The 106,242-nt window shown below is 61.4% G+C and carries 93 protein-coding genes and 4 pseudogenes; 40 read left to right on the plus strand and 57 right to left on the minus strand.

The features are described from left to right. Positions 1-1,088: 1,088 nt before the first annotated feature. Positions 1,089-1,211, plus strand: a pseudogene (locus tag ACIP90_RS17750) (hypothetical protein); the annotation flags it as partial. 55 nt (positions 1,212-1,266) lie between these two features. Then, positions 1,267-2,498: pseudogene (locus ACIP90_RS17755) on the plus strand (IS256 family transposase). A gap of 209 nt (positions 2,499-2,707) precedes the next feature. Here the strand turns inward: ACIP90_RS17755 and ACIP90_RS17760 are convergent. The 7 genes from ACIP90_RS17760 to ACIP90_RS17790 all read right to left on the minus strand — a co-directional run bounded on the left by ACIP90_RS17760 (position 2,708) and on the right by ACIP90_RS17790 (position 6,044). Then, on the minus strand, positions 2,708-3,082 hold the full coding sequence (locus ACIP90_RS17760; protein ID WP_400580889.1) for a histidine phosphatase family protein: 375 nt from the start codon (positions 3,080-3,082) through the stop codon (positions 2,708-2,710). Between the two features lie 116 nt (positions 3,083-3,198). Further along, entirely contained in the window at positions 3,199-3,999 is an 801-nt protein-coding gene (locus ACIP90_RS17765) for a CbtA family protein (RefSeq protein WP_400580890.1), read from the minus strand. Next, on the minus strand, positions 3,990-4,127 hold the full coding sequence (locus ACIP90_RS17770; RefSeq protein WP_400580979.1) for a CbtB-domain containing protein: 138 nt from the start codon (positions 4,125-4,127) through the stop codon (positions 3,990-3,992). The genes ACIP90_RS17765 and ACIP90_RS17770 overlap by 10 nt, the downstream gene beginning before the upstream one ends. A gap of 213 nt (positions 4,128-4,340) precedes the next feature. After that, positions 4,341-4,946 carry a nitrile hydratase subunit alpha gene (locus ACIP90_RS17775; protein ID WP_400580891.1) on the minus strand — a complete coding sequence of 202 codons (606 nt, stop codon included), beginning with the start codon at positions 4,944-4,946 and terminating at the stop codon, positions 4,341-4,343. Then, positions 4,943-5,224 carry an SH3-like domain-containing protein gene (locus ACIP90_RS17780; protein ID WP_400580892.1) on the minus strand — a complete coding sequence of 94 codons (282 nt, stop codon included), beginning with the start codon at positions 5,222-5,224 and terminating at the stop codon, positions 4,943-4,945. The genes ACIP90_RS17775 and ACIP90_RS17780 overlap by 4 nt, the downstream gene beginning before the upstream one ends. Next, entirely contained in the window at positions 5,217-5,510 is a 294-nt protein-coding gene (locus ACIP90_RS17785) for a hypothetical protein (protein ID WP_400580893.1), read from the minus strand. Before ACIP90_RS17785 ends, ACIP90_RS17780 begins: the two co-directional genes overlap by 8 nt. A gap of 333 nt (positions 5,511-5,843) precedes the next feature. Beyond that, positions 5,844-6,044, minus strand: coding sequence for a hypothetical protein (locus ACIP90_RS17790; RefSeq protein WP_400580894.1), 201 nt, complete (start codon positions 6,042-6,044; stop codon positions 5,844-5,846). A gap of 568 nt (positions 6,045-6,612) precedes the next feature. Between ACIP90_RS17790 and ACIP90_RS17795 the strand changes: the two genes are divergently transcribed. The 5 genes from ACIP90_RS17795 (at position 6,613) to panD (ending at position 11,734) form a co-directional block, all read left to right on the plus strand. Next, positions 6,613-8,205: an amidase gene (locus ACIP90_RS17795; protein ID WP_400580895.1), complete on the plus strand. Its 1,593-nt coding sequence runs from the start codon at positions 6,613-6,615 to the stop codon at positions 8,203-8,205. A gap of 559 nt (positions 8,206-8,764) precedes the next feature. Next, positions 8,765-9,670, plus strand: a complete 906-nt coding sequence (gene prpB / locus ACIP90_RS17800) for a methylisocitrate lyase (RefSeq protein WP_400580896.1) — start codon at positions 8,765-8,767, stop codon at positions 9,668-9,670. A gap of 28 nt (positions 9,671-9,698) precedes the next feature. Further along, positions 9,699-10,835, plus strand: coding sequence for a bifunctional 2-methylcitrate synthase/citrate synthase (locus ACIP90_RS17805; RefSeq protein ID WP_400580897.1), 1,137 nt, complete (start codon positions 9,699-9,701; stop codon positions 10,833-10,835). A 153-nt stretch (positions 10,836-10,988) separates the two neighbouring features. Continuing rightward, positions 10,989-11,216 carry a hypothetical protein gene (locus ACIP90_RS17810; protein ID WP_400580898.1) on the plus strand — a complete coding sequence of 76 codons (228 nt, stop codon included), beginning with the start codon at positions 10,989-10,991 and terminating at the stop codon, positions 11,214-11,216. 92 nt (positions 11,217-11,308) lie between these two features. Then, entirely contained in the window at positions 11,309-11,734 is a 426-nt protein-coding gene (gene panD, locus ACIP90_RS17815) for an aspartate 1-decarboxylase (RefSeq protein ID WP_400580899.1), read from the plus strand. A 450-nt stretch (positions 11,735-12,184) separates the two neighbouring features. On the opposite strand, the gene ACIP90_RS17820 is transcribed toward panD, so the two are convergent. Genes ACIP90_RS17820 through ACIP90_RS17870 form a run of 11 tightly spaced genes read right to left on the minus strand, consistent with a single transcriptional unit; the run spans position 12,185 to position 23,534 of the window. Beyond that, the gene (locus tag ACIP90_RS17820) at positions 12,185-12,619 is read right to left on the minus strand and encodes a DUF4913 domain-containing protein (RefSeq protein WP_400580900.1); all 435 of its coding nucleotides are present in this window, start codon (positions 12,617-12,619) and stop codon (positions 12,185-12,187) included. Between the two features lie 13 nt (positions 12,620-12,632). Then, entirely contained in the window at positions 12,633-14,402 is a 1,770-nt protein-coding gene (locus tag ACIP90_RS17825; protein ID WP_400580901.1) for a type IV secretory system conjugative DNA transfer family protein, read from the minus strand. Continuing rightward, entirely contained in the window at positions 14,399-15,949 is a 1,551-nt protein-coding gene (locus ACIP90_RS17830; protein ID WP_400580902.1) for a helicase HerA domain-containing protein, read from the minus strand. The genes ACIP90_RS17825 and ACIP90_RS17830 overlap by 4 nt, the downstream gene beginning before the upstream one ends. Before the next feature lie 44 nt (positions 15,950-15,993). Next, positions 15,994-17,502, minus strand: a complete 1,509-nt coding sequence (locus ACIP90_RS17835; RefSeq protein WP_400580903.1) for an SCO6880 family protein — start codon at positions 17,500-17,502, stop codon at positions 15,994-15,996. Then, complete coding sequence (locus ACIP90_RS17840) at positions 17,489-18,748, minus strand: hypothetical protein (protein ID WP_400580904.1); 1,260 nt, start codon at positions 18,746-18,748, stop codon at positions 17,489-17,491. Before ACIP90_RS17840 ends, ACIP90_RS17835 begins: the two co-directional genes overlap by 14 nt. Beyond that, the gene (locus ACIP90_RS17845) at positions 18,745-19,485 is read right to left on the minus strand and encodes a hypothetical protein (protein ID WP_400580905.1); all 741 of its coding nucleotides are present in this window, start codon (positions 19,483-19,485) and stop codon (positions 18,745-18,747) included. Before ACIP90_RS17845 ends, ACIP90_RS17840 begins: the two co-directional genes overlap by 4 nt. Before the next feature lie 27 nt (positions 19,486-19,512). Continuing rightward, complete coding sequence (locus ACIP90_RS17850) at positions 19,513-19,782, minus strand: hypothetical protein (protein WP_306927108.1); 270 nt, start codon at positions 19,780-19,782, stop codon at positions 19,513-19,515. Between the two features lie 11 nt (positions 19,783-19,793). Beyond that, on the minus strand, positions 19,794-20,402 hold the full coding sequence (locus ACIP90_RS17855; RefSeq protein ID WP_400580906.1) for a DUF6668 family protein: 609 nt from the start codon (positions 20,400-20,402) through the stop codon (positions 19,794-19,796). Positions 20,403-20,438: 36 nt separating this feature from the next. Continuing rightward, a complete protein-coding gene (locus tag ACIP90_RS17860; RefSeq protein WP_400580907.1) occupies positions 20,439-21,911 on the minus strand; it encodes a chromosome partitioning protein ParA in 1,473 nt (490 codons plus the stop codon). Positions 21,912-21,952: 41 nt separating this feature from the next. Next, positions 21,953-22,441, minus strand: a complete 489-nt coding sequence (locus ACIP90_RS17865; RefSeq protein WP_400580980.1) for a hypothetical protein — start codon at positions 22,439-22,441, stop codon at positions 21,953-21,955. Further along, positions 22,332-23,534, minus strand: a complete 1,203-nt coding sequence (locus tag ACIP90_RS17870; RefSeq protein ID WP_400580908.1) for a CHAP domain-containing protein — start codon at positions 23,532-23,534, stop codon at positions 22,332-22,334. The genes ACIP90_RS17865 and ACIP90_RS17870 overlap by 110 nt, the downstream gene beginning before the upstream one ends. A gap of 177 nt (positions 23,535-23,711) precedes the next feature. Here ACIP90_RS17870 and ACIP90_RS17875 point away from each other — a divergent pair, with 177 nt between their 5' ends. Continuing rightward, positions 23,712-24,860 carry an alpha/beta fold hydrolase gene (locus ACIP90_RS17875; protein ID WP_400580909.1) on the plus strand — a complete coding sequence of 383 codons (1,149 nt, stop codon included), beginning with the start codon at positions 23,712-23,714 and terminating at the stop codon, positions 24,858-24,860. Here ACIP90_RS17875 and ACIP90_RS17880 read toward each other — a convergent pair. The 3 genes from ACIP90_RS17880 to ACIP90_RS17890 form a co-directional block, all read right to left on the minus strand. Beyond that, positions 24,857-25,702, minus strand: coding sequence for a hypothetical protein (locus tag ACIP90_RS17880; protein WP_400580910.1), 846 nt, complete (start codon positions 25,700-25,702; stop codon positions 24,857-24,859). The two genes, ACIP90_RS17875 and ACIP90_RS17880, sit on opposite strands and share 4 nt — an antisense overlap. A 72-nt stretch (positions 25,703-25,774) precedes the next feature. Further along, complete coding sequence (locus ACIP90_RS17885; protein ID WP_306927094.1) at positions 25,775-26,221, minus strand: hypothetical protein; 447 nt, start codon at positions 26,219-26,221, stop codon at positions 25,775-25,777. Then, the gene (locus ACIP90_RS17890; RefSeq protein WP_102974319.1) at positions 26,222-26,674 is read right to left on the minus strand and encodes a hypothetical protein; all 453 of its coding nucleotides are present in this window, start codon (positions 26,672-26,674) and stop codon (positions 26,222-26,224) included. 234 nt (positions 26,675-26,908) lie between these two features. Here ACIP90_RS17890 and ACIP90_RS17895 point away from each other — a divergent pair, with 234 nt between their 5' ends. The 3 genes from ACIP90_RS17895 (at position 26,909) to ACIP90_RS17905 (ending at position 29,590) form a co-directional block, all read left to right on the plus strand. Beyond that, positions 26,909-27,121, plus strand: coding sequence for a hypothetical protein (locus ACIP90_RS17895; RefSeq protein ID WP_400580911.1), 213 nt, complete (start codon positions 26,909-26,911; stop codon positions 27,119-27,121). Between the two features lie 188 nt (positions 27,122-27,309). Further along, positions 27,310-27,546: a hypothetical protein gene (locus tag ACIP90_RS17900; protein WP_400480465.1), complete on the plus strand. Its 237-nt coding sequence runs from the start codon at positions 27,310-27,312 to the stop codon at positions 27,544-27,546. A gap of 202 nt (positions 27,547-27,748) precedes the next feature. After that, entirely contained in the window at positions 27,749-29,590 is a 1,842-nt protein-coding gene (locus ACIP90_RS17905; protein ID WP_400580981.1) for a MarR family transcriptional regulator, read from the plus strand. A gap of 185 nt (positions 29,591-29,775) precedes the next feature. Here ACIP90_RS17905 and ACIP90_RS17910 read toward each other — a convergent pair whose 3' ends face one another. The 4 genes and pseudogenes from ACIP90_RS17910 to ACIP90_RS17925 form a co-directional block, all read right to left on the minus strand. Beyond that, positions 29,776-30,528 carry a hypothetical protein gene (locus ACIP90_RS17910; protein ID WP_400580912.1) on the minus strand — a complete coding sequence of 251 codons (753 nt, stop codon included), beginning with the start codon at positions 30,526-30,528 and terminating at the stop codon, positions 29,776-29,778. Beyond that, positions 30,525-31,466: a ParA family protein gene (locus ACIP90_RS17915; RefSeq protein ID WP_400580913.1), complete on the minus strand. Its 942-nt coding sequence runs from the start codon at positions 31,464-31,466 to the stop codon at positions 30,525-30,527. Before ACIP90_RS17915 ends, ACIP90_RS17910 begins: the two co-directional genes overlap by 4 nt. Before the next feature lie 1,535 nt (positions 31,467-33,001). Then, positions 33,002-33,277, minus strand: coding sequence for a putative immunity protein (locus tag ACIP90_RS17920; RefSeq protein WP_400580914.1), 276 nt, complete (start codon positions 33,275-33,277; stop codon positions 33,002-33,004). A 68-nt stretch (positions 33,278-33,345) separates the two neighbouring features. Beyond that, positions 33,346-33,570, minus strand: a pseudogene (locus ACIP90_RS17925) (putative immunity protein); the annotation flags it as partial. Between the two features lie 178 nt (positions 33,571-33,748). On the opposite strand from ACIP90_RS17925, the gene ACIP90_RS17930 reads away from it, so the two are divergent. Then, a complete protein-coding gene (locus tag ACIP90_RS17930) occupies positions 33,749-34,774 on the plus strand; it encodes a TIR domain-containing protein (protein ID WP_400580915.1) in 1,026 nt (341 codons plus the stop codon). Between the two features lie 898 nt (positions 34,775-35,672). Here the strand turns inward: ACIP90_RS17930 and ACIP90_RS17935 are convergent. Next, a complete protein-coding gene (locus tag ACIP90_RS17935) occupies positions 35,673-36,377 on the minus strand; it encodes a hypothetical protein (protein ID WP_400580916.1) in 705 nt (234 codons plus the stop codon). Between the two features lie 560 nt (positions 36,378-36,937). On the opposite strand from ACIP90_RS17935, the gene ACIP90_RS17940 reads away from it, so the two are divergent. The 3 genes from ACIP90_RS17940 (at position 36,938) to ACIP90_RS17950 (ending at position 43,059) form a co-directional block, all read left to right on the plus strand. After that, positions 36,938-38,041 (plus strand): hypothetical protein, encoded by a 1,104-nt coding sequence (locus tag ACIP90_RS17940; protein ID WP_400580917.1) that lies wholly within the window; start codon positions 36,938-36,940, stop codon positions 38,039-38,041. A gap of 288 nt (positions 38,042-38,329) precedes the next feature. Further along, positions 38,330-40,486 carry a site-specific DNA-methyltransferase gene (locus ACIP90_RS17945; RefSeq protein WP_400580918.1) on the plus strand — a complete coding sequence of 719 codons (2,157 nt, stop codon included), beginning with the start codon at positions 38,330-38,332 and terminating at the stop codon, positions 40,484-40,486. Positions 40,487-40,494: 8 nt separating this feature from the next. Next, complete coding sequence (locus ACIP90_RS17950; RefSeq protein WP_400580919.1) at positions 40,495-43,059, plus strand: DEAD/DEAH box helicase; 2,565 nt, start codon at positions 40,495-40,497, stop codon at positions 43,057-43,059. 23 nt (positions 43,060-43,082) lie between these two features. Here the strand turns inward: ACIP90_RS17950 and ACIP90_RS17955 are convergent, their stop codons facing one another. The 8 genes from ACIP90_RS17955 to ACIP90_RS17990 form a co-directional block, all read right to left on the minus strand. Continuing rightward, entirely contained in the window at positions 43,083-43,205 is a 123-nt protein-coding gene (locus ACIP90_RS17955) for a hypothetical protein (RefSeq protein WP_400580920.1), read from the minus strand. 323 nt (positions 43,206-43,528) lie between these two features. Continuing rightward, complete coding sequence (locus tag ACIP90_RS17960) at positions 43,529-43,675, minus strand: hypothetical protein (protein WP_400580921.1); 147 nt, start codon at positions 43,673-43,675, stop codon at positions 43,529-43,531. A gap of 85 nt (positions 43,676-43,760) precedes the next feature. Continuing rightward, positions 43,761-44,051, minus strand: a complete 291-nt coding sequence (locus ACIP90_RS17965) for a hypothetical protein (RefSeq protein ID WP_400580922.1) — start codon at positions 44,049-44,051, stop codon at positions 43,761-43,763. A gap of 24 nt (positions 44,052-44,075) precedes the next feature. Beyond that, the gene (locus tag ACIP90_RS17970; RefSeq protein ID WP_400580923.1) at positions 44,076-44,393 is read right to left on the minus strand and encodes a hypothetical protein; all 318 of its coding nucleotides are present in this window, start codon (positions 44,391-44,393) and stop codon (positions 44,076-44,078) included. 45 nt (positions 44,394-44,438) lie between these two features. Continuing rightward, the gene (locus tag ACIP90_RS17975; protein WP_400580982.1) at positions 44,439-45,719 is read right to left on the minus strand and encodes a Y-family DNA polymerase; all 1,281 of its coding nucleotides are present in this window, start codon (positions 45,717-45,719) and stop codon (positions 44,439-44,441) included. 26 nt (positions 45,720-45,745) lie between these two features. Beyond that, a complete protein-coding gene (locus ACIP90_RS17980) occupies positions 45,746-46,177 on the minus strand; it encodes a LexA family protein (protein ID WP_400580924.1) in 432 nt (143 codons plus the stop codon). A 190-nt stretch (positions 46,178-46,367) separates the two neighbouring features. Further along, the gene (locus ACIP90_RS17985; protein WP_400580925.1) at positions 46,368-47,381 is read right to left on the minus strand and encodes an ATP-dependent DNA ligase; all 1,014 of its coding nucleotides are present in this window, start codon (positions 47,379-47,381) and stop codon (positions 46,368-46,370) included. A gap of 27 nt (positions 47,382-47,408) precedes the next feature. Beyond that, positions 47,409-47,702, minus strand: coding sequence for a hypothetical protein (locus ACIP90_RS17990; protein ID WP_400580926.1), 294 nt, complete (start codon positions 47,700-47,702; stop codon positions 47,409-47,411). Positions 47,703-48,214: 512 nt separating this feature from the next. On the opposite strand from ACIP90_RS17990, the gene ACIP90_RS17995 reads away from it, so the two are divergent. The 8 genes from ACIP90_RS17995 to ACIP90_RS18030 all read left to right on the plus strand — a co-directional run bounded on the left by ACIP90_RS17995 (position 48,215) and on the right by ACIP90_RS18030 (position 54,873). Next, positions 48,215-49,228 carry a DUF4192 domain-containing protein gene (locus ACIP90_RS17995; protein WP_400580927.1) on the plus strand — a complete coding sequence of 338 codons (1,014 nt, stop codon included), beginning with the start codon at positions 48,215-48,217 and terminating at the stop codon, positions 49,226-49,228. A 200-nt stretch (positions 49,229-49,428) separates the two neighbouring features. Continuing rightward, positions 49,429-49,581, plus strand: coding sequence for a hypothetical protein (locus ACIP90_RS18000; protein WP_400580928.1), 153 nt, complete (start codon positions 49,429-49,431; stop codon positions 49,579-49,581). A 508-nt stretch (positions 49,582-50,089) separates the two neighbouring features. Further along, positions 50,090-51,442 (plus strand): ParB/RepB/Spo0J family partition protein, encoded by a 1,353-nt coding sequence (locus tag ACIP90_RS18005; protein ID WP_400580929.1) that lies wholly within the window; start codon positions 50,090-50,092, stop codon positions 51,440-51,442. Positions 51,443-52,429: 987 nt separating this feature from the next. Continuing rightward, a complete protein-coding gene (locus ACIP90_RS18010) occupies positions 52,430-52,702 on the plus strand; it encodes a glutaredoxin family protein (protein WP_400580930.1) in 273 nt (90 codons plus the stop codon). Beyond that, positions 52,699-53,418, plus strand: a complete 720-nt coding sequence (locus tag ACIP90_RS18015; protein WP_400580931.1) for a single-stranded DNA-binding protein — start codon at positions 52,699-52,701, stop codon at positions 53,416-53,418. The genes ACIP90_RS18010 and ACIP90_RS18015 overlap by 4 nt, the downstream gene beginning before the upstream one ends. 80 nt (positions 53,419-53,498) lie before the next feature. After that, on the plus strand, positions 53,499-53,690 hold the full coding sequence (locus tag ACIP90_RS18020; protein WP_400580932.1) for a hypothetical protein: 192 nt from the start codon (positions 53,499-53,501) through the stop codon (positions 53,688-53,690). Then, complete coding sequence (locus ACIP90_RS18025) at positions 53,687-53,947, plus strand: hypothetical protein (protein WP_400580933.1); 261 nt, start codon at positions 53,687-53,689, stop codon at positions 53,945-53,947. The genes ACIP90_RS18020 and ACIP90_RS18025 overlap by 4 nt, the downstream gene beginning before the upstream one ends. Positions 53,948-54,162: 215 nt before the next feature. Then, positions 54,163-54,873, plus strand: coding sequence for a hypothetical protein (locus tag ACIP90_RS18030; protein WP_400580934.1), 711 nt, complete (start codon positions 54,163-54,165; stop codon positions 54,871-54,873). 38 nt (positions 54,874-54,911) lie between these two features. On the opposite strand, the gene ACIP90_RS18035 is transcribed toward ACIP90_RS18030, so the two are convergent. Both ACIP90_RS18035 and ACIP90_RS18040 read right to left on the minus strand, forming a co-directional pair. Beyond that, positions 54,912-55,595: a nuclease-related domain-containing protein gene (locus ACIP90_RS18035; protein WP_400580935.1), complete on the minus strand. Its 684-nt coding sequence runs from the start codon at positions 55,593-55,595 to the stop codon at positions 54,912-54,914. A gap of 906 nt (positions 55,596-56,501) precedes the next feature. After that, positions 56,502-56,807: a hypothetical protein gene (locus tag ACIP90_RS18040; protein ID WP_400580936.1), complete on the minus strand. Its 306-nt coding sequence runs from the start codon at positions 56,805-56,807 to the stop codon at positions 56,502-56,504. A 254-nt stretch (positions 56,808-57,061) separates the two neighbouring features. Between ACIP90_RS18040 and ACIP90_RS18045 the strand changes: the two genes are divergently transcribed. From ACIP90_RS18045 to ACIP90_RS18060, 4 genes are read left to right on the plus strand one after another with little or no spacing between them, the layout of a single operon-like run. Beyond that, entirely contained in the window at positions 57,062-57,451 is a 390-nt protein-coding gene (locus ACIP90_RS18045) for a MobC family plasmid mobilization relaxosome protein (RefSeq protein ID WP_400580937.1), read from the plus strand. Positions 57,452-57,454: 3 nt separating this feature from the next. Further along, positions 57,455-59,086 (plus strand): relaxase/mobilization nuclease domain-containing protein, encoded by a 1,632-nt coding sequence (locus tag ACIP90_RS18050; protein WP_400580938.1) that lies wholly within the window; start codon positions 57,455-57,457, stop codon positions 59,084-59,086. A 30-nt stretch (positions 59,087-59,116) separates the two neighbouring features. Beyond that, positions 59,117-60,349, plus strand: a complete 1,233-nt coding sequence (locus ACIP90_RS18055) for a hypothetical protein (RefSeq protein WP_400580939.1) — start codon at positions 59,117-59,119, stop codon at positions 60,347-60,349. 42 nt (positions 60,350-60,391) lie between these two features. Beyond that, positions 60,392-61,447, plus strand: coding sequence for a YhcG family protein (locus ACIP90_RS18060; RefSeq protein ID WP_400580940.1), 1,056 nt, complete (start codon positions 60,392-60,394; stop codon positions 61,445-61,447). A 244-nt stretch (positions 61,448-61,691) separates the two neighbouring features. Here the strand turns inward: ACIP90_RS18060 and ACIP90_RS18065 are convergent, their stop codons facing one another. Then, on the minus strand, positions 61,692-62,639 hold the full coding sequence (locus ACIP90_RS18065; protein WP_400580941.1) for a hypothetical protein: 948 nt from the start codon (positions 62,637-62,639) through the stop codon (positions 61,692-61,694). 221 nt (positions 62,640-62,860) lie between these two features. Here ACIP90_RS18065 and ACIP90_RS18070 point away from each other — a divergent pair, with 221 nt between their 5' ends. Continuing rightward, on the plus strand, positions 62,861-64,066 hold the full coding sequence (locus ACIP90_RS18070) for a PD-(D/E)XK nuclease family protein (RefSeq protein WP_400580942.1): 1,206 nt from the start codon (positions 62,861-62,863) through the stop codon (positions 64,064-64,066). Between the two features lie 817 nt (positions 64,067-64,883). Here the strand turns inward: ACIP90_RS18070 and ACIP90_RS18075 are convergent. From ACIP90_RS18075 to ACIP90_RS18110, 8 genes are all read right to left on the minus strand, one after another. Next, positions 64,884-65,174: a hypothetical protein gene (locus tag ACIP90_RS18075; RefSeq protein ID WP_400580943.1), complete on the minus strand. Its 291-nt coding sequence runs from the start codon at positions 65,172-65,174 to the stop codon at positions 64,884-64,886. Positions 65,175-65,322: 148 nt separating this feature from the next. After that, positions 65,323-66,687: an MFS transporter gene (locus ACIP90_RS18080; protein WP_400580944.1), complete on the minus strand. Its 1,365-nt coding sequence runs from the start codon at positions 66,685-66,687 to the stop codon at positions 65,323-65,325. 24 nt (positions 66,688-66,711) lie between these two features. Then, the gene (dmpG, locus tag ACIP90_RS18085; RefSeq protein ID WP_400580946.1) at positions 66,712-67,761 is read right to left on the minus strand and encodes a 4-hydroxy-2-oxovalerate aldolase; all 1,050 of its coding nucleotides are present in this window, start codon (positions 67,759-67,761) and stop codon (positions 66,712-66,714) included. Then, positions 67,758-68,702 carry an acetaldehyde dehydrogenase (acetylating) gene (locus tag ACIP90_RS18090; protein ID WP_400580947.1) on the minus strand — a complete coding sequence of 315 codons (945 nt, stop codon included), beginning with the start codon at positions 68,700-68,702 and terminating at the stop codon, positions 67,758-67,760. The genes dmpG and ACIP90_RS18090 overlap by 4 nt, the downstream gene beginning before the upstream one ends. Then, on the minus strand, positions 68,699-69,529 hold the full coding sequence (locus ACIP90_RS18095) for a 2-keto-4-pentenoate hydratase (protein ID WP_400580948.1): 831 nt from the start codon (positions 69,527-69,529) through the stop codon (positions 68,699-68,701). Before ACIP90_RS18095 ends, ACIP90_RS18090 begins: the two co-directional genes overlap by 4 nt. 49 nt (positions 69,530-69,578) lie before the next feature. Continuing rightward, entirely contained in the window at positions 69,579-70,526 is a 948-nt protein-coding gene (locus ACIP90_RS18100) for a 3-carboxyethylcatechol 2,3-dioxygenase (protein ID WP_400580949.1), read from the minus strand. A 9-nt stretch (positions 70,527-70,535) separates the two neighbouring features. Next, the gene (locus ACIP90_RS18105) at positions 70,536-71,450 is read right to left on the minus strand and encodes an alpha/beta fold hydrolase (protein WP_400580950.1); all 915 of its coding nucleotides are present in this window, start codon (positions 71,448-71,450) and stop codon (positions 70,536-70,538) included. Beyond that, complete coding sequence (locus ACIP90_RS18110; RefSeq protein WP_400580951.1) at positions 71,428-73,236, minus strand: FAD-dependent monooxygenase; 1,809 nt, start codon at positions 73,234-73,236, stop codon at positions 71,428-71,430. Before ACIP90_RS18110 ends, ACIP90_RS18105 begins: the two co-directional genes overlap by 23 nt. 432 nt (positions 73,237-73,668) lie before the next feature. Here ACIP90_RS18110 and ACIP90_RS18115 point away from each other — a divergent pair, with 432 nt between their 5' ends. From ACIP90_RS18115 to ACIP90_RS18125, 3 genes are all read left to right on the plus strand, one after another. Then, positions 73,669-74,781 carry an alcohol dehydrogenase catalytic domain-containing protein gene (locus ACIP90_RS18115; protein WP_400580952.1) on the plus strand — a complete coding sequence of 371 codons (1,113 nt, stop codon included), beginning with the start codon at positions 73,669-73,671 and terminating at the stop codon, positions 74,779-74,781. A 62-nt stretch (positions 74,782-74,843) separates the two neighbouring features. Continuing rightward, positions 74,844-75,449 carry a cysteine hydrolase family protein gene (locus ACIP90_RS18120; RefSeq protein WP_400580953.1) on the plus strand — a complete coding sequence of 202 codons (606 nt, stop codon included), beginning with the start codon at positions 74,844-74,846 and terminating at the stop codon, positions 75,447-75,449. 88 nt (positions 75,450-75,537) lie between these two features. Continuing rightward, a complete protein-coding gene (locus ACIP90_RS18125; RefSeq protein WP_400580955.1) occupies positions 75,538-76,263 on the plus strand; it encodes a GntR family transcriptional regulator in 726 nt (241 codons plus the stop codon). 895 nt (positions 76,264-77,158) lie between these two features. Here the strand turns inward: ACIP90_RS18125 and ACIP90_RS18130 are convergent. Continuing rightward, positions 77,159-78,208, minus strand: a complete 1,050-nt coding sequence (locus tag ACIP90_RS18130) for an MBL fold metallo-hydrolase (RefSeq protein WP_400580956.1) — start codon at positions 78,206-78,208, stop codon at positions 77,159-77,161. 858 nt (positions 78,209-79,066) lie between these two features. Further along, the gene (locus tag ACIP90_RS18135) at positions 79,067-79,951 is read right to left on the minus strand and encodes a LysR family transcriptional regulator (RefSeq protein ID WP_400580957.1); all 885 of its coding nucleotides are present in this window, start codon (positions 79,949-79,951) and stop codon (positions 79,067-79,069) included. A gap of 420 nt (positions 79,952-80,371) precedes the next feature. Here ACIP90_RS18135 and ACIP90_RS18140 point away from each other — a divergent pair, with 420 nt between their 5' ends. After that, positions 80,372-81,802 carry an MFS transporter gene (locus ACIP90_RS18140; protein WP_400580958.1) on the plus strand — a complete coding sequence of 477 codons (1,431 nt, stop codon included), beginning with the start codon at positions 80,372-80,374 and terminating at the stop codon, positions 81,800-81,802. Between the two features lie 48 nt (positions 81,803-81,850). Here ACIP90_RS18140 and ACIP90_RS18145 read toward each other — a convergent pair whose 3' ends face one another. Continuing rightward, complete coding sequence (locus tag ACIP90_RS18145) at positions 81,851-82,207, minus strand: hypothetical protein (RefSeq protein WP_400580959.1); 357 nt, start codon at positions 82,205-82,207, stop codon at positions 81,851-81,853. A 286-nt stretch (positions 82,208-82,493) separates the two neighbouring features. On the opposite strand from ACIP90_RS18145, the gene ACIP90_RS18150 reads away from it, so the two are divergent. Together ACIP90_RS18150 and ACIP90_RS18155 are read left to right on the plus strand one after the other, a co-directional pair. Next, the gene (locus ACIP90_RS18150; protein ID WP_400580961.1) at positions 82,494-84,650 is read left to right on the plus strand and encodes a glycogen debranching N-terminal domain-containing protein; all 2,157 of its coding nucleotides are present in this window, start codon (positions 82,494-82,496) and stop codon (positions 84,648-84,650) included. Positions 84,651-85,039: 389 nt separating this feature from the next. Beyond that, complete coding sequence (locus ACIP90_RS18155) at positions 85,040-85,258, plus strand: hypothetical protein (protein WP_400580962.1); 219 nt, start codon at positions 85,040-85,042, stop codon at positions 85,256-85,258. A 557-nt stretch (positions 85,259-85,815) separates the two neighbouring features. On the opposite strand, the gene ACIP90_RS18160 is transcribed toward ACIP90_RS18155, so the two are convergent. The 4 genes from ACIP90_RS18160 to ACIP90_RS18175 form a co-directional block, all read right to left on the minus strand. Next, positions 85,816-86,658, minus strand: a complete 843-nt coding sequence (locus tag ACIP90_RS18160) for a pyruvate, water dikinase regulatory protein (protein ID WP_400580964.1) — start codon at positions 86,656-86,658, stop codon at positions 85,816-85,818. Further along, complete coding sequence (gene ppsA / locus ACIP90_RS18165) at positions 86,659-89,061, minus strand: phosphoenolpyruvate synthase (protein WP_400580965.1); 2,403 nt, start codon at positions 89,059-89,061, stop codon at positions 86,659-86,661. 375 nt (positions 89,062-89,436) lie between these two features. Continuing rightward, a complete protein-coding gene (locus ACIP90_RS18170; protein ID WP_400580966.1) occupies positions 89,437-90,588 on the minus strand; it encodes an MFS transporter in 1,152 nt (383 codons plus the stop codon). A gap of 478 nt (positions 90,589-91,066) precedes the next feature. Further along, positions 91,067-92,239: a CoA transferase gene (locus ACIP90_RS18175; protein WP_400580984.1), complete on the minus strand. Its 1,173-nt coding sequence runs from the start codon at positions 92,237-92,239 to the stop codon at positions 91,067-91,069. A 247-nt stretch (positions 92,240-92,486) separates the two neighbouring features. Between ACIP90_RS18175 and ACIP90_RS18180 the strand changes: the two genes are divergently transcribed. The 5 genes from ACIP90_RS18180 to ACIP90_RS18200 all read left to right on the plus strand — a co-directional run bounded on the left by ACIP90_RS18180 (position 92,487) and on the right by ACIP90_RS18200 (position 96,850). Next, positions 92,487-93,221, plus strand: a complete 735-nt coding sequence (locus tag ACIP90_RS18180; RefSeq protein WP_400580967.1) for a GntR family transcriptional regulator — start codon at positions 92,487-92,489, stop codon at positions 93,219-93,221. Between the two features lie 29 nt (positions 93,222-93,250). Next, positions 93,251-94,123: an HpcH/HpaI aldolase/citrate lyase family protein gene (locus ACIP90_RS18185; RefSeq protein WP_400580969.1), complete on the plus strand. Its 873-nt coding sequence runs from the start codon at positions 93,251-93,253 to the stop codon at positions 94,121-94,123. A 104-nt stretch (positions 94,124-94,227) separates the two neighbouring features. Then, positions 94,228-95,142, plus strand: a complete 915-nt coding sequence (locus tag ACIP90_RS18190) for a MaoC/PaaZ C-terminal domain-containing protein (protein ID WP_400580970.1) — start codon at positions 94,228-94,230, stop codon at positions 95,140-95,142. Positions 95,143-95,219: 77 nt separating this feature from the next. Next, positions 95,220-96,044 (plus strand): HpcH/HpaI aldolase/citrate lyase family protein, encoded by an 825-nt coding sequence (locus ACIP90_RS18195; protein ID WP_400580971.1) that lies wholly within the window; start codon positions 95,220-95,222, stop codon positions 96,042-96,044. Further along, entirely contained in the window at positions 96,041-96,850 is an 810-nt protein-coding gene (locus tag ACIP90_RS18200) for a MaoC family dehydratase N-terminal domain-containing protein (RefSeq protein ID WP_400580972.1), read from the plus strand. The genes ACIP90_RS18195 and ACIP90_RS18200 overlap by 4 nt, the downstream gene beginning before the upstream one ends. Positions 96,851-97,322: 472 nt before the next feature. Here the strand turns inward: ACIP90_RS18200 and ACIP90_RS18205 are convergent, their stop codons facing one another. The 3 genes from ACIP90_RS18205 to ACIP90_RS18215 form a co-directional block, all read right to left on the minus strand. Continuing rightward, positions 97,323-97,997, minus strand: coding sequence for a FadR/GntR family transcriptional regulator (locus ACIP90_RS18205; RefSeq protein WP_400580974.1), 675 nt, complete (start codon positions 97,995-97,997; stop codon positions 97,323-97,325). 1,046 nt (positions 97,998-99,043) lie between these two features. Next, on the minus strand, positions 99,044-99,919 hold the full coding sequence (locus tag ACIP90_RS18210; RefSeq protein ID WP_400580975.1) for an SDR family oxidoreductase: 876 nt from the start codon (positions 99,917-99,919) through the stop codon (positions 99,044-99,046). 272 nt (positions 99,920-100,191) lie between these two features. Then, a complete protein-coding gene (locus tag ACIP90_RS18215) occupies positions 100,192-101,385 on the minus strand; it encodes a CaiB/BaiF CoA transferase family protein (protein WP_400580976.1) in 1,194 nt (397 codons plus the stop codon). A gap of 1,307 nt (positions 101,386-102,692) precedes the next feature. Between ACIP90_RS18215 and ACIP90_RS18220 the strand changes: the two genes are divergently transcribed. Next, positions 102,693-104,024 carry an MFS transporter gene (locus tag ACIP90_RS18220; protein ID WP_400580977.1) on the plus strand — a complete coding sequence of 444 codons (1,332 nt, stop codon included), beginning with the start codon at positions 102,693-102,695 and terminating at the stop codon, positions 104,022-104,024. Positions 104,025-104,633: 609 nt separating this feature from the next. Here the strand turns inward: ACIP90_RS18220 and ACIP90_RS18225 are convergent. Both ACIP90_RS18225 and panB read right to left on the minus strand, forming a co-directional pair. Continuing rightward, positions 104,634-104,846, minus strand: a pseudogene (locus tag ACIP90_RS18225) (transposase); the annotation flags it as partial. Positions 104,847-105,018: 172 nt separating this feature from the next. Then, positions 105,019-105,855 (minus strand): 3-methyl-2-oxobutanoate hydroxymethyltransferase, encoded by an 837-nt coding sequence (gene panB, locus ACIP90_RS18230; RefSeq protein ID WP_400580978.1) that lies wholly within the window; start codon positions 105,853-105,855, stop codon positions 105,019-105,021. Positions 105,856-106,242 lie beyond the last annotated feature (387 nt).

Below are 106,242 nucleotides of genomic sequence, written 5' to 3' on the forward strand. Positions count from 1 at the left end.
GTCGGCAGCCGACAACAAATAGGCACGCGGGGTAACCTGCGCGAGTAGCGCAGGTTGCTCAGGCGCACTCCTACCGCTCCGACCTGATCGCGGACTACCACTTCAGAGCCTTGTGCGCCAGAAACGGCTTTCTTGCCACGTGAAGCTCAGCAGCGGCGGGTCCCTCCACAACCCCATCGACCCTGCCGGCTGTCGCCGATCCGGGCGAGGTTTGGGTCAAGCGGAGAATTCTTTTGCGATGAGTGTCTGCGCCCGCGCAGGACATTCGTCGAGGAGACCGCCCAGGTGCCGCGCCGGGCACGGTCCTCCCGCCGGCTCCGCGGTGCCCTCGTGAGCGGCCCTTGTTGGTTCCGGAAAGACCGCCGCGGAGACATACAGCCTCATCGTTCTGTGTTTCATGGTGGCTGGTCCGGCGGCTTTGGATTCCGCGGCGCTGACGCTGCCTGATATTGGTGGGGGGTTCTAGCGGTCGTTGCAACACCCAGATTTTTTGGGAGTTGCAACGACCGTGTCGTCTTTAACGGAGAAACCAGCTGGGCAGCGGAAATACACGCCCGAGCAGAAGGATCAGTTTTTGCGGTACTCGACCGGGTTCAGAACGCGAGTGCCGCTGCAAGGGAACTCGGGTTCAAGGTGATGACGTGTCACCAGTGGATCCGGAAGGCAGGTTTGATCCGGGGCAAGGTGCGGAAGCAGTCGGTCCAGCGGAAGTACACGGCTCGGTAAGGAGAGGAGTTCTTCGCCGTGTTCGACCGTGTTAAGAGCACCACGGTGGCTGCAGGGGAACTTGGGCTCAATCCCAATACGTGCGCTGCATGGGTCCTCAAAGCCGGGCTGAAAGCTCAGGGGAAGCCGGGAACACGTTCGCACCCTGAAAGGGTCGAGTTTCTTGGCGTGGACGGGCGGAAAGCTGCCCTTTAGTTGGTATTCATCTGCGCACTGCCGAGGATTGGGACCGGGGAATCGGGAAGTCCGGCGGGCGACGCATTCGACTACAAACGTGGTGTGCCCACGACGACCTCTCCCGCTGGCACCACAGGAACGGCGCATGTCCCGGTGGCCGCGCTGGAGAAAGGCATCGACCCGCGATGCCTCAATGCTCAGGAACGGGAACTGATCCGGGACCGGGACCTGAAGGCAGCCGGTCCTCGATCAGTGCGATTGCCCATGCCCTCGGCCGATCGTCCTCAACGGTCAGCCGAGAGCTGGCCCGAAATACCGATCCCCAGACGGGCTACCTGCCCCAAGCGGCGCATCGCAAGGCAACTGCCCGACGGATTAGGCCGACCCTCCCAAACTCGCGGGTTTGCGGAGCGGTTGCTCGGGCAGGGCGGGAGCCTGGTAGGCCCGGGCGGGCTGCTGAACCAGCTCACGAGGAATGTGCTGGAGACTGCGCTGGGAGTGGAACTGACCGAGTACCTCGGGCACGAGCATGGCCAGACGCCGATCGCAGTCAAACATGCGCAACGGCACCAGGCCGAAGACCGTGCTGACCGAGATCGGCCCGGTCGAGATTGGGGTGCCCCGGGATCGGGACGGGTCTTTCAAGCCGGTGATTGTGCCCAAGCGGAAACGGCGTCTGGATGGGATGGACCAGATCGTGCTCTCGCTGTCCGCCCGGGGTGACCACCGGGGAAATCGCCGCGCATTCCGAGGAGGTTTACGGGGCCGAGGTCTCCAAGGACACGATCAGCCGCATCACCGAGAAGGTTGCCGGGGAACTGGCCGAGTGGTCGGCCCGACCTTTGGATTCGATCTATCCGGTGCTCTTCGTTGATGCGGTCGTGGTCAAGGTCCGTGACGGGCAGATGCGCAACACCCCGTTCTACGTCGTCATGGGGGTCACCGTGAACGGGGAGCGGGAGATTCTGGGCATCTGGGCCGGCGACGGTGCCGAGGGTGCCCGGTTCTGGCTGCAGGTATTCTCCGAGCTGAAGAACCGGGGCGTGGAAGATGTGTTTATTGCCGTCTGCGACGGGCTCAAGGGCCTGCCGGAGGCGACCATGACCACGTGGGAGCGAACGGTGGTGCAGCAGTGCATCGTGCACTTGATTCTTAACAGCTTTTGCTACGCCGGCGGTCAGCACCGCTATGCACGTCAAGGCGCTCAAGCCAGTCTACATGGCCCCGTCCGAGCAGGCGGCGAAGGACCGGTTCGCCGAGTTCACGGCTGACTGGGGCCAGCGGTATCCGGCAATCATCCGGCTCTGGGAGTCCTCCTGGGCAGGATACGTTCCGTTCTTGCAGTACGACAGGGAGATCACGCGGGTGATCCGCACGACGAATGCGATCGAGTCAATCAATGCCCGCTATCGGCGGGCGGTGAGGGCGCGCGGGCACTTTCAAAAAAGGCCGCTGCACTGAAATGCCTCTATCTGGTCACCAGGTCTCTCGATGCAACCGGCGACGGTCGGGCACGCTTGGAGATGAGGTGGAAGCCTGCGTTCAACGCGTTCGCCATTACCTTCGCCGGTCGGTTCGAAAGAACCACTCGCTAATGAAAACCGCTGGACCCTACACACCGTTTATCGGACAGTCCGTTGCCGAAGTCTTCATCCTCAAAGGCTCCAGCTACCGCCTTAAACACACCCAGATCGACTCGTTGCCCTCGACAAGACCGGAAAATACGGCAGAATAACCAGCGTCAAGTGGCTCACTTTTCTGCCGGGCGAAATGGCTCACTTTTCGACCATCGCTGACACTTCTGCTACAGATTTAATGTGTGCGCTTCGAACCCACGCAGCGTGCAGTGCGGCCCATTCCAGTAGTCGTCGATGTTCCCAGTTGTAGCCGCCACTGCGGCCCTGATGATTTCCGCGTGCGTCACAACAATCACATCTGTTTCCCTTGGCAAAGCGGCGAGCCATACACCCATTCGCTCGATAATGTCGAGAACGCTCTCGCCGCCGTGGCGTCTGAACTCAGGATTGTTTCTCCATTCGGCCACTGCATCCGGGGGAAGCACGTCCAAGGTCAGGCCATTCCACCGGCCGTAGTTGGCCGGCCGCAGTCCAGAGTCCCTTTCGGCATCCAGCCCGAGGGCGTTTGCGGATTGGATGCCGATTAGGGTCGGTGAAACCATCGACATCCATGGTTCAGAAATAACAGCGGGGGGACTTGAGGATCTATCGAGTGGCCCGTCGGCTCCGAAACGAGCCTCCCTCGTTTCCTGGCAAAGCCCGTGCCGGACGAACCTTATCAAGTCCGGACGCTTGTCCGGGAGGCCCTCTCCATGAAGAACTGAAAGACGATTCCCATGGTCATCCACAGTGCTAGCTGTGTTGCCCCTGCTGCAAGCCGGAAATTCCAGAGCAGATCCGCAGGGAATCCGGAATAATCGACTGAAGTGGCGGGAAGTATTCGCCAGCCGAGCAGAACGATGGCGATCGCCGCCAAAGCGGGCAGAGCCTTAGAGAAAACGGACGGCTGGGCGGCCTTGGACTCGGCCCACCCCCTGAGCACGAACCAGATGGAGACCGCCCCAACACCCAGAATGACCGCAAACAGCCACAAAGCGGTCCTGTGGTCTATCGAGTTCGGTGACCCAAGCGCGGGAGGATTCGGCGGGATGATAAGCCAAGGTACGGCGACGACCGCCGCCCATCCGGCCGCTGCTAGCGCCATGATCCCAAGGGGACGTTGGCCGGCGACTGAGCGGCGGGACTTTAAGAACCAGACAGTTGCAAATATCACGCCCGTTGCGGCACCCGCAAGGGTCGTCGCGAGAAGTAACCCTGCGCGCTGGACATCGCGGGGGATCAGCGGATCCTCGTCGGAGTGCGTATGCTCATGGACCGTCGCACCGGTGCTCCCGGTTGAGTGGTCATGAGCCTCAGGTTGAGCGTTTTCGAGTGCTATGGCCTGGTCGATAAGGCCTGTGCCCGCCCAGAACGCAACGCCCCCGGCGATAAATCCCGCGATCAGCCCAGCGAGCAGGCCTCGGACCAGGACGGACCGAAGCGACAGCGTCACGGTCCTTGAGGCGAGAGTCAGTGACATGGTACGCCCAGAAGATGACGGCCATCGTGCATGAGTTCGTGCAGGAGCGTTCCGGTCTGCGTCAGCTGGCCGTTCTCGAATTGCACAAGGTAGAGGACCAGCATGGACAATGCTAAGGCCAGCAGCATCCCGAGAATGGCCGAAGGGCTAGCACCGATGCGGGCTTGAGTAGGATTGATAGTTGTCACGAATTTCACGCACCTGTCAGAGTTTGGTATTCAAAGTTGTGGGTCCTATGTTCGGGTTACCTATATCTTGGGTATCCGATGGGTGCACTATTCACGTCGTTGATTCTCAACTCGGTCAAATAGCCATTCCAGCACAGGGCCGAGGCCGAGGGTTTAGACTGTGGCTACTCCGATCAAGCCGTTCCTCGTGACCAGCCCAGCGAGCTCCTCCTCGCTCATTCCATCTGTGCCCTCGGGACGTTCCGGAAGAACCATGTAACGCATGTCGGAGCTGGAGTCCCACACAGTGATCTCCGTCTGCTCCGGAAGTTCAAGCCCGAACTCCCGGAGCACACCGCGGGGATTTCTGACTGCTTCGGCCCGGTACCAGAGGCTCTTGTACCAGGACGGAGACGGCCCAAGGAGCCAGAGCGGATAGCAGGAGCACAGTGTGCAGACGATCATGTTGTGCTTCCCGGGGGAATTGGGAACCACAATCAAATGTGCCTCCTCCGTCGCTTCACCGTGGGCTTGGTCCACGAGTTCCAGTTCTCGGATCGCCGCGGGTGCATCGGCACAGAGCCGTTCGCGAAAAGTTGGATCGATCCATGCCTTGGCAACGATACGGGCACCGTTATTCGGATTTGACTGTTTGACGTACGAAGCAAGGAAATCGTCAACCTCGCCGGGTGCCAAGACGCCTTGCTCCTCTAGCAACGATTCAAACCAACGGATCTTTGCCGCGTTGAATCCGTTTCTGTCGTCGTGATGGCCGCTCATTTTTTATCCTTTTCCGAAAGCCAAGATTCCCAAATATCTACTGTGATGTGGTGCGAACCGTCACCGAACAGGTCTTGGGCTTCAAACTCGACGCAGTAGACGGGCTCAGGGTCACAGGGGATGCCCTGGGCGATGAGATCAGCTAGCTTCCATGACCCTCCATAAAATTTGACGACCCCCGTCGAGCCTCTGATATACGCCGGTACTCTGTTGTGATGATGTGGATCCCTCCGATCCACCTGGACCCTGGTTCCCGGGCTGAACTTGTGCTCACTCATGGAAAGTCTCGGGGATCTCGCTCGAAATGTTCGTCTTGCTAAGCACAAGAGGGACAAGCGCGGCCAGCCACCGCTCGTAGTATCCCAACTTCAGGTAATCAGCCGGAGGGAGGGATTCAATTGCGTCCCGGAATTCATCAAGCGCATACACCCCCTTTTTGGCCATGAGCCTGTGGACCGCGAACACGTGGGCTTGCCAATCGAACTCAAAAGGCGGTTCTTCCCTCGTGAGGTTCGGCTGTGGTTCAAATCCATGCACGCTTCCTAAATCATGAATTCTAGGCATGAAGCCCCTCCTATTGTTTGGTCTACGTTCATATGCTCGAGGACTGGTCATCCTCGCCGGGGACATAATGTAGCGCTATCGTCCAACACGGCCGACGGTGATCAGGTCGTAGGCCGTGTTGCGAGCCGTTACTTTTCGGATTCGCCGACCGCATCTTCGAGGTCGATCGCGGGGTGTCTGGACCGAGCCCCAAAATGTTGGCGACCTCATGGGGTTCTGTAGCAGGGCAGAGGACCAGTGATGATCTCAGTGCCGAGCTGGGCACGTTTCAAGCCCGCGAGTGGTGCGGCTACAAATGCCGATATCTCGACGACTCGATGGCCGCTGAGTGGCTCAGTATTTCATGATCGGTCCGCCAAATCTATAGAGGTTTAGTCGGTGTGAGGAGGGTTTTTGCCGTTCCATGTGGTCGAGCAATGCGGCCAGCGCAGTGCCGATGGACGGCGTTGCCACCTCGGTGACGGTCTCGGTCGACCCGAGCACTCTCTGCAACTCGGCATCGGCAGTGGTCGGCACAGGGCTCCTGGTGCGCATGGGCAAACCGGCTGCGTCAGCTTCTTGTATCCTAGGTCACAATACCTCTTTTGGTTTTTGTATCCAAATATTGCTGGACACTGAGCTGCTGCTGGTGGTTCGAAGGTGACACACCACCGAGGATCTATGGTTCACAGTGGCAAGCCGGCGGGTGCCACCCCAGCAGACGCACAGCTACGCGGGCATTATCCAATGATTCTTCGATAGGGCGGCGCCGGAGATCCGCGAGGAGCCTCTCATAACCCTTACGCATGATCTTTTCGTATAAGGGCATTTCACAGGCTGTGCTCTGCTGTACAAACTGGACATATGGAAATACTGACCGTGCACGCAGGCAGCCGAACAAGCCGCAGGACGGCATAACCGTGGTGGCGCTTGAGCAGGCTGTGCAGCGCTCTTTTGCCACACGCCAGGTAGCGGATTGGCGTGGGCGGGTCATTAAGGTCGAGCGTCCCGGCCCCGGTGCCGCCGGTATAAGGCTATAACCGCACAACCAGGGGAATGGCGAGCCATTTTCGTCTGGTTGAACCGGGGCAAGGAGGCAATTATCAAGAGATTGGACCAGATCTTGTCGAAACAACAGCATGAGCATTACCTGCACACCGTTGCCGACCAACTCGGGCTGGACGACCCGGCGCGATACGCCATGTGGTGGAAACGCGTTCAGGAGGACAACACTGTCGCCGACCTGTTGCGAGAGGTCGCGTTAGCGCGCACGGACTTGCCTATCAGGATGGGCGATCTCTCCATGGAGGCCCCGTTGTCGGCCGACTTGGAAACTGCGGCAGGTCGTCGATCAACTCGCGAATCCCAAAGTGTGACCCGTCATGAGTCCACGGTGGCCCGAGTGGCGCAGTTCCTTGAAATCATTGAACAGAAGTCTGACCTGAACGCCTTTACGTGCGTCTTCGCTGAAAGTGCCCTCGAGGCAGCAGAAAAGGTAGACGGGCTGATCGCGGCCGGTACAGATCCTGGCCCACTTGCGGGCAAGGTGGTGGCGGTCAAGGACCTAATTGAGGTGGAAGGCTACGCAACCACAGCGGGAACAAAGGCATATCGCTCCCCGACCGCAACGCGCGATGCCGACGTTGTTGCACGCCTGCGTGAGGCCGGAGCGGTAATCATTGGAATGACGAACCTTCATGCCCTGGCATACGGTGCCATGAGCAACAGCGGCGACTGGGGCGCGGTCGGCAACCCTCTGCGAGGAGACACGCTGTCGGGAGGCTCCAGTGGTGGGTCGGCTACTGCCGTGGCCGCGGGCATGGTGGACATAGCTTTAGGCACGGACACGGCTGGGTCGATCAGGATCCCGGCCTCATTGTGCGGCGTCGTTGGCCTGAAACCGACCTACGGCCGAATCAGCACGAAGGGCGTCCATCCCCTGGCCCCATCTCTTGACCACGTCGGACCGATCACACGGACAGTGGCGGATTCCGCCTTGGTGATGCAGGTACTAACTGGTTGGGACGCTACCTGGAGAAGGGAACTTTTAGCCGATCTTAAGGGCGTCGTGGTCGGCCTTCCCCACCGCTTCTTCTTCGACCATTTGGAGGAGGAAGTCCGCACTGCCGTGGACCACGCAGTGGATTCCCTCCAGGAGCTCGGGGCTACGATACACAAAGTGGACATCCCCACCGCCCAGTACTCGCCAGCGGCCGGGTTGTGCACCATCGCACCCGAGGCCTTGGACATCCATCTGTCGCTGCTGCAGGAGCGGGGACATCTCTTGCCGGACGACGTCCGATTGAGGCTCGAGGCCGGGATGTTCAGAACCGGCGCCGATTATTCCCGTGCCCAGCGCATCCGGGCCAAAATGCAGGCAGAGCTCGCAAATGCACTCGCCCAAGCTGACGTCCTTCTGACCCCGACGTTGGCTGTGACGGCCCCCCACAGCACCACCCAGCACCTGGACGTCGAAGGTGCTCGTTGGCCCGTCCAGCAAGCCTTGACGCGACTGACGTCCCCGTTCAATCTCACCGGATATCCAGCGCTAAGCCTTCCCTGGGGGAATGACAGGCTTGGCGGCAGCATCGGAATTCAGCTGGTGGCACAGCCCATGGCCGAAGATCGGCTGCTCTCGATTGCTGCCGTCCTGGAAGCCCATGGACGGGATCAAGATGAGCCTGGCGTGATTCTCTCGCCGGCCGCCGAGGCCTAGACGATATGAAGTGTGGCGGCCCGGTCCTGGCGTAGGCGGCGGTGGTCCAGCAGGCTGGAATTTCGGGTTCAAAGAGGTTTGTGGCTTTACCGGTCCGGGCACTGTTCCGCACTCAGATGCGGGGTGTGGACTGGTATAGCCACATGTGAAGGTCTGGAGGTTCCAGTCATGAGCAAGCGTACCTACGGCGGTTAAATGTCGACGCGCACAGTCTGAAAGGCTGCGCGATCGCCTGGGAGACCGGTGAGATCCTGCGCCAGGGACGCCGACCATGATGGGCTGGGGAGTGGGTACCGGGTTGCCGGGCACTGTTCTGGTGGTCTCAGAGGCAGGTCCTTGGACGCGGTACCGTTCCGCGAGTTCCCGCCGTCCCCGCCAGCCTTGGCGTAGCCGAGATGGTCATTCATCTCGCCCCAGGCCGATTCCACGACCACCTTCGTCAGCCTGGACAGCAGTCGCCGTCACCGGTCACAGGCGGCCTTCCGCGCGCGCCCACTCACTCAACTGCTGCACCACTGGCGTCATCGACCCCGACGCAGCCCCGAAGGGACTGTTCTAAATGCTGTACTCCACTACGACCCCGGAACAGAAACGTCTCAGGCTGCGCGAATTGCTTACTTCGGGCACCATCGTCCAGTTTCCCGGCGCGTTCAACCCGCTCTCGGCCCGGCTGATCGAGGAGAAAGGCTTCGCCGGGGTCTACATCTCAGGCGAGGTGCTCGCGAACGACCTCGGGCTGCCGGACATCGGACTGACCACGCTCACCGAGGTCGCCACGCGCGCCGGGCAGATCGCCCGGATGACCGACCTGCCCGCCATCGTGGACGCAGACACCGGGTTCGGTGAGCCCATGAACGTGGCCCGCACCGTCCAGGAGATCGAAAACGCAGGCCTGGCGGGCCTGCACATCGAGGACCAGTTCAACCCCAAGCGCTGCGGACACCTCGACGGCAAGAACGTCGTGGACCTCGAGACGGCCACCAAGCGCATCCGGGCCGCGGCGGTTGCCCGGCGGGACCCGAACTTCCTCATCATGGCCCGCACCGACATCCGCGCAGTAGACGGCCTCGAGGCCGCCCAGGACCGTGCGAAGGCGCTGGTGGAGGCCGGAGCGGACGCCATCTTCCCGGAAGCCATGGCCACACTGGAGGAGTTCAAAGCCATCCGCGACGCCGTGAACGTCCCGATCCTGGCCAACATGACCGAGTTCGGCAAGGGCGATCTCTTCACCGCGGACCAGCTCCAAAAGGTCGGCGTCAACATGGTCATCTACCCGGTTACCCTGCTTCGCAGTGCCATGGGCGCTGCTGAACGGGTCTTGAGCACGCTTAAGAGCTTGGGAACCCAGCAGGTACGGGTGCCTGAGATGCTAACCAGAGTCCGCCTGTATGACCTTGTGGATTACGAGTCGTACAACAAGTTCGATTCCGGCGTTTTCAACTTCCAGCTCCCCAATATTCGCTAGTACACGGACTGTAACGAAGGAGTTCAGCATGGCTGATAGAGAGATCAAGAAGGGCCTCGCCGGCGTCGTGGTGGACTACACCGCGGTGTCGAAGGTCAACGGAGAAACCAATTCGCTGCTTTACCGCGGGTACCCGGTCCAGGAGCTTGCGGCCAAATGCAGCTTCGAAGAGGTTGCATACCTGCTCTGGAACGGCGAACTACCCACCCAGAAGCAACTTTCCGAGTTCACCGCCCGTGAAAGAGCGGGCCGTGCACTCGACCCTGCGGTCAAGGCCATTATCGACGCCTTGCCCACGCACGCCCACCCCATGGACGTCTGCCGGACGGCCGCCTCCGTGCTCGGAGCACGGCACCAACTGGCTGAGGACGCCTCACCCGAGTCCAACATGAGCAAGGCCATTGACCTGTGGGCGGCAATGCCGGCAGTCGTGGCCTACGACCAGCGCCGTCGGCGCGGCCTGGACGTCGTGGAACCCCGCCACGATCTCGGCTACTCGGCCAACTTCCTATGGATGACCTTCAGCGAAGACCCTGTAGACGAGGTCATCGAGGCGTTCAACGTCTCAATGATCCTGTACGCAGAACACTCCTTCAACGCCTCAACCTTTACCGCGCGGGTCGTCACCTCCACCCTCTCGGACCTGCACTCGGCCGTAACCGCTGCCATCGGAGCGCTCAAAGGTCCGCTGCACGGCGGAGCCAACGAAGCCGTCATGCACACCTTCGACGAAATCGGCATCCGGCCTGAGGAATCCCTCGAGGAAGCCGCCACCCGCGCTAAAGGATGGATGGAAGACGCCCTGGCACAGAAGAAGAAAATTATGGGTTTCGGCCACCGCGTCTACAAGTACGGCGACTCCCGCGTACCCACCATGAAGGCAGCGCTGGACAAGATGATCGCCCACTACGGCCGGCCCGAAGTCCTCGGACTGTACAACGGCCTCGAAGCCGCCATGGACGAAGCCAAAGGCATCAAGCCCAACCTCGACTACCCCGCAGGACCCATCTACCACCTCATGGGTTTCGACACGCAGATGTTCACTCCGCTGTTCGTCGCCAGCCGCATCACCGGCTGGACCGCCCACATCATGGAACAGGCGGCAGCCAACTCCCTCATCCGCCCGCTCAGCGCATACAACGGCCCAGACCAGCGCTCCCTGTAACCGGCAGGCAACTGCCCCCATTTCTGCGGTGAGGTGTCCGATGATCACCCGGATCATCAACGATCGCAACGCATGTGACACCTCACCGCCGGCTGGCCGAGCAACCCCCTGCAGCTTTTCGAAATCTAATCCGCGTGCATACAGGAGCAAACGATGGACCTTCACCTGCAACCAGATTGGCAACGCGCTCTCGGGCAACGGGTAGAAGTTTGGAGAGGCGGGAAATTGGTCCGCAAAGGAACGGTGGAAGCTGTCATGCCGGACGATTCGCTACTCTGGATTTCAGCAGAAGGAAACTCATTAAGACAAATGATTTTCCGCCGGGACGGATATCAGGTTTTCACGCATTTCCTGCCGCCGTCGTCCGAGAACTACCACTAGAACTTGGGAGCTTTTTCTTGCAAGAGGCGGCGTTCGTGCGCGATCTCGTGGGACCGGCTGCGCAGCACAAAGTTCTACCACTGGAGCTTCCTATGAATCGAAAAATGTTTAAGTCCAAAATTCACCGGGCCACCGTCACGCACGCTGACCTACACTATGTAGGCTCAGTCACCGTTGACCTGGACCTGCTCGATGCTGCTGACATTCTTCCCGGTGAGCTAGTGGCCATCGTGGACGTGACCAACGGCGCCAGGCTGGAGACGTACACCATCGCCGGTGAGCGCGGCTCGGGCGTGATCGGCATCAATGGCCCGGCGGCCCACCTGGTACACGAAAATGACGTTGTCATCCTGATTACCTACGCGGCAATGACCACCGAGGAAGCCAAGGACTACGAGCCCCGGGTAGTCCATGTGGACCAAAACAACAAAGTGATCCAGCTGGGCAACGACCCGGCCGAGGGCCTCACCCCCGGGCTCCTCCGCCCGCCGTACGCCCTGAGCAACGCCGCACCCTGACCAGACCGGCGGTGCCGGTACGCCATTGAGGGACCGTGAGCCCACACCATCTCATTTCTTTGTCACGCACCCTCGCCGTGCGTGCCGTCACCTGCACCGTTGTCAGGGTGGACTACACGCCAACCTGACGTCAGGCAGGAGCGAAAAGCTCGTCAGAATAGGGTCGGGAAAGCAGTTCCTGCACGTGTCTGCCAAAAAGTCTCGGATTCAAACCTGACAGCGGGCCACGCTGAGCTACTTCCGCAAATTGCGGAACAGGCTGTTGCACGGTTGCGGTGTTTGGGGGCGTAGGCGCATCCCGCTGCCCACAGCCGGGGACAATCCTTGGGGGTTATCCACCGCTACTGCTGCCGAGGGAGCTAACCCAATGGCTCCCAATTTCCAGCCGTGGATAACCCGGATTGACCCCAACCGTGGGCGGCTTAGAGTCTTGTCTTTTTGCCAGAGCTACTATTCCTGACCCCGCACGTCCGGGAACCAGCCGTCCGGTGCTTTCTTTGGTTCCAGGTGTTCGGGGTCGCGGTGTTCTTTCATGTCGCAGTTGTAGAACGGGCCATGTGGGTCCAAAAGGACTTTCATGTGGTGGTCTGCGTGGTCCCGCCACCAGACGCTCATGCCAGTGGCAGGATCGAGGCGCAGGTGCTCCCAGGCCCTCCACATGGCAGCTACACGCGACACGGCTTCGGGGTGGAAGTACCACTCGATGCACCACTTCGCGGACTTCCCGGTCACGCTGCGGACATATGTGGGCAGCAACTGCTCATGAAGGAACTCCTCGGGCGAACCGTAGACGAGCTCCGGCTTCTTCTCGGCTCTCTCGTCTTCGCTTCCGCCGGCACTGGCGGGCGGAGTGTCCGTATCGAACAGCCCAAAATCGTCTGTCATGGCAGCAGCTTCCTTACTTCGTGACCCACGGATTATTGACTGGTGCGGCCGCGACCGGCACCGCCTCCTCCTCGGGCCGAGGGCTGTAGGTCTTGATGGACGCTTCAACAGCTTCTTTGTGCGGGCCGGTGTACCAGGGCATGGTGCGGACCAGGGTGGCCGGTGCACCCGATGACAGGACGACGGCGCGGCCGCGGTCCAGCTCGGCGAGATTGGAAACGTCGAAGATCCGTTCCTTGGCTTCCTGGCGGGATCGGCTGGAGCCGGACTTACCGGAGGAAATGGAGACGCTGGTGTAGCTGTAGTCCCCGATCAGGTCGGAGAGGGCGCGGAGGAAGCCTTCTTCGGCGACGCCGCCGCCGTAGACCTTGACGTTCGCGGCGGACCAGATTTTCCGCATGTTCGCCTCACCCCAGAGTTCGACGCCTTGGGACCAGGACTGCAGGATGCCCATGACGATCAGGCCTTTGGAGCCGTAGTGGCTGAACTGGTCCGGCAGGCTGGCCCAACGGACCACGTTCGCCAGCTCGTCCAGGGCGAACAGCGCGGGCTTGGGCAGTCGGCCGCCGCTGCGCTCGGCGCGTTCTTCCATCGCCTCAGCGATGGACACGGTCAGGGCGGTGGTCAGCGGGGCGGCTGAGCCGGCCCCTTCCTTGGAGAGGATGTAGATCGTCTCCTGAGACGCAGCGAAATCATGCGGGTTGAACTGTCGGCGCGCATCACCGGCAACGCTCGCACCGCCCGTGGGGGCGACCCAGCGCAGCGTGTTCCGGCTCTTGAGGCACTGGATCATCTTCTCGGCGGTGCCGAAGATACCGTCACGCTGCTTGTCAGCCAGTTCCAGCGTGGACTCCAAGCCCTTGTACTGCAGCTCGTAGTCGTGCTGTTTGAGGATGTTGATCGGTTCGCGGTTGACCTGTTCGGTCACCCACAGGTACACCTGCGTTATGGGCAGGCCGCCGAGCGCGGCCGCAAGGAAGTACGAAGAGAGGATGTCTTCGGCTTTCGGGTCGAAGTAGGCATCCGGCTTTGACCCCGGAACCCGGGAACCGACGGAGAAGTGCTGGGTCAGTTTGTAGGCCTTTTCTTCGTCGGTGACGTAAGAGAGCGGGTTCCACCACCAGTCCGGTTCTTCCTGGGCGATCTTCTGCGGATCGAAGACCCACACCGGGGCCGTGGCTTCGCGGACGCCACGGGTGCCGTCCACGACGTCGCGCTTGTTCGAGGTTGAGACAACGGCACCTGGTGCGTCCAGGATGGCGGGCATCACCCGGGAGGTGGACTTACCTGTTCGTGGTCCCCAGATGTCGAGGCTGAGGTCTTCCCAGGATTGGACGAACTTCTGACCGGTGGAGACCACCTTGCCCACGACAATCCCCGGGGTGTCCTTTACACCCAGCCGCTCTGCCTTGGCCTGTGCTCCCTTTTCGGAGAACGCGGCGAGGGACTTGCCGCGGCCCAAGTGGCGGGCGGCCTTATCGACACGGGCACGCTTGGACGCGCCTTTCCGCCACGCAACGAGCACGACAATAGCCAGAACCAGTATCAGGCCGGCCATAAGGCACGCCGCGACGGTGGACTGGGTTGGCCAGGGCACCTTGCCCTTGAGGAGCCCGGCGACCAGGTCGATGGGGTGGGCAGGCGGGGCGTCGATGCCAGCCATCCACGATCCGAGGTGCGCGGCGGCGTAGGTGCCGCCGCCGAAGACGACGATCGCGCCGATGGCCAGCCAGACCAGCAGAGCATCTTCGAGGCCCATCCCTTTGCGGTTCGGTGCACTCACAGCGCGCCTCCTTCGGCCGGCAGGGCGGGTGCTGCCGGGTCCATCAGCGTTTTCGCCGGCGCATGCCAGCGGGTGTCGGTGTCGTTCAGTCCGTCGTTCTTCTCGATGGAGGTCAGCCCGATCTGGACGGGGATACCCGGGCGGCCGCCGACCTTGATGAGGAACTTGCCCCGGCCCGGGGGTTCGACGTCGAGGCCGCGTGAGTCCCATGCTGGCGGGTCCTGCCACGAAATGAGCTTTTGCTGCTCCTGCCGGGACAGAGGAATCGCTGAGGTCAGCAGCGGCATTTCCGAGGCGGGCAGGCCGCCGCAGATCACCATGCCGGAGCGTTCGACGAAACCGCGGGCTTTCATCCGATCCTCTTCTGCCGGCAGGGCCAGCAGGTCGGACATGGTGTGGGAAATCATGATCTGCCCGACGCCCACAGACCGGTTCAGGCGGGTCAGGGCGTCCACCCGGTCCACCATGCCCTTGCCGGAGCGCAGCGCCCGCCACAGCTCGTCAAGGACCACAAAGTAGTTCCGGCGTGGTTCCAGCCCTGCGTCAGCGAGGGCGTTGGCGACGTTCACCGTGCCGAAGCCATAGGACCAGCAGGCAAGCAGCACGGCGGCCTGCAGGTCGGTTTCGGTCTCATCAATGCTGGAGACATCGAAGACCACGGCGCGGTCCCGCTTCATCGGGTTTGTTGTCTGCCGGGAGAAGATTTCGCCCAGCTTCCCTCCCCCAGTCAGCCCCAGCAGGGTCGCTTCAAGCGCCCGGGTCTCCTGCAGGTAGACGTTCATGTCGCCACGGTCCAGCGCGACCTGCCGCAACTCATCCGGGGCGGAGACGATGACGTCCAGGAGGTCTTTCAGGACCGGGATGCCGTCGAAACGGTCATCGAGGACCCTCAGTGCCCGGTCCAGGATGGTTTGTTCCTGGTCGGTGGGCGGGTTGTTCCGGCTGATGGTGATGAGGGAGACAACCATGTTCAGGCGGCGGCCGTGCGCGTCGGCACGGACCCGGGCCGCGGCATCGTGGTGGCCGTGGTCCTCGAGGAGCTGGGCGACCTCGACGGCCTGGCCCGGATCGAGAATGTTTAGGTACCCGACTCCGCGGCCGAGCTTGATGACCTGCCCGCCGAGGGCTTCTACGGCTTTGACGTGCTCGCCTTTCAGGTCCCCGAGCACCAGTGGGTTGACGCCCTGCGCGGCAAGGCCCAAGAACATGCGCCGGACCACGGTGGACTTGCCCAGCCCAGGCTTGCCGAGGATGAAAGCGGAAGGGTTGGAGATGAGGCGTGCGCGCTGGAACCAGCTGATCGGGTCGCAACAGACCGTGGCCTGGGTCTCCTCATGACGGCCAAGCGGGACGCCGATCATGGGCGAGGACGCACCGGAGGAAAACGGCCACAGGCCGCAAACCTGGACAGTGGTCCCCCGGTACTCCTTCAGGGACGGGACGAGCTGAGCCATGCCGCCACCGCGTCCGGACCAGCCACGGGCACCCGGCCCGGCTTCGCGCGGCTGCTTCTCAGCCTTGTCCTTTGGCGCGCCCGTTGCTGGCATTAATGTCTTTACTGTCATTGACGTTAAAAGGTCTTTGAGGGCCATTAGAGAGCGTCCTTGAGTTCGGAGGGCACCATGCTGTGCTTGGGCAGGACGAGTCCGAGCGGCAGTGACGCTGCGAAGGCGGTGTCCTGCGCGCCGTAGGCGCGGCGAAGGAGCACCCGGGCGGTGCCGGAAGTCTGTTCGATGGCTGCCACGGCATCAGGCAGCCGTTCCCTATCGGTCACTGTGGCGGTGACGACCATGCCGAAGTTCACCAGGCCGGCGCCGCGGGCTTCTTCCTGTGCGGTCTGCACGGCGGAACGGGCGTCGACCAAGGCCCGAGCGCTGGGCCGGGTTCCGGAAGTGACGCGGACGTTGGCGTTGTTCTGGTCCCGCTCGACCACAGTTGCGGCCTTCGCCGAATCCATCGGACGGTACAGCAGGGATACCCGTTTGCGGTCAATGTCCCCGTGCGGGGCCAGCAGCCGGGACAGGACCGAGGAGTTCACCGAGCCGCGGGGTGCACCTGTCATGGTCCAGGAGACAGAGAATGCGGAATCGTGGCGGTAGTCCTCCCAGTTCGCCTGTGTCGCGGTGGGGCCTACCTCGCCCCAGGTCAGAGATACCGGGGACCCGGCGGCGTGGGCCTCATCGATGATCAGCGCAGCGGGCGGGTCATAGGCGATGCGGACGACTTCGCAGAGTTCCTGCGCGGACATGGGTCGGGCGATACCGGCACCCGTGGACTGCAAGCGGGCTGACAGGCCCGGGATCCGGGAGGCGAGGTCGCGGGCCACATCTTCAGGCGTGCGCTTCTTTGACCCGGACCGCAGGGAGGCGTTGAAGGTCAGGGATACCCAGGCACGGACCGTGGCCGATCCCTCCGGGTAGGTATCAACAACCTCGCGCAAAATGGCTTGGGCAAATTCCGGTGCGTTCGGGTCGATGTTCATTTCGACTTCGTTCCGCAGCCGGTACCCGGAATCGGGGGCGGTCTCGACGGTGACGGCCGCGGCGTCCAGTCCGGCTTCGTCGGCAAGGCCGGCGAGCCAGCCGCCCCAGTTAGCGACCCATGCGTCGACCTGCTCAGGGTCCACCAGGGAGGCTCCATCGGGTTCGGTGGAGAAGATGACTGTGAAGTGGCTGGTGGCCGGCACGTGCAGCATGGCGAACGGGCGCTTGTAGGAGTCGGCGAACTCGTACAGGGTCGACTTAGCGGCCAGCCCGGGCAGCTGATACATGCCCCACTGCGTCACACCCAGAGGGCCTGAGCGGTAGAGGTTCGTCCCGGAGGACTTGGAGAGCCGGAAAGTAATTCGGGTGCCGAAGCGGTCTACAACGGACTGGCCGTGCTTGTCCTTGACCGTGAGCAACAGGGCGCTGGCCCCGGCAAGGGCGAGGACGGCGAGGCCCGGGAACAGGCCCCAGATAGCGAAGGTCGTGATGCCCATCAACAGTCCGGCCATGACAATCCCTGTGCCGATGGCGCCGAGGTTGCCCAGGCCGGCGGAGCGCGGTACTCGCCAGTTGCCGTAGGACGGTTCCTTGTATTCGGTGTTAATTGCTGCCACTGGGGCCCTCCCCGGTTGAATCCTGCGCGGTCTTTTCGATTGCCTGCGACGTCTTGGTAGCGACCTGTGCCCCGGCGGCTAGAGCCATGCCGGCTGGCCCAGCTGTTGCCCCGCCGCGTGCCCCTGCCGCTGCTCCTGCGGAGCCTGCTTTGCCTGCGGTTGCAGCGCCAGCGGCTCCGCCCGGGCCTGTGACGCCGGGGGTGGGCTGTCCTCCGCCGCCCCGGGGTCCAGACGCTCCGTCACTGCCTTTCGGCGAACTACCGGCGTGAGTGCTCTGGGTACTGGCTGTAGTGCTTGTTGTCGCGGGGATTGGTGCGGCGTTGCCCCTTCCGGTGCCGCCACGGCCCAGGGAGACGGCACCGGTGGCCATGGCACCAACGGCAGCCCCGGCTGCGGCTCCGCTGCCCGAGGCAACGGCTCCAACCATCGGTGTTACGAAGCGCATTAACGCCGGAAGCGCGAACAAGGCAACGATCATCAACGTGAAGCCCGTGATGGACTTAACCAGCGCGTCCCGCCCCTCTCCCGTGCCCATGAGAAGGAACGCGACCGAGTACACAATGGCTGCCGCAGGCTTGTAGAGGATGAAGGCGATGGTCCAGCCAACTGCTTTCTGGAACCACTGCCTGCCCATCTCCGTGTTCGTGAACGCCGCGGTAGTGGGCAGGATGCCAGCCAAGATCACCAGCATGCCGCTGCGGACCACCATCAGCACGATCTGGACCAGTGAAGCAATCAACCCGATCAGGCCCAGGACGATGAGAATAAACACCCCTACACCGGTCTGTCCGGTCATAACGAGGATCTTCATCGATTCAGCAAAGCCCTTGCCGTCCGTGGATCGGTCGATGATGGCGGCCGAAAAGGTATCTGCGGCAATGACCAAAATAGAGATGACTCCCAGACCAAGGCCGGACACCAGGGTCAGCGTGAGCAGGGAACGGAGCAGATCCTTGAGCGGTGCACCGCGCTGTTCCCAGATCATCCGGACGCCGCCGATGATGACGGCAAGAACCGCCAGCGTCAGCGTCCAAGTCATTAGCTCGCTGTTGACCATTGAGACCACGGGACTTGGCCCCGTTCTGTCCTCACTGATGAGGTTCACCGTGGGCATGGAGACCCAGAAGGTAGACAGAGTTGTCACCATCTGACTCATGCCCTCCATGATGGCTTTGGCCAGATTGCTTATGGCGTCATCAGCAAGCCCTGCGACCCAGTCCCCTACCGGATTCCAGGTCGGCCTCATGCTCCGCTCCAAGGGATGAATCCGGAAAGGTCAGGTACTTGCCGTGGTTCCTCAAGGGGCGCGCCGTTGTCGGCGACGACTCCCTTCCAGTCCCCGTCCTGCCACAACAGCGTCGTCCGTACCGAGGCGAGTGCTCCGGTGTTCGCCTTGAACGCCAGTTCCACCACTGCCTTGTTCGCTGTGTATGAGACGTTGAATCCGGCTATCTGGACCTTCACTGATGATGCAGGAGCCGCGGTCTGGGGTGCCTTCATCCCCGCGTCACGGCCGGGTCCTTTAGCCGCGAGGTGTTCGGCAATGGCCTGTTCCTTGGAAGGATCGCTACCCAAGGCCCAGAGATTCACGGCCGCATACAGAGCCCCTGTAGGGGTGTGGGCAAAGCATGACCTGATGCCCTGGTCGTCTATTTTTCCGGGCCCAATTTTAGGATCAGTGGGGGCGGCCATGGTGCCTACAAGTTCCCATGTCGTTTCCGGGGCAGAGCCCAACGCCGTTTCTGACGATGAGGGGAGTCCGCAGACGCTTTTGCCAACTTCAGCTGAAGGGCTGGGGCTGACAGTGGCTGAACCGCTGGTTTCTGCCGGGGCAGGGGCTGGCTGTGCGTTTCCTTGTCCTTTGGGGAGAAGGAAGATGATGACGGTTGCTGCGATCAGCGCGACCACCAGCGCGGCCGCAATGATGAAACCGGGCTTGGTGAACGGATTGCTTGCGGTGGTGCTCTCTGTCGACTGGCTCATGGTGAACCTCCCGTTCCTGGTGCTGGCTTAGACGAAGGCGCGGACAATACCGGCGGCACCGGTGATGATGATGCAACCCAGGAGGACCCAGCCGAGTTTGCCGATGGCTTGTGCACCCTCGCCGCGCTGGAGCTGGATGACCATGCCGATGCCGACAATGATCACACCCAGGACGCCCAGGACCAGGCCGATACCGGAGGCCCAGTTCAGTACTGTGAGCAGTCCGTCGGCTTCGGCAGGGATGGTCGGTTTGGGGTCCGGGATGACGTTGGTTGCAAGGACAGAGAGCGTGTTCATGGTGAGACCTTTCAGGGGGTAGTGCGTGGTGTGGTGTCGGTGGCCAGTGCGGCCAAGTCAGCGATGAATCGTTGGTATTCGCGGGCCGTTGGCGGCGTCGTGGCGTCGCCGTGCCGCCACGCCTCCACCCAGGGCAGGGTCCAGAGCCGGGGCGCTCCCCCGCCGACGATGGCGGCGAAGTCACGCAGCGCTTTGGGAGTCTTCCCCGGTGCGTCCGCCAAGATCGCAAGCCCGAGCAGGTCAGCTTTCGGTGTGGCTCCTGACACCCATTGGGTCAGGGCGCTCCTGGCGGCTGTCAGGCCGCGCATATCTGCGCGGCACACCAGCAGCACCCGTGGCTTACCTCCGTCCTGGAGGACGGGCCAGCAGTGATCGGTCGCGCGTGCACCAAGGAGGTCCGCGACTCTGCTCTCGCTTGCTCCCCCGTGCGCCCCGATGATCCACAACGCGGCGGAACCACTCATGGTGCGGCGGGCCAGACGGTCCGCTGCATCGGGTTCAACCATCCCCTTCAGAGGCGCACTGATGACTGCCGCCGGCGGCAGATACGTATCCGGTGTTTCCTCTTCCGAGATGTCGCCGGTGGGGCTGGTGATCCAGGGATTCAGGGACTGTTGCATGGTTCCTCCTTTCGAAAGTCCGGATGATGGGTGGGTTTAGAAGCCCTTCGCGACGGCGGCCGCGGCCGCCAGCCATGCCCGCTGGGTCGCGGGCTGGAGGGCTTCATAGCGGATGGGTCCGTTGACCAGTGCCGGATCGTAGGGAATCCTCACGACGGCCCGGACGAACGCTTCAAAGCCGTCCGCGATGCGTTGGGCCTCGTCTTTGGCCCGCTTCAAGGCATCCCCCGACATGGCGCGCTTGGCGTCGGTGGACTCAGAGACGATCACGACGGCGTTGCGGGCCAACTCGGCGTCTTGGCCACCACGGGATTCGAGAGTCTGCAGCGTCAGCCGGGCGGCTTCGGCGCGGTCCTCAATGGCCGTCACAGGCACGACGAGCTGGTTGGTGTGGTGGATCATCCTGCGCCAGTTCGCCGCCCGGGCGGTGTTGCCCGAGTCCATGACCACCAGCCGGTAATAGCGGGTGAGAACCTGGTGGGCGATGTCGACTTCCTCAGCGGTGACTTCGTGGTCGCCTTCCTCGTTCTCATCCGAGCGCAGGACGTCGAACTTGTCTGCGGTCTGATGGTGGACGAACTTGGCAATCTCGGCGGCGTTCGTTGACGGCGAGAGCAGTTCGGTCGAGGAATCGATCAGGTCCAGAACGCTTCGGTCATGGGCGCCCTTTTCGGTCCGCCAGCCCAGGGTGCCTTGGGACTCGTTGTTGTCCCAGGCGACGGTCGCGGCCCCGCTATAGCGGGCGAGGATGGCCGAGAGCATGACCACCGTGGGGGTCTTGTTCGCCCCGCCCTTGCGGTTGACCACGGCAATGGTCCGCGGGCCGGGCCAGTGCTGGCTGACCGTGCGGATGTCCTCCCGCTCGGAGAGTTCTTCGGCGGACGGGTCCATCCGGAAACCAAGGCGCGTGAGCGCACCCCGCCAGCCCTGTGTGGCCGGTTCCAGGACCGGGGCGCTGACCAGGAATGAGGTTTCCTTCAAGCTGCGCCGGGTCACCGGCGGTTCCTCCGTAACCACTGCCGTCTCCGGCCCCGAGGCGACCGGCGCTGTCACCGCTTCTGACGCGACGGGATTCGGCGGCCACGGCTGGCGGTCCACGCCAACGACGGCGGCAGCGGTAGGTTCTACCGGCCCCGCAGCAGGCTCAGGTGCAAGGGCCCGGACGGTTTCAATGACGGCCGGAGCTGCTCTCTCGGGGGTGGGTTCCGGTGCCTCTGCCCGGCGTCGGGCGGGGCGTGCCTCGTAGGAGACGGATTCGATTCGGTTGTCCGGGTGCACGATCAGTTCACCGTGCCCTTCGGGATCCTCGATCTGGACCCTGACGGGACGGTTCAGCGTCTGTGCCTCGCCCACAACGAGGGCCAGGGCGTTGTTGCGAAGATCCTGCAGGGACTCCCCGGCAGAGACGATGCGGGAGTTACCGGCGACGACGACCTCAGCGGTTCCGTTGTCACGGACGATGGCCCTGATGTTTGGAAAGGCCAGGACCTCGGTTGATGTGGTGCTCATGAGCTTCTTCCTTACGTGTGTGAGATGGCGAGTTCCGGCGCTTAGGACGAGGGTGGCGTGAAGCGATTGACCTTCCACGGGGCTTCCTGGCCCGTACGGAGCAGCTGCACCGTGTAGGTCCCGGCATTGGTTGGTACCGCCGCCAAGACCCCGTATCCGTTGGCTTCATCGACGCTCAGCGCGGCCGGGCCGGTAACGCGATCTGCGGGGATATTGGCCGGATCCACAGCCGAGTAATCGGCGGTGGCCTGTGGCGTCAGCCAGCGGGCAAGATCATTGGCCCACTGCTTTTCCTCCACCCCAGGGCGGGCAAAGTCCGCCATGGCCTTTTGGGCGACGTCCACGGCCGCGTCCTTGCTGGCCTGATCCCAGGTAATGCCGATCGTGGCCGGGACCGTGCCCCCGGGAGCCTGCGGGCCGCTACTGGCGCTCAGCGAAACCGGCGCGGAAGGTGCGGTGGCCGATTCTTCCCGTGCGGGCGTGGTGTTCGCTGCCGGTGCGCACGCGGCGCAGAGCAGCGCTACTGCCATGAGGGCCAGGGGCTTCTTCATTACTTCTCCTCTTGGTGGGCAGGTACAGGAACGCTGAAGGGAGATCGCTGCTGACGGTCCGGGTGTAGTAGTTGTGGTCATCCGGAGGCGGGTTGCCGTTGTAGCCCTCTTCGACGTAGGTCCCGTCGTCCTTGACTTCCTTGACCACGGCGACGTGCCCGTAGGTCGGGTCCGCTCCCCCGGCACCGGGCGCGTACCAGACAACGGCCCCGACCCGGGGAACGGAGCCGGTGGGCCAGCCTTTGGCGTCCCAGCCGGCCTTCCACGTCAGTGCCGAGCCCAGGGCCTGACCGTCCGGACGAAAGTTGCCGTTGAGGAACTTGAACGGTTCGCCGGTGGACCCCACCTGCTGGTTCACCCGCCACAGGGCAAAGTCCACGCACTCGCGGTAAAACATGCCCAGCGGTGACGCGGCGGCAGTGCTAGCTCCGACCTGCATCCACGTTGGAGAGTCTTTCCACGGGTAGTCATCCCCGGCGCCGGACTTCCCCGGAACGGCGCAGTCGCTGCCTTCCAGCGAGAACTTTCCGTCCGAGAGTGCCTGGACGAGCTTGACGGCCTCCGGCCAGTACTTCTGGTAGTGGTACGGGTCTGCGTTGCGCTGGACCTTGTTGCCGGCGATGGTCGGTTCCAGCAGCTCCCAGCCCTCGACCTTCTGCAGGGCCTTGATGAAGTTCGTGGCGCTGATGGTCGGGTCCATGCGGTCCGCGTAGGAACCCCACGCGCCGTTGTCGCGCTGCTGGAACAACCCACGGGAGTCAGGGCCCGGTCCGTCGCCGTAGTCCAGGACCCGCAGGCCCGACTCCCCCAGGGAAACCATGACGCTGATCATCTGCCCCTTCACGGACAGGTCCAGTACCTTACCGGCACCCATGATCGCCGCGGCGTTCTTCAACTGCTCCTCGGTGTAGCCCTCGACCTTGGTGTCAGCATCGATGACAACAGAGACGGCAGGACCGCAGGCGGCAGCTGGCTTCGCGGGGGCGAGAAGCAGGAGCATGGAGAAGATCAGTCCGAAGAACAGCCCGGGGATGGCAATGATGGCCACTAGGCCAAGCGATTTGCCCTGCATTAGATTCGTCCCTCCCCCTTGGACGTCGAGTGGCTCAACCAAAAGCGTACACGCCTGTAGTGAACATGTGCAATGCCTGTAGTGGGCATGAATTGTTCATATATCAGGGACTGAGGCGACGGTACGATGATTGGGTTCCGTTCCTCTTCCTGGCTCGGTGCTGGAGGGTGAGACCTAATGCTGACGACATGGCGCGGCCTGGCCTGCCTCGCGTTCCTTGTACCGGCGGCCGCACTATCGGGATTCGCGGTTGTCATGGCCCGCAAGATCGTCAGACGGGGCCCAAAGGATTACCGTCGCGCCGAGCTGACAGATGATGGCCGCAGAGTCCGCATCGACTTGGATGACTACACCAAAGCCCACGGCGACTTCGCCGTGTTCGACCCTGCGGCCGAGCGCTACACCAGGGTCGGCGAGGTCACCCTGATCGACGAGGATCAAAAGTTCGTGGAGCGTCGAATTCATCCGACGGGGTCCGGGCCGGTGACTTTGGGACCCGTAGTCGACTGGACGCCGGACGTGTTCTTCGAACCCTCCGCCGTGGCCGGGCGGTTTGAAGAGGTACACATCCCCACCGCCTACGGTGCGGCGCCGGCATGGCTATTCGAAGGCAAGAACGCGAACACATGGGTGATCCACATCCATGGCAGCTGGACCGACCGCTCGATCATGTTCCGGGACGTCCATGCTTTCAGCCCCTTGGGATTCACCTCCTTGGTGCCCTCATTCCGCAGCGACCTGGAGGTCAGCCCACCACAGGCCGAATCGAGCCACCTTGGTCAAACAGAATGGCGAGACGTGGAAAGCGCTGTGGCCTACGCCGTGGCTCACGGAGCGCAGCGAATCATCCTCTCGGGCTGGTCAATGGGTGGGACGATCGCCCTGCTCACAGCGGAGCGCAGCGCCTACCGTGACCGGATCGCCGGGATCGTCCTGGTAGGACCGGTCACGAGCTGGCGTAAGACCATCACGGCAGGAGCGGAGGCCGCCGGCGTGCCGGCGGTAGGTGCCGGCCTTGTCATGTCCTTGCTGCAGGCTCCCCCATTCGCGAAGATGCTCGGGCTGGAAGAACCGATCAACTTCGATGCCCTTGAATGGGTCGACATACCTAACCGGGTGTCAATCCCCACCCTGGTCCTGCACTCGAGCGCGGATCAGGAGGTTCCCTGGGAAATTTCGGCGGCGTTCCAACGCGCGAACCCCGACACCGTCACCCTGATTCCCTTACCTGAGGCGCACCACACCCAGGAGTGGAATGTGTCACCTCACACCTTCACCAACGAACTCACGAGTTGGATCAACAAAACGATCCTGACCGAAGGCTAGACCCGCGCGTCCAGCTTGGCCTCGATCTGGCTGATCCTGCCCTGAACAGACTCCGGGAACGGGCACATGTTCCCCCGCTGGTAGTTGTGCAGAACAATGAGGCTTTTGTAGACCCCATTTTCCAGCGTTTCGTTGAACAGGTCCCATGCCGGACTAACCCGAGACTTATCTGCATTTACCCGGATCCTCAGCGCAGTAAGCCAAAGCGCATCGATCATCCAGAGCCGCAACTTCGGCAGCTGCTTGGACAGGAAAAGAATTAGCCACCCCGCGGCCGTCACCGAGAGGCCGGCATAGAAAAGACGGTCAAACCAGGTTCCGATCGCCTCTGCGAAGGCATCCCAGGGCGTGAAGTGGAACAGCAGCACATATGCAATGTGGCACGAGACGGCCGCCGCAACCACGACCAAGCCCGCTGAAAATGTTGCGTACAGGCCCCTGGCCTTGTGCCGAAGCATGTAGATGATCCTAAGCACGGTGAATAGCAAGGCGAACATGTACGTGCCGCTGTAAGTGGCAGTCGCGAGTTGGTCCATGCGGTAATCAATGAAGTCCGCAGAGGTTGGACCTTTGTCCTCAATGAGGGCGAAGCTGACAATCATGATGGGAATGCTCAGCAACGGAGCATAGTAAGTCCACCTGACTGGTACGGTTGCTAACCGCCGCACACTGTCGTTGAAGAAGAAGATCGCCAACAGCGCGAAGATGGCTTGAAGAAGGTTCGTCACGTTGACGCCACCGAGGTAGCTGTCGATGGACGCCAGCGGCGTAACCGTTCCCAGGACATAAAGCGCCGCCAAGCCGAACATCGATGCCACCCACGATGCCCGGGCTTCGGCCACCTTGACTACCGAGGGGATCCGAAGGAGGCATAGGGCACTCAGCAGCGCAAAGAGCAACTGTTTCACGGTCTATCAGAGGAAAGGATCAGTCTCGGAGGAGCTGCGCGCACGGGTCTTCTTTGACATCTCGAATGCAAAATCCTCCACCCAGCGTTCTACGGGATGATTCAGAACAGAACAGCAGCTCATGCTTTTAGCGCCGGCAGCCTCCTTCAGCATCTCTTCAGAGAAATCGGGCAGAACCAAGTGGCCTTGGAAGCTCTCCAGATATATGTGTCCGAGCTCGTGATAGATGCAGTGAAGCTTGTACTGCGTCGAGTTTTGCGGCGGGACATAGATCTTGAAGTGATCTTCAAAGTCCAATTTGAAGGCTGTCAGAGTTCCCCAAGACCCCTCCTGCTCGATCAGCTTGATCGGCTTTTCGCAGATGACGGCCAGACGTTCGAGGACTTCCGCCATTGACGTCGTGCCGTCTCCGCATAACTCCCGGACCTTTTCTGCCACCGGTGGGAGGCCCATTCAGTCTTCCTCTTCGCCGTTCATCGACGCATCGATGATCCTGGTAATCGTCCGTAGCATTTCGGGCGAGGTGGCCCCCAGGTTTCTCGCCGCAAAGTTCTTCACCTTGAGCTTGCGCATCTGTACAAGGAACTCCATGCGCGCTTCCACCTCAGGGGGAGTCTCACTGTTGAGATCACACAGATAACTGGCGGGTACGGCAAAAACGTACTCTGCTATGCCCTTTAGCAGTTCCTGATCGGTCACCAGGCTGCCGGTGCCGTTGATCAAGTAGGACCACCGCGTCCGGGACAGGTGGATTCCGTGGGCCGAAAGTGCTTCTTCCACATGAGGGTACGTGAGCGCAGTGTTGTGATCGGACTCCCAGATATCCACCAGGATGCCCATGCGATCCGCCAGCCGCTCTTTCTTCTGTTGCTGCGTGAGAAACACGCTGCGGCCCCCATTTGCCATCTATAAAGCTCCTTAGCCAAGCTCAGCCTCTTGTATAGACCGCCACACAGAGCAGGCGGGCAGCTAACAGAATGCTACCTGACGCCTACCAGAGCGTACAGGCAGTGAGTTGTGCATGTGCGGAGCATGTATGTAGTCTGTCGCTTGCTTGGTCTTTTTGAACGAGCAACGGGTATCGCCACGGCAGAACCTGAACATCTACAGGTTCTCTGAAACCGAAGTGAGCGTGATGACTTGAAGGAATACCGTCCACCCAAGCTGATCGGTATGAAGGCGCCACTGAACTGCCTCGTGCTTCCCTATCAGCACCACACCGTTTGGAAGGCGGCGCAGCGGTACAGCATGTCCTTCGGTGAGTATGTCGGCGCTCTGATAGACCGCGCGGAAGGACGCCCCAACAAGCTTGATGGGATGCGGCAGGGGACATGGCCTATCGAAGAGTTGTAGAACGCCAAAATGCGACACGTCACAAAGACGACACGCCCCCGTTTTCTGAAAACAAATCCCCAGAGGGCTGCTGGGCCGGTGATAGTTTCGGAGCAGTCGCAAGGGACATCTAGTTAGTCTCAGCGGCGGGCTAACAACGATGAAGCTGTAACCGTGACTGCGGGAACAAAATTCAAAGGACACAGCACATGACGGCAGTAGCAGTAAATCGAGGCGGCGGGCGCCCCAGTAAAGGCCTGCGTAAGTTCATTGGGTTCCGCTCACCGGAACCCACTGCTGACGGAATCGCCAAAGTAGCAGCTCACAAGGGCCTGACCGTTACTGAATACCTTCTGTCCGTTGTGGAACCAAAGCTGCAAGAAGACCTGGCCGCACTAGACCGCGACGACTACCAGCAGGAGCTGCCCATCCGCATCGCCTCATGACAAAAGAGAAGGCCCGCACAAGGCGGGCCTTCGAAGCTTGAGACTTACCCTCTGGATAGCTTGCCGGCGGATCAGATTGTAAGTCGTGGAGGCCAACCAAGGCCATCCTTTGTGTTGCTATGAAACCGATCTGGCAGGATCGGCCCTTTTTCATACCTCAATCCCCGAAAGGATTACCCACATCGTACATCAGCACGTCTCCGTGCTTCCAGCACGCCCAATTTCTGGCGTGTCAAAGCAACCAGACGACCCAGCCACAGTTTGGGCGGCGCTAGCACCCCTGCTTGCCGGCCAACCCCGCGTTCGACTGTCCCGCGACGCGGGCAAAACGTACCCCCAAAAACACGAGCGGAAGCTCACCGAAGCATTGCCTTCGCTGCCCGCTGCAGTCCGGATTTTTGGCAAGGACGGCACCTGCGCGGCGATCTTCCTCGACTTCGACTCCTCCGTAGCAGGTACTGACTGGGTCCAGGCCGACGTCCGCGCCGTCCAGACTTGGCTACACTCAGTCGGGGCCCGCTGGATTGAGGACTTTTCGCCGAACGGCGGCCGCCACGTCTACGTCCCACTGGCGCGGCGAGTGACCTTCTCTGAAGCGCGTGATCTTGTCGAGGCGCTCGGCACCCGGTACCGGAGCCTGGACAAGACCCCGCACCAGAACTTGCTCCACGGCTGCATGCGAACTCCCGGCTCACCGCACAAGCGCGGCGGCCACCAGGAACTGGCGATGAGCCTGTCCATGGCCTACGACATCGCCCGCCGGCCCAATAGCGCCGCTGTCTGGGCGGCCATGACCAACGACCTGGCCGCCGAGATCAAGGCAGTCAGGGCACTGCGGCTGGAGGAAACTTTCACTCCGACAACCTCCGATGTGCCTGTGGTTGAGCAGCCGGTGGGCCGCATGTCCCGAACCATGCAGGTGTTGGCCCAGACCGGCATGTACGACACCAACCGGTATGCCTCTGATTCCGAGGCTCGCCAGGCGGTCATCCTCAGTGCCGCGACCGCCGGCTTGGAGTTGGTGGATGTGAAGCGCCGGATGCTGCAGGGAACCTGGCCTGGACTGGCCTCCTTCTACGCCCGCTATGCAGCCCGCCACCGCTTCTCATCACTGCGGCGCGACTGGATGAACGCCCTCAGCTACTTGAGCAAAAAGACGGTCCAGACCGACCGGAATGACAATGTCCGCAGATCCCCCACAAGCCAGCCAAATACACAGGCGGCAGAGGTAAAGGGGATTCGTCCAATTTCAAATCCCGATGCAGAGCATCGGTTCATTCGGACTTGGCGAAACGCCTTGCGCATACGGGAGGTGAACTACCAACAATCCAGGACTGGTATGGCGCGGCGGATGGTTCTTAGGGCATTAGGGGAGGCAGCCCACATGACCGGATCTCGGTTCATTGAATTCGGTGTTCGGTCCATTGCCGTGGCCACGGGTCTTGACCACACTACTGTTGGCCTGCACTTGAGGCAGTTGCGGGCGGAGAAGGAGCCCTTGGTTACCCTCGTTGAAGAAGCTAGGGGAACCAAAGGCGATCTCTACATGTTGACCGTTCCCGAAGAGTTGAAAGGTGCCGCCGAGGATGTTGCCTGGCAGAAAGGGAAAATTTACGCCCTGCGTCCTGTTTTCCGGGAACTGGGGCTGCCGGCGGCGTTCGTCTTCGAAGCGCTGGAGCACGCCCCTGGGATGCTGACCGTCGAGATTGTGCGGCTCACTCGGCTGTCTCGTTCCGCCGTACACGAAGCTCTGGAAGTCCTTAGCGCCTGGAACCTGGTTGTTCGCAGTCCCAATAGGGACTGGTCAATCGTAGCCGGCACCTCGCTGGGACAACTCGCCGAACAATTTGGGGTCCTGGAAGCAGTGGCCCTCCAGTTACAGCGTTACCGCAACGACCGGATCATCTGGCGGGAATGGCTCGCTAAGAACGTCAACACCGTTCCGGAGCTGCTCTCTCCCGGTGAAGACTATCCCTGGGAGATATTCGAGGGGCCACCCGATGAATGGTCACTGTCTGACATGGCCTTCAACAGAACTGGATGAGGGTCAGCGCCAAAGCCGTCAGTTGTGAGTCCACTCCCCCAAGACTGCCCATCCTGCCGGGTGGGGATGTGGCTGTCCACCGCATCCCCACCCCGGTTAACTTGGCACGCTCCGTCTTCGTGCCATAAGTCATGCCATAAGCACTACGGGAAGACAAACGTTGCTTGTCCCAAGGAGGTCCAGCATCACTCCCTAGCAGTCTGTACCGCCTGGATATAAAGCTTGAGGACGGCCGAGACGAGCGCGCTGCGTGACGGTGCGTCGAACTCGGTGACCTTCTCATCCAGCCAGGCAACCTGCAGCCCGTCGAGGCGCAGCTGGATCTGAATGCCGGCCTCCCCCCGTTTTCGCGGTGCGCGGCGGGGCATGCCGGAACTGGTCAACGTTGTCTCGGAAGTGAACTCCTTGGCGATTTGCTTGTCATCGACGGCTTCAAAGGCGTCAACCAACAGCTCTGCGTAGGTGGTCCGCTCTTGATAGACGGCATCCTTGACCTGGGCCAGGAGCCCCGGCGGCAGGTACACTCCGACGTTGCGAAGCGCCCCGGGAACGAGCTCGGAGGCTTTGGGTGCGTTAGCTGCCCGCTTGGTAGCAGGCTGCTGCCGCGTGGTGGCTTTTGGGGCTTTGACGGATGTGGGCGTTGGCTCCTCCTGCTCCCCTGCCACCTCAAGGGGCGCCGTCTCGACAGGTGCCTCCTCAGCGGCGTGCTTCTTCGCCTGCGGCTGCTCAGTAGGTACCTGCGTATCAGCGGGGTCGGATGCTGCTGGTGGCGGCACCTGGGCAAGTTCCCGGGCAAGTACCTCCGCGGACTCCCCGGTTTCGGGTTCCGGGGCAGGGGCGCCCCTGCCCCGTTTCGGAGCCAGCAATCCCTGCAGTGTTGTACCGCGGGCAGGCGCTACAGGTGCGAATGCCCCGGCGAGGTTCTGTCGGCCGCTCATGCCTGGTTCTCGCTTTCGATCTCGTTCAGTCGGGCGAGGATCTCGCCGGTCAGCTGCTCGTATTCTTCAGCCAGTCCCCCGGCATTGCGCGAGAAGAAACCGTCCGCCGGCTTCTCCCCCGCCCGGAGCGCCTTTAGGCGGTTCTTCTGAGCGTCGGTGACGGCACCTTCAAGTTCGTGGAAGAGTAGGCCCTTGCGGCGGGCGTCGGCGCTTGCGCTCTCCAGGTTCCTGATGCGGGTTTCGAAGACCGGGGCGACGGTGCCGAGCATCTCTTCCAAGGTGTCTCGGACGCTGCGTTCCAAGCGCAGGGAGCGCGGCCCGACACCGAATAGGACGACGCCCGCCAACTGCAGGGACGGGTTTCGGTCACGTACCGCCATGAAGCGGCGCGCGATGCGTTCGACACCGTCGATGCTCGCATCATCTGAGCGGGTAGGAATGACGACGGCGCTGGAGATCGCGAAGGCGCCTTCTACGAGGATCCGCTCCCCCGGCGGGGTGTCGATCAGGATCAAGTCGTAATCGTCTGCCAGTGGGGCCAGGACGGCGTAGAGCATGTCGCCGAAGTCGCCGGCGTCGGAGCGGCTGGAGCGGGACACCATGAGGCCCTGGATGTCTTCGAGGTCCTGGCCGCCGGGGATGACGTCAAGGTTTTCCCTCACGTCGCGCAGGATCATCGGCGTGGTGCCGGCGATAAGGGCCTGGAAGAATTCCCTGCCCGTTTGCCGCTCGTATCCGAGGTCGCGGGCCAGGTCGCCCTGCGGGTCAAGGTCGATCAGCAGCACGCGGGAGCCGGCCAGCGCTACGTACCCGCCAACGTTGGCTGCGGTGGTCGTCTTGCCGACTCCGCCTTTGCCATTCGCCAAGGAGACAACACGGTCAATGGCCTGCGTCGCCTGAGGTTTCGCGGGGACGGGGGTTTGCAGTGATCGTGCCATCGGGCGCTAACTCTCCTACTTGGTGGGTCATGTGTTGTCCTGCTCTCAACGCTATGTGGACTTCCCCCTGAATACTGGCAATGACACGCATTAGACGAGGCGCGTGGCGTTGAGCAGGGTAGCTTACAGGTTTACCTATTTGCTTTCCTGCGTGGCTTATGGCGCGGTCTGATGTCTGCACTAACACAAGTCAACGCGCAGGATTTTCTCCCGGAGAACATATTTGATTCGCTGTTGAGCGTCCAATTTTGATGTCAGTAAAATGGATGGCTTTTCCTCACATGATGCTGCTTGTCGCAAGCCAAACATGGAATCTTACCTTTGATCACGCAGGCCCTATGGCCGGAAGGTACATCGGATATCTAACCAACCGTCTGCTTTGTATTCCAACAGGATCTATGGCATGGCTTATGGCATGAACTATTGTTTTATGGGACATGGTCGATGGCGTTCCCTTGGCTGTCCTATTACGACAATGTCTCTGGAAGACGAAAAACCTGAAGCGCTTGGAGCGATAGGGTTCTGATCCGCCTCAGTGTATGTACATCCTGTCAGTAGATACATCGCCATCCGCTGGTCATCGGCGCGAGGGCACGGTCAGGCGGCTGTTCTTTTCCCGTCAGCGGCTGGCCTTGCCGCCCTACTGGGGATGACGTTGTTCAAGCTGGCTTCCTTTGCTGCTGTCAATTTTCCGGCCACGTAGTGTATGCGATGGGTGTGCGGCCACGCCGAGGATCCGTTCTTCCCGGACCAGCCGCCTGATAGCCGACGACCTCAGCCAGGCGCTGCTTCCACCGGACGGCGTCGGCAGCACGCTTAGTCGGTAGTCCCGCCAACGGGGTGTCCAGGCGGTGGCGTACGGCGGGGGAGAGGGTGCCGTTGGCGGCGTCTTTGCGGCGGCCGGGCAGCCACTCCGCCATGGTTTGTGCGTTGCGGCGCATCAGCTGTCGCCGGGGCTGCGCCGCTCTCTTCAGTTCGGCGATGCGCAACCGCACGAAGATGATGGCCCAGCACCAGTGCGTAGATCGGCGCCAAGACGGCCACCGCGATCATGAAGATGGCGTACGGGATGCCACGATGCCGAAGGCTGGACTCAGACCCATTACTGCCCCCCCAAATGGTTGTTGTCCCTAGGCTACGTGAGGGGCTCAACCAGACCGAAATGTCATCCCAGTGCTAGCTTCTGGCTCTTTGGCCGTCGAGGACCAGCGAGGCGATGTCCAGGAGCAGACTCCGTCTAAGACAGAGGCCGCCCGGCAGTTGCGCGGCCAGGGAAAAACTCTGAAGGAGACAGCCCAGATACTCAGTGTCAGCGTTTCTTCGTTGACTCGGGCCCTTAGCCTGAATGACGTCCCAGAAGTCGCAACCGCAGCTTCATAGCGAGCCGCTACTTTTGGAATAACTTCTGGGATACCAAGATTACGGAACCCGGCGTCCGTGCGGTTAGCGGTGCATGCCCCAGTTCAAAGGAAATGGGACAACGTGGGGAAGGGGGAAACCGATGCCTCCGACTGGCCGCAACGGGGCCCCGCCCTTCAACAGTCAAACACCGACCAGCAGATGTCGTTCCGCAACCGCTGGTCATCGAGCACGAGCTCGCGAATCGCCGGCGGGAGTTGGTCGCGCTGCCATTGGCACTCGAGTTGCCGCGCGGCATCGCTCTGGTCCTCAGGCGCGGCGGCACACGCGGCCTTAATCGCGTAGGCGGCCGCACCGAGTTCGTGGGCGGCGACGTGTGCGACGGCTCCCGCCTGGCCAGCAGCGTACGCGGCATACCGTGCTGCCCCACGCAGGTCTCTGGCCGCGCCCATTGCATGCCCGCCGCCGCACGTGCTTGCATCATCTTGACCTCGCCACGCACCCAGGCCCGGGCGTGCTCGATCGCTTCACGTGGCCGTGGGTCCTCAGGCTGAACAGACTCGAACAGGTGAAGGACGTGCTCCGCGCACGACGCCGCCCAAAGAGCGAGCAGATGATGATCCGAATCAGTAAGGGTCCCACCGCGACGAAGGGTGATGAAGCGAGGGTCCCGAGCTTTCGGGAGGATCATGTTTGGGTGCTCCTTCGCATCTTCAACCGTAGCGTCCCAGCAGCTGGCCGTCATCAGACTGCGCTGGGGGAGTGTCCCACCGAGGGTGTCCCCGTTTCAAGGAACTGGGACATAATGGATGGCGGGCTGGCCCTCCGCTTGCGGAGGCGTTCCCGTGTCCCGACCATTCAGCGAAGAAGCCGAGTGGCCGCTATATTTTGGGTACACATAGTTACAAAGATCGGGGCGGGAAGTGGCTGAGGCCGATGGGTTGGTCGCTGCTTTCAGCGAGTACGCAGCAGCCAATTGGGGTGCGACAGAGTGGAGGAAGATGGGTCGTGGCAGTGGAACTGCTGACATCCTAAACAATCATCCGCGTCTATATCGCTCGCTCGACTTCGGAGACGACGACTACGATCAGTGCGTTTGGGACGTAGTTCCCGATGTTCTACGCGAGGGCGCAGGGCCGTCCATTCAGGAGAAGTTAGCTCTCGTTGCTGACTTCATTCCCGATCTTGTGTCTTGGGCGCACGCGCAAGCCACTCATCGAACTCGCAAGAGATTCATTCAGACATTGAAGTATGCAGAACATCGACTGCCACCGGAATGGCAGGAGGATGCTCGGTTACTGCTCGAACACCCAGTGGCGAACTCTGTGATCCACAAGTCACCACAAATTGCAGCTGGGCCCTCGGACGCGTCGGCATGGGGATCCCTTTCGGTATCTGCCACGCCCGTTACTGGGGACGGGTGGCCGTCGCCCGCAGGTCCGATTGCCACAGATGGGTGGCCCGGTGCCGCTGCCGCTGTTGCCAAGCAAGTCAGGAAGGTACCGGACATCGATTCGCCGCAAAACATCTTTCTCGTCCATGGCCGCGATTTTGCCGCTGTAAACGACGTAAAGGTTCGAGTCCACGAACTAACCGGTGTCATGCCCCAGATCCTTGCTGACCAAGCAGGCAGGAGCGACACCATCATTGAGAAGTTTGAACGGCGGGCCAATGAGTCTGACTACGCCATTGTGCTTCTGACACCAGACGATGAGGGACGATTGATCGGCTCCGATGGCGAACTCCATCCCAGGGCCCGGCAAAATGTGATTCTTGAACTAGGGTATTTTTTCGGCAAGCTTGGGCGCAGGAGGGTTGTCGTTCTTAACAAGGGCGTTGAGCAGCCTTCTGACGTTCACGGGCTCAATTACATCTCGTATGGCTCGGTCACGTGGCTAGAGGATTTGCGCAAGGAGCTGAAGGCTGCGGGATTCGCCATTCGCTCTTAGTGTCTCAGGAAGCCCTAACGCTACTTATCCCACGGGTGGCGTTTCTCCCCAGGTGCGAGTCGTCCCGCCTCCAAGGAAGTGCGACAGCCTCATTGAGCCATATACAGCCGACAGAGGTCAGAGAATGGATAGGGGTCAAGAGCCGCGTTACGTTCGAAGTGCAGGGGCCTTTGTGGTGTTCAGGCATTCTTTTTGACTGTCCTGTCAAACTTTGCGGAGCTGGAATAGACTCCGGCCTGGTCGTTGCAAGGCCGGAGATTTGCCGGCCGGCCAGGAGTGCGTTACATCGCCAGAGACGTCCCGCACTTCGAACAGTAGATCCCACTCAGCGTGCAGTCACGACCGCACGGGCTCCAGTCCCGGCAGCGGTGACACTCCGCGCGGCTATTCTCGGTTGCAGCAGGGGTCCAGCACGTGTTGCAAAGCCAGGAACCATCACTCTTCTTGAGGGCGCGCGCCCTGTCATCCCAGCGGAAATGGAAGGCACCTTTGACGGTGTACCCGCCGCCGGCGGTTCGCACTGTACCCGGGTGGAGGATGCGAGAATTGTAGTCCGCTGTCATCTGGTCAAGGTTCCCGCGTTGCTCGCGGTAGCTTGCCAGCGCAGCTTCTAGGTCGGTTTCATCAACCATCCACTGCCGTCCCTGCTTGACTGCCGCGACGAAGTGATTGCTGAGCGAGACTCTGCCGTTGCGGAGCGCCTGTTGCCGGTACCAGTCGTAGGCATTCTGCCAAGCGCGCGGTTCTTGCTGGAAGCGATCTACCGCATCCTTAAGGGGTATAAGCACGGGAATGACTCTACTGCGTGCGTAGCTTGGGAGTGAGGTTGCCCTCCGGTTCCACGCGCTCAATCTTTTGTCCGGCTGGTAAGGGTCCGGGCTGGCCTGTCCTCCAAGTTCTAAGAAAAGCAACCCGGGTAGCCCTCTTTGAAAGTCGCTATGTCTGCGGCGGACAGCGTTCCGTCCGGTTGGAACGGGATGGTCGCGGACGCGCAGGATAGCTGCGCCTCGTCGGTCGCGTTGCCTTTATTGGTCGAGACGCAGAGGTCAGCGCTTATGTCGCCGCCGTCCTGAACGGTCCCGCCGAGCGGAGCACAAACTTTCTGTTCTCTGGCAAGACGGTCCGCCTTGTCCTGCGCTGCCTTGGCCGATGCCTGGGCCTCCGCTGCGGCCTCGGAGGCTTCCGCCTGCGCTGATGCTGCGGTTGATGCCTGCGCTGCCTCCCGCTTGGAGATGGCCGCGTCGCATCGCTCAATAGCCTGGTCGGCAATGGCGCGTGCCCGGGGGAGCGAGACGCCCACATGCTGCGAGAAGGCGGTGTCTAGTTTCGGATCCCCCTGGTTATCGCCGGTCGCGAGGTAGCGGAGGATCTTGCTTCCGAAATCGCATTGGTTGTGGACCGCCTGAATGAGCCCGGCGGAAGTGGAACTGGGATCTGCTGTTGCACCCACCACACCGGGATCGGCCGTTGTGTTTTGTCTGGCGGTCGGGGGCGTGGTGCCCTCATTTTCGGGGGTGGCGGAACAACCAGTTAAGAACACCGCAGCCACAACTACTCCGACTAGCGCGGTGAGCCGCGGCTTGGCATCGCTTGGATGCTCCATGGTCGTCCCCCTCAGATAAGACACGCTATGAGCATAGGTCCTGACATGGGACTGCTTGACGGGACCTGGTGCCAGTGTAGGGAAAGTAGGCGGCAAACGTTCATCCGGACTCTGACCCTCCCACCGGTCCTTGTGTATACGCCTCGTGGTCCACGCCCCTACGCATGCCACCAAGGAGTGCTAGGCCGGCGATCATGTCCGGTAAGGGGAGGTCCATGCCCTTCATCCTTCCATCTAGCCCGTGCTTGGCCGCTCAGTCCCCTTCCTTTGTTTGTTGGAAATCATCTTGCGCCTCTGCTTCAGCACTTCCGGGGGGACTTTTTCCCATTTGTGCGTGAACGTGTTGACCCGAGGGCGACCAATCCAGAGGCCAACTGATGAGCACACAAGACCTCGTCTGACAATCACGAACCGGTTGTGCAGGCGAGGAAGAAAATCTGTGCAGACGACTTGGAAAATGACAGCCACGCCAATAGACGACTTTGCAGTTTCGTATTTCGTTTTCGTATTTCATTACGTTTCGTATTCTGTTCACTAACGAAACACGATAGGGTGAAGACATGAGTGAGAACATCGTCGAAGAGCGCACCTGTCGGTACCCGGGGTGCCAGCGTCCCGCCATGGTGTCCGAGGGCGGTACCGGCCGGCCTCCGGAGTATTGCGACGACCCCTCCCATAACCGGGCCGCCGCCTGGCGGGCACGACAGAGGCTCAACGACCCCGTGCACGCCGCGGAGACTCGCCCGGTGGATGCCGCCCGCCAGAGGGCAAGCGAGATCACTGGGCAGGTGACCGGCATGATAGAGCACCTTGGGCAGCAGCTGACGGCGCTTGTCGACGAGCTGCGCACGGTTGGTGACCCCGAGGCGACAGAGGCCCAGATCGAGTCGGTGGCGAGCGAGGCCGCCGAGCAAGTCGCCGGCGCGAATGCGCGGGCCACCCGTGCAGAACAAGCTCAGCGCCGGGCCGAGGCCGAAAGGGACGAGGCCGATGCTGCAGCCGAGGAAGCAACACGCAAGAGTGAAGAACTAGCCGAGAACCTGGCCGGCCTCCAAGCCGAGCTGGAGACCGCACGCGGGAGCGGTGAGCAGCTTGCCTCAGAGCTCTCCCAGGTTCAGGCGGCTGCCGCGGCCGACCGGGAGCAGGCTCAGGCCGAAGCTGCGGAGCTGAGGGCGGACATTGAGTCCGCACGGGCGCAGCTGAGGCAGCTCCAGCAGGAGCGTGATGCAGTGGTCAAACGGGCCGAGGCTGAGGAGCAAGCCCGGGCCGAGGCCGAGCGGCGTGCTGGCGCGGCCGAGAGCCGCGCCCAAGCGGAGGCGGAGCGTGCCAGTCGCAGCGAAGCAACGATCGAGGAGATGCAGGGCCAGCTTGCGACTTCCCGAGCCGAACTGGACCGTGCCCGTGAGGTGGCAGCCGACATGCGCGGCAACCTGGCAACGTTGACCGCCGAGCGCGAGGCCGCCAGAGCAAACGTGGAGCTTGAACGCGCCCATGGAGAGCAACGCATCAAAGACCTCCACGACACCTACGGCCGTCAAATCGACCAACTGCGCCAGGAAATAGCCCAGGCCCGTGAAACACCGACCAAGGAACGCCGAACCTCTCGCCCGCGAACAGCAGGAGAAGGACAAGACGCGACCGTGCAACCCGCCAAGCCGCTTTAGAGGCTGACGCATGCCTGGGCGGGGGCAGCGCAACGGTCCCAGCTGTGGGCCAGATAGAGTAGTGAGGCCGCACCGCTGTTCGACCGGGCGCTCCTACACGGACTTCCGCGAGGCGGAGCGGTCTGGTCGTGGAGGGTCCTCCCGAGGCATGCGTCTGCAGCACGAGATGTGCGTGCCGCATCGGTGTCGTGACCGGCGCGGTCGAGATGCATCTGGTGGACTTGGGATCGATCGGTCTCATCCTAGAACTGCGGGGTTAGGTCGACTCATTGCTGACGAAAGGTACTCATGGCGAACACGCTTAGTCTGCTGCTCGACCGAGTGCGCTCGCTCGACCCAGAGCTTGCCAAGAGGATCGGTGACGAGATCGACCGACGCAGCAAGGGCGTCGGACTCGTCTTCGAGCACCACGAGCCAGAGGCTGTCGCACTGCCGAGCCTGGCGGTCAAGGAGCACACACGGGTCGCTATCTTGCCACCGCGGGGAGTCCACGCAGAAGCTCTTGCAACGAGCCGCAAGAAGGCGGATCGCGATTCCGTGAACCCCCTATGGGGAACGGTCTGGACCGTCGAGTCTGTCGGCGTGGCGACCGCGACACTCGTGAATGGGCCCAAAGACTCGCCGGCTTCGCTCGACTGGCCGATTGACGATCTGATCGTCATGGCTGAGTTCCGGTATCCGATCTACCCCGGGCTCGTCTCCACTGGGAAGGTCGAGCGGGGCTTCGACAAGCCGTTCCACACGGTGATCAACGGGGAGAACTTCCACGCGCTGGAGATGCTCACCTATACCCATCCGGGGCAGATCGATGCCATCTACATTGATCCGCCCTATAACACGCGAGCACGGGACTGGAAGTACAACAACGACTACGTCGACCCGGACGACGACGACAAGCACTCGAAGTGGCTCGCTTTCATGGAACGGCGGTTAAAGCTTGCCCAAAAGCTGCTCAACCCGGACGACTCGGTGCTCATCGTAACGATCGATGAGAACGAGCACGCCCGGCTGTCCTTACTCCTTGAGCAGATGTTCCCCGAAGCACGGATCAACAACGTCGTTGTGACCATCAACCCGAAGGGGACGCCGGACAACGGATTCGGACGCGTCGAGGAATTCGTCATATTCGTGGCCTTCGGGGCAGCCTCGCCGCGGCCCGTTCTCGACCCGATGTTTGGGAAGAGTCCCGATCTCAAAAGCACTCGTGTACGGTGGCGCGGCCTTACGCGAACAGGCGCTAACGGAGTGCGCTCCAAGTCCCCGGGAGCTTACTACCCGATCTTCATTGACCAGGAGACCGGATTCATCGCCGGAGCAGGAGAAGTTCCCTCAGACGATGACAACGGGGAGGCAGTGGTGCCGCCGTCCGGCACAGTAGCTGTCTGGCCCACTCCCCGCCCTGACGGGACGCCAGGACGATGGTCCGTGGTCAAGGCAAAGTTCGAGCAGTTGCTCGAGATAGGGGCAGTGCGGACGGGCCAAGTCAACTTCGACAAAAACGAGTTCCCGCTGTGGTACCTGACAGACCCCAACCTCGCCCTCGTCAAAGCCGGCGAGATGGTCGTGACGGGCCGCCGGGACGATCGGTCGATGATTGTCGAGTACGCCGCCGCTGCATCGAAGAGGACCTATCCCCGCACCGTATGGACCCGAGCTGCGCATAGTGCCAGCGAGCACGGATCGGGTTTGTTGACCAGCCTGCTGAAATCTCGTCCCTTCCCCTATCCGAAGTCCCTCTACGCCGTCGAGGACGCACTACGACTCTTCGTCGGGGGAAAGCCGGATGCGGTAGTCCTGGACTTCTTCGCAGGCTCGGGTACCACCGCCCATGCAGTCATGCGCCTGAACAAGCAGGACGGGGGCCGGCGCCAAAGCATCTCGGTAACGAACAATGAGGTATCCGCCGAAGAACAGGTCCGTCTGCGCTCAGCTGATCTCCGTCCGGGCGACCCTGATTGGGAGCAATGGGGCATATGCGAATACATCACCAAACCAAGGATCACCGCTGCCATCGTCGGTGAGACCCCGACTGGTGAACCAATCGAGGGGGATTACAAGTTCACCGACGAGTTCCCCATGTCGGAAGGGTTTAAGGAGAACGCAGAGTTCTTCACGCTGACGTACGGTGACCCTGACGCGATCGAAGTCGGGGAAGCGTTCGAGGCTATCGCACCCCTGCTATGGATGAAAGCTGGCTCGCGGGGGCAGAGGATCGAGTCGATCCCCGACGAAGGCTACGTCGTTTCTGAGACCTACGCCATCCTTTTCGACCTCGATCAGCACCGGAAGTTCACCGAGGCGCTCGAAGCCGCACAGGATGTGAACAGAGCGTTCATCATTACCGACTACGAGACCGAGTATGCGCGAGTCGCCTCTACCCTCCCGCCGGGGGTCGAGTCCGAACGGCTGTACAGATCGTACTTGTCCAACTTTGAGATCATCTGAGGACCTCCTTGAAACTGCCACTGATCCCGTTCCAGACCACCGCCGTTTCCCAGGTCATCGAAGTCCTCAACGCAGCCACAAAGAGCTGGGAGGCCACACGAGAGCTGAGCAAACCTGCCACCGCGGCGTTCGCTCTGTCGTCCGTGACCGGCTCGGGCAAGACGGTCATCGCGGCCACTGTCATCGAGGCGTTGCTCAGTGGCTCCGAGACCTTCAACGTGAACCCAGTGCAGGGGGCCACGGTTCTGTGGTTGAACTACGACCCTGCGCTCAACACGCAGACGAAGAGCGTGTTCACTAAGTTCGCCGAACGCATCCCTGTCAGTGACGTTGAGATCATTGGTAACACCTTCAACCTGGACAAGCTGGAGGCCGGGAAGGTCTATTTCCTCAGCCTTGGACTCCTCGGAGTGAACGGGAAGCTGACGAAGCCGAACGACGGCCGGCCCTTCACATTCTGGGACACGCTTCGGAACACATCCACCGCCGACGACCGTGTGCTCTACGTGGTGGTGGATGAGGCTCACGTGGGCATGAAGTCAGTCGTGTCAGAGGACAACCAGTCGTTGCTGCAGCGGGTCATTAGGGGTGACGGTTCGCGGCCGGGTCCGCCGATCGTCTGGGGAATCAGTGCCACACCGAAGCGGTTCCGGGAGAGCATCAACAAGATGTTGCCCGCCGCCGGCGGCGAGGACGTATGGATCGACCCTGCCGATGTTCGGGACTCTGGCCTACTGAAGCAGACGATCGCGCTTGCACTGCCCGGTGAGCAAGAGAAGATGTGGACGACCCTTCTCGGCGAGGCGATCAATGACCTGAATGCCTCGACGGAGGCCTGGGCCGAGTACTGCAAGGAGGTCGATCGGCCCGAGCCGGTTGTCCCACTGATCGTGGTCCAGTTGCCTGATCGCAGCGACGCCGCTGACACAACGTCTGAGGACCGGCTCATCTCGGAGATCGCGGCTCGCCTGTCGACCGACCTGGCCGATTTCACTGAAGACTGCGTAGCTCATGTGCTCGGCGATCGAGGAACGATCGAGACCAAGGTGTGCGAGATCCCCAAGGTCGAACCCGATTCCGTCAGCGATGACGTCACGATCCGGGTCCTCTTCGCGAAGGAGTCGATCAGCGCTGGCTGGGACTGCCCCCGAGCTGAGGTGCTCTTCAGCCTTCGCACCATCAATGATGACACTGCCATTACGCAGATGCTGGGGCGGATGGTGCGGAACCCCCTCGCGAAGACCACTGAAGTGGAGCGACTCGACATGGTCTCCTGCTATGTCCCGCACTTCAACGCCCAGACGGCGAAGAACGTGGTGGATATCCTGACCGGGGACCGGGAGCCGGATGGGCGCGACAAGAGCAAGAGCACCGTGAACATCAATGCAAAGATGTTCGGATTCAACCCCAACGTGCCTCAGGAGCTGCGGGAAGTTATCGCAGCGCTTCCGTCTGTCCTGCCGCCTCAGGGCAAGGGCCGACCAGTCTCTCGGTTGAAGACCATGACGTCGCTGCTGAACACGCACGGGATCGGTAGCGATCCCGTGAAGAAGTCCCAGGCGGACCTCTGCAAGCTGCTCGATGGCAAGCAGACCCAGTACTCGACCAAGGTTGCTGCAGCCAAGAAAGATGTACTCACGGCGGAAATCAAGGTGATCCAGAAAGGATTCGGGACGGAATCCACGGAGGACAATCGTCAGGTCCAGGCTGACCTCCGAACGGTCCGGTTCACTTTCAACGACTCGAACCGTGCTCTTTCGGGGATGGGGGCTACGTATTACAAGCACCTCCGACAAGCGGCTCGCCAGGCTGGCCTGCCGATCAACGAGCTTGACCTCAGAGCTCAGGTTGCAGCGGTCGGACGCGTCCCGGAGATCGTCAAAGATCTGGAAACGTTCTGCGAGGAGTACGTCGTCAGACTCTTCCAGCAGTACCAGGACGACATCAATCTGCTCAGCAAGGAAGCCCAGACCGACTTCACGGGGGTTCGGAAGCAGGCGGCCGACCCCCAGGACGCTCGGATCGAGTTCAAGACGGAGAAGTCCTACGGGACGACGACAATCGAAGGCAAGCCGCTGCCAAAGGTGTCGAAGCATGCCTATGCAGACGATGATGGTCTCTGGCCGATCGAGGAGAAGCTGGTCAAAAACACGTGGGAGTCCACTGTCCTGGCCCGCGAGGTGGCTCGTGATGCAGTGGTGGCCTGGTACAGGAACCCGTCCTCTGCGAGCTCCGATGCGTTCCGGATCGCCTTCGAGACAGACGATCGGTGGCGGACCTTCCAGCCGGACTTCATCTTCGTCGAGCAGACGGCTGACGGTCCCAAGCTGGCGATCATCGACCCGCACTACACGCTGGACAAGGACGCGCTTCCCCACATACAAGCTCTGGCTCGTTATGCGGAGGAACATCCCGACCTTCTGACCCGCGTCGATTCTCTGGCGGACCCGAAGAACTCGGGAAGCCTCCGGCGGCTCCGACTGACTGACCCTGTGGTCCGCGAGAAGGTAGCAGAGGCAACGAGTGCCAACGTCCTCTACGCCTCCGATGCTGCCGAGGATTACATCCTCTAGCCAAGGCGTCCTCTCTTCGACCCTCACCGGAACAGCAGCAATAGATCGATGGCTGCCCTGGCGGCAGCGATCAGCAGGGCAGCGGCGGAGATCCAGACGCCGGCGATCTGCCAGCTGCTGGCCCGCGGCGGCGGTTGTTCGTGCATGGTTCTCCTGCCTTCCGCTCTGTGGGGAGAACCATCGTAGGGGTGCGGGTCTGACAGCGGGGGAAGGGCTGGAGGCCCAGGATTTGGCCGTGCACAGGATCTCCACAGAGGCCGTGCCGCAGCAGTTGCTCGCTGTGGATGCGCGGGCGGCGGCCGTCCACAGAAAAAGTCGCGGCGTGCCGTCAGCGCCCGGGCGTGCCGCCGGTTCCGAGGAACAGACGCGGCCGGTTATGCCCAGTGTGGACAGCTTTGAGCTAATCCAGGGGGCTCCACCTGCCCACAATGGGCATAACCAGCGGGAGCGCTCAGGCCTATGCGGCCGCTCACCTGTCAGTGCGGATAACGATCAGCTTCGTTCCCTCAGGCATTGCAGCCTCAAGGGTGGCCTTAGCATCTTCGTAGGTGTCGCCCTGGGCGGAGATGTGGTCGGTGCTGCCGTCTGGCATCTGAATCGTTCCTGTGATTTCCACCGGATGATCCTAGTTGGTCGGCCGGCCGCAGGCAGCTGCACGGCGAATCCCTGGTCCGAGGTGAATGTACCCGTCCCCTTTGGGTTCAAACATCAGGCTCGTCAGCGAGGCCTTCCAGGGCCTCGATTTCCACCGCGTCCAGCAGTTCCGCTGTGCCGGTCCCGGTGGCGCGGGCGAGATCATCGAGGGCGGCGAACCGGGCACGGGCCAGGACGATGACCAGCTCCGCCAGGTAGCCGGCGCCGTTGCGCTGCACCAGGTCATCCATGACCTCGCGCATCCGCCCCGTCATTGCGCCGGGGCCTTCTGATTCCTCAGCTGCAATGCGCGTGAGCGTCAGCGCGGCCAGCTGCGGATCGTCGTACATGAGTCCCATGGCCCCACGCTACGCACGGCTGCCTCAGTTGTCAGTGATGGACTCCAGACGCCACGCGGTGGCGAGAGGTTCGCGGCGCAGCGTGAAGGTCCGCAGCGCGGAGTTGGAGCCGAGGCGGACCTGGACGCGCCAGTATTCGATATCCACCAGGTTCCCGGCGCCTACCGGTGCCGTGCGTCTGGTGTCCCACCAGGCGTCCCGGATGAACCAGTGCTGGGAGTCGGTATCGGGATCGACAATCCAGATCCGTCCGTCGTGACGGACGGCGAGGGGTTTGCCGGCCGGGTCGGTCCGGACCTGGACATCGTGGGTACGTGTGGGGGCTTCGGGCGTAATCGTCATGGGGCTTTCTTTCGTGCTGCGGTCGTGCGGGTGAGTGGGGTGGGGTCAGGCGGCTTTGACGAGGGGGAGTTCGTCCCAGTGGGTGGTGTAGCGGGGGGAGAGCATGTCGCGTTTCATGGTCCAGTCCAGGCCGGTTTTGATGCCGGCGTGGCCCAGGCCGATGGAGCCGCGGCCGTAGCGGCGGGTCACGTCTTCCAGGAGTGTTCCGATGTGGCGTTCCTCGTGGGGGTTCTCGAAGAGTTCCAGGGGTGATTGGTTACCGGAGGGGCGTAGATCTGTGACCATGATCCCGGCCCGGGCGTATTTGAGGCCTTCCTGGATCGTGGGCAACAGGGCGTGCGCGGCACGGGTCAGCAGGACCGGGTCCGCGGTCGGCATCGGCAGCGCCATGCATACGGACGGGTAGGACGTCTGGTGCTGGTTGTAGTGGGAGGTGCCGGCAAACGCGGTGAGGACCTTTGCCTGGAGCCCGTGTTTGGCCAGCCGGGCGGACGCCTGCTGGCCGTAGACGGACAGGACCTGCCGCAGTCCGGCCCTGGTGGTGACGGGTGTGGCGAAGGATCGGGAGAAAATCAGCTGGTCCCTGCCGATGCGTTCTTCCTCCATCGGGATGCAGGGGGTGCCCTGCAGCTCCAGGACGGTGCGCATCATGACCACGGAGAACTTGTCCCGGATCGCCACCGGATCCGCGCCGGTGAGGTCCAGGATTGAGTGGATGCCCATGGCGTTCAGGCGTTTGGTCAGCCGGCCGGCGACGCCCCAGATCTCCTCCACGGACAACCGACCCAGCAGCGCCTGACGCACGGGGATTGGGACGGAGTCCCAGTGGCACACGCCGTCGAAGGCGGGGTTGTGTTTCGCCCACTTGTTGCATAGCTTCGCCAGAGTCTTCGTGGGGGCGATTCCGACGCAGACCGGTACGCCGACGTGCCGGCGGACCGCGGCCTTCATGGCCCGGCCCAGGGCCAACAGCTCGGCCGGGGAGCCTTTGACTCCGAGGAAGGCCTCGTCGATGCTGTAAACCTCCAGCCAGGCGCTGTAGCGGCCGAGCAGCTCCATCACCCGGGCGCTGATGTCCCCGTAGAGTTCGTAATTGCTGGACAGGGCCACCAGCCCCCATTCCTTGGCCCGCGGGGCGAGTTTGAACCACGGCTCACCCATGGCGATGCCGAGTGCTTTGGCTTCGGGGGACCGGGTGACGGAGCAGCCGTCGTTGTTGGACAGCACCACCACTGGGCGGCCCTCCAGGGACGGGTCGAACGCCCGCTCGGCCGAGGCGTAGAAGCAGTTCACATCCACGTGCACGATCTGCGGCATCCGCCGCATCAGGGCCGGCTTAGACATCGCTTGCCTCAGACATGGTGAAGGCATCGGGTAGCGACACCCCAGATGACCAGATCCGACAACGCCGGAACCCGGATGTCCGGGTACGCCGGATTCTCCGCCTGCAGCACCACCCCGGCGGGAGTGATCCGCAAACGCTTGATGGTCAGCTCCCCGTCCAGGACCGCGACCACGACCGAGCCGTCCTGCGGTTCCAGGGCCCGGTTCACGATCAGTTCGTCCCCGTCGCTGATCCCGGCGCCTTCCATCGAGTCCCCGGACACCCGCACCACATAGGTGCTGGTGATGTCCTTGATCAGGTGCTCATTCAAATCGATGCGGCCGTCAAAGTAGTCCTGCGCCGGCGACGGGTAACCGGCAGCGACCGGCACCGGCGAGACCAGAACCGACAACAACGAGGCGCCCGCATCTATCACACGGGGACCGACAATAACGCCCACAACACACCTTTATTCGAATATATGTTCGATTAACTCAGTGTAGCCGTAGGGGCAGACAAAGGAACCATCCTCTTTCTCAGCCGAGCAAAGAAGCGAACGGGTTGCACGCCAATGGGGACAGCTTTGAGCTGTGCGGAGGGCTCCACCTGGCCCCCAGTGGGCACAACCCGTCCAACGCGACTTACAGGGGTTACCGGTCCTTGATGTGCGGCGGGAGTTCCACGTCCGCGGGATCCAGCTCTGGTCTGGCCCGCACAAAAGACAGAGGATGCCGGAACGATCTGCCGGACCACGCGACGTCGGCCGCGACTTCGACCACGAGCCCTTCGACCAGCGTCAGGTGCACCGGGCCTTTGTCCTTGCTGAATCTGTTCAGCGAGGTTTCGCTGATCTCTTCGGGCCACGGATGCCCGGGCTGCGCCGGGCGGAGCTGGCGGCCCAGCTCGCGCCCTGCGCGTGTCGAAAGGACTGTGGAGCGGCCGACGATCCCCAGCTGCCCATCAATGGGCAAGCCCGCGATGATCGCGTGGGGCTGCGTCAACGGCCCAAGGACGGCGGCGCACACGACGTCCAGAACGTTCTTGTGCTTCAACTTCAACCAGGAGCGCGAGGCGTCATATGTCTGCGATCCTCCCTTGAAGACCAACCCTTCAATCCCGGTGGCGGGAAGATCCCGTAGCCAGGTCTTTGCCAGTTCCGGGTCTGTGGTGGTGGGGGAGAGGGCCAGCGGGGCGGCCCATTCCCGGGCCAATTCTTCGAGCAGCTGCCGGCGACCGGCGAACGGGACACCGCGGACGTCCTGCCCGGCGACGGCCAGAACATCGAAGGCAACGAACGCGGCCGGGAACTCCTTCAGCAGCGCCGGCAGAGCCGCCCTGGACGTGACCATGCGACGCTGCAGCGCCTCGAAGTCCAGCCGATCCCTGTTCCATATGACGGCTTCGCCGTCGAGGACGACACCGGGCGGGACCTGAGCCCCGAGGGCTGCGGCCAGGTCAGGCAGGACCCGCGTGAGCTCTTTGCCCTGCCGGGACCAGAGCGTCACCCCGTCAAAATCTATGAGCGCGATCGTCCGGTACCCGTCCCATTTGGGTTCTGAATACATCACGCCTGGCAGCGCATCGGGTCCCGGGAATGTCTTGACGAGTTTCGCCAGGGCAACAGCAACCGGTGGTTGCAGAGCCGGCGGGATGGACTCGCTCATGGGCCCAGCCTAAAGGACGGGCCGTTTCTAGCGCTGCGGGCTGTCCTGGATGCCCTCGGCGGTGTACTTCTGGGTGCGCCTTATAGTCTCCGCCATGGCCCGTACGGACTGCGGGTCGTCCTGACAGCGGCTGCCGTCCCGCGTGCAGGCATGGAACGACACGCCTGCTTCCTTGGCCGCCTGCTGCAGTTCGGCCCACGCCGCTTCCAGGTCTGCCAGCTGTGCGGGGGTCAGCGGCTCGCGTTCCGTGGCCACCACGACGGCGGAGGGCTCCGCTGCGGCCGGTGCCCGGTGCCGGGTGAAGAAGCTTCGCAGTCCCACAGTCCATCTCTCCTGCTGACAAAGAATGTCCCGCCTGGGATTGGGGGAACCAGGCGGGACAATCCCACCGTACCCAACCCAGTCTGACAAGTCCCAAGGCAAAGGCAGGCTCGCAGGGCTCGCCTGGTTTCCGCTGCGCTTCAACAATGGGCGTCCGCTTCGCGGCCGGCTGTTGGGGTCCAGGGCGCGCCGTCGCAGAGCTCCGGACACCCTGGCCCTGCTTGTCTACGACGTTTTCTGGTTGCTGTCCTTCGGATTCTAGGCGTCCGCTCCACCCCGTCTAGCCCCTCCTTCGTCGGGGCCTGCGGCGCAGGAATTTCCCTACGGCGCTCCTTCGTCGCTGATTTCCTTCGGGAATTTCCCACACCTTGCCCTGCGGGTAGACAGGGCTCCGTCGGCCGCCGAGCAAGCAAGCTTGCCAGCAACCAAAAAACAACGGGGGAGAGGGGACGCTGGCCGGTCACCTGATCCGCCCCACTCACCCCAACTTCTCGGCAAGAAGGAGCAACACCATGAACGACTTCATCAAATTCACCGGCCCGGCCGACATCCTGGCCTTCATCCCGCACACGCTGTGCGAGGCCCCGAAGGAATCCTTCGTCGCGGTAACCATGCAGGGCAACAAGCTCGGCGCCACCCTCCGCATGGATGCCCCGTTTGGGCTGGAACCGGTCGCCTACGCCCAAACCATCGTGAGCTACCTGACCGCCGACGAAGCCGCCACAGGCAGCCTGCTGGTCATCTACACGGACGAAGACACCGCCGAAAACCCGCGCCCGTACTCCGAGCACGTGGAGGCGCTGCGCACCGAGCTGGAGACGGCAGGGATGCCCTTGAAGGATGCATGGCTGGTGACCTCCGAACTGTGGCGGAACTACCTGTGCACGGACACCAGCTGCTGCCCCGCCCAGTCGCTGGACGCGATCACCACCAGCAACGGCAACGCCGCCCTGATCTACCGGGGGAGCGCCGTCACCGGGTTTACGGCCCCGGCCCCGTTCAGCGGAGACGAAGGAGCCCGCGAGGCCATTGCCGCGCACAAGCCGGACGGGTGGCCCGAGGACCTTGAGGCCAGCCGGGCAACGTGGGCCAAGGTTCTGGAGAACCCCAAGAGCCTGACGACGCAAACCGCGCACGAGCTGGCGGGGGCGCTGCAGCACCCCACCATTCGGGACTACATGATGGGTGACATCATCACCCACGCCCCGGACCAGTTCACCTCCGTCATGCTCGGTGTTTTCGTCAGCCGCCCCGATTGGGCCCGCGTTGACACCGCCCAGGAAGTCGCGTTCGAACTGATGAAAGCAACCCCCGAAGGGCAGCGCGCCCCCATGCTGTGTCTGATCGGCTGGCTGGAATGGCTCAAAGGAAAGTCCAGCTTCGCCGCCCGGTACTTCAAGCTCGCGCTGGAAGACGTGGCCGGATACCGGCTCGCCGAGTTGTTGGCCGAACTGGTCAACCGTGGCCTGCTGGCTGACTGCAGCCGGGACCCCAAGAAGGCATATGATCGCCGCCTGAGCCGCTAACCGAAGGAGGCCGGACCTCACACCCGAGTGGTCCGGCCTTCCCCTTGGGGATCTCTCCCAGGTGCGCGGCGGCCTCCCCCGCTTCGCTCCGCCGGCCGCATTTGACGCTGACGCGGGCGCAGCGACTTTCAGCCAGCCCGCAGGAACTGCCGATACTGTGAAAGGACACCGCTGCCCTACACAGCCAAGGAGTCCTGAGCGTGGCCGAATACTTCCGCATGACAGAGGATGATGCCGTTGCCGCTGACGCGAGCCCCCTCGAAGACATCCTGGAGCTGAGCCTGCTGACCGCAGGCCCCGTGATCGGCCCGGTAGACCGGCCACTGGAAGACCACCGGCTCGACGAGCCGTGACACCCACGCAGCGCTGACGCTGCACCACAAGATTCCTCTTGCCGAGGGAAACGATAGAGAGCCGGCGCCCCAGGTGCCGGCTCTCTTGTCTTAAGGCAGGCTCGCAGGGCTCGCTCTGGTTTCCGCTGCGCTTCAACCAGTGAATGGGCGTCCGCTTCGCGGCCGGCTGTTGGGTCCAGGGCGCGCCGTCGCAGAGCTCCGGACACCCTGGCCCTGTTTGTCTACGACGTTTTCTGGTTGCTGTCCTTCGGATTCTAGGCGTCCGCTCCACCCCGTCTAGCCCCTCCTTCGTCGGGGCCTGCGGCGCAGGAATTTCCCTACGGCGCTCCTTCGTCGCTGATTTCCTTCGGGAATTTCCCACACCTTGCCCTGCGGGTAGACAGGGCTCCGTCGGCCGCCGAGCAAGCAAGCTTGCCAGCAACCAAAAAACAACGGGGGAGAGGGGACGCTGGCCGGTCACCTGATCCGCCCCACTCACCCCAACTTCTCGGCAAGAAGGAGCAACACCATGAACGCAACATCCGTACTCGAATGGCTCGACCCGGCAACTCTGACCGTGGACACCAACGTCCGCAAGGACGCCGGACTGACCAAGGAGTTCGTAGCCAGCATCAAAGAACACGGCGTACTGGAACCCGTGATTGCTCACCGCAAGGACGACGGCACCGTGCACGTGCTGATGGGACAGCGCCGCACCCGTGGCGCGGTGGAAGCCGCCCGCCCTCTGATCCCTGTCATGGTCACCGACAGCCCGGACGAAGCGGAGCGGATCGTGACACAGGTGGTGGAGAACATCCAGCGCGCGGAACTGACCGAGGCGGACGAGGCCGAGGCATACCACCAGCTGTCCCTAATCGGGGTCTCGGCGGCAGCGATCGCGAAAAAGACCGGACGGACCAAGACGACCGTCGAGGGCGCGTTGAAGGCCAAGGCATCACAGGCCGGAGATGCCGCCCTGGGCAAAGGGTGGAGCATCGACGAAGCTCTCATCATGGCCGAGTTCGATGGGGACGAGGACGCCACCGCCGAGTTGGAATCGGTCATCATGGACGAACCAGACCAGTTGCTCCACGTCGCCCAGCTGCTGCGCGACCGGCGCGAAAGCGCCGCCGCACTCGCCGCGCTGATCGCGGAACTGGAAGCCCAAGGCAAGACCGTCGTTGAGGACGCCGGACACTACGCCGACGACGAGAACCTTTACGTCTCGGCGGCCAAAAGGGCAGACGGGGAACCTGCCACCGAGGAGGACGCCAACGCCTATGTGGTCAGCACCGACTACCGGGGCCAACACAACGCCACTCCTGCCATCACCGGATGGAAGGAACTGGGTTTCACGCCGAAGTACGAACGCTACGACGGCGGAAGCAACGTGCAGAAAGGCCCCATGACCGACGAGCAGAAAGCCGAGCGGAAGACCCTGATCGAGAACAACAAGGCCATGGTGTCCGCCACCACCGTGCGGCGCGATTTCGTCAAATCTCTGCTGTCAAAGAAGCAGGCTCCGAAGGGCTGGCAGTACTTCACCGTTCACGCGATCACGCACCATTCCGAAACGGCCAGCGGCTACGAAGGAACGGTGGCCGCACAAATGATCGGCGCGAAATCGGAAGAGTCCGGCCGGTGGGGGTGGAACCCGCTGCGGGATCACGTGGGCAAGTCCACGGCACGGCCCGAGTTCTCCCTGATCGCGCTCGTCTGCGCCGGTTACGAAAAGACGATCGCCAAGGACTCATGGCGGTCCCCGTCCCAGACCCACCGGGACTACCTGAACCAGCTGGTCACGTGGGGATACACGCCAAGCGAGGTCGAGCAGATGATCATCGACAGCGGCAGACCAGCCGAGGAAACCGAAGCGGCATAAGAAAGAACCCCTTGCCGGGCGGAACCCCCACCGCCCGGCAAGGCCCCCGACCACTCACCACGACGGGGCCGGGAACCTCCCAAAAGTCGGGCGGTCCGCCGCCCAGGGCGAACCACAGCATCCACTCACCAGCGGCGGACCGCCAGGTAACGCACCACCACTGACCGCTCAACCGGGTGCCGCGGCACCAGGGACAACGACGTCCACCAGGGCGCCGCACGCACGACAAGAAGTATTCAGCTAGGCTGAATCCGTAGATTTCCTTTGCCGAGGAGAACGCAGAAGGGCCGGCCTAACAGCCGGCCCTTCTTGTGTCCCCGGCATAAACACGCTGGGGCGGCGAATAGTTAGTATGCTGCTGACCAAATCCTTCCCGGCAGTACCGGAATGGCGGCAGGACAAACATCCGGCATTGTTTCCCATGGTCCAAGACTTGGTCTGCCGGGACACCACGGACTATGGCTGGTCTCCTTTCAGCAGGGACGACACCTATTCACACGGGGCACCCACATTTCCGGGGATACCTCACCCGGTCCAGGAACTTGGGGTTTCAGGCACATGGGGGCTGCGGCGAACCCTGCGGGGATGACCACAGTCGCCGGCGGCGGTACCCACCACATCATTCGTGTCATTTTCAGAAGCTGACTGCACTGACTTTCCCGTGATTTCGGGGTAGTGCAGATGACTTCTGAACACTAACTGCTCGATACTCCTCTGCACTAAGGTCACTTCGGCCTGGCACTGGGCCCGCCCAATGGCTTAGTGCAGAGGACTTCTGACATTCAGTGCAGTCGACTTCTGAAACTGACATCTTCCGCACTTCCGAAACCGTGGACACCACCCACCCGCAACCTAAAAAATGTGGTCGAAAAGTCCCTAGAAATCACGCCCAAACCCCTTTTTATTCAGTTGAATAAACGGTAGTATGGAGATACAGAGTCACCCAGACGAACGAAACCAGAACTGATACGAAACCGAGGACTGAAAATGACTCCTTCAACGACCTCCGAATACACGGTCTACACCAAGCCGGACTGCCCCAACTGCGACAAGACGAAGGCCTACTTCGACTCCAAGGGCATCAGCTACACCGCCGTGGACATCACCGAAGTGCCGGCGGCCCTGGCCTACATCACCGAAGAGCTCGGCTACTCCCAGGCACCCGTCGTCGTGAACAACTCCGATGACCAGGACCACTGGGCCGGCCTCCGCAGGGACAAGCTCGTCCAAGCCCACATGAACCGCGCGGTACGGGTATGAGCACCCCCACGCCGGACTTCACCATCAGTCCCCGGCAGCATAACGACGACGATGCATGGTTCGGCCTCGTCGCCAACCCCGCCGGCTCCGTCAACGTCCCGTACCAGGTGCTCTCGGACCCTGCGGCCCCCTGGCACGACACTGAACCGCAGCTAACCGATACACAGGACCAAGCAACAGGAAAGGCAGTCACCATGTCAGGCGAGACCACCATTACCGTCATCGGAAACCTAACTTCGGATCCTGAGCTGAGATTTACGCCGTCGGGCTCGGCGGTGGCCAACTTCACCGTGGCCTCCACGCCCCGGACCTTCGACCGGCAGACCGACGAATGGAAGGACGGCGAAACACTGTTCCTCCGTGCCAGCGTGTGGCGGGAAGCAGCGGAGAACGTGGCCGAATCCCTCACCAAGGGCACGCGTGTCATCGTTTCCGGCCGGCTCAAGAGCCGTTCCTACGAGACCAAGGAAGGCGAGAAGCGCACCGTAATCGAACTCGAAGTGGACGAGATCGGGCCCTCTCTCCGCTACGCGAACGTGAAGGTTAACCGCTCCCAGCGCAGCAACCAGGGTGGACAGGGAGCAGGCGGCTTCGGCAACCAGGGCACGGGCAGCCAGCCCGGCCAGTCCTCCCCCCAGGCCGATCCGTGGTCTACCCCGCAGACCAGCAGCGCAGGCGGTTGGGGCAACGGTCCGGACTCCGAACCGCCCTTCTAAACCCTGCCTTGGTCGGGGCCGGCAGATACGCTGGCCCCGACCACGGTTTCTACCCGCCTCCGCACGACAGGATCCACGCTATGGCCCAGGAATTGCCCACCTTCGATGACATGCGATCTAAAGCGTTCGCGCTCCTGGGTGACGCCGAGGAGGAACTCCGCTCGGAGTGGCGTGACGGCACCGGACCAACTCACGAGCAGGCCGAAGCTCTGCGGGAGGCACGGCAGGCTGTCGCCAAAGCCAAGGCCGCGCTCGACCGGGCCGGCCGGTGAGCAAGAAGAAGAAGTCCGTCTCTCCGTACTTCACGGAAACCGACGCGGATCAGATCCGCGCTGCTGTAAAAGCCGTCGGGCACCTTGAGGGATACGCGTCCATCACCGATCTTGTCGAAGGCGCCACTTTGAGGGAACTGAAGCGGCTGCAGCGCAAGTACAACGGCGGCAAGAAATGGCCCGGCGTCCCAGCAGGAGAGCTCAGGCCAGGACGCAGGACCCGCGAAGAAATGCAGCACCAGAAAGAGGACGGCTAAGCCATGGCACAACGCCGAAGGCTGTCGACGAGTACCTTAGCGTCTGTCCAGCGCTAAGTGGCGGCACCGTCGACCGCAAGCCGGTTTTAGAGGGGTATGAATTCTGCACGGACACCGCTGCGCAGTGTGCGCTTTGGGGCGCGACTTGGAGACACCGTCGCGCCACTCTAAGCTCGCGAAGAGTATTTGATGTCCGGGGGCCAAGGGGGAACAACATGACGATGACGACAGCAACGGGTGTGAAGTACGAGACGAGGTCCGTGAAGACGGTTCGCGGTATGGAGGCCAGGACTAGAGCCAAGTTAGAGAAAGAGGGCTGGGAGTTCGTCTCTCAGACCCAAGGGACAGTGCGGTCGGAGCTGATCTTCCGGCGCCCGAAACCAGAGACCCCGTGGAAAGTGATCGGGATTGGCGGCGGCCTGTTCGCGCTCCTCATCGTCGGGCTGCTCATCATCAGTGCGCTCGGGGGCGGTGATGGTTCACGCAACCGCGCCGAGACTCTCCCGTCGCCAACTCCGTCCCAGATCGCGCCAACTCCGTCCCAGGTTGTGACAACTGAAGCAAGCATGCCATCAGTTGAGTCCGCGCCTGCTGCCCCTGTGGTCACGGCTATCACCGTCGATGAGTTGCTCGACAAGCTCAACTCCGCCCGGATGGGTGGAATTAAGGTTGGGGACCAGTTTCGGCTTACGGGCGAACTGGTCATGTCCGAGCTGTGGATGACCGGGGCGGCCGGGGAGTTCAACGTCTTGCTAAAGGCCAAAGGGGGAGCCGATGACCTGTCAGTGTTCGTTGACGAGTCAGAAGCTGCCGGGTGGCGGGACGGTACAAGGGTCCAGATGGTTGTGGAAATGGGTGAGGCCACGATCAACGGTGAGACCACAGATGGCTGGCTAAGGGCCGTGGCCGTGGAGACGGTCCCGTAGTGTGCTTTCCGAGCAGCTTCGAACATCGACACCTGACGTCACGCAGACTTGAACCGCAAGGCTACCAACTCACGCATCCTCGCCACATCAACGTCGCCGGCTGTCTGCTCTATAAGCACTTTGGCTAACCGTTTCGGCCAGAGCACCTGAACGCCATGAGTCGAGAACGCGCCCCCGATCAGGGGCCAGTCTGCTTCGATGAAGCACAGCGCCCCAGTGACCGGAACATCCCCGACGAGGTCGCGGACGACGTCGACCTGTTTGAGCACCCCATCGACCAGTTTCGTGCAATCACGCCGGCCAACGAGGAGCTTCTCGACGCGTGGGCGAACGATGCCACCCTCGATCTTCAGTTCAGGCCGTCCCTTGTATCGCTTGGCATCAATCACCCAGATTCCACCGGGAGTGATGGCGATGTGGTCGATGTTGGCCTTCGAGCCGGGGATGCATCGGTCGTGAAGGACAGCCAGGCCATCGGCGGCCAGGGCGTTTAGCCGAGCGCCGAGGCGTTCCTCACCGATCGCGCCTCGATCCCAAGACTTGGTATGCGGCCGCTCGTCAGAGAGGGTGACTGCGAGACCACCGAAACGACCCCACTTCTCGCGGATCCGTTCCTCGTCCTTCGTCTTGCGGCGCTCATATTCGCGTCGGGCGGACGACCCGGCTACTCCGGACTCAGTGGCCAACGACTCATCACCAGGTGGCTGCAGATCAGGGGACATGTTTTCCGTAGCCTCGGTAGCACACTCCAAGCAGCGGACGGTCTTCGTCTCGCTCTCACATAGACCGCTTCTGTCCCGGCCGGAAGAGAGGCACCGCACTCCCGACACGCTCCGGCGTACCGGAGCCTCATCTGCTTCATGAGGCTGCACTTTGGATCACCGGCACGGACCCAGCCTGCTTGTAAATCACGGCGGTTAGACCGCGGATGCGCTTTGCCATGGCTCAATCCTCACCCATGGCAGGAACTTTTTCGGGGTGTGCCGCGCAGCATTCAAAGACATGCCGCCTACATTGGCCGCCTACGAGAAGACGGCGGAGCGGATTTCGTCCGGCCAGGTTTTCCGAGGGCGAGGCTTCCGTAGACGACTGACCCGCGACCGCTTAATGCGGTGAAGGCTGGCACCCAATGACGGGTGCTGGCCTTGCGTGTCTTTCGAGTCGGGTTCACTTTTTTGTGAAGCTCATTGCTGCGGCTGGTGCCATTGCTTGGATCACGCGTGCCCGCGGACCTCGTGGTGATTCGCGCCGCCCTGCAGCTTGTGGTTGTCACCGCCCTGTTCCGGCCCGGGAAGCCCCCCTGTGCCTTAGAAGCCAGCTCCCTGGAGTGGTTCCGTTTGTACCCAAGGCTGCCGCGCAGTGCAGTCCTGTGTCGTCCCTGCTGAAGAAAAACCAGCCGCCCATTCAGGTGCCACGGCAGCGCCGGTCTTGGTCCATGGGGAAGGTGCCCGCTGGCGACGGTCCTGATTCCAGGCTGTGCACATCCGCCGGCTACTGGCGGTGATGGTTGAGCTGTTGGTGACCTGGCGGTTGTGTGCAGCCGGTCAGGTGGTTCCTGTCGTCCACGTGTGTGCGGGAAAAGCCCGGAGGATTTAGCTTTTGCCGTGCCCAGGTGGACGAGGGGCTGCTTACTCAGCCCCGGTGACCCCACCAGGAGAGGACGGGGATCCCTCGTCCGACGTGCGGGCGGCCGGCTTCCGGCGGCGCGATGCGGCGCCGGATTCAAGCCCGAGCTTCTTCAGTTCCTCGGGGCTCCACCCGTCCTTGGTGGCGCGCACATAGGCGCGCTTATCTTCGCGCTCGGCGTCGGCGAGCTGCTCGCGCAGCTCTGTGATCCGCTGTCGGGTCTTGACCAGGTTGGTGACGGACTCGATGCGCGAGTCCAGGAGGGCGCGTGCCTGGTTGCGTGTCTGTTCGATATCAATGGTTGGCATGCACCCACCGTAACCACAGGCGTAGTGGGTTTCCGGGCAGCGACGCGCAGCGGCGTGCCGATCCGCGGTCTGGGCTACGCCAGAGGGCAGGAGGAAGGGCGGCCGCCGATTTCGGCGGAGCAAGTTATACATTTACACGGGTGTAAATGGCGTGTCGCGCACGGCCCTGTGGTTGTTTGCTTGGCACACTGGTCGTTGTGGTCCCCGGTTTTGGGGTCGCTGCGCTGGGCCGTTTGAGGGATTGGGGGGAGTGCGTGTCTGAGGAGAGTGTGCCGCGTTCCCGCCTTTCCAGGCGTCGCCGTGCGAATTCCCCGGCAGGGACCAAGAAGCGCCGCGATGTGTGGGTGACGGCGGAGGAGGAAGCAGCCCTGGTCGCGAGGGCTGCGAGGGAGAAGGTCACGGTCCCGAATCTGCTGCTGACCGCTGCTTTGTCGGAGTCGTCGGAGACGCCGACGGAGCGTAAAGCCGCGATGGCTGAATTGATGGCAATCCATACGTTGTTGGCCCGGGTGTCGAACAACGTGAACCAGATCGCGAGGCACGCGAACGCGGGCGATGAATTCCCCCAGGATGCCAAGGCGGCGCTGGCGTATGTGCGCGAGGTGGCGATGCGGATCGACCGCACCATCGAGGGATTGATGTAGGCGATGATCCCGAACATCACCCGGGGCTCCCGGATGTCCGGGCTGCTGCTGTACCTGGCCTCCACTGACGCAGATAAGACGAAGAACGCGCACACCGATCCGCACCTGGTCGCCGGCGATGCGGCGATCATGGCGTGGTACGACGACGGCGTCCTGGACAAGGACGACGCGGTGGCGATCGCGAAGCATTTGGACCAGCCTCGCAAGGCCTTCAATGTCGAGGTGCTGCAAAAGGATTTCCGCTGGGACCCGGTGAAGAAGGAGCGGGTGCCGAACGGCCACAAGCACGCCGATGTGTGGCACTGCTCCCTGAGCCTCCGTGCCGAAGAGGGAGCCCTGACGGACCAGCAGTGGGGTGACATTGCGAACGACTTTGTCGACGCCATGGGCTTTACCGAGGCCAGCGGAAAGGCGCAGTGCCGGTGGGTAGCGATCAATCACGGCACCAGTGAGAACGGTAACCACCATATCCACATTGCCGTGTCCCTCGTCCGCGAAGACGGTACCAAAGCCTCCACCCACGGCGACTACAAACGCGCACAACAGACCTGCCGGGAACTGGAAACCAAGTACGGCCTGGAAGAGCTCTCCAGTGTGCACGCCACCCGTGGCTATGACCGTGCCGAGAAGGCCACCGCCGTCCGCGACGAACGTGAAATGCACCGGGCATCGCTGGCCCGCAAGGTGCGCGCCAGCGCCAGCGCGTCAGCGACAGAAGCGGAGTTCGTCCGCCGCGCCCGTGACACAGGGCTGCTGGTCAGGCCGCGCTACGCGAAGAACACCACCGACGTCATTGTTGGCTACTCAGTGGCCGAACGCCCTCGTCCTGGTGAACGGCCGATTTGGTTTGGAGGTGGCACTCTCGCGTCCGACTTGAAGCTCGGCGCCCTGCGTGAAGAGTGGCCGGACTCTCCGCACTTGGCTAGCGAGGCTGCAGCGGAATGGAACGCCGCGGCGCGCAACAAGCGCAAGGTCTCCAGGACCGGTCCCGAGAATGCAACGCCGTCAGCAGAGGTGTGGGTTCAGTACACCCGCAACGCGACAGCGCTGGTTGAAAAACTGCGCGTCCTGCCGCGGGATGACCACGCCACCTGGGCGAAGGCAGCGAGGGAAGTATCAGGGGCATTCGCGGCATGGTCACACCGTCTGGAATCGACGCCCGGACCATTGGCAGCGACCGCTGCCGAGCTGTCCCGCACAGCCCAGCTGCGCGCACCACGCCAGTACAGGAAACCCGTAGCACTCCCGTCCATCGCCGGGACGGCCATGTTGTTCATGGCGGCGTCGAGCAAGGACAAAACGGCGGCCCAGGCGGCCCTCATGCTGCAGCTGGTGAACACCGCTTTTGCCATATACGAGATGCACCAACAATCCGGGCGCATCAGGGAAGCACAGCGGATCCGCGCCGTGGTGACCGAACAATTGAAACCCTTCGCAGCGACCATGCCCAGGCCGGTCACCGTGGGCGCGCCGGAACAGGGTACGCCGGAGAAGACGCCTGTGAAGAAGTCCGTGGAACTCGGTCTCCGAGGCATGGCTCCCATCCGCCCAGGTTCGGCAGTGCCCACCACTCCGACACCCGTGAAAACCCACCAACACACGGGGCGTGAACCAGGCGCCGTGCTCGACCGATAAGAATCACATCAAGTGCAAGGGGGAAACACCATGAGTGAATCAGATGGAATCGATGATGTCCTGGACAGCGGAATGCGCCAGTCACTGTTGATCGCCTCGCGGATTGCCGAAACCCTGGCCCGCCGGCGGCAGGAATTGATGCGGCAACAGGAACAGCAGGACGCCCAGGCATCGCCCGAAGCGCAGGCACACCTGGCTGCCCAACGCAGCGCCGTCCAAGCAGCGCTGTCACCAGTGGAAAAGGATCAGTGGTGGGACAAAGCGCAGCCCCATGACATCGCCACCGCCCATGCCGTCGCGGAAGGCTGGAAAGACCATGACCCGGCGGCATTGGCGGCCGCGGAGCGTATCCGGCATGAAGTCCTGACCCGCTATGGGATCGACACCCACAACGTCGGCGCCGACGCCGCGTACCTGGAATCGGGCATCGAGACCATCACGGCTGAGAAGGCCCGGCTGGAAGCGCTGGCACTGAGCCAGGAAGAGACGCGCAAGGCAGCCACCGAACACGAGAAATCCATGCAGCTGCTCGCAGCTGCCCGCGCTGAAGAGCTCCGCGCCCAGGCGGAGAAACTGGCCCCGGAAATGGAGCGCCACCAGGTGCCGGTGGAGTACCTGGCCAACCCCGAGCTGGCACAGGCATTGCAGAGGGCACACAACGCTAAAACCCCGAAGGCAGTTGCAGCTGCCGACTCGGACATCAAGGAACGGATGTTCCTGATCGGGAAGGACGGCGTCAACGGTCCTGACCTTGACCAGCTGCGCAAGGAAACTACCGCTAACGTCAATGGCACCAACGACTCCCACTTCAAAGATCCCGAGTTCGTCAAAGCAGCCAAGGAAATGCACGAAGCCAAGCTCCTCGCCGAGGGCGGCTTCAAAGGCTCCCAATGGTCTTCACTGGAACAGCGGTACGAACGGGCCGAAAAGGAACTGTTCGTCCGCCTTGAAGGCGTCGGCCGCGAGATCGAGAACCTCGTCACCGGCAACGACAGCAGGCGGCTGCAAGACCAGGGCTTGAAGGCTGAAAGTACATCCGCCGCGGACTACGGATCAGCCGAGCGGCAGGAAGCATTTGCCGCGTCCCTGGCCACTACCGGTGCCAGCGAAACGCAAGTTCGTGGACGGGCAGCAGCAGAGCGCAGCGAGGGCACACACCCCAGCGCCGCCGTCACCATGGGTAAAGGCGCAGCAAAGGCCAGAAAGACCCGCACCGGCGCCGCAGTTGGAGCCGAACGAGGTAAAAGCGGGCCCAGCCGCTAGCCGAAGGCCGGACTGTCGGTGACCCTCGATAGGATCAAACGCATGACCGACGCCCGCGACCTCGCCCTCCCCAGTGGCTACAACGAACTCCTGGGCGAACTCAAGGGCCAGGTCCGGGTCGCCCGAATACAGGCGCTCCGGACCGTGAACACCCAGCTCATCGAGCTGTACTGGTCCATCGGGAAAACTATTCTCGAGCGCCAGCAGATCGAGGAGTGGGGGAGCAAGGTCATGAGCCGGCTTGCCGATGATCTCCGGGCGGAATTTCCAGAAATGAAAGGACTTTCCCGGTCCAACCTTTTTTACATGCGCGGTTTCGCCGCGGCTTGGCCGGAGCCAATTGTCCAACAGGCTGTTGGACAATTGCCGTGGGGTCACATCACGGTGCTGCTGGACAAGCTCGAGTCGCCGGAGGACCGGTCTTGGTACGCCTCAGCGGCCACTAAGTACGGGTGGTCTCGCAACGTCCTGATGAACATGATCATGAACAAAACCCTGGAACGCACCGGGGCGGCGCCTTCGAACTTTGTCCAACAGCTTGTTGGACCAGACTCCGAGCTTGCGCAACAGGTCGCGAAGGACCCTTACAACTTCGAATTCCTAGGCCTCTCCGGCGAAGTAGCCGAGCGTGATCTCGAAAACGCCCTCACCAGCAGAATCACCGAAACACTCCGCGAACTGGGCCCCGGCTTCGCCTTCGTCGGCCGCCAAGTTCACTTCGACGTCGACGGAGACGACTTCTACGTTGACCTGCTCTTCTTCCACATCGAACAATCCCGCTACGTCGTCATCGAACTCAAAACCGGCAAGTTTCAGCCCGAATTCGCTGGCAAACTCAACTTCTATGTCGCCCTCGTCGACGATGTGCTCCGCCGCGACTTCCACAACGAAACCGTCGGGATCCTGATCTGCGGAACAAAGAACGACCGCAGCGTGCGCTACAGCCTCGGACGCTCCACCTCACCGATGGCCGTTGCTGCTTACACCTATGACAAGTTGCCGGCAGCCGAACAGAAAGCACTTCCCGACGAGGGGCACCTCGTCGCCGCCCTGGAATGGACCGAGCCGGACGCGGAGTTGTTAGAAGGCGCTGAGTGAGCTCCCTCGGAAGGCGCGGCGGGCCCGCCCAAAGCATGCTGGCATCGTGACGGTCACGGCGCGCGCCGAGGGACTCGACTCCGCATCGGCCGACATCACCATCCACTGAGGCAGTATCGCTCTTCTCACAGATTAAACGATGGCTGCAGACCCGCCCACCTATTGACTCACATAAAGGGCAGAAGACAGGGCACGGAACATATATCTTCCGGCCCTGTCTTCCAGGACACTATCCAAACGAAGCTCACCAAATATTCTTCTTTGGCGGTTCGGGCGGCAAATGGTTGTTTTCCGGCGAAAATATTCGGTCATAGGCTTCTCCCACTGCCTTCCAAACTATCTTCGGCTTGTGCGGAGTGTACCCCGACGTCCAAAGCGCAGCGGAAAGCGGTGGGATGAGCGCGGCAGCTAACCCAACGACGTAAACAACAGTCATATAGGCCGACACAGCCGCGAGTTGCAGTGCGGCCCTGATGTAACGATCGTGGAAAGGTATGGTCAGCGCTAGTTGGTTGCCGTGATCGGGCTCCACGGCGTTTGCGCCTGCTACTTTGCTATAGGCCGCGTTGATAGCAAAGACAGCTTCTTCGTCCTCGGCTTCCCGGAGCCTACTGGCGATTTCCTCTACTTCTTCTCCCTGGACGGGGGGAAGGTCTTTTAGGAAAGTGCCGCCGGCCTGGTCCAGAACCCGCTGAATCACATCCGCGGCCACAAATGGGCCCGCCAGTCCCATTACCCGATCCATCACGGCCACAGAGGCGTGGAGGGGGGGAAGGTCTTTTAGGAAAGTGCCGCCGGCCTGGTCCAGAACCCGCTGAATCACATCCGCGGCCACAAATGGTGTTTTGATGTTCTTCACGGCACTGGGGCCCGCCAGTCCCATTACCCGATCCATCACGGCCACAGAGGCGTGGAGGGGGGGAAGGTCTTTTAGGAAAGTGCCGCCGGCCTGGTCCAGGACCCGCTGAATCACATCCGCGGCCACAAATGGTGTCATGGACCTAGGGGCCAATCTGACCGATTCAGCTTTTCCGCAGCCCGCTCCGAGTTGGTCTTTGCAAAAAGCGGAGAAGCCTTGTCCGTCGTCATTACCTAATTCTGCCTTCAACGGAGCTAGGCCCTGCCGATTCCCGAATTGGTAGATGTCGCGGCCAAGCAGCTCGAGCGAGCCCCCTGGTGCTTTTTGGATCATGAACTCCTATTGGCTCTCAGGAGGCCGGCGTAAAGATGAGACGCTGACCCTGAGCCCGCGTGGCCGTTTCCTTCAGAGTTTTTCTTCACTATGCGTGGGCTGGCCGCCTACACCACCTCGAATCGAGTTGTTGAAGTGACCCCCATCGGTCGGACTCCTTGGGGTCTGGCGCTGTCCGCGCCGTCCGCCCTATTTGGCGACCATTCAACTAGCATCAGGCTATGGCCCAACGACCGACGGACATGAGTGGCTTCGTCACGGCGCTCGTGCCCATGCTCTCCCGGAGCCTGGCCGAGGAGTTCAATGTCTTCCGGGTGATGCACCACGGCACCCACGAGAAGCAACTTTCCAACGTCTTCGCCTGGCTGCTTGCCGCCGAAGGGACTCATGCACTCGGAGATGCCTTCCAGCGCATCTTCCTCGCGAGGATCAATACTGAGTTATCGGCTGATAAGCAGCTGCCTCCCACCGGCTACCGCGTGGCCCAGGAAGTCGACACCAGAGGGGACGAGGAAGTCGCTGGCGGCGAGGTCGGCATGGACATTGCCGACATCCTCCTGTCGCGACAAGATGCCGCCGTCGTCGTCGAGAACTACGGAACCTCCGATGGACACGGTCACGACTACCGCCGTTATCTCGCCCACGCTGTTGGGCCCGGGAGACCCAGGAGAGCGGCCGCAGTGGTTCTGCTTTGCCACCGCCGCGAGCCCCACCGCCAGCAAGATGGATGGAAACAGGCTGTTGTCGTCACCTATGCCGAGGTTTTAGGGGACCTTCACGCACACGTCGCTCGCGATCCGTCATGGTCTCGGCGGCATCCTGAGCAGCTTTTCTTCATCCAGCAGATGATTGACCACTTCGTGGAAGGCCAGGCGGCAGTGAACCTCGACGACCAGATCTCCTTCATCAAGGCCATGTGCGAGACGGGGGAGTCTGCACGTTACGGGTACCGGCCGCAGGATCGTGCGGCCCAGGAGTTCGCCGATCTCATCGCCGAGCATGCGCGGCGGCAGCTGGAGGACAGCCGCAAGACCCTAGCCGCTGTGAAGGCCGGGCTGCGCAGCTTTGCGCAGACGACGCTGACGAAGCAGGTGAACGAGACTGTCCAGAGCGGGCCGGTGACGACGGTCGAGGCGAGGCTCGCCGGAATATGGGAGTGGTGCGTCGCTATGCACCGCGCTGATGCGCAGCCGACGATCCTCCTCGTGTTCGGGCCGACTGCCGTCGTGGAAAAGGAGCGGGCGCCAGAGGTGGTATCCGACCCTGACTACTCACGAGTGTTCGTGACGCTTAGGACCGCGGGTCAGCAGCAGGGCTCCGAGCAGATCGTGCAGACAGGCGTCAGCCTCGGAGAGGTGATCAACGGGCTCTCTCAGGACGATCACCGTCTGCGAGACGCCGTGCTGGCGGTGGCATCCGGAGGCTGACGGGGACTGGCGTATTTCGCAATCCAACCCATCCATACCCGGCGTTGGGAGTCGAATCAGGCCGCCCCACAGTCAGAGCGCGAGCCTTGATGTCCACTTGACCGGGGCGTCGAGCCACATCCCGCCAGTTATGGGTGTACTCACTCAAGCTTTTAGCTGCTCCGCATTTTCCTGCATCCGTCGGCGAAACACCATAGGAGGGGTGAACAGCAGACCCATGCCCAAACGCCCGTCAGCCACGATCTTCCTGGACATCCCCCCGTAAACTTGGCACTGGCTGAGCAGTTCTGATCCCGCTATTCCGGGGAAAAACGCCACGAACGACGGGCGGAAACAGCCTTTCGTGAGCGCCCGGGGAGGGCCTTTTCCGCCCCCTTCTGACCGCAGCTTTACATAAGATCCGTTATCGGCTCTTTGAGATAGGCGGGGGAGTGGCCTCAGAAGGGGCTATCTGCCGCATCTTCACTATGAGACGGCCTACGGATCCGAGACTGATAATTGCAGCTTCGGTCAGGGTCAGGTTCGCGTTCCCGGCGTCTGTTAGGCAGCTCCGGTGGCGCTGCCGTGCCACCAGCCCTCCCAGGCAGAGGAAGTGATTTCTCCGGACGGAAAGCTTCTTTCCGGTGCTGAGCCGGCTGAATGGCCATAGTGGACCGCGCTGTCCACCACGGGAGCATCTGCTGATTCCTGGGTACGGCTGTTATTGCCACAATCGCTTAGGTCCGTCGGGTGGAAGCCGCAGGTGCGGCTTTGCTCCAAACCTGTCGCGCAGCGTGGGAGGACAGCGTGGGTCTTTACCGCAGCTGTCTGAGGAGCATTAATGCAGTGCTTGGACGATCGCAAGTTCGTAGCCCTCTCGTTTGTCAATCATTTTTCTGCTCTCGAACCCATCTGCCGCCATCCAGACGATGTCTCCGGATGTGGTGACGTCGTCCACGAGCCCTGTCCGGATAACCTGTCCCTCCCGTCGAACCTCCACTACGGCACCGACCAGCAGATGCCAGTCCCGGACCGCTCTTGGCCGCTTCGCGGGTGTCATGCCTTGCCATACAAGAGTCGGAATTTCATCTGGTCCGAAAATGCGGTCCGGGAGATCTGCGCGTGTCATTCGCGTGACCTTTCAGGCAGGACTGAGGACAGGATGAGTGGTGGTCGAACCTGAGTCACGGAACCTCAGCCCGTGAAGAGGAAGCTTGGGCTAGTGGTGGCAGGGGCGGCCCGGAATCTGCCGGCCGCCCCTGCTGTTGAACGACTGGTCAGGATTGGGCAGGGCTGTTTGCTGCGTTTCGTTGAGTTTCTGCGAGTTCTTCGCCGTTTTGGTGGGCTGCTTCCTTCCGTCCCCAGCCACCGGGCAGGAGTGCAACAGAGATGACGGAGATGGCCGATACGATGAGCAGGTAGATGACAATGGAGTCGCTGGATTTGCTCGCCGCAAACAGTGCTGTGGCAATCGTGGGGGCGAAGGCCGAGCCGGCGATCTGCGAGATGGTGTAGCCAACTGATGCTCCGGTATAGCGGACTTCCCGGGAGAAGACCATCGAGAACAGGGAGCCGGTCACGCCGGCTGCCGGAGCCATGGCGATACCGAAGATCATCACGACGGCCAGGATGAAGTTGGCTCCTACGCCTGTGTTGATGAGCATGAACGCTGGACCGATGAGCACACCCATTGCTACGGCACCGGTGAGGTACATGGTCTTCCGGCCGTACCTGTCCGAGAGTGAGCCGAAGACCGGGTAGAGGATGACGGCGACGATGCCCGCGATGAAGACTCCGAGCAGGACGGTAGTACGGTCAATTCCGGCCACGGCCGTGCCGTAACTGACCAGGTAGGCCATGGTGATGTAGGCAAAGACGCCCTGGCTGAGGTAGGTGCCGGCGACGAGGAAAATTTCCTTGGGGTGCCGGCGGAAGGCTTCCTTGATGGGGAGCTTCACCAGCTCCTTCTTCTCCCGGGCCGCCGCAAAGGCGGGGCTTTCGGCGATGGTGAGGCGGATGATTAGGCCGACAATGACCAGGACCGCGCTGACGAGGAACGGCAGGCGCCAGCCCCAGGCGATGAACTGGTCGCCGGGCAGCTGGGTTGCGCCCAGGAAGGCGACCGTGGCGAGGGCTACGCCGGCCGGGGCCCCCATCTGGGGAAACGCTCCATAGAAGCCCTTCTTGCCCTTGGGTGCGTGTTCGACGGCCATGAGCGTCGCGCCTCCCCATTCGCCGCCGACACAGAATCCCTGGAACAGGCGAAGGACGGTCAGCAGGATGGGTGCGGCGATGCCGATCTGTGCATAGCCGGGCAGGAGGCCCATCAGGAACGTTGCGGCGCCCATGCCCACCAGGGAAATGACGAGCATCTTTTTCCGGCCGACCCGGTCACCGAAGTGGCCGAAGACGATGCCTCCGAGCGGGCGGGCAAGGAATCCCACGCCGAAGGTGGCAAAAGATAGCAGCGTGCCCATCAGCGGGCCGGCTTCGGGGAAGAACAGCTTGGGGAAGACCAGCGCTGCTGCTGTTCCATAGATGAAGAAGTCGTAGTACTCGACGGTCGTGCCGATGAAGCTTGCCATGGCAACCTTCATGGGGCTGGTGCGGCCCTCGAGGTTTGGGGATGTCTTCGTTGACATGTCTGGTTCCTTGGGGAGGTGGTGTTAGCGGACGGGGAGGGGTTGCTGGTGCTTCGCAGCGGCGTGCTGGAGGTCGAGGGCGACGTCGGTGATCATGTCTTCCTGGCCGCCGACGAGCTGGCGCTTGCCGACTTCGACGAGGATGTCGCGGGTGTCCAGGCCGTAGCGGGCTGAGGCCCGTTCGGCATGGCGGAGAAAGCTGGAGTAGACACCGGCGTAGCCGAGGGTGAGGGTTTCGCGGTCTACCTGAACGGGGCGGTCGTGCAGGGGCCGGACGAGGTCTTCCGCGGCGTCCTGAAGGGCGAAGAGGTCGGCGCCGTGTTCCCAGCCGTGCAGGGTGGCGACAGCGACGAAGGGCTCTACGGGGGTGTTGCCGGCTCCTGCACCATGACCTGCGAGGGAGGCGTCCACACGGTAGGCGCCTTCTTCGACGGCGACGACAGAGTTGGCCACCGCGAGGGACAGGTTCTGGTGGGCATGGATCCCGATCTCCGTTTCCGGGTTCAGGATGTCGCGGTAGGCACGGACGCGCTGCCGGACACCTTCCATCGTCAGGCCACCACCGGAGTCGGTGACGTACACGCAGTGAGCACCGTAAGACTCCATGAGCTTGGCCTGCTGGGCCAGCTTTTCGGGCTCAGACATGTGCGACATCATGAGGAATCCGGAAACATCCATTCCCAGTTCGCGGGCGTAGGAAATGTGCTGGGCCGAGACGTCCGCTTCGGTGCAATGGGTGGCGACGCGTACAGACCGGACCCCCAGGTCATAAGCCTGGCGCAGCTCATGCAGGGTGCCGATTCCGGGCAGCAGCAGCGTTGTGAGCCGTGCCTTCTTGACCACAGAGGCGGCAGCTTCGATCCATTCCCAATCGGTGTTACTTCCCGCACCGTAGGTGAGGCTGCTGCCTGCAAGACCGTCACCGTGGGCGACCTCGATGGCGTCGACGCCGGCGGCGTCCAAGGCTCCCGCGATCTTGGCGACGTTCTCCGTGCTGAGACGGTGGCGCACTGCGTGCATGCCGTCGCGCAGCGTGACGTCCTGAATGAAGACGCGGGTGGGTGTCTGGCTCATGATGCTACTTCCTGTTTTGTAGAGACCAGCTGCTCGGCGACACGGAGCGCGGCAGAGGTCATGATGTCCAGGTTTCCGGCGTACTCCGGGAGGTAGTGCGCGGCGCCTTCAACTTCGAGGAACACGCTGACCCGCGTGTATTCTCCTGTGCCGCGGCCTTCCGGGATGAGGCCTTTGACTTCAGATCCTTCGTCCTGGAACTGCACGGCCTGCTTCAGCCGGTAGCCGGGGACATAGCCGGCCACCTCATTGACCCGCTCCTGCACAGCAGCGGACACCTTGTCCTGTTCGGCCTCGGTGAGCCGGTCGACCAGGCACAGGACCGTGTCGCGCATGATCATCGGCGGTTCGGCCGGGTTCAGGACGATGATGGCCTTGCCGCTGGCGGCCCCGCCCACCTGGACGATCGCATCCGAGGTCGTTTCAGTGAATTCATCGATGTTGGCCCGGGTTCCCGGCCCTGCAGATTTTGATGAAATGGAAGCGACGATTTCGCCGTAGTGCACAGGTGCGGCGCTGGCGATGGCCGCAATGACGGGTATGGTTGCCTGCCCGCCGCAGGTGACCATATTGACGTTGCCCGCGTCCAGGTGCTGCTCAAGATTCACCGAGGGCACGACGTAGGGGCCAATGGCGGCAGGGGTGAGGTCGACGAGTTTTTTCCCGTAGGGAGCCAGGGCCTCTGCGTTATGGCGGTGGGCTCCGGCAGACGTTGCGTCGAAGACGACTTCGATGTCCTGGAATTCCGGCATTGCGATGAGGCCTTCAACGCCTTCGGCGGTGGTGGCAATGCCCAACCGGGCCGCCCTGGCAAGGCCGTCGGACGTGGGATCGATGCCCACCATGACGCCCATGTCCAGCTTGTCGCTGAGCCTCATGATCTTGAACATGAGGTCGGTGCCAATGTTTCCCGAGCCGATGATGGCTGCTTTTGCGCTCATGAGAACTCCTTAGATGCTGAAACGGTAACGGTGCCCAGGCCGCTGATGCTGGCTTCGACGACGTCGCCGGCTTTGAGGGGGGCCATGGGGCCGAGTGCGCCGGAAAGTACGACTTCCCCGGCACGGAGGGGACGGCCCAGCGCCGCGGCTGTTTCCGCGACCCAAAGCAGGGCGTTGATGGGATCGCCGAGGCAGTCGGCCCCGGTTCCCTGGGAGACCTGTTGGCCGTTGATGGTCATGACCATTTCCGCCCCTGCAGGTACGTAGTCGTTCAGCGTCGCCTTGCTGTTTCCAAGGACGAAGTAGGCGCTTGATGCGTTATCTGCGACCGTGTCCACGATCCCGATGTCCCAATTGGCGATGCGGCTGTCCACGATTTCGAGTGATGGAACGACGAAATCCACGGCGGAAAGAACTGCACCCCGCTCGGTGTTCTCGACGTCACGCCCCATCACGAAGGCAATTTCCGCCTCAATGCGGGGGGCGATCAGCTGCGAGTACGGAATCTCTTCGTCTTCGCCACGCTGCATCTCCGACAGCAGCACGCCAAAGTCGGGCTGGTCCACGCCGAGCTGACGCTGCACCGCAGGTGCAGTCAGCCCGACTTTGCGGCCAACCCGCCGGTTCCGGGTACTGACGCGGCTCTGAATCAGGAGTTCCTGCACGTCATAGGCTGCGTTAAGATCACCGCCCAGCACATCCCTTACGGGTTCGCAGGGGCGTGCGGTCTTCAATGCCCCTAACAGGGTGTTGGCCACGGTCCTCAGGTTCGGTGAACTGACCGCTACCGCTGCGCCGTCATTGGCGCCGCTGGTTTGATTTGTCATTACGTAACTCTCAATCGTGCAGCTTTTTCGTCCGGTGTCCGGCGCTGCGCTAGCTGTGGTCGAGGGTGGCGGTTGTGACACCGAACCCTGCAATGTACTCGCGGATGGGGCGGTAATAGCTGTACTGCACCGTGTAGGGACCAACGGCTCCCAGGGCTGCATAAGCTGCGATCCAGGTACGGACTTCATGGGAGGAGTTACCAGCGATCTCCGTCATCTCCTCCGGTGTCCAGGCGTCGATCGGCGATAGATCCCCGGAGGCGAGAATCTTCATCAGCTGCTGGTCCCACTCAGGGGCAAGGTCCTTAATGTTCGCTTCGCCACGGGCGAACGCGTCCGCAGTGTCGTAGACCCTCTGCTGCCGGGCAGCGCGCGCCTCGGGCGTCTGCTGACCATCGGCCCCGATCAACATCCGGCGCTGGGCTTCGGTGGCGGTGGCCAACCTTGGCACCGGCGGATCGTGGGAAAGCCCACCGGAAGCAATGAGCAGCACTTTCTGATCAAGGGTCTTCAGATATTGACCAATGGCCTCGCCGAGCAGCCGGACACGCTGAAGGGGCGTGAAGGGCGGCGCAACAGAGTTGATAAAGATGGGGATGAACGGCTTAGCGGTGATGTCGCCGTAGACGATCTCCATGGGCTGGACGGCGCCGTGATCTACCTCCATCTTCAGGGAGACGGCAATATCAATACCTTGACCGATCACGAACTCGGCCAGGCCTTGTGCGATGTCCTTCGGGACGTTTAGTGGGCCCGCCTGGCTTCCGTAGTCACCGATGCTGACAGCGTCATAACCGACGCAGAACGCCGGCATCAACTGATAAAAGAAGCCGTTGTAGTGGTCAGGGCCCAGATTGATGACCACGTCCGGATCGTAGTCGTGGACAAAGCTGCGGGCAACGTCGAACGCGGCCTCCACTTCTGACTTAACTTCCGGCCCCGGATCTCCATGTTCGAGGAGAGGACTGTGGGACATGGCAAGCAGAGCAACGGTCATGGCAGTCTCCTAGCCTTGAGTTTGTGCGGAGGTCAGTTCCGCGTCGGCGCCCTCGTCGAGCCCGAGCAGGAAATCCAACTGGATCTTGTTGAAGATCTCGGTCTGCTCGTACTGGGGCCAGTGACCGGCGTTTTCGATGACGGCCAGCCGGCCGTTAGGGATCAGGCCAGCGATGCGGCGGCCCTCATCGACCGGCCCTGAGGGGTCCTTGGTGGTCCATACAACGAGGGCGGGTGCCTGGATGGAACGAAGGTCATCGTCGGTGAGCATGTTCCTGCGGCGCGTTTCGGGATCCTGCAAGGCCATATTGGCTTCGCAGGCTTTAAGCCAGTCCGGCTGCTGGAAGATGGCCTGGCGGGTGCGGATAAGGTCGTCCGTAACCATGGCCGGATCTGCCATCAGCCACTCGAGGCGGGTCTTCACACGCTCCCAGGACGGATCCTTGGCTGCTTCCATTGAAAGGGTGTACAGGCGTTCCATCACCACTGGGTTCGCCATGGTGCCGCCCATGGTGTTCAGGACGATACGTTCGACCCTTTCAGGGAAGTCGATGGCGAAACGGGCGGTCACCCAGCCTCCGAGGGATTCACCGGAGAAGTAGGCCTTTTCGACGCCGATGGCATCCAGGAAATGGTTCACCTGGTCGATGTAGTGCTTGATTTCCAGCGGGTGGTCAGGCTTGCTGCTGTATCCGTGGCCAATGAAGTCGATGGCATAGACGTTGAAGTGCTCGGCGTGGGCCTGCAGGTTCCGCACATATGCTTCGGCGTGGCCGGTGATGCCGTGAAGCATCAGCAGTGTGGGCTTGGAGCTGTCGCCGGCGTGCAGGTACCGGGTGCGGTAGGGGCCGGCCTGGATGAAGCCCTGGCTGAATTCGACCTGGTTGAGGTCGGACCAGACGCTAGTGTACGGGCGTGAATTCACGGGTTTCTCCTACGGTTTCGGGGGTGTTCTGCTTGGTGTTGCCCAAGACGGTGTTCAGTGCCGAGCGCAGCTGGGCGCGGGCTTCTTCTACGTCCCATACAGGGGCGCTTTGGCGCCACGCGATGTAGCCGTCCGGGCGCACGAGCAGGGCACCGGCTTCGTGGATCTCGCGGAGTTTGTGCCAGGCTCCGTAGGGGTCTTCCGCTCCCTTTTCGCCGACAACGACGGTGCGCAGGTAGGGGGCCTCAAGTTCGGCGGCTGCTGTTTCCCAGGCGCGTCCGGCAAGGCCGGTGACAAGGCTGAACTTGCCGTGGCCGGTGACGTCAAGGGTCGATGTCCGGTGGCCTTCCCGGTCCACCAGCCATGCATGCGGAATTTTCGCACCTGGCCGGGTCGTGGGCTGGACGTAAAGCTGCGGATCCCTTGCCCACTGTTCTTCCCCGGCTTCAGGATCAGGAATGACGGCGGCGGATTCGTAGCGCTGGTTTAGTTCGACGCCGTGAGCGTTGAACTCGTAGTTCTTCAATTCCAGGGCTTCCTGGAGCTTCTGACGCAGCTCAACGCCTTCGGGGGTTGGCGCATGCAGGCGTGCCAGCCCGGCCTCAGTGCTGTGTTCCTGGCCCGGGACGCGGAACGTTTCGTTGAGCGGGCCGTAGTCCTTCCTGGACTGGTTAGCGCGGGCGACGATTTGCTTCCCGACGGGGGCGCGCTCGAGAGAATAGGAATCCAGCAGGCTTGCACCCGCGTAGCCCTTGATGACGTATGCGAGTTTCCATGCCAGGTTGAACGCGTCCTGCATGCAGGTGTTTGAACCCAGGCCACTGCTTGGTGGATGCCGGTGCACGGCGTCTCCTCCGCAGAAGACACGTCCGACGGAGAAGTGTTCGGCGTGCTGCTGGTTCACGTACCACGTGGACTTGGTCTGTACGTCGATTTCAAGTTCGGGGTCACCGACTAGGGTTCGAATTTTTTCAAGGATGATGTCTTCGCTGAAGTCAGGCTCGCCGTCTGCCATGTTGAATCCCCATCCGGCGATCCACTCATCCCAGGGCCGGACGGCGCGCAGCAGGCCCATGCCGATCTCGCCAAAGCCGGCAACCGGGTTCATGATCCAGTGCAGGATGCTGGGTCGGTGCGCGACGTACTTGCTCAGGTCGGCCTTGAACAGCACATACGCGGTACCGGCGCGGGCGACCTGCCCGTGGAACGGGAGTCCGATGTCTTCTGCGATCTGTGAACGGGCACCATCTGCGCCGATAAGGTAACGGGCGCGGAGCGTGTAGTCCTGACCCGTGATGTGGTTCCTGAAGGTGACATTCACGCCTTCGGCGTCCTGAACGTGGGAGAGGTACTCGGTGTTAAAGGTGACCTGCGCTCCTCGCTCCCCCGCGTTCTTGAGCAGGATCGGTTCCATCAGCGGCTGCGGAACATCGAGCATGGTGCAGGGGCTGGCCTTCAAATAGTCGCCGTACCGCTCGTCGCCGGTCCCCCAGGTGCGGAGCCGGGCGATCTCCTGACCCGCAAGGCTGGTGGTAAACAGGGTGTCCCCCATGTCCTCCCACGGCACCGCATATTTCGCGGCTTCTTCTTCCACCCCAAGATCCCGCAGGACCTCAACGGCACGCTGGTTGGTAATGTGCGCACGAGGAGTGTTCGCGAGCCAATTCCACCGCGAAATCATATGAACCCGCACGCCCTCGGTAGCCAGCGCGAGAGCTGCCGTGGCTCCGGTCGGTCCCGTGCCCATAATGAGCACGTCGGTATCGAATTCCAACTGAGTTTCCATCACACCTTCTAAGTTCAAGTCCGGACAGCTCCGTCCGCGCTGGAAGAGGTCGTTCTCTACCAGGACAAGGAACCTACGCTTCAAACGTGAGGCCCATCACTGCATCTAACCTACTAGCATGCTAGCAGGTATGTAAAGTCCCTTTTGACCGCCCCGCAAGAATCGATGCGCTGCGGGCACCGCCAGGAGGCCGGGGCACCGCGGCGTGAGGGAGCAAAGTTTTCCCAAAGAAGCGGGGAATTTGGCGCAGCAGCTACTTGCTCACGCTCCTAAACCAGTGCCCCGCACCGTGAAATAGCTCGCGTTGCTAGCATGCTTGCACGCTTGCAGTCTTGCATGTAACGTGGCTCACGCCTAGTGATTCAACTCACCTGCCGCGCTGGCGCGGAGAGGCAACTTTTCGAAAATCCCCCATTTGCAAGGAGCACAAAGATGAGCTTGATGCAGGCCGCACGGCTTCACGAAGTAGGCAAGCCCTTCCAGATCGACCAGGTGGAAGTTCCAGAACCGGGCCCCCGGGATGTGATCATTGAGGTGAAGGCGTGCAATGTTGTACCCAACCTGCGGAACGTCATCACCTCCTACCCCGAGTGGTTCCCGTACCTTCCCCTGCCAGCACTCCCGGCCATCTACGGTCTGGATGCTGCCGGAGTGGTGAGCAAGGTCGGATCCCAGGTCCGCAACGTCAAACCCGGTGACAGGGTTTACATCAACCCGGGCCGGGACTCCGGGGACTCCCACGCTTCACGGCGAGGGGAACGAATCAACGACCCTTCCTACACCTTCCAGGGCTACTTTGGCTTCGGGGCCGGCTCACAGGAAATCTTTGAGGACTATCCCCATGGGGGCTTCTGTGAATACATGAAAGCTCCCGCCGATGGCCTGGTCATCCTGCCCGAATCAATCTCCTTCGAAGCCGCCTGCCGCTTCGGATACATGGGGACGTCCTACTCCGCTCTCCGCAAAGCCGGAGCAGGGGCCGGCACGTCCGTCCTCATCAACGGTGGCACCGGAACGCTAGGGCTAGGCGCCGTTCTGAACGCCCTGGCCATGGGCGCTACGAAGGTCTTCGCGATGGCGCGCGACCGGGAGCTCCTGGATAGGGTTCGACTCCTAGATCCCAAGCGCGTACACGTCCTCTCCCATGGCGACCAGCCTGTAGACGAATGGGTTAGGGAACATACAGACGGCCTGGGCGCGGACATCTTCATTGACGCAGTAGGCCCCGGTGCTCCCCACGAAATCACGCTCGCGGGCATCGAGGCCCTGCGCCGCGGCGGCCGGATGGTCGACATCGGAGGCATGTCCGAACCCCTCCCCCTGGAGATGTTCAAGCTGATGTGCTTCCAGATCAGCGTCATCGGCTCACTCTGGTTCAGCGTCGCAGAAGGTCAGGACATGGCAGAAATGGCGCACGCCGGCACCTTGGACCTCTCTGTCTTTGAACACGAAGTCTTCCCCCTCTCGGAAATCAATGAGGCACTGGACTCGGTGGACAAGCGCCGAGGCGGGTTCACCAACGTCGTAGTAGTCCCGGGCTCCTAAAAAGATCCCGTGCCGCGGGCAACTGCACCCGTGGCATGCCTCCAACCGAAGGGAAGACCGAAATGGAACTCAACCCAGAACGCACGGCCGTTATTGCCATCCACTGCCAAGGAGACATCGTCTCGGGGGAAGGAGCTTTCGCTCCCTTCTTCCACGACCAGATCGTCAGCAGGAACGTCATCAGCAAGATCGGCGGACTACTGAATTCCGCCAGGGACGCCGGCATGACCGTGATCTATACCCGCGTCGCCTTCAAGCCCGATTTCAGTGACCTCAATGCGAACTCACCCCTGCTTAAGGTCGTGGAGCAGTCCGGTTGCCTCAAGGACGGCAGCGCCCTGGCCAACATCATCCCCGAACTCAGACCAGCCGCAACTGATGTAGTCATTACCCACCAGCGAGTAGGTGGTTTCGTACCAGAACTCACAGCCGTGCTGGAAGAACGCGGCATCGACACCCTTGTATTTGCCGGCGTGGCCACCAACGCCTCCCTGGAGAGCACGGCGCGCTCCGCCTCAGACGCCGGCTACCGTGTCATCATCGCGGAAGACGCCGCCTCCGCCGCTACCCTCGAGGCCCACCAGGCCAGCATCGAATCCCTTGGTTTACTCGCTGAAATTGCCTGCACTGATGAAATCATGGGTGCTTCCGCTCCCCAAACCGTCTAAAAAATACGCCCGGCGTTGAACTTCCCTCGCCGGGCGTACGGGACGAAGGGATGATGCTAGCATGCTAGTTGGAGAGGAGAGGATCACGATGCGCAACACAAGGTCTACTGCACCGCTATCAGCTCCTCTAAAACAAAGCTCAACCGGCGGCGGCCGCCTCCTGGGGCGAATCTACGAGGCCGTTCAGAGTCGACTGCTCGAAGGCGAGTACCCAGCAGGGACCAAACTTTCGGTCGAAGCAATAAGGGCGGAATTTGGAGTAAGCAAACAGCCCGTCATGGAGGCCCTCCGTCTGCTTTCCGCGGACGGCTTGGTCGAAATCCTTCCCCAAATCGGATGCGTAGTGACCGAGTACTCGCTTGAAGAAGTAGAAGACTTCTTCAGAATGTTTGCCGGCTTCGAATCCGTTATCGCCGCCGCTGCTGCGCAACGGCGGACCGACGAGCACTTGGACGAGCTATACCTGGCGGCCCGAAGAATGGACCGGCTAAATACCGAGCCGGACCCGGACATCCGTGCCAGCCAATATCGCCTTCAAAACCGGAACTTTCACGAGATCATCCACCGCATGGCCCATTCCAGGGTTATGAGCAACATGAGCCGCCGCATGTGGGATCTTAGTGACTTCCTCATCAACACCACCGGTGCGCCTCACCCAGTTGGGTCTTCCATTGTTGAACGCAACGAAGACCACGCCCGGATAATCAAGGCCCTTGAAATGGGTGACGTCGAGAACGCCAAGGCAGAGATGGAAAAGCACATCCTGTCAACAGCAACCATGATTCAAGCAACTCGAGCTGAATCCGCTTCCTGACTCGACGATACGCGTAGCAGAACCACCATGCTTTTCAGGCAATTTGGATCAGTACTGGTACGCGTGCATATTCGATTTCGAACTATTCGTGCCTTCTGAATAACGCTTTAGACCATGCAGCTCAAAATCATGGAGGACACTGGGCTCTTGTGTGGCCGGACTCCTTGAGTCCGGAGACCTGGTTCACTGCCGGGCAGTTCGTCCATTTGAGGCACACCCCAACCTGACGACGATGGTCGGGACGTGTTTTACGATTCCCACCCTGGCTTCCAGAACCAGAGTGCACATGAGGCTGACGCGGCCCACAACCGGGGACAATTCTCATAGGTTATCCACCGCTACTGCTGCCAGGGAGCTACCCTAATGGCTCCCATTCCCAGCCGTGGATAACCAGAAATGACCCCAGCCGTGGATCGCCCACCGTCTCCCTTGTAGGCAGGAAGCAATGGCTGATCCAGACATGGTCAGGCTGACAGAAGGTTGGTTATCGGCGTTCAAACAACGGGAGTGGAAGTAGCTGCGAGAACTCCCGTCCCATGACGAATCCGGCGTTTCCGCAGGTCAACCAGGCTTTGCTGGTGGCGCGCGTTCTTCACGCCAACGATGAATTTGCCCTCGGATCGCTTATGGCTGTAGGTTTCCTGCATTACCTGGGCAAGGTAGGAGTAGGGTTCCGATTTTGAGGCCACGGACTGAACTTGCAGGGACACGTTCAGGCGACTACAACTTTGGGTCCGTCGTAGACCCCGTGCGCCTTAGGCCAACGTCCGGTTGGTTCGGCGCGCTGGTGCGCGGCCTTCAGATCTGCTCCCTGGGCCAAGGCGGCGACGTCCGCGGACCTTTAGATCCGCCCGATCCACCACAACAGCGCAGATTAAGTCGGCGTCGGCCGTGATCACAGCTCTACCAGGTGGGGATGTGTGACGGGTACGTTGATGGCATGGCCGTTTGATCTCAGGTACACGACGTGGCTGGCTGTTTCGGAGACCGCTAGGCGCAGAGAGAACGACTGCAGGGAGTCCCAGCCGCGGGACCACGTTAGATGGCGGGTGATGTCCCAAACGGTTTTGGGCTGATGTTCCTCCACGACGCGAAGGACCTCGGCGGAGCGCGCCCGGTTGTGTTCGACCAGCTGCGCCACCCGCCGCTGCATCCCCCTGAAGCGGTACTCGTGCGCGGGGCACACTTCCATCTCGTCCTCGAAGGCGATCAGGTCCAGAGAGGCGTAATAGTCCGCGAGCGGGTTTGCTGGTCCAGGCAGCTCTAGCGCAATGTGCGGAGAGATACGTGGCAAGACGTGGTCCCCGCTGAAGATCAGGCCGTGCGGCTCATCGACCAGGCAAATGTGCCCAGGTGAGTGGCCGGGAGTTGTGATGACCCGTAGGTCGAGTCCTTGCGCAGGCACCAGGCTGCCTTCAGAAAGCCTCAGGTCGGGATCCGCGAGATTCTGCAGATGTACCAGGCTGGGACGATTCATCGCCACCTCCGATAACCTGGCTGCCGGAACGCCCCATAGGGTCAGCTCCTCGCGATGCATGCTCAGGACAAGGTCAAGATCCTCGGAGGCGGTGAACCGGCGAACCTCACGCTCACCCAAAGCAACCCACGCTCCCGAGGCCACCCGCAGACGAGCAGCCATGCCGAGATGGTCCGAGTGGAAATGAGTGACCACTATGCCGGTAAGGTCGGTGAGCCCGAGGCCGGCCTGACGCAGACCAGCAGTCAAATTGGTTAGGCCCTCCTCGCTGTCCCAGCCCGGATCAATAAGAATTGCCTCGCCGTCGCCCAAGAGCAGGTAACTCAGCGTATAACGCATGGGATTGTGGGGGAAGGAGACAGGGATGGACCACACGTCCCTGCCAAGCTGCTCTATAGGTGGCAGAACCTTGTTCTGCCACGCTTCCTTTTGAGCATGGCCGGTAAGGGTAATCGGCGCCAGTATCATCTGTTTCCTCTCACGGATCCCAAGAATAGGGACGGACCGAGTTGGCCGGAACGCGCGACCCTAATGTCCGCCCACGCAAATCTGCTCACTGGGGGCGTGTGGCAGAGAGCGCTGCACATCCTGCTCAAGCGCCAGCACGGTTATCCCGTCTTGCGGCTTGTACGACTGCATCTATGTATGGTCATTATTCCCATGTCCAGTTTGTACAGCAGAGCACCGCCTGTGAAATGCGCTATACGAAAAGGTCATGCGAAACGGTTATGAGAGGCTCGCCGGCGATCTCCGGGCGCCGCGGTCACGTTAAGCGAAACTACGTGAACGAACGTGCGTCGTCTATGCACGCGCCTTGCACACTCACCGATTTCGGTGAGGCACGTTCGGCGAGACTGGCTGCCTGCCGCTGATAGCTATCAGGAGCTCGACGAACCACCGAGCACCACATATCCGAGTTGGGCATATGGTGGTCCAGGTTCAGGGGACCGGCAGAAGGAAGGTCAGCCGTCCTCGGAAACAGCTTCGGGCTGCATCCAGCTTTTACCGACGGCTGGCGCTCGGACCGGGCAAGGAACAAGCTCAGCACCGTGTTCGTCACCGACGACGCCGCCGGGAAGCTGCGCGCGCGTGGGTGGTCAAAGAACAGCTCTGGGCGCCGCTCTCCACCGGGTCTCTCGCCGATGCAGCTGCTGAGAAAGCCGCTTGTAGGCCCTCGTCCCAAGAGCCGGGCAAACGGAAACACACCGTCTCTGGCGCAGGGTCTGCAGGTGGCGGAAAGAGATCGAAGTCCTCAATTACAAAAAGCGTATCCTGTTGCACACTGCGGCCGGAACAGCGGCATGAGCATCCATCACGGCGGAACATTCACACATCGTGAAGGGCCTCCTTACGTGAACGGATAAACGAGATGAAGCGGTCTCCGGAGGAGGGCAGGCGCCGCTGCGGGTCATAGACGAGGCCAGCGGGGCGGACCGCGTCGTCATCAATAAAAGGAATGACCTTGACTCCGGACGGGGGCTCCTGGAAAGGAAGGATGGCAACGCCCACGTTCTTCTGCACCAGACCCCACAATGTCGGTAGTTCGGTCGCTTCGAGAATGATATTGGGAACGACTCCATGCCTCGCTAGGTAGGAGTCCGTAATTTGCCGCAAACCGAACTGTCGGCGCGACGCTACGAAGGGGAGAGTTTGGAGATCTGAGGGTGTAATTGTCGTCCGATTGGACAAATCACCATCGATCGACGTCGCGAGCCCAAGTCGCTCGTAGGCGAGGGGTATCCATTCGAGGGAGGGATCCGCAGGCTGGGGGCTCATGATGCCGGCGTCGGCTTCCCCGGAACGGATGGAGGCCAAGACGTCGTCGGCAGCGCATCCACGCAAAGTAAAACGTGACTGTGGCCAGGATTGCTGGAACTCGCTAAGGAGTTGCGGCACAAGCCAAGAACCGAACGAAGTGACATACGTCAGGGAAATGGCACCCCCTAGTGGGTTCTGCAGGGCCCTTATCCTGGCGTTGGCCTCGTCGATTTCGTTGACTGCCCGGGCCGCGTGCGGGAAAAGAATTTCTCCTGATTCGTTTAGCGACAATCTCTTCTTCCGCCGCGCGAAAAGTTCGGTACCCATCTCCTCTTCCAGCCGTTGCAAGGCCCGCGTCAGGGCCGGCTGGGAGATGTGAAGCTCTTCTGACGCCTGGGTGACGTTTTCTGTCTCGGCGACGCGGATGAACCACGCGAGCTCGCTAATGCGCATTGTTTCTACCTCCGGGAGGTCTGGCGAGAGGTCAGGCTGCCTTCCAATCATAACCGTTATGCATAGTTTTCTTTGAAAAAGTCATTTCACAGGCTGGGGATGGATGCGCAAACTGGATACATGCATGAATGTGAGGCGGCACACAGGCCGGATTGAGTCACCGCTGACGCAATCAGAGTTTGCTCCCCGAGCGCGGATTACCCACCCGCCGATCAACCTCGTCCCCGGCACGCCGGAACCGAAACGCTACACCGGACGAAGCCCGGGGAGGCGAAGGAACTCAAGCGCCGGGGACCGACCGCTCGATCAAGGTGTTCTCGCTTTTTTGTCATCCTGGATGTGATTCCGGGGACCGGGCATTGTGCCCGCGCAACCCAAGTTTCCGCGACCCTGAGCACAGGGAGCGGGCGAAAGGAAAGTATGCAATTGGAACAGTTGCCGGTCAGTAAGACGGCGCGTAGAAAGACGCTCATTTCGAGCACTGCCGGTGCCGTTATCGAATGGTATGAGTTCACCGTGTACGCGGCCGCAGCAGCCCTTGTCTTCGGGCCGATGTTCTTTCCATCGCTTGAGCCAGGCGTGGGGCTTATCGCATCTCTTGCTACCTTCGGCGTTGGCTTCGCGGCCCGCCCGATAGGTGCCGTAGTATCGGGTCACCTGGGTGACTCCATCGGCCGTAAATCAACTCTGATCCTGACGTTTTCGATCATGACTGCGGCAACGGCCGGCATCGGCCTTATTCCGACTTATGCCCAGATCGGCATTGGGGCACCCATCCTGCTGTGCATTCTCCGATTCGCCCAGGGCTTTGCTGTCGGCGGGGAGTGGGGTGGTGCAGCCATCATCGCTGTTGAGAACGCACCGAAGGGCAAGCGCGGTTTCTATGGATCATGGCCTCAAATTGGTCCGTCGACGGGCCTACTCCTTGGTACAGCGGCCATAACCGCGGCCAGTGCACTGACTGGAGACCAGTTCGTAGAATGGGGGTGGCGAGTCCCGTTCCTCGCGTCGATCGTTCTCACGGCTGTTGGCCTGTGGATCCGCCTCTCCGCGCAAGAGTCGCCGGCATTTCTTGAGCAGAAGAAGCGGCTGGAGAAGATAAAGGAACATCCGAAGACCCCGATCGTAGAGCTCTTCAAATCGAACGGGCGTGCGCTGCTTATCACCATCTTTGCCCGTGGCGTAGAGGCTGGTAACTACTACCTGTTCACCGTGTTCGTCCTGTCGTATCTACAAACCAATCACCACGTCCCGCGCGAGTACGGCCTCGTGGCAGTCATGATCGGTGCGGCCTGTACCATGCTGACGATCCCGATTATTGGAGCGATCAGTGACAGGCTCGGCCGGAAGAGGGTCTTCCTCTGCGGTGGGTTCTTCGTGGTGATCTTTGCATGGCCGCTACTCGAAATGATCGGTACTGGGCACCCAGTGTTGATCACCCTGGGTGTAACTCTATTCCTCGTGCTTGGCAACGCGGTAGTTTACGCACCGTTGGCTTCCTTTTACTGCGAACTTTATCCAACGAAAGTGCGCTATTCGGGAATTTCCATCGGTTACCAGACGATGTCGGTCTTCCTCTCAGGGGCTACACCGGTGTTCGCCGCGTGGCTGATCCATGTCAGCAACGGCAGTCTGTGGTCGCTTGCCCTGCTCGCAAGCGGTTCGGCGCTGCTAGGCGTCATCGCAGTTTGCTTTGCTCCCGAGACGAAAAACGTAGACCTAGATGCCGTCGAGCCACTTCCGTGGAAGGGCGAGTGGATCTCGACGATCGCCCAAGCTGAGGCACGCGACAAGACATTGGCCAACGCGGGTGCTCGAGAGGCCGCCATGTCGGCAGCCGACAACAAATAGGCACGCGGGGTAACCTGCGCGAGTAGCGCAGGTTGCTCAGGCGCACTCCTACCGCTCCGACCTGATCGCGGACCCTGGACCAGTTTTGTGGTTCGTCGTGTGTGCCGTCGCTCTTGTTGCAGGGACGTGAGCGGGTGTAAGTGATCCGTTGCTCCTGGCAGAAGTCGAAAAGATCGATATTGATTCGCCGCCGTTGTCCGAATCGATGCCGATCACCGGGAACGGGAAGGCAGAGATGACCTGCTGGAGGGATGCGAAGACATGCTTCTGGGCCTTGTTGGGCACGGACCTGTTCACCGTCCAGCCGGTGGCGATGTCCGTGACCGTGAGCGTGAAGCAGAACTGCCCGGAACTGTTGGCGCCTTCGTGGCTGGTCCAGAATCCTTCCCTTCCGGAACCTGTCACCGGCCCGATAGGACCTGGCCAGCTGCTTCGTCACGGCCTTCCGCTCAGCCATCGTCAATCCCATACCCGGCGTAGCCCCATCCGCCCACCCGGCAACCGACCCACGCGGCCGGAGGATTATTTATGAGGCAACGTATCGCCCTTCGTGGAGGTTATTTATGAGTCAATGCGGCCTCTGGCGCTTGGGTGAAGACCGGCGTAGCGTCAATCGGAACCATGAAGGCGGCAGCCGGCGCTCCGACTCAACATCGGGAATGCGTTTCGGGTCAATTTGGAGGAGCCGGGGATGGCTGGATGGAATGCTGACACGGCGGCCGGGCCCTTAGGTCCCGGGACGGTCACCTTGGTAGAGGGCACGTCCTTTTGCATTTCCTTGCCAAACGGGGACATCAATCCCGACTATCCGCACGGTGCTTTCTTTGAGGACACCCGCATCCTCTCGCGTTGGACTTTGACGGTTAACGGCCAGGCGTTGGAGCCGTTGGCGGCGGAGACGAAGCAGCCGTACCGTGCTCTTTTTGCCGGCCGCGTCACCCGATCGGACGGTTATGCGGACAGCCCGTTGATCGTGGAGCGGCTGCGTGACGTGGCTGCAGGGATTTTGGAGCAGATCACGATTCGGAACTATGGCCTGAATCCTGCAGAATGCCTTGTTTCCCTGAGAATTGAGTCCGATTTCGCGGATCTTTTCGAGGTCAAGGAGGCCCGGATTCCGCGCCGATGGGAAGAAACCCGGCAAGCGGACGGTGATTCGTTGATCATCAGGGCTCTCTGGCAGAACGTCCGGAAGGGGGTCGTCGTCAAAACCGAGGGCGCCGACGTCACGGCGGAGGCCCTGACTTACCGAACGGTTGTCGCGCCCCAGGACGAATGGACCACGGAGCTGAGGGTGGTGCCCCTCGTGGAAGGAATCGACCCCGACGGGCTGTTTGTCCATCCGAACGCCGGTGAGCTGTCTCCGAGTGACCGGCGCCGGCAGGAGTGGGTGGCCAAGATACCGGTGCTGCAAATGGGAAACCGGTCCATTGAACGGACCTTGCAGCGCAGCTACGATGATCTGGGCGCGCTTCGCATCGAGGACCCAAGCCATCCGGACCGTGTTGTAGTGGCCGCCGGCGCTCCTTGGTTCATGACCCTGTTCGGTCGGGACTCGCTGTTGGCTTCGTCAATGGCGCTGCCGGTAGACCCCTCCCTGGCCCTAGGTACTCTGCAGACGCTCGCGGATCGACAGGGAAGAGTGGTGGATCCGACGAGCGAAGAGGAACCGGGCAAGATCCTGCACGAAGTCAGGCTTGACGTCTCCAGCGGGCTTTCCCTGGGTGGGAAGTCCGCGTATTACGGCAGCGTCGACGCGACGCCGCTGTTCGTGCTGGTGCTCGGAATGGTCAGCCGCTGGGGCTTCGCCAAGGACACCATCGCCGCGCTGCTGCCCCATGCCGACCGGGCGCTGGACTGGATCAGGGATTACGGGGACAAGGACGGCGACGGGTTTATCGAGTATCAGCGCCTCAACGAGCAGGGGCTGATCAATCAGGGTTGGAAGGACTCCTGGGACGGTATCAACTTCGCCGACGGCACGCTGGCCGAACCTCCGATCGCTCTTTGCGAGGTCCAGGCCTACGTCTACACGGCGTATCAGGCGCGCGCCTGGATGGCGTACGACGCCGGCGAGACAGCTCTGGGGAACGAACTCGCCGAGCTTGCGGCGCAGCTGAAGAAACGGTTCAACGAGCAGTTCTGGATGCCCGAGCGCGGGTACTATGCTGTCGCCCTCGATGGCCGGAAGCGGCAGGTCGACGCGTGCGCCTCAAATATGGGTCACTGCCTATGGCTGGGCCTCGTGGATGAGGATAAGGCCCCTATGGTGGCCGAACGTCTGATGTCCCCCGAGATGTTCAGCGGCTGGGGCGTGCGGACCCTGGCCAGCGACATGCGTGCCTATAACCCCGCCAGCTACCACAATGGCTCAGTTTGGCCGCATGACAATGCCATCATCGCGACCGGCCTGCTCCGGTACGGTTTCGTGGCGGAGGCACAGCGTATCTCCACGGCTCTGCTCGAAGCAGCCGAGTACTCGGACGGCAGGCTCCCGGAGCTTTTTTGCGGCTTCAGTCGGGAACAGTTCACGATACCCGTCCCCTATCCGACGGCGTGCTCCCCGCAGGCTTGGGCCGCGACCACGCCGATCCGTCTGGTGACGACCCTCATGCGGTATGACGCCCATGTTTCCCGCGGTGGCCTATGGATGGATCCTGTGCTGCCGGAGTCCTACGGTGATCTGCATATCACCAACGCGCCGCTGGCCGGAGGCCGGATCACCATCGACATTGCCAAGTCAGTCGCAACAGTTCAGGGTTTGCCCGAAGGGATAGTTCTCCACCGCGGGCACCGGCCGTGGATGACTGAACTCGTGGCACAGGCCAAACTGCATCCGAAGACGTAGCGGGAGCTGGTGAGTCCAACGTTATTTGGAGATCATCTCAGCTCGTTCGTTCAACGCCACGACGTGCAAACGCTCGGCCAGCCCTGAACCAACTCGCGTACAGAACCAGGGCAAGACCCTCCGAGATAGAGAAAGACCTCACCTACCCGCCAGCACTTGGCACAGCGGCGTTCACGGTTCCTGGAATAGGAGTACGTCCAGCGGCTAGCGAATAGCCGAGTAAGGATAAGGAATCGGCTCATAAGTTATGGGACGGGACAGATTCGGCGCTCTTGGATGTCGAGTAAATTTCGTTCGCCGACGCTATCCGTGGACCCAAAGGATCCCTTGGTACGGGGAGCTGAGGCTCACCGTACCGATCCAGCGGTTCCATGGCTGTCAGGGCCTGCGTGAAGCCCTGGCCCACGTCGTCGGTGAGCATGCTTCGGTACGAGCCTGTCAACGAACGCGGTTGCCGCGTCGCAGACCCAGGGCAGGAAGGCGAAGCGGCAGAAATCGCCGGAGAACTGCTCGTCCCTTTCGAAGCAGCCAAGCTCCTTGCGCGCGAAGGCCAGACCAATGGGCAAGTCGCTCTCCGGTTCGGAGTCGGTGTGGACCTGGCCCGGTGACGGATGGATTCAACCAGGACACGTATCATCGCCACCCGCGCCGAACCGCAGCCTACCGGGGCAGAGCTCGTAGTTGACCGCCAACCATCGGCTGCCGGGGGCGCCTGACCAAGTCATTCTGCACGCGAGCCAAGAAAGCAGAAAAGATCCCTGGTGGCTTGGACCCTGCAGCTGTGGACAGGGCGGCCACGGCCGCCCGCCGCCGAAACGAACGCGTGGTCATAGAAGCTGCACTTTCAATAACGTCTGGCAGGGATCGTGAGTTCTTGCAGGCTATGGCAGAATATGCAGGCCCATCCTCCACCATGCATATCGGCAAGTAAACCGCCATGCGGCCCAATGCTGTGGGAAATTACCGAACCCGCCTGCTGGATGGGGGGCTCATAGAACCTGCCACACGGGCTCGGTGACTTTGCAATCCCCAGGAGGATTACCTGAATACCTCACGCCGCTCGCGGATCATTAGTGGCAACGCACGATCGGCGTACCGAAATAGCGAGGGAAGGGCTTGTAAGGGGTCCACCTCTGACACGAGACACAGGACGCCGTGAGCCTGTTTAGTGGTGTAGTTGCATGCGTTGGAGGACGGTGGCGGAGATTTCTTCGACTGACATGGTGGCGGAGTTGAGGTATGGGATGTTGTTGGCCCGGTACATGTATTCGGCGTTGCGTAGTTCGAAGGTGCATTGGTGAAGTGAGGCGTAGTTACTTCCTGGGCGGCGTTCCTGGCGGATCTGGCTGAGCCTGACGGGCTGGGAGGTGAGCCCGAAGCATTTGCTCGCTAACGGCAGCAGGGGCTTCGGAAGAGCCATGCTGTCAAAGTCTTCTTCTACCAGGGGGAAGTTGGCTGCGAGGATGCCGTGCTGCAGTGCCAGGTACATGGTGGTGGGGGTTTTTCCGCACCGGGAGGGGGCGATCAGGATCAGTTCGGCGTGTTCGAGCGCGCGCAGGGACTGGCCGTCGTCGTGCTCGATGGCGTACTCGACCGCAGCCATTCGTGACTGGTACCGGACAGCGTCCCCGACGCCGTGGGCTTGCCCGGGAAGTCCGCTGGCGGAGGACCCGAGGGCTTGTTCCATCTGGCCGATGTGCGCGCCGAACAGGTCGAAGAAGTGCCCGGCGCTTTGAGACAGGACAGCTCGAACGTCCGGGCTGACCGTTGTCGAAAAAACCAGCGGCCGGGGCCCGGTCACGGCGACCCGGTCAATGGCGGCCACCACTTGGCGCGCCTGTTCGACGGTGGTGATGAACGGGATGGTCCGCCGTTCCAACCGCTGGGCAGGGAACTGGGTGAGCAGTGTGTTGCCGAGGGTTTCTGCGGTGATGCCGGTGCTGTCGGAAAGAAAGAACACTGTGGGGGCGGATGGGTTGCCCGCCCCCACAGCTTGCGGTTCGGCCATTTAGACGGCGGCAGGGCTGCCGGAGCGGGCCAGGCGCAGCCAGGTCTCGGTCACGGCGTCCGGGTTCAGCGAGATCGAGCTGATTCCCTGTTCCAGCAGCCATTCGGCGAAGTCCGGGTGGTCGCTGGGACCTTGGCCGCAGATGCCGACGTACCGGCCCTTGGCCCGGCACGCGGCGATGGCCATTTCCAGGAGCTTCGTCACGGCCGGATTCCGTTCGTCGAAGCCGTCGGCGACCAATGCGGAGTCACGGTCCAGACCTAGGGTGAGCTGGGTCAGGTCGTTGGAGCCGATCGAGAACCCGTCGAAGTACTCCAGGAATTCATCAGCCAGGAGTGCGTTGGCGGGGAGTTCGCACATCATCACGATCTCCAGCCCGTTCTGGCCCCGGCGGAGCCCGTTGGCGGCGAGCAGCTCGGTGACACCGCGGGCTTCGTCCAGGGTCCGCACGAACGGGACCATGAGCTTGATGTTGCTCAGACCCATCTCGTTCCGCACATACTTCAGGGCCTCGCATTCAAGTTCAAACGCCTGTCGGAACGATGCGGACAGGTAACGGGAGGCGCCCCGGTATCCGATCATCGGGTTTTCCTCTTCCGGTTCGAACGCCGGGCCGCCCAGAAGGTTGGCGTACTCGTTGGACTTGAAATCTGAGAGCCGGATGATCACCGGTTCGGGCGCAAACGCCGCGGCGATGGTCGAGATCCCCTCGGCCAAGCGCCGGACGTAGTAGTCCCGTGGGCCGTCGTAGGCTGCGGTTCTTTCCCGGATTTGCCGCACGGTGTAGTCATCCAGGGTTGCCGGGCGCTCGATTTCGCCTGCGACGGCGAGCAGGGCGTTGGGGTGGATGCCGATCTGGCGGTTGATGATGAACTCCAGCCGGGCCAGACCAACACCGTGGTTGGGGAGCTTGGCGAAACTGAACGCCTGTTCCGGGGTGCCGACGTTCATCATGATCTTCACCGGCGCTTCCGGCATGGTCTCCAGGCTGGTCTCCTGCAGCGTGTACTCCAGCAACCCCTCATACACGAGTCCGGCCTCGCCCTCGGCGCAGGAAACCGTGACCGGAGTCCCGTCCTTGAGGATCTGGGAAGCGTAACCTGTGCCGACAACAGCGGGGATGCCCAGTTCCCGGGCGATGATCGCGGCGTGGCAGGTCCTCCCGCCACGGTCCGTGACGATCGCGGCCGCCTTCTTCATGATCGGTTCCCAGTCCGGGTCCGTCATGGTCGCCACCAGGACATCGCCTTCCTGGAACGAGGCCATCTGGTCAATCGAGGACAGGACCCGAACCTGCCCGGCACCGATCCGCTGGCCGATCGCGCGGCCCTCCACCAACACCGCCGAACGCTCCGAGAGCGTGTACCGGGAGACGGTGCCGGAGACCTTGCGGGACTCAACCGTTTCGGGGCGGGCCTGCAGGATGTACAGTTCCCCGTCCACACCGTCCTTGCCCCACTCGATATCCATCGGCCGGCCGTAGTGGGCCTCAATAGCCACCGCGTGCTGGGCGAGCTGCTCAACCTCGGCATCGCTCAGGCTGAAACGCTTACGCAAATCTTCCGGGACCGGAACGAAATCCACCGTCCTGCCCACCTCAGCGGAGTCCGTGTACACCATCTGTAAGGCCTTCTCCCCCAAGCCGCGCTTGAGCACTGCGGGGCGTCCGGCAGCCAGGGCGGGTTTGTGGACGTAAAACTCGTCCGGGTTCACGGCGCCCTGCACCACGGCTTCACCGAGCCCGTAGGAGGATGTGATGAACACAGCGTCCTTGAACCCGGTCTCGGTGTCCACGGTGAACATGACACCGGACGCGCCGACATCGGAACGCACCATCCGCTGCACACCCGCCGACAGCGCCACTTCCGAATGGGTGTAACCCTGATGGACCCGGTAGGCGATCGCCCTGTCGTTGTACAAGGATGCAAAAACATCCTTGATCGCCAACAGAATGTTCTCGATACCCCGGATGTTCAAGAACGTCTCCTGCTGCCCGGCAAAGGACGCATCCGGCAGGTCCTCGGCCGTGGCGCTCGAACGCACCGCCCACGACACATCCCCGCCATGCCCTTCGGTCAAACGCTGATAGGCGGAATGGATTTCCTCTTCGAAGCCGGCCGGGAACGGAGCAGCACGGATCAGGTCCCGTATCTGCTGGCCGATGCGGGCCAACGCGGCCACATCCCCGCTGTCCAGGCCTTCGAGAATGTTTTCAATCCGGGCATCCAGGCCCGACTCACTCAAAAACCGCCGATAAGCATCGGCCGTCGTCGCAAAACCGTCCGGAACCTTCACCCCCGCAGAGGCCAGGCTACGAACCATTTCGCCAAGAGAAGCATTTTTGCCGCCAACCTGGTCAAGGTCAGAAAGGTCAAGATCAGAAAACCAGAGAACGTCAGTCATAAGTGGTGTCCTTCGTTGGGCACGCGCTGACAAGCGCTAAAAACTAGGTCATGCAAGGATCCCTGTGCCTACTCCCCGTATGCAAACACCTGTGGCGGACGCAACATTGCCAGAAGTAATGAAGAAGTCCAGTTGGCAAACCCCAACGGCCAATCTTGAGTCTCGTTGGCGATCGATTCACGTCTTCAGCGCCAGATGTCTCTAACAATAGTCTGCAGCTCCGCACGCAACAGTCTGCAGCTCCGCACGGCGCCAGGGCCTTAACTAGTGGCGCTCCTCCAAACCCGGGCGACTCTACTTAACGAAAGGCCGGATATCGGTGATCGGTAATGAGCAGGGGGAATGACAATCCGAAGCTGGTTCGGATTGCCCTGGTCAGAAACCGGAGGCTTCCAGCCGTTTTTCGAGTCGTCGTGCAGTCATTGCTGCCGCGGCCCCCAGCACGGCTATGGTCGCCGCACAGATCCAACCGCCATTGGGGCCGATGGCAGTAAAGATGAATCCGAACACAAAAGGGCCTACCGCGCTGCCGATGTATGTTCCGCTTTGGGCGATTCCGGTCGCCTGGGCGGAGTGAGGATGCGCTCGATGCGAAACGACGTAATGCATTAGACCGTTCCATCCCCAGCCGCACCCGAAGGCCATGGCGCAGCCGACGGCGAAGGCTACTTTATGGCCGGAGGCCATGGCCAACATCCCCGCAGCCCCTGCCGTGAGCATCATGGCGACGGTGGTCATGGACCCGCCGATGCCTTTGTCCGCTGCTATGCCAACTAGTGGTCGCATGAAGCAGCCGGCACAACTGCCGAGCCCGAGCAGCAGGCCGGCAGCAGCGGGATCGAAGCCTGTTTCCACCGCGGTGGCAACAGTGAAGGCCCCAAGTACATTACCCCCCGCTGAACCCAGTGCACTGGCGGCTGCAGCGGCCACCAGAAAGGACCTAAGGACCGACGGCAGAGGCGTCCTTGCTTTCCTTGGCCCCCGTTGCGATTGGCTGGTGAGTGGCGTCCGCGGCATCACTATGGCCAACGCGGCGAGAAGAAGACCGGCGAAGAGCCCCGCCCCGGCAAAGGCCCATGGCCAGCCGACTGTGAGGGCAAGCAGGGGGACGGATAGGCCGGCGGTGAGCGTGGCAGCGGGAATAGCTGCTTGTTTAAGGCCGAAAGCAAATGCGCGGCGCCGGACGGATACTTGGTCAATAATGAACTCGTTGGACACAGGATGAGACAATGCGTTGGCCACTCCCGCGAGGGCCAGCCACAGGAAGAGCCACGCCCAGTGCGGAGTTCCCAATGCTAAGCCCAGCAGGGCCACCAGCCCGATTGAGACCGATAACAGCATTCCGTTTCGCGCGCCCAGCCTCCGAGCGCTGCGCCCGCAGGCCGCCGACAGCAGCGCCGAGACGCCCCAATACACGGCGACAGCGGCACCCAGAATGGCGGGGCTGACCCCGAGCTGCTCTTCGAGCTGGACGGCTAGTCCGCCAGCAAGGAAGACGGGCAGGACGACCACCACCGTGCTGAACATCGCTAGAGCTGTGGCCCGCCGTCCCGGGCGACCGTGCGCCGGCCCCGGCGGGGGCACTGTAGCCCCGCTCACGATTAGTTGCCGCCCCGGGACATCAATGTGGAGCAAGGTACGTCGGTCCTGCTTTGGTCGTTAGACATAGGCACGGCACAGTCCTTCTAAATAGAGGTGTACGGGGGTTGATACGAACCGTGGCCCGGGATGCAGCGAGTACTTATCCTCCATGACGACGCATTCGCCCTGTGGTCCATCATGGGGTTCAGGCCCGAACGGCGGACTGGATTTCTTCTCGCGCTCTATGAATCCGCTCACCGCACCACATGCCGACGCACCCTGCACGCGGCACTGTAGGGCCAAGAGACAGATGATCTGCCTGAATTAGCCAGAATTTAGTCTGTGGTACCGGCCGTGACCGGTTTATCCTCTCCCCCGGACCCTTCCACAGCCACCGTTCCCGGCACCTGCATTGGAGGACATGTCAATGCCCTGGCGGGGATGGCAGCACCTTGTCCTTGATTCCCGGCTCCAGCACATGCTTGCGTACGTCCTTGGTGTCCTGCCCCAAAGAGGGTGCGGGCAAGGGGCGAGGCAGTGTGCTGCGCGAAAACACGAGCGGCGAAGCGGGAGTCAAATAGGTGCCGGTGCCCGGGTGCTGTACCTGGGCGAACATGGGGTTGCTTTCCGAGCACCAGGGGTCCTCGGCCACTAGCTGCGCAAAGTCCTGGTAGATGCCGAACAGAACCCCTGTTTCGCGGAGCCGCTGAACGACGTCATCTAGAGACCTGGCGGCAAACCAGGGCTCAAGAACCGCAGCGAGGGCGCGACGAGCGCCCCATCTTCCACGGTCGTTGGCGACGTCTTCGCCCATGGCCTGCCCTGCAACCGTCAGTTCGGGTCCCAGCCCGGTTGCTGTAGTGAGCGCTTTCCATTGACGGTCAGTGAGCGCTGCGATCATCACCCTGCGATCGTCTAGCGTCGCAAAGTCCCTTCCGAAGGTTCCGTAGATTTCGTTACCCAATGGGGGCCGTGAGTGGCCATTGACCTGGACATCCGCCACGTAACCGAGGTTTGACACTGTTGCCAGCATCACGTCTGTCAGGGATAGGCGGACCTCCTGCCCTTCGCCCGTGAGTTCGCGATTACGTAGGGCCGCCAATAGGCCAGTAGCCAGATATAGTCCGGCGGCGACATCCCATGCCGGAAGAACGTGGTTGACCGGCTCCAGGGAGGGTCCCGTGGCGCTCGGGAATCCGCTCGAGGGGTTCACCGTGAAGTCAACTGCTGGAGACCCGTCAGGCTGTCCAATCAGGCGGACGCAGATCAGGTCATCCCGCAGCTTTTTGAGGTTGGACCAGGCCAACCACCCTCGATCAGGGAGGTTTGTGAGGACGATGCCCGACTTTTTGATCAAGGCGGCGGCAGCTTGCTGGTCCGTCTGATCTTTCAGATCGAGTTCGACACTGCGTTTAGCCTTGTTCAGCCCCGCCCAGTAAAGGCTCCGTCCGCTTGAGTCCACCGGCATGCGGAATTGATCGGGTCCGCCGCCTATGGGGTCGATCCGTGTGACGTTGGCACCAAGTTGGGCAAGCGTCATTCCTGCAAGCGGTGCAGCAACGAACGCGGAAAATTCAGTTATCTCAACCCCTGCCAGAGGGCCGGTTTCTACAGTCGTGGGTGCAGCTACTTTAGGACGGCCCTTGTTCGCGCCATCCGGAATCTCCGTGACCATTTTTCACCTTCCAACGTTTAGGTTTCCGGCGCTCGTGCCGGAAAAACCCTGCCTTTTTTCGGGCCTTGCAGATGTGGGCGGCCCTCACGTATCCTTATTTCGGATATTGGATCCAAAACCCGATTTTGGATATTGGATCCAAAACCCACTATACAACTATACTGAAGGAGTGAGCAGCCTTGACACTAGAACTCTGGTAGACCGCATCGCCGACGCACTGCGTCTCGAGGTGATGACCGGACAGCTCAAACCAGGCAGCCGCATCCGTCAGGAGGACGTTGCCAACCGGTTGGGCGTCAGTCGGACACCTCTTCGGGAAGCGCTCAGGAGGCTCCAGGCGGAGGGCTGGTTCGAAAGCCACCCCCGACAGGGCATTGTTATTGCGGGTATTTCGGTGGAAGAAGTAGCGGCTCTTGGCACGGCGCGCCTTGCATTGGAGCCGACGGCGGCGAGGATCGCTGCTGCAACCCACGATGAGAAAGCCGCCGTCAGGCTTCAATGGTTGGTGCAGGAGTGGCACTCAAAGGACGTCTACCTTCCACTGGCTGATTTCCAGGAGCTGAACACCGACTACCACCTGGAGATTTACGGCGCCGGGCCCGAGTGGCCTGTCACGGAGCTGACGAAGCTAACGGTAAGCGTCTGGGAAAAGTTCTCACGATACCGGTTCAATTACTGGCGGGACGAGCAGCACGTACTGCTCTCGTCCGACGAACATAAGGAAATCACGAGGCTGTGGCTGGCACGCGACGCTGAGGCAACCGAGCACGCAGTCGCCGGGCACATCCTGGCCTCCATCACCGATCAGATTTACACCCTCGCACCTGACTACGAACCGGCCGGGCCCCTGCGCGCCATCTGTGAGCGCTACGGGCTGGCCGACCAACTCTCACAAAGGCCGTAAATTACTGCGGCCACTAGAAAGGCCGTACTATGACTGTTCTCCGGTCCCTTCTCTTCTGCCCGGCTACCGAACCGGCGAAGGTTCGTAAGATCCCCAACTATGGTGCCGACGCTGCGGCCATCGACCTTGAAGATGCGGTCAGCGACGACCAGAAGACCTACGCCCGTGACCTCGCCTTCGAACTGGTTTCCTCTGAACTGTTTGCAGCGAACAACGTGTACGTCCGAGTAAACAGCATGGGCACCGGACGCACCCTCGATGACGTGGCAGCTGTGGTGCACCCTAACCTTAAGGGCATCGTGTTGCCCAAGACCGATGATGCAGAATCCGTTGCCGCCGTCGACGACGCGCTCAACAAAGCCGAAGCACAGGCGGGCATAGCCAAAGGCAGCATCAAGATTCTGCCCCTCATTGAAACCGCCCTCGGCGTCCACCGCGCCGTTGACATCTTCAGCGCATCTCCACGTGTAGAGGCCGGCATCTTCGGCTTTGTCGATTACATGCTTGACGTCGGAATCCATCTCATCGATCACACTCCTGATGCCCATGAACTGCTGTACGCTCGTAGCTCGCTGGTCAATTCCAGCCGGGCTGCAGGCATTACCCCTCCCCTGGACGGGCCCTTCCTAGGAATCAAGAGTCCCGACGCGTTCCTTGCCCAGTGCCGTCAGGCACGGACTCTGGGTTACCGGGGCAAGATGCTTATCCACCCAACCCAAGTCAAACTGGCACACGAAGGATTCGCACCGTCCCCCCAGGAGATCGTGCAGGCCGAGAACATCGTTCGCGCCTTTGCCGAAGTCGAAGACCAGGGAGTCGCAGCGCTCATGGTGGACGGCAGGCTCGTCGACTACCCCATCGTTTACCGCGCGGAGAATATCCTCAAGGCGGTGAACCAGTAACCGCCGCCATCTCGCCAGCAGCCGCGCCCTCGCCCCTTGTAGCGCCACGGCCTGCCACCGGTCTTGGCGCTGGCGGAAGGGCCCGGGAACCGTTGAGAGACAAGGTGGAACAGGCCATCGCCGTGGCCGCGGAGTTGAAAGGGCTTAACGCCTTCACCGCCGTACTGGCGGACCAGGCTAACTTTGCTGCTTCAGACCTAGAGAAGCGTCTGGACCGCGGGGAGGAGTTGCCCTTGGGTGGACGGACTTTCGCAGTGAAAGACCTTATGGGTTTCGACACTTTGGGGGCTGGCGTCGGAATCCAGCTTGGCGCATTACCTATGGACGAGAGCACCCTGCTCGGCGTCGCTCACGCGATGGAGACCAGCCGACCCCCGGCCAGTAGCGGGGAAGTTGGCCGGGCAAAGGCCTCGACCCCCGCCCCGCATATGGAAGCGGAGTATCAGCATCTAAGGATAGGAGAGCACATGCAGTTCGGCCGTAGCTTTGAGGAGTTCACCGTAGGGGAGACCTACGCGCACTGGCCCGGGAAGACGGTTACAGAGTATGACGACCACCTGTTCTGTCTGCTCACCATGAACCACCACCCCCTGCACATCAACTCACATTACGCACAGGAGACCAGCGACTTCGGGCAAAACGTTGTTGTCGGTAACTACGTGTACTCGTTGCTGCTGGGTATGTCCGTTCCGGACATTTCTGGCAAAGCCATTGCCAATCTTGAAATCGAGTCGTTACGGCACGTTGCACCAACCTTCCACGGAGACACCCTCTATGGGGAGACGACGGTGCTGGGCAAATGGGAGTCGAAGAGCAAGGACGATCGAGGCGTCGTCCATGTCGAAACGATCGGCTACAACCAGGACGGCAAGGTGGTCTGCATATTCCGGCGCAAGGTCATGGTGCCGAAGGAGAACTACCTCGCCGCCAGGGGAGGAGAGCAGCCAGCACGCCCGGTTGCGCAGCCTGACAAGAACTGGTCGGGAGGGGCACAGGAGCCCGCTCCGCTGACCCGCTAAGCCCCATCGGGCGAAGTAAAAGGTCCGGAACTTACAGAAGAAAGGCTCGCTGACTTGAGCCTACGATCGGAGGCAGCATGAGTAGCACCAAAACGTTCAACGCCGAGTCGGCCCGCTCCTGGCTCTTTGTCCCCGCGACACGACCAGACCGCTTTCCCAAAGCCGCAGAAAGCGGAACCGACATTGTCATTCTCGATCTCGGTGATGCCGTTGCCCCCGAGGACAAAGCAGATGCACGCACCAACGCGGTAAATTGGCTTTCGGAAGGTATCGACCACGCCGCTGCAGTTCGGGTTAACGACGTCACCAGTGACCACTATCAGGATGACATTTACGCTCTGACGGACCTCCCCCGGCTGCAGGCCGTAATCCTACCGATGGCGAGCGATGCCACTGTGTTGGATGACCTTCATCGTCGACTAGGTCCCCGCGTCGCCCTGATCCCACAGGTTGAAACGGCGGCAGGAATCCTCCACGCCGCCGACTTGGCTTCTGCGCCGGGAGTAGTGCGGCTAGCATTTGGACACCTTGACTTCGCTTTCGACATTGATGCATCCCCTGAGCCCGAAGCAATGGCTTACGCTCGATCGGCACTGGTTCTGGCCTCCCGCTATGCCGGAGTAGCCGGGCCCATAGACAGCGTCACCACTGACCTGGACGACGCAGACGCAGCCAGCCATGCCGCCATCCAGGCAAGGTCATTGGGGTTCACGGGGAAACTCTGCATTCACCCGCGACAGGTGCCGGCGGTGAACGAAGCCATGAGCCCCAGCTCGACAGAGGTCGCATGGGCACAGCGGGTTCTGGCAGCGAGCACTGGAGGAGCGGTCCGCGTCGACGGTCAAATGGTTGACGCGCCGGTCATCGCCAGGGCTGAACGAATCATTGTGAGAGCCGGATGAGCAGAATGGAACAGGAACGCATAACGGAGCTGCTTACCCCTCAGCCGGCCATCGCACTAGCCAACCTCATCGGTGCCGAGATACCAGACCATACCCTCCCGCCCCTCTGGAACTGGGTCTACCTTCTGGCGCGGCGACCGCATAATGATTTGGGACCCGACGGCCACCCCACGTCCGGTGTACCGGCTCCGCCGGCATCTGGGCAAAGGCGGATGTTTGCCGGGGGACGCGTTACGACCTACGGCAATCTGTGCTTCGGCGAGGAGGCGACGCGCCTAACCCAGGTCCTGAGGACAACGACGAAGCAGGGCAAAACGGGTCCGCTCACCTTCGTTACTGTCCGCAACGAGGTCACTCAAAAGGGTGAAGTACGGATCATCGAAGACAATGACATTGTCTACCGTGGCCAGCTTTCCGGGACGCAGCCAGAACCGATGCCAGGAGAGATTCCCGAGCGCGAGGCCCGCTTGGACCTAAAGGTCGACGAGGCACTGCTGTTCAGGTTCTCGGCCCTGACATACAACGCCCATCGCATTCACTATGACCACCACTATGCAGGTCACGAAGGCTATGACGGGCTGGTCGTGCACGGGCCCCTGCAAGCGCTCATGATGGGTGAACTCTTGAGGCGCTCCGGCATCGGCCTGACGGGTAAGACCTTCGCTTATCGGCTGCTTGCGCCGATGGTGGGCGTCCAGACGCTTAGCGTCGTTGCATCGGAAGAGGGCTTGGCCTCGGGCGGCGCGAACGTGCTGAATTGCAAGGGTGTGCAGACCGCTACCAGTTCACTGGCACCCATCAGCTAATCAACCTGGCCTCCCTCATAAGAGGAGGTCGGACAGGAGTGCCCCGGCGCCGGCATGCTGAAACTCGCAACGGTGCACCCCGAGGGCCGGGCGCGGCGTCGGGGACATGAATCAGGAGGGAACAAAAGTTGGCCTACCACCGCCATGACGACTGGAAGCCGCTTGTTGGCAGGTGGGTACAGATCAGGAACATGGGTGTTCTTATAGACCAAGGAGTCATTGATGCCGTTACTGCCGATGATAACATCCTCTGGCTCAGCTCCGGTGGTGCGCTGACTCGCAAGCTCTTCATGCGCGGCGACCATGTCGACGTATGGGTTGACTACGCATGGGAAGCAAGCATTTAGGGCCCCGGCCGCGGACCTGCTCCCCATCCCTGATACGAGGATGAACGCCGATCGCTACGGGGCTGCATGGCGTATCCGGCGGCTGTCGGCCTCACTTGGCCGGCAGCCGTTATTTCGTTGGAATCCTAGGTGTAGTAGCTCTCGATGTGTTCCGCCACCAGCTCGGAGGCCTGGTCACGGCGGCCCTCCTGCAATGCCGAGAGAATCCTCTGGTGCTCGGCCTGCAGCCGGACCCGTACACTCTCCCAGTCGCTGAGCTTCGTCGCAACAAGCGTTGTGTAGTCTCGGATGGATCCGCAAAGGGACGCCATCAGAACGTCCACCACGAGGTTTTCAGCAGATCTGACCAAGGCCAGGTGAAAGCGGACGTCCAGTTCAAGGAAGGCAGCCGCCTCCCCAACCGTCTGCATCTCCTCCAGCAAAGCTTCGGCTTCTCTTAGTGCCGGCGATTCCTTTTTCGCGTTGCCGGCGGCCCAGGTTTCCAGAAGCACCCTAGTGTCTACGATGCTGACCACCGGCAGGTGGGATGTCGCGACGTGGAGCCGGAGCACAGAAGTCAGTGCTGCAGTGGGATCGGCTGTAACCACGGTGCCAGCGTCGGGCCCGGAGCCAACTCCAGCCCGGACGACTCCCATCGATTCTAAAATCCTTACCGCTTCCCGGACGGACGTGCGGGATACTTTAAGCTGCTCAGCCAGCGCACGCTCGGCAGGCAGCCGATCACCGACCTCTATCTGTCCGTTCGAGAACCGGTCTTCTATCCACCGCAACACCTGCCTGTGGGCGCGCATGTCATTCATGTCAGGGACTCCAAGTCGGATATGCATCCCAAGGTGCTAGCCTTTCGCGTTTTCGTTTGTGCCGAGTCGGGGCGAGTGATGTAGGGACCACTGCTAATCCGTCAGTGCCCCAGGGCCGCGGGTTATCTCGTCAAGGCATGACGTCGCTGACTCCGGGCCTAACGTCTGCCCGACATAAAGGTTTCCTCCGGAGAGCTTGCAGGCAGCACCGTTGCTGGGGCCACCTCCTCAGGCTGCCCAAACCGGCCCAGGGGCAGTCCTCCACGTTTAGCACGAATCCATTCCTCACACCCAAATCTTTCACCAGCGGCGCCTCAATCGCCCGCTATCCAGAAATCAAACCGGCAGATAATGGCTGAAACCTAGGACGGGAGCGTTGTCCAAGGCCAAGCCACCTCAGTCCACGTGGTTCGGCGCATCCTGCTGAAAGTCGCACGGCTTGGCATCAGCACAGATGGGAAGGGAAAGTCCCGGGGCTGGTCAGAATGCATCGATATGAAGCTGGGAGCTGCCTTCATTTTGCCAGCGGTGGCTCCTTTTGGTTTGGCAATACTTGCCGCTACCTTTCCAGAGCTTCTCAGACCGCTGATGGTCGCCATGCCTGTCGTGCTTCTCGTAGCCCTGGGAGCTCTGCTTTGACAGAGCGGAAAAGACGACGGCGCGAACAGAAGTAAGCGGCCGCTTCTCATCGATTATTGCTGAATGCCTGCCCACTAAAGCTCGTGTCGAGGGGAAGTTGGTCGCGAGGCTCGACGCCGAATAGTTTCAAACCGAATATGAAGGTTACCAGCAGTATGCGCCAGCCAACACACCGACATCTACATCAGCGGGAAGCCACGCCCGGCCCCCAAATGACGAAGGTCCCGGAACCAAACCCGGTTCCGGGACCTTCGTCGGGTAAATCGCGGCTCATCTGTCAATGGTGTCCTGGTTTAAGGGCACGGATGGAAAATGACTTCCCCAAAAAGCAGCCTTAAGTCAGGTAAACGGACTGAATTCATATTGAGTCATCAGTGTCTTTTTTCACCACTGCTGTCGTATCGGACCTATACCCCGCCGAGGATCTTGGGCGTAACTGCTCGGTGGAAGGCTTCGAAAGGTTTGTTGTTGCGTGCCACTTCGGGTTCCACCCAGGCCCGGGCACCATTCGGCGCGGCACCATCGACCCTGATTACCGACCCTGAAGTGAACGCCGAAGCAGGGGAGAGCAGATACGTGATCGCAGCAGACGCCTCCGACTCGTTACCCCAGCGCTGCAGCGGAACTTCCTTGCGCAGGTCTCGTTGGAACCAGGCATTGTCCTGGGCGTCGTAGGTATCTAGGCCGGACGAGGCGATTGTTCTCGGTGCCACTGCGTTGACGCGTACTCCGGCATGTCCCCATTCAGCGGCGGCAGTTTCAGTCAGGTTCCACATCGCTGCCCGTGCAGCTCCTGAATGACCATACATTGGCCAGCCATTCCACATGTCGGCGATGACGTTCACGATTGCTCCGCCGTCTTTTTCCATGTAGCGGTTGTAGACCTCGCGCATCATGATGAAGCCGCCCACCACGTTGCTGCGCATAACAGCTTCGAAACCCTTGGTCTTAATGGTGTTCAGTGCAGCCCGATACTGGCCACCGGCGTTATTGACAAGCCCGTTGATCTGCCCGTTTTCGGAGAGTACTGCCTCGATGATCTCAATCACGCGCGCCTCTTCGCGGATGTCACCTGAGTAAGCAGATGCGGAGCCGCCGTCCTCTTCAATCTCAGCGAGCACAGAGTCAAGCTTCTCCTGTTTGCGGCCGACGAGTACTACGTGCGCCCCGAGGGAGCTCAACTCGTGAGCGACGCATCTGCCGATCCCGCTGCCGCCTCCGGTGACAATGATGGTCTGGTCTTCAAAGAGACCTGGTCGAAATGCGGACTTGTATCCGGTCATTTACTGTCCTCTTTCAAATGGTGACTTGCGCAGTGGCTCTCATGGTTGAGGCATGGAACGAATTGCAAGTTCAGTCAATAGATGATGATGATGGCGTCGCTGATATTCGGCGATACCATAGTGATTGCGAGAATAAATGTCGCAAAGCAAGTGATCAGAGCGATTACTAATACCTCCAGAAGTGTTCTCCGGATATAACGCCGGTGTTAACGAGGAGGTGGAGCCGCTGATGCTCCATGATGGAGACTGCTCGAGCGGCGGCGGCGGGCGAGTCAGATGATGTTCTGCGACTTGAGCCTCAAATACTCTGCCATGTCGCTTTGAAGAAGTTCCTCCAGGAAGACTGCTTCGTTGTCTGCACCTATCGATTTGCCGAGGAATTTGACGGAGCCGGGCGATTCGCTCATTCGTGCCACTGGAGCCTGCACCTTGACGGCGCCAAGATCGGGATCCTGGATAGAAACGAACATTGCACGCTGGCTGAAGTGTTCATCGCTTAGCAGGGTCTCCGCGTCATAGACAGGAGCCGCGGCGACCTGATGGTGCTCGAAGGAATTCATGATCTCGTCGAGACTGCGTTGGGAAGCCCATTCCTGAACAAGCGCGTCGACCTGGTTTCGATTTCGAATTCTATTAGCGGGATCGGCGAAGTCGGGGTTGGTCTTCAGATCAGGCCGGCCGATTGCATCGAAGACGCGGTGGGCGATCGACTGCGCGCTTGCCGAAACGGCGACCCAGCGGTGGTCGGCGGATCTGTAGACATTTCTTGGTACGCTGTGCTCCCACTGATTCCCGTTGCGAACCGAATTGACACCCAGTTGGTCAAAAATCAGCGTCGACATCTCGATATAGCGTGACAGGGGTTCGACCAGGCTCAGATCGATCAGCTGCCCCTTGCCCGTCCGATCCCGATGGCGCAGACCCATCATCGCAGCGAAAGCTCCGTGTGTGGCGGCGACATAGTCGGCCAGCATGAAGCGCGGCAGCTGGGGAGGAGAATCCTGCTCACCAGTCAGCTGCGCGAATCCGCTCATCGCCTCGCCCAGCGTTCCGAATCCGGGATCGTTGCTCTTGGGGCCCCCGGCTCCGAAACCAGTTACATGAACGACGACAATCTGATCATTCACAGCCTTCAGATCCTCATAGCTCAAACCCCACCGCTTCAGCGTTTCCGGGCGGGTGTTTTGGATGACGACATCAGCGTCCTTGCAGAGCTCTCGAAACAACCGCTGGCCTTCGGCTTCGCGAAGATTGAGGGAGGCGAAACGCTTGTTCCGGCCCAGAGTCTTCGCCATCAGGCTGTGATCATCCTTCTTCGCCCCCCAGTACCGGATCTCGTCTCCCCTGGTGGGATCCTCGACCTTAATGACATCCGCCCCGTACTCGGCGAAGTACGTGCCGATCATGGGACCAGCTACTAACGATGCGGCTTCGATGACTCGAAGACCGTCCAATGCTCCTGACATTGTCTACCTTCCCTCCAGAATTGCGCGGTGGTAGTTGTAAACCACATGTATCCAGTTTGCGCATGTATGCACAGCCTGTGAAATGACTTTTTCAAACGAAAACTATGCATAGCGGTTATGACCGGATGGCAGCTAACCTCTCGCACAGACCTCCCGGGGTAGAAACAAAGCGCATGAGCGAGCTCGCGTGGTTCTTTCTCAGCAGCTGCATCGGCGAGAGGCCCGGTGGAGAGCGGCGCCCGGAGCTGTTCTTTGACCAGCCACGCGGCCCGCAGCTTCCCGGCGGCGTCGTCGGTGACGAAGACGGTGCTGAGCCTGTTCCTTGCCCGGTCCGAGGGCCAGCTGTCGGGGCGGGCGTGAATACACGCGGGGGCTGATCACGCCATAGGAAGGGCAGCCAGGCTCAGCGATAGCTTTGACGAAGACCCGGCGCTGCGCGAACGCGAGGGCGTCAGTCCCAGTGACGCGCTGATCGGGCAGGGTGAAATGGCGGTGGCAGCATCGTGGCGCGGGAAGCAGGCTCGATCAAGGCTCGAAGAACATACATCAAGCAGGGCTACTAGCCCTTCAGCTTTCAAGACACGGAACCCGATCATCACCAACCACGAAGAGCCCGTAAAAGCTGGGTATAGCCCGAAGCTGTTTGCGAGGACGACTGACCTTCCTTCTGCCGGTCCCCTAAACCTGGACCGCGATATGCCCAACCCGGATATGTGCTGCTCGGTGGCTCATCGAGCTCCTGATAGCTAGCAGCGGCAGGCGGCCAAGCTCGCCGAACGTACCTCACCGAATTCGGTGGATGAGCAAGGCAAGTGCATAGACCCTGCACGTCGGTTCAGGTCAGCCTTCAAGCGAATCAGCTACGCGCCCACACTTGATGAGTCAATGCGAGAGCTTGACGTGATGTGCACCACGACCTACATTGGATTTTGTATCCAAAACAGCCTTCCCCCGACTTCTTCCCGTCGATCCGGGTCATCCAGACGACTTTAGGTACCGACTGTCTGGGCGTGCCGAGGTCTTCGGTGGTGGCTTCATCAAGCTGCACGAGACCACCCCTGAATACTGCCAAGCAGATGTGATCACTCTCCGGCCACTTCTACGCACTCCGGCATACCGTGCTTCCCTCGGCTCTAACGACCGTGGTGCCGCTACTACAGCGGTCAACCACCGGTAAAACCTCCTCACTCCGAGGAGAAAACTAACTACCGGATAACCAAGGACTTCAAAAGCGACGATCAGTCTTTCTGGCCGGCCATCCGATTCTGTGAGGAAAAAAACCCTCATCAGCCCAAAGAGGAGAATTTGTGATTACTGAAAAAAATGAAGCGGAAATACCGAATAGGGGACGCACTGTCGCTTTTGGCACCATGATAGGTGCCACCATTGAATGGTATGACTTCTACATTTTCGGAATAGCAGCAGCGTTGGTCTTCAACAAGATCTTCTTCCCCCAAGTGGACCCGACGGTAGGTACGCTCCTCTCCTTAGCCACATTCGCCACGGCCTTTGTCGCAAGGCCGTTCGGTGGGATAATATTTTCACACTTGGGTGACCGCTTCGGTCGGAAAAAGATCATGTTTGCAACTTTGATCTTGATGGGAAGTGCCACCGTGGCAATGGGCTTGCTGCCCGACTACAACACGATAGGAGTCGCGGCGCCCATTATTTTGGTGTTCTTGCGACTGCTACAAGGCTTTGCTTGTGGCGGGGAATGGGGCGCAGCTGCCGTTACAGGGGTGGAAAGCGCACCAACAGGAAAACGCGGGATTTTCGGAGCTTTTCCTCAAATGGGTGTGCCCATCGGCTTGTTCCTTTCAACCGTTGTCTCTCTCTTCTTTTATTTTCTGCCCGAAGAGCAACTGCTGGCCTGGGGCTGGAGAATTCCATTCCTTTTAACCATAGTTTTCATTGCGGTCGGCCAGTACCTCAGGCGTAACCTGCCTGAGACTAAAGAGTTCAAGCAGACGGTGGAGGCAGGCAAAATAGTACGTTTCCCCGCCCTCAACGCTTTGAAATTCCACGGCAAGTCTGTCGCCATTGTCTTTTTCACCACCGCAATTATCAACGTGGGCTTCTTCACTATGTCAACTTACATTCTGACGTACGCGACGAAAGACGGCCTGTTCGCTCGCACGGAGGTGCTGATCGCTGTCGCAGTCGCCGCGCTTGTTTACCTGGGGTTTGTTACTTTGGGCGGTTTACTTTCCGATAAGTACGGTTCTCGGAATGTCTATCTGGCCGCGACTGTGGCTGCGATATTTGCATATTTTCCTGCTTTTCTTCTCATCGACACCGGGCATTTTGCCGGACTACTGATCGGCGTAGCAGTCATCTGGCCGGCCGTGAACGGCATGGGCTACGGCGCCCAGACATCGTTCTATTCAACTTTGTTCCCTCCGGCGGTTCGCCTCAGCGGAATGTCCTTGGGCTACCAGGTAGCGGGGTCGGTCTTCGGTGGTCCTCTCCCCCTCCTGGCTGGAGTTCTGGTGACTGCAGCCGGCGGTTCGCCGTGGTTGCTCGTCGGATACATCAGTCTCGTAGCGATCGTGGCAACAATTGCAACGCTGCGCGCACCTGCTGCTCCCGTCGGCGCCTCCCTGGTAGAGGGCGCCTATGTTCGAGAACCGTCGAAATAACGAACAAGCTGCCCCACCTCGCGGCAGTACACCTGATATGTGGGTGTGTCCAGAGGGCAAGGGTGAGCGGTCCAGGGCTGGTTTGTCCTGGACCGCTCTTTAGTGTCCGTTCCCTGCATTTCCCGATTGGCTGGCGCGTCGTGATCGACGGGAGGCACCGTCATGCTGTTATGCGCGGGTTGGTTACCCCAGGACGAGGTGTTCGGCTGCGGGGTGTCCCTATGTTTTTTCAAGCGGAACAGGTGCCGAAGAATGATCTACTGCGGTCCTGACGCCGACCGCCGGCAGGGACGTCAGGAGTTGGTGAAGAGGGTGCGTTTCCACGATTTTCTTTACCTGGGCCAGGAACTGGGTTTGGGAGGCGCGCAGCTGGGCAAGCTGCGCCATCGGCTGGGGCAGCACGACGGCCGGTGCCGGGCACGACCACGGTCTGCTCGGACGGGGCGGTGAAGATTACTTCCGCCCAGCGCGTTCCGACCCGCGGGGCGGGGTTGGCCATGAACGCGGCGACCCGGTTCTGCCGGGGCCGGCACCGCACCTCCGGCGCGTATTTTTGCAGCAGCCCGGCCATCACGCGTGGGTCCAAGGGTGTGGTCCGATGGCCCGTTCCAAGGCGGGGATGGATCTGGGTGAGGAGCCCGCGGCTCCGGTTGGAGGCGGCCGTGGCCTGGTTGGCCAGGTCATCGTCGAAGCCGCAGAGCATCGACAGTTCCGCGGCCTGCTCGTCGGCTACCGCGATTGAGCGCAGGGTGCGCGGCATGGGGCTCCAGCAATGATGTAGGCGTCTCGGGCGTCGGTCTTGGCCGCGCGTGGATGCAGGTCAAATGCGAAGGGCCACATATCGTGCACCCTTTCCAATCAGCTCTGGAGTCGCCAGATTTCGTTCATGACGCGCCGTGCGTCTTAATCAACACCACTTTCCCTCAGGTGTTGCGACTGTTCGTTAGAAACCGCCAAGTTTTCCTTTCCGCGTCTCACCGCGTTACAGATGTGTTCAGAACTCGTGGTCAATGGTCGGAAATTTACCTTCACGAACTTCGGTCGCAAAGGCTTCAGCCGCGCTGGACAGTGTGCCTCTGATGTCTGCATACTGTTTCACAAACTTAAACGGTTTCCCTCCGCGCAGGCCCGCCATATCTTGCCAAACCAGAACCTGTCCTGTTGTCGAGCTTCCGGCTCCGATACCTATAGTCGGGATACTTACGGTACGTTCTATCTCCGCTGCAACTTCGGCTGGAATCATTTCCATGAGCAGGCAGAACGCTCCCGCTTCTTCCAGAGCCAGAGCGTCATCAACGATCCGCTTGCCATCCGAGCCTCTGCCCTGAACGCGGTATCCGCCCAGTAAATGCTCTCGTTGGGCGGTGAAGCCAATGTGGGCCATCACCGGAATTCCCGCGCGAGTTATTGCGGCGACGTGAGGAGCAAAGTCTTTCGTGCTTTCGATCTTGACCGCGTGAGCCATACCTTCTTTCATTAGCCTGATAGAAGACTCCACGGCTTGTGTGGGAGAAACCTCAAAGCTACCGAATGGCAGGTCGGCGACTACCATCGCCCTCGTCACCGATCGTGTAACGGCAGCACAAAGCGGTAGCAGCTGATCCAAAGTCACTGGAATCATATTCTGATAGCCAAAGACGTTATTGGATGCTGAGTCCCCTACGAGAAGGACATCAATGCCCGCCTCATCGAAAATCTCCGCCGAGTATTGCTCGTAGGCCGTCAGCATCACAAACCGCTCGCCATTCCTCTTCGCCTCTTGCAAATGCCCGACGCGGACACGCTTCACTTCAGAAAGAGGCACGTGCTTGGATATACCAGGATTTGTCATTCTTCGATCATATCTTCGCCACCCACCGTAGTCCTGACTGCATGACGAAGGTCACCTAAGTTACGCAGAAACGCACTGCTTGAGAAGGGGCCCCTACATCCGAGGGTCTTAAACAGGAGGCTCACCAGATGACCTCTATCCGGCGCTACCCGGTTACAGCCTCAAAATGCGATGAGTCTCATAACCGTTATGCATAGTTTTCTTTGAAAAAAGCATTTCACAACCGGGACTCAAATGTGCAAACTCGGATACATGCATGAATGTGAGGCGGCACACAGGCCGGATTGAGTCGCCGCTGACGCAATCAGAGTTTGCTCCCCGAGCGCGGATTACCCACCCGCCGATCAACCTCGTCCCCGGCACGCCGGAACCGAAACGCTACACCGG

Source organism: Arthrobacter sp. NPDC093139, from assembly GCF_044754165.1.
Classification (GTDB): domain Bacteria; phylum Actinomycetota; class Actinomycetes; order Actinomycetales; family Micrococcaceae; genus Arthrobacter.

Excerpts from the sequence above, each read along its gene's own strand:
- ACIP90_RS18205 (WP_400580974.1), bottom strand. The coding sequence starts at position 97,997 with ATGAATGACATGCGCGCCCACAGGCAGGTGTTGCGGTGGATAGAAGAC.
- ACIP90_RS18015 (WP_400580931.1), top strand. The coding sequence starts at position 52,699 with ATGAGCACCCCCACGCCGGACTTCACCATCAGTCCCCGGCAGCATAAC.
- ACIP90_RS17780 (WP_400580892.1), bottom strand. The coding sequence starts at position 5,224 with ATGAGTGAGCACAAGTTCAGCCCGGGAACCAGGGTCCAGGTGGATCGG.
- ACIP90_RS17770 (WP_400580979.1), bottom strand. The coding sequence starts at position 4,127 with ATGCTGCTGGCCTTAGCATTGTCCATGCTGGTCCTCTACCTTGTGCAA.
- ACIP90_RS17935 (WP_400580916.1), bottom strand. The coding sequence starts at position 36,377 with ATGGAGCATCCAAGCGATGCCAAGCCGCGGCTCACCGCGCTAGTCGGA.
- ACIP90_RS18100 (WP_400580949.1), bottom strand. The coding sequence starts at position 70,526 with ATGACCGTTGCTCTGCTTGCCATGTCCCACAGTCCTCTCCTCGAACAT.
- ACIP90_RS17975 (WP_400580982.1), bottom strand. The coding sequence starts at position 45,719 with ATGCGGCGGATGCCGCAGATCGTGCACGTGGATGTGAACTGCTTCTAC.
- ACIP90_RS17785 (WP_400580893.1), bottom strand. The coding sequence starts at position 5,510 with ATGCCTAGAATTCATGATTTAGGAAGCGTGCATGGATTTGAACCACAG.
- ACIP90_RS17865 (WP_400580980.1), bottom strand. The coding sequence starts at position 22,441 with ATGGCAGTAGCGCTGCTCTGCGCCGCGTGCGCACCGGCAGCGAACACC.
- ACIP90_RS18070 (WP_400580942.1), top strand. The coding sequence starts at position 62,861 with ATGGCCCAACGACCGACGGACATGAGTGGCTTCGTCACGGCGCTCGTG.
- ACIP90_RS17820 (WP_400580900.1), bottom strand. The coding sequence starts at position 12,619 with ATGACAGACGATTTTGGGCTGTTCGATACGGACACTCCGCCCGCCAGT.
- ACIP90_RS18040 (WP_400580936.1), bottom strand. The coding sequence starts at position 56,807 with ATGCCAACCATTGATATCGAACAGACACGCAACCAGGCACGCGCCCTC.
- ACIP90_RS17875 (WP_400580909.1), top strand. The coding sequence starts at position 23,712 with ATGCTGACGACATGGCGCGGCCTGGCCTGCCTCGCGTTCCTTGTACCG.
- ACIP90_RS17890 (WP_102974319.1), bottom strand. The coding sequence starts at position 26,674 with ATGGCAAATGGGGGCCGCAGCGTGTTTCTCACGCAGCAACAGAAGAAA.
- ACIP90_RS17830 (WP_400580902.1), bottom strand. The coding sequence starts at position 15,949 with ATGCCAGCAACGGGCGCGCCAAAGGACAAGGCTGAGAAGCAGCCGCGC.
- ACIP90_RS18115 (WP_400580952.1), top strand. The coding sequence starts at position 73,669 with ATGAGCTTGATGCAGGCCGCACGGCTTCACGAAGTAGGCAAGCCCTTC.
- ACIP90_RS18140 (WP_400580958.1), top strand. The coding sequence starts at position 80,372 with ATGCAATTGGAACAGTTGCCGGTCAGTAAGACGGCGCGTAGAAAGACG.
- ACIP90_RS18210 (WP_400580975.1), bottom strand. The coding sequence starts at position 99,919 with ATGACCGGATACAAGTCCGCATTTCGACCAGGTCTCTTTGAAGACCAG.
- ACIP90_RS17965 (WP_400580922.1), bottom strand. The coding sequence starts at position 44,051 with ATGGGACTCATGTACGACGATCCGCAGCTGGCCGCGCTGACGCTCACG.
- ACIP90_RS18090 (WP_400580947.1), bottom strand. The coding sequence starts at position 68,702 with ATGAGCGCAAAAGCAGCCATCATCGGCTCGGGAAACATTGGCACCGAC.
- ACIP90_RS17945 (WP_400580918.1), top strand. The coding sequence starts at position 38,330 with ATGGCGAACACGCTTAGTCTGCTGCTCGACCGAGTGCGCTCGCTCGAC.
- ACIP90_RS18080 (WP_400580944.1), bottom strand. The coding sequence starts at position 66,687 with ATGTCAACGAAGACATCCCCAAACCTCGAGGGCCGCACCAGCCCCATG.
- ACIP90_RS18130 (WP_400580956.1), bottom strand. The coding sequence starts at position 78,208 with ATGATACTGGCGCCGATTACCCTTACCGGCCATGCTCAAAAGGAAGCG.
- ACIP90_RS18005 (WP_400580929.1), top strand. The coding sequence starts at position 50,090 with ATGAACGCAACATCCGTACTCGAATGGCTCGACCCGGCAACTCTGACC.
- ACIP90_RS17955 (WP_400580920.1), bottom strand. The coding sequence starts at position 43,205 with ATGCACGAACAACCGCCGCCGCGGGCCAGCAGCTGGCAGATCGCCGGC.
- ACIP90_RS18200 (WP_400580972.1), top strand. The coding sequence starts at position 96,041 with ATGAGCAGAATGGAACAGGAACGCATAACGGAGCTGCTTACCCCTCAG.
- ACIP90_RS18010 (WP_400580930.1), top strand. The coding sequence starts at position 52,430 with ATGACTCCTTCAACGACCTCCGAATACACGGTCTACACCAAGCCGGAC.
- ACIP90_RS18120 (WP_400580953.1), top strand. The coding sequence starts at position 74,844 with ATGGAACTCAACCCAGAACGCACGGCCGTTATTGCCATCCACTGCCAA.
- ACIP90_RS18030 (WP_400580934.1), top strand. The coding sequence starts at position 54,163 with ATGACGATGACGACAGCAACGGGTGTGAAGTACGAGACGAGGTCCGTG.
- ACIP90_RS17970 (WP_400580923.1), bottom strand. The coding sequence starts at position 44,393 with ATGACGATTACGCCCGAAGCCCCCACACGTACCCACGATGTCCAGGTC.
- ACIP90_RS17915 (WP_400580913.1), bottom strand. The coding sequence starts at position 31,466 with ATGGCACGATCACTGCAAACCCCCGTCCCCGCGAAACCTCAGGCGACG.
- ACIP90_RS18065 (WP_400580941.1), bottom strand. The coding sequence starts at position 62,639 with ATGATCCAAAAAGCACCAGGGGGCTCGCTCGAGCTGCTTGGCCGCGAC.
- ACIP90_RS17940 (WP_400580917.1), top strand. The coding sequence starts at position 36,938 with ATGAGTGAGAACATCGTCGAAGAGCGCACCTGTCGGTACCCGGGGTGC.
- ACIP90_RS17845 (WP_400580905.1), bottom strand. The coding sequence starts at position 19,485 with ATGAGCCAGTCGACAGAGAGCACCACCGCAAGCAATCCGTTCACCAAG.
- ACIP90_RS18055 (WP_400580939.1), top strand. The coding sequence starts at position 59,117 with ATGAGTGAATCAGATGGAATCGATGATGTCCTGGACAGCGGAATGCGC.
- ACIP90_RS18215 (WP_400580976.1), bottom strand. The coding sequence starts at position 101,385 with ATGTCAGGAGCATTGGACGGTCTTCGAGTCATCGAAGCCGCATCGTTA.
- ACIP90_RS18020 (WP_400580932.1), top strand. The coding sequence starts at position 53,499 with ATGGCCCAGGAATTGCCCACCTTCGATGACATGCGATCTAAAGCGTTC.
- ACIP90_RS18095 (WP_400580948.1), bottom strand. The coding sequence starts at position 69,529 with ATGACAAATCAAACCAGCGGCGCCAATGACGGCGCAGCGGTAGCGGTC.
- ACIP90_RS18150 (WP_400580961.1), top strand. The coding sequence starts at position 82,494 with ATGGCTGGATGGAATGCTGACACGGCGGCCGGGCCCTTAGGTCCCGGG.
- ACIP90_RS17920 (WP_400580914.1), bottom strand. The coding sequence starts at position 33,277 with ATGGGCGCGGCCAGAGACCTGCGTGGGGCAGCACGGTATGCCGCGTAC.
- ACIP90_RS18170 (WP_400580966.1), bottom strand. The coding sequence starts at position 90,588 with ATGTTCAGCACGGTGGTGGTCGTCCTGCCCGTCTTCCTTGCTGGCGGA.
- ACIP90_RS18075 (WP_400580943.1), bottom strand. The coding sequence starts at position 65,174 with ATGACACGCGCAGATCTCCCGGACCGCATTTTCGGACCAGATGAAATT.
- ACIP90_RS18185 (WP_400580969.1), top strand. The coding sequence starts at position 93,251 with ATGACTGTTCTCCGGTCCCTTCTCTTCTGCCCGGCTACCGAACCGGCG.
- ACIP90_RS17985 (WP_400580925.1), bottom strand. The coding sequence starts at position 47,381 with ATGAGCGAGTCCATCCCGCCGGCTCTGCAACCACCGGTTGCTGTTGCC.
- panD (WP_400580899.1), top strand. The coding sequence starts at position 11,309 with ATGAATCGAAAAATGTTTAAGTCCAAAATTCACCGGGCCACCGTCACG.
- ACIP90_RS17860 (WP_400580907.1), bottom strand. The coding sequence starts at position 21,911 with ATGAGCACCACATCAACCGAGGTCCTGGCCTTTCCAAACATCAGGGCC.
- ACIP90_RS17855 (WP_400580906.1), bottom strand. The coding sequence starts at position 20,402 with ATGCAACAGTCCCTGAATCCCTGGATCACCAGCCCCACCGGCGACATC.
- ACIP90_RS18195 (WP_400580971.1), top strand. The coding sequence starts at position 95,220 with ATGAGTAGCACCAAAACGTTCAACGCCGAGTCGGCCCGCTCCTGGCTC.
- panB (WP_400580978.1), bottom strand. The coding sequence starts at position 105,855 with ATGACAAATCCTGGTATATCCAAGCACGTGCCTCTTTCTGAAGTGAAG.
- ACIP90_RS18060 (WP_400580940.1), top strand. The coding sequence starts at position 60,392 with ATGACCGACGCCCGCGACCTCGCCCTCCCCAGTGGCTACAACGAACTC.
- ACIP90_RS17850 (WP_306927108.1), bottom strand. The coding sequence starts at position 19,782 with ATGAACACGCTCTCTGTCCTTGCAACCAACGTCATCCCGGACCCCAAA.
- ACIP90_RS18125 (WP_400580955.1), top strand. The coding sequence starts at position 75,538 with ATGCGCAACACAAGGTCTACTGCACCGCTATCAGCTCCTCTAAAACAA.
- ACIP90_RS18035 (WP_400580935.1), bottom strand. The coding sequence starts at position 55,595 with ATGTCCCCTGATCTGCAGCCACCTGGTGATGAGTCGTTGGCCACTGAG.
- ACIP90_RS17790 (WP_400580894.1), bottom strand. The coding sequence starts at position 6,044 with ATGCGCACCAGGAGCCCTGTGCCGACCACTGCCGATGCCGAGTTGCAG.
- ACIP90_RS17885 (WP_306927094.1), bottom strand. The coding sequence starts at position 26,221 with ATGGGCCTCCCACCGGTGGCAGAAAAGGTCCGGGAGTTATGCGGAGAC.
- ACIP90_RS17775 (WP_400580891.1), bottom strand. The coding sequence starts at position 4,946 with ATGAGCGGCCATCACGACGACAGAAACGGATTCAACGCGGCAAAGATC.
- ACIP90_RS18135 (WP_400580957.1), bottom strand. The coding sequence starts at position 79,951 with ATGCGCATTAGCGAGCTCGCGTGGTTCATCCGCGTCGCCGAGACAGAA.
- ACIP90_RS17840 (WP_400580904.1), bottom strand. The coding sequence starts at position 18,748 with ATGAGGCCGACCTGGAATCCGGTAGGGGACTGGGTCGCAGGGCTTGCT.
- ACIP90_RS17910 (WP_400580912.1), bottom strand. The coding sequence starts at position 30,528 with ATGAGCGGCCGACAGAACCTCGCCGGGGCATTCGCACCTGTAGCGCCT.
- prpB (WP_400580896.1), top strand. The coding sequence starts at position 8,765 with ATGCTGTACTCCACTACGACCCCGGAACAGAAACGTCTCAGGCTGCGC.
- dmpG (WP_400580946.1), bottom strand. The coding sequence starts at position 67,761 with ATGAGCCAGACACCCACCCGCGTCTTCATTCAGGACGTCACGCTGCGC.
- ACIP90_RS17995 (WP_400580927.1), top strand. The coding sequence starts at position 48,215 with ATGAACGACTTCATCAAATTCACCGGCCCGGCCGACATCCTGGCCTTC.
- ppsA (WP_400580965.1), bottom strand. The coding sequence starts at position 89,061 with ATGACTGACGTTCTCTGGTTTTCTGATCTTGACCTTTCTGACCTTGAC.
- ACIP90_RS18110 (WP_400580951.1), bottom strand. The coding sequence starts at position 73,236 with ATGGAAACTCAGTTGGAATTCGATACCGACGTGCTCATTATGGGCACG.
- ACIP90_RS18160 (WP_400580964.1), bottom strand. The coding sequence starts at position 86,658 with ATGGCCGAACCGCAAGCTGTGGGGGCGGGCAACCCATCCGCCCCCACA.
- ACIP90_RS17810 (WP_400580898.1), top strand. The coding sequence starts at position 10,989 with ATGGACCTTCACCTGCAACCAGATTGGCAACGCGCTCTCGGGCAACGG.
- ACIP90_RS17765 (WP_400580890.1), bottom strand. The coding sequence starts at position 3,999 with ATGTCACTGACTCTCGCCTCAAGGACCGTGACGCTGTCGCTTCGGTCC.
- ACIP90_RS17900 (WP_400480465.1), top strand. The coding sequence starts at position 27,310 with ATGACGGCAGTAGCAGTAAATCGAGGCGGCGGGCGCCCCAGTAAAGGC.
- ACIP90_RS17805 (WP_400580897.1), top strand. The coding sequence starts at position 9,699 with ATGGCTGATAGAGAGATCAAGAAGGGCCTCGCCGGCGTCGTGGTGGAC.
- ACIP90_RS17760 (WP_400580889.1), bottom strand. The coding sequence starts at position 3,082 with ATGGTTTCACCGACCCTAATCGGCATCCAATCCGCAAACGCCCTCGGG.
- ACIP90_RS17870 (WP_400580908.1), bottom strand. The coding sequence starts at position 23,534 with ATGCAGGGCAAATCGCTTGGCCTAGTGGCCATCATTGCCATCCCCGGG.
- ACIP90_RS18050 (WP_400580938.1), top strand. The coding sequence starts at position 57,455 with ATGATCCCGAACATCACCCGGGGCTCCCGGATGTCCGGGCTGCTGCTG.